Source organism: Streptomyces sp. NPDC059255, assembly GCF_042752355.1.
GTDB lineage: Bacteria > Actinomycetota > Actinomycetes > Streptomycetales > Streptomycetaceae > Streptomyces.
In genome coordinates this window covers 1-115343 of record NZ_JBHYZP010000019.1, presented here as the reverse complement: position 1 = coordinate 115343, position 115343 = coordinate 1, and the positions used below count along the sequence as shown (strand labels likewise).

General features: G+C 71.0%; 91 protein-coding genes, 2 pseudogenes and 1 riboswitch (1 of these 94 running past the window's edge). Of the genes and pseudogenes, 51 read left to right on the top strand and 42 right to left on the bottom strand.

Annotated elements, in window-relative coordinates:
* From iolC to ACFXKG_RS22565, 6 genes are all read left to right on the top strand, one after another.
* Nucleotides 1–973, top strand: partial view of a 5-dehydro-2-deoxygluconokinase gene (iolC, locus tag ACFXKG_RS22590; RefSeq protein ID WP_384841831.1) — the 3' portion only. 56 nt of this gene lie to the left of the window's left edge; only the last 973 of its 1029 coding nucleotides appear in the window; its start codon lies off the left edge, out of view; it ends in the stop codon at nt 971–973.
* Nucleotides 966–1835, top strand: a complete 870-nt coding sequence (locus ACFXKG_RS22585; RefSeq protein ID WP_384841828.1) for an aldolase — start codon at nt 966–968, stop codon at nt 1833–1835. Before iolC ends, ACFXKG_RS22585 begins: the two co-directional genes overlap by 8 nt.
* Before the next feature lie 132 nt (nt 1836–1967).
* Entirely contained in the window at nt 1968–2870 is a 903-nt protein-coding gene (iolB, locus tag ACFXKG_RS22580; RefSeq protein ID WP_384841825.1) for a 5-deoxy-glucuronate isomerase, read from the top strand.
* Complete coding sequence (iolD, locus tag ACFXKG_RS22575) at nt 2870–4753, top strand: 3D-(3,5/4)-trihydroxycyclohexane-1,2-dione acylhydrolase (decyclizing) (protein ID WP_384841822.1); 1884 nt, start codon at nt 2870–2872, stop codon at nt 4751–4753. Before iolB ends, iolD begins: the two co-directional genes overlap by 1 nt.
* Before the next feature lie 76 nt (nt 4754–4829).
* Nucleotides 4830–5852, top strand: coding sequence for a Gfo/Idh/MocA family protein (locus ACFXKG_RS22570; RefSeq protein WP_384841819.1), 1023 nt, complete (start codon nt 4830–4832; stop codon nt 5850–5852).
* A complete protein-coding gene (locus ACFXKG_RS22565; RefSeq protein WP_384841816.1) occupies nt 5849–6715 on the top strand; it encodes a sugar phosphate isomerase/epimerase family protein in 867 nt (288 codons plus the stop codon). Before ACFXKG_RS22570 ends, ACFXKG_RS22565 begins: the two co-directional genes overlap by 4 nt.
* On the opposite strand, the gene ACFXKG_RS22560 is transcribed toward ACFXKG_RS22565, so the two are convergent.
* Complete coding sequence (locus tag ACFXKG_RS22560; protein ID WP_384841813.1) at nt 6693–7994, bottom strand: PP2C family protein-serine/threonine phosphatase; 1302 nt, start codon at nt 7992–7994, stop codon at nt 6693–6695. The genes ACFXKG_RS22565 and ACFXKG_RS22560 overlap by 23 nt on opposite strands.
* Before the next feature lie 142 nt (nt 7995–8136).
* On the opposite strand from ACFXKG_RS22560, the gene ACFXKG_RS22555 reads away from it, so the two are divergent.
* The 4 genes from ACFXKG_RS22555 to ACFXKG_RS22540 all read left to right on the top strand — a co-directional run bounded on the left by ACFXKG_RS22555 (nt 8137) and on the right by ACFXKG_RS22540 (nt 12172).
* Nucleotides 8137–8679 carry a nitroreductase family deazaflavin-dependent oxidoreductase gene (locus ACFXKG_RS22555; protein ID WP_384841971.1) on the top strand — a complete coding sequence of 181 codons (543 nt, stop codon included), beginning with the start codon at nt 8137–8139 and terminating at the stop codon, nt 8677–8679.
* A 144-nt stretch (nt 8680–8823) separates the two neighbouring features.
* A complete protein-coding gene (locus ACFXKG_RS22550) occupies nt 8824–9984 on the top strand; it encodes a trypsin-like serine peptidase (RefSeq protein ID WP_384841810.1) in 1161 nt (386 codons plus the stop codon).
* Between the two features lie 166 nt (nt 9985–10150).
* Nucleotides 10151–10561 carry a hypothetical protein gene (locus ACFXKG_RS22545; protein WP_384841807.1) on the top strand — a complete coding sequence of 137 codons (411 nt, stop codon included), beginning with the start codon at nt 10151–10153 and terminating at the stop codon, nt 10559–10561.
* 210 nt (nt 10562–10771) lie between these two features.
* Nucleotides 10772–12172: an amino acid permease gene (locus tag ACFXKG_RS22540; RefSeq protein WP_384841804.1), complete on the top strand. Its 1401-nt coding sequence runs from the start codon at nt 10772–10774 to the stop codon at nt 12170–12172.
* Nucleotides 12173–12334: 162 nt separating this feature from the next.
* Here the strand turns inward: ACFXKG_RS22540 and ACFXKG_RS22535 are convergent, their stop codons facing one another.
* The 3 genes from ACFXKG_RS22535 to ACFXKG_RS22525 form a co-directional block, all read right to left on the bottom strand.
* On the bottom strand, nt 12335–13102 hold the full coding sequence (locus tag ACFXKG_RS22535; RefSeq protein ID WP_384841801.1) for a transglycosylase SLT domain-containing protein: 768 nt from the start codon (nt 13100–13102) through the stop codon (nt 12335–12337).
* 4 nt (nt 13103–13106) lie between these two features.
* A riboswitch (cyclic di-AMP (ydaO/yuaA leader) is annotated at nt 13107–13270 on the bottom strand.
* Nucleotides 13271–13778: 508 nt separating this feature from the next.
* Entirely contained in the window at nt 13779–15107 is a 1329-nt protein-coding gene (locus tag ACFXKG_RS22530) for an enolase C-terminal domain-like protein (RefSeq protein WP_384841798.1), read from the bottom strand.
* 92 nt (nt 15108–15199) lie between these two features.
* Nucleotides 15200–16537, bottom strand: coding sequence for a gluconate:H+ symporter (locus ACFXKG_RS22525; RefSeq protein ID WP_384841795.1), 1338 nt, complete (start codon nt 16535–16537; stop codon nt 15200–15202).
* Nucleotides 16538–16844: 307 nt separating this feature from the next.
* Here ACFXKG_RS22525 and ACFXKG_RS22520 point away from each other — a divergent pair, with 307 nt between their 5' ends.
* Both ACFXKG_RS22520 and ACFXKG_RS22515 read left to right on the top strand, forming a co-directional pair.
* Nucleotides 16845–19352 carry a SpoIIE family protein phosphatase gene (locus ACFXKG_RS22520; RefSeq protein WP_384841792.1) on the top strand — a complete coding sequence of 836 codons (2508 nt, stop codon included), beginning with the start codon at nt 16845–16847 and terminating at the stop codon, nt 19350–19352.
* Nucleotides 19353–19410: 58 nt separating this feature from the next.
* Nucleotides 19411–19542: a hypothetical protein gene (locus ACFXKG_RS22515; protein WP_384841788.1), complete on the top strand. Its 132-nt coding sequence runs from the start codon at nt 19411–19413 to the stop codon at nt 19540–19542.
* Nucleotides 19543–19600: 58 nt separating this feature from the next.
* Here ACFXKG_RS22515 and ACFXKG_RS22510 read toward each other — a convergent pair whose 3' ends face one another.
* Both ACFXKG_RS22510 and ACFXKG_RS22505 read right to left on the bottom strand, forming a co-directional pair.
* Nucleotides 19601–20491, bottom strand: a complete 891-nt coding sequence (locus ACFXKG_RS22510) for an MBL fold metallo-hydrolase (RefSeq protein ID WP_384841785.1) — start codon at nt 20489–20491, stop codon at nt 19601–19603.
* A gap of 224 nt (nt 20492–20715) precedes the next feature.
* Nucleotides 20716–21348 (bottom strand): FMN-dependent NADH-azoreductase, encoded by a 633-nt coding sequence (locus ACFXKG_RS22505; protein WP_384841782.1) that lies wholly within the window; start codon nt 21346–21348, stop codon nt 20716–20718.
* 142 nt (nt 21349–21490) lie between these two features.
* Here ACFXKG_RS22505 and ACFXKG_RS22500 point away from each other — a divergent pair, with 142 nt between their 5' ends.
* On the top strand, nt 21491–22153 hold the full coding sequence (locus ACFXKG_RS22500) for a TetR/AcrR family transcriptional regulator (RefSeq protein WP_384841779.1): 663 nt from the start codon (nt 21491–21493) through the stop codon (nt 22151–22153).
* Between the two features lie 3 nt (nt 22154–22156).
* Here the strand turns inward: ACFXKG_RS22500 and ACFXKG_RS22495 are convergent.
* A pseudogene (locus ACFXKG_RS22495) lies at nt 22157–23257 on the bottom strand (polysaccharide lyase family 1 protein); the annotation flags it as partial.
* A 642-nt stretch (nt 23258–23899) separates the two neighbouring features.
* Between ACFXKG_RS22495 and ACFXKG_RS22490 the strand changes: the two are divergent.
* The gene (locus ACFXKG_RS22490; RefSeq protein WP_384841776.1) at nt 23900–24313 is read left to right on the top strand and encodes an SHOCT domain-containing protein; all 414 of its coding nucleotides are present in this window, start codon (nt 23900–23902) and stop codon (nt 24311–24313) included.
* A gap of 128 nt (nt 24314–24441) precedes the next feature.
* On the opposite strand, the gene ACFXKG_RS22485 is transcribed toward ACFXKG_RS22490, so the two are convergent.
* On the bottom strand, nt 24442–24900 hold the full coding sequence (locus ACFXKG_RS22485) for an ATP-binding protein (protein WP_384841773.1): 459 nt from the start codon (nt 24898–24900) through the stop codon (nt 24442–24444).
* 159 nt (nt 24901–25059) lie between these two features.
* Between ACFXKG_RS22485 and ACFXKG_RS22480 the strand changes: the two genes are divergently transcribed.
* Together ACFXKG_RS22480 and ACFXKG_RS22475 are read left to right on the top strand one after the other, a co-directional pair.
* Entirely contained in the window at nt 25060–25911 is an 852-nt protein-coding gene (locus tag ACFXKG_RS22480; protein ID WP_384841769.1) for a helix-turn-helix domain-containing protein, read from the top strand.
* Nucleotides 25908–26117, top strand: coding sequence for a DUF397 domain-containing protein (locus ACFXKG_RS22475; RefSeq protein ID WP_384841766.1), 210 nt, complete (start codon nt 25908–25910; stop codon nt 26115–26117). Before ACFXKG_RS22480 ends, ACFXKG_RS22475 begins: the two co-directional genes overlap by 4 nt.
* Before the next feature lie 134 nt (nt 26118–26251).
* Here ACFXKG_RS22475 and ACFXKG_RS22470 read toward each other — a convergent pair whose 3' ends face one another.
* Nucleotides 26252–26605: a DUF6086 family protein gene (locus ACFXKG_RS22470; RefSeq protein WP_384841763.1), complete on the bottom strand. Its 354-nt coding sequence runs from the start codon at nt 26603–26605 to the stop codon at nt 26252–26254.
* A 31-nt stretch (nt 26606–26636) separates the two neighbouring features.
* Between ACFXKG_RS22470 and ACFXKG_RS22465 the strand changes: the two genes are divergently transcribed.
* From ACFXKG_RS22465 to ACFXKG_RS22350, 24 genes are all read left to right on the top strand, one after another.
* Entirely contained in the window at nt 26637–26939 is a 303-nt protein-coding gene (locus ACFXKG_RS22465; RefSeq protein ID WP_384841760.1) for a hypothetical protein, read from the top strand.
* 40 nt (nt 26940–26979) lie between these two features.
* Nucleotides 26980–27111, top strand: a complete 132-nt coding sequence (gene amcA / locus ACFXKG_RS22460; RefSeq protein WP_384841968.1) for a multiple cyclophane-containing RiPP AmcA — start codon at nt 26980–26982, stop codon at nt 27109–27111.
* 131 nt (nt 27112–27242) lie between these two features.
* Complete coding sequence (locus tag ACFXKG_RS22455) at nt 27243–27884, top strand: pentapeptide repeat-containing protein (RefSeq protein WP_384841756.1); 642 nt, start codon at nt 27243–27245, stop codon at nt 27882–27884.
* A 644-nt stretch (nt 27885–28528) separates the two neighbouring features.
* The gene (locus ACFXKG_RS22450; RefSeq protein WP_384841753.1) at nt 28529–30007 is read left to right on the top strand and encodes a sugar transferase; all 1479 of its coding nucleotides are present in this window, start codon (nt 28529–28531) and stop codon (nt 30005–30007) included.
* An 83-nt stretch (nt 30008–30090) separates the two neighbouring features.
* Nucleotides 30091–31416, top strand: a complete 1326-nt coding sequence (locus tag ACFXKG_RS22445) for a nucleotide sugar dehydrogenase (RefSeq protein WP_384841750.1) — start codon at nt 30091–30093, stop codon at nt 31414–31416.
* On the top strand, nt 31406–32671 hold the full coding sequence (locus ACFXKG_RS22440) for a glycosyltransferase family 4 protein (protein ID WP_384841747.1): 1266 nt from the start codon (nt 31406–31408) through the stop codon (nt 32669–32671). Before ACFXKG_RS22445 ends, ACFXKG_RS22440 begins: the two co-directional genes overlap by 11 nt.
* On the top strand, nt 32668–34038 hold the full coding sequence (locus ACFXKG_RS22435; protein ID WP_384841744.1) for a Wzz/FepE/Etk N-terminal domain-containing protein: 1371 nt from the start codon (nt 32668–32670) through the stop codon (nt 34036–34038). The genes ACFXKG_RS22440 and ACFXKG_RS22435 overlap by 4 nt, the downstream gene beginning before the upstream one ends.
* Nucleotides 34038–35555 (top strand): Wzz/FepE/Etk N-terminal domain-containing protein, encoded by a 1518-nt coding sequence (locus tag ACFXKG_RS22430; RefSeq protein WP_384841741.1) that lies wholly within the window; start codon nt 34038–34040, stop codon nt 35553–35555. Before ACFXKG_RS22435 ends, ACFXKG_RS22430 begins: the two co-directional genes overlap by 1 nt.
* 3 nt (nt 35556–35558) lie before the next feature.
* A complete protein-coding gene (asnB, locus tag ACFXKG_RS22425; protein WP_384841738.1) occupies nt 35559–37493 on the top strand; it encodes an asparagine synthase (glutamine-hydrolyzing) in 1935 nt (644 codons plus the stop codon).
* A gap of 109 nt (nt 37494–37602) precedes the next feature.
* Nucleotides 37603–39798 carry a bi-domain-containing oxidoreductase gene (locus tag ACFXKG_RS22420; protein WP_384841735.1) on the top strand — a complete coding sequence of 732 codons (2196 nt, stop codon included), beginning with the start codon at nt 37603–37605 and terminating at the stop codon, nt 39796–39798.
* A gap of 47 nt (nt 39799–39845) precedes the next feature.
* Entirely contained in the window at nt 39846–41771 is a 1926-nt protein-coding gene (locus ACFXKG_RS22415; protein WP_384841966.1) for an alginate lyase family protein, read from the top strand.
* A 69-nt stretch (nt 41772–41840) separates the two neighbouring features.
* Complete coding sequence (locus tag ACFXKG_RS22410; protein WP_384841963.1) at nt 41841–43355, top strand: right-handed parallel beta-helix repeat-containing protein; 1515 nt, start codon at nt 41841–41843, stop codon at nt 43353–43355.
* A 1-nt stretch (nt 43356) separates the two neighbouring features.
* The gene (locus ACFXKG_RS22405) at nt 43357–44637 is read left to right on the top strand and encodes an O-antigen ligase domain-containing protein (RefSeq protein WP_384841732.1); all 1281 of its coding nucleotides are present in this window, start codon (nt 43357–43359) and stop codon (nt 44635–44637) included.
* 2 nt (nt 44638–44639) lie between these two features.
* On the top strand, nt 44640–45914 hold the full coding sequence (locus tag ACFXKG_RS22400) for a glycosyltransferase (protein ID WP_384841729.1): 1275 nt from the start codon (nt 44640–44642) through the stop codon (nt 45912–45914).
* On the top strand, nt 45911–47146 hold the full coding sequence (locus ACFXKG_RS22395; RefSeq protein ID WP_384841726.1) for a class I SAM-dependent methyltransferase: 1236 nt from the start codon (nt 45911–45913) through the stop codon (nt 47144–47146). The genes ACFXKG_RS22400 and ACFXKG_RS22395 overlap by 4 nt, the downstream gene beginning before the upstream one ends.
* Nucleotides 47143–47970 carry a glucose-1-phosphate cytidylyltransferase gene (locus ACFXKG_RS22390; protein ID WP_384841723.1) on the top strand — a complete coding sequence of 276 codons (828 nt, stop codon included), beginning with the start codon at nt 47143–47145 and terminating at the stop codon, nt 47968–47970. Before ACFXKG_RS22395 ends, ACFXKG_RS22390 begins: the two co-directional genes overlap by 4 nt.
* Nucleotides 47967–48614 (top strand): PIG-L deacetylase family protein, encoded by a 648-nt coding sequence (locus ACFXKG_RS22385; RefSeq protein WP_384841720.1) that lies wholly within the window; start codon nt 47967–47969, stop codon nt 48612–48614. Before ACFXKG_RS22390 ends, ACFXKG_RS22385 begins: the two co-directional genes overlap by 4 nt.
* 3 nt (nt 48615–48617) lie before the next feature.
* Entirely contained in the window at nt 48618–49643 is a 1026-nt protein-coding gene (locus ACFXKG_RS22380) for an NAD-dependent epimerase/dehydratase family protein (protein WP_384841717.1), read from the top strand.
* Nucleotides 49631–50914, top strand: a complete 1284-nt coding sequence (locus ACFXKG_RS22375) for a DUF4910 domain-containing protein (protein WP_384841713.1) — start codon at nt 49631–49633, stop codon at nt 50912–50914. Before ACFXKG_RS22380 ends, ACFXKG_RS22375 begins: the two co-directional genes overlap by 13 nt.
* Nucleotides 50911–52248: a hypothetical protein gene (locus ACFXKG_RS22370; protein WP_384841710.1), complete on the top strand. Its 1338-nt coding sequence runs from the start codon at nt 50911–50913 to the stop codon at nt 52246–52248. The genes ACFXKG_RS22375 and ACFXKG_RS22370 overlap by 4 nt, the downstream gene beginning before the upstream one ends.
* The gene (locus ACFXKG_RS22365; protein WP_384841707.1) at nt 52245–53192 is read left to right on the top strand and encodes a glycosyltransferase family 2 protein; all 948 of its coding nucleotides are present in this window, start codon (nt 52245–52247) and stop codon (nt 53190–53192) included. Before ACFXKG_RS22370 ends, ACFXKG_RS22365 begins: the two co-directional genes overlap by 4 nt.
* Entirely contained in the window at nt 53189–54421 is a 1233-nt protein-coding gene (locus tag ACFXKG_RS22360; RefSeq protein WP_384841704.1) for a polysaccharide pyruvyl transferase family protein, read from the top strand. The genes ACFXKG_RS22365 and ACFXKG_RS22360 overlap by 4 nt, the downstream gene beginning before the upstream one ends.
* A 56-nt stretch (nt 54422–54477) precedes the next feature.
* The gene (rfbC, locus tag ACFXKG_RS22355; RefSeq protein WP_384841701.1) at nt 54478–55029 is read left to right on the top strand and encodes a dTDP-4-dehydrorhamnose 3,5-epimerase; all 552 of its coding nucleotides are present in this window, start codon (nt 54478–54480) and stop codon (nt 55027–55029) included.
* Between the two features lie 7 nt (nt 55030–55036).
* Nucleotides 55037–56437 carry a glutamate-1-semialdehyde 2,1-aminomutase gene (locus ACFXKG_RS22350; protein ID WP_384841698.1) on the top strand — a complete coding sequence of 467 codons (1401 nt, stop codon included), beginning with the start codon at nt 55037–55039 and terminating at the stop codon, nt 56435–56437.
* Between the two features lie 7 nt (nt 56438–56444).
* Here ACFXKG_RS22350 and ACFXKG_RS22345 read toward each other — a convergent pair whose 3' ends face one another.
* From ACFXKG_RS22345 to ACFXKG_RS22300, 10 genes are all read right to left on the bottom strand, one after another.
* Nucleotides 56445–57125, bottom strand: a complete 681-nt coding sequence (locus ACFXKG_RS22345; protein ID WP_384841695.1) for a phosphatase PAP2 family protein — start codon at nt 57123–57125, stop codon at nt 56445–56447.
* 106 nt (nt 57126–57231) lie between these two features.
* Nucleotides 57232–60618 carry a carboxylic acid reductase gene (gene car, locus ACFXKG_RS22340; protein WP_384841692.1) on the bottom strand — a complete coding sequence of 1129 codons (3387 nt, stop codon included), beginning with the start codon at nt 60616–60618 and terminating at the stop codon, nt 57232–57234.
* Between the two features lie 205 nt (nt 60619–60823).
* Nucleotides 60824–62485: a carbamoyltransferase N-terminal domain-containing protein gene (locus tag ACFXKG_RS22335; protein ID WP_384841689.1), complete on the bottom strand. Its 1662-nt coding sequence runs from the start codon at nt 62483–62485 to the stop codon at nt 60824–60826.
* Nucleotides 62486–62586: 101 nt separating this feature from the next.
* Nucleotides 62587–63825 (bottom strand): cytochrome P450, encoded by a 1239-nt coding sequence (locus ACFXKG_RS22330; protein ID WP_384841686.1) that lies wholly within the window; start codon nt 63823–63825, stop codon nt 62587–62589.
* 92 nt (nt 63826–63917) lie between these two features.
* Complete coding sequence (locus ACFXKG_RS22325) at nt 63918–64847, bottom strand: diiron oxygenase (RefSeq protein ID WP_384841683.1); 930 nt, start codon at nt 64845–64847, stop codon at nt 63918–63920.
* Between the two features lie 99 nt (nt 64848–64946).
* A complete protein-coding gene (gene pabB / locus ACFXKG_RS22320) occupies nt 64947–67085 on the bottom strand; it encodes an aminodeoxychorismate synthase component I (protein ID WP_384841960.1) in 2139 nt (712 codons plus the stop codon).
* A complete protein-coding gene (locus ACFXKG_RS22315) occupies nt 67085–67915 on the bottom strand; it encodes an arylamine N-acetyltransferase (protein WP_384841680.1) in 831 nt (276 codons plus the stop codon). Before ACFXKG_RS22315 ends, pabB begins: the two co-directional genes overlap by 1 nt.
* A 14-nt stretch (nt 67916–67929) precedes the next feature.
* Nucleotides 67930–68826 carry a UbiA family prenyltransferase gene (locus tag ACFXKG_RS22310; RefSeq protein WP_384841677.1) on the bottom strand — a complete coding sequence of 299 codons (897 nt, stop codon included), beginning with the start codon at nt 68824–68826 and terminating at the stop codon, nt 67930–67932.
* A gap of 10 nt (nt 68827–68836) precedes the next feature.
* A complete protein-coding gene (locus ACFXKG_RS22305) occupies nt 68837–70009 on the bottom strand; it encodes a cytochrome P450 (RefSeq protein ID WP_384841674.1) in 1173 nt (390 codons plus the stop codon).
* A gap of 120 nt (nt 70010–70129) precedes the next feature.
* A complete protein-coding gene (locus ACFXKG_RS22300) occupies nt 70130–71167 on the bottom strand; it encodes a polyprenyl synthetase family protein (protein WP_384841670.1) in 1038 nt (345 codons plus the stop codon).
* Nucleotides 71168–71692: 525 nt separating this feature from the next.
* On the opposite strand from ACFXKG_RS22300, the gene ACFXKG_RS22295 reads away from it, so the two are divergent.
* Nucleotides 71693–72979, top strand: a complete 1287-nt coding sequence (locus ACFXKG_RS22295) for a cytochrome P450 (RefSeq protein ID WP_384841668.1) — start codon at nt 71693–71695, stop codon at nt 72977–72979.
* A 119-nt stretch (nt 72980–73098) separates the two neighbouring features.
* On the opposite strand, the gene ACFXKG_RS22290 is transcribed toward ACFXKG_RS22295, so the two are convergent.
* From ACFXKG_RS22290 to ACFXKG_RS22280, 3 genes are all read right to left on the bottom strand, one after another.
* Nucleotides 73099–73932, bottom strand: a complete 834-nt coding sequence (locus tag ACFXKG_RS22290) for a methyltransferase domain-containing protein (RefSeq protein ID WP_384841665.1) — start codon at nt 73930–73932, stop codon at nt 73099–73101.
* A gap of 239 nt (nt 73933–74171) precedes the next feature.
* Nucleotides 74172–75080, bottom strand: coding sequence for an SAM-dependent methyltransferase (locus ACFXKG_RS22285; protein ID WP_384841662.1), 909 nt, complete (start codon nt 75078–75080; stop codon nt 74172–74174).
* Between the two features lie 687 nt (nt 75081–75767).
* Nucleotides 75768–75989, bottom strand: coding sequence for a LuxR C-terminal-related transcriptional regulator (locus tag ACFXKG_RS22280; protein ID WP_384841957.1), 222 nt, complete (start codon nt 75987–75989; stop codon nt 75768–75770).
* A 377-nt stretch (nt 75990–76366) separates the two neighbouring features.
* On the opposite strand from ACFXKG_RS22280, the gene ACFXKG_RS22275 reads away from it, so the two are divergent.
* On the top strand, nt 76367–76654 hold the full coding sequence (locus tag ACFXKG_RS22275; RefSeq protein ID WP_384841659.1) for a hypothetical protein: 288 nt from the start codon (nt 76367–76369) through the stop codon (nt 76652–76654).
* A 155-nt stretch (nt 76655–76809) separates the two neighbouring features.
* Here the strand turns inward: ACFXKG_RS22275 and ACFXKG_RS22270 are convergent, their stop codons facing one another.
* The gene (locus ACFXKG_RS22270; RefSeq protein ID WP_384841656.1) at nt 76810–77991 is read right to left on the bottom strand and encodes an MFS transporter; all 1182 of its coding nucleotides are present in this window, start codon (nt 77989–77991) and stop codon (nt 76810–76812) included.
* A 397-nt stretch (nt 77992–78388) separates the two neighbouring features.
* Nucleotides 78389–79309, bottom strand: a complete 921-nt coding sequence (locus tag ACFXKG_RS22265; protein WP_384841653.1) for a PucR family transcriptional regulator — start codon at nt 79307–79309, stop codon at nt 78389–78391.
* 1359 nt (nt 79310–80668) lie between these two features.
* On the opposite strand from ACFXKG_RS22265, the gene ACFXKG_RS22260 reads away from it, so the two are divergent.
* Both ACFXKG_RS22260 and ACFXKG_RS22255 read left to right on the top strand, forming a co-directional pair.
* Nucleotides 80669–81064, top strand: a complete 396-nt coding sequence (locus ACFXKG_RS22260) for a hypothetical protein (RefSeq protein WP_384841650.1) — start codon at nt 80669–80671, stop codon at nt 81062–81064.
* A 5-nt stretch (nt 81065–81069) separates the two neighbouring features.
* A complete protein-coding gene (locus tag ACFXKG_RS22255; protein WP_384841647.1) occupies nt 81070–81738 on the top strand; it encodes a nucleotidyl transferase AbiEii/AbiGii toxin family protein in 669 nt (222 codons plus the stop codon).
* A gap of 325 nt (nt 81739–82063) precedes the next feature.
* Here the strand turns inward: ACFXKG_RS22255 and ACFXKG_RS22250 are convergent, their stop codons facing one another.
* The 4 genes from ACFXKG_RS22250 to ACFXKG_RS22235 all read right to left on the bottom strand — a co-directional run bounded on the left by ACFXKG_RS22250 (nt 82064) and on the right by ACFXKG_RS22235 (nt 94519).
* A complete protein-coding gene (locus ACFXKG_RS22250) occupies nt 82064–88120 on the bottom strand; it encodes a hypothetical protein (protein WP_384841644.1) in 6057 nt (2018 codons plus the stop codon).
* Between the two features lie 94 nt (nt 88121–88214).
* Entirely contained in the window at nt 88215–90602 is a 2388-nt protein-coding gene (locus ACFXKG_RS22245; protein ID WP_384841640.1) for a hypothetical protein, read from the bottom strand.
* Between the two features lie 339 nt (nt 90603–90941).
* A complete protein-coding gene (locus ACFXKG_RS22240; RefSeq protein ID WP_384841637.1) occupies nt 90942–92270 on the bottom strand; it encodes a class I SAM-dependent RNA methyltransferase in 1329 nt (442 codons plus the stop codon).
* A gap of 200 nt (nt 92271–92470) precedes the next feature.
* Entirely contained in the window at nt 92471–94519 is a 2049-nt protein-coding gene (locus tag ACFXKG_RS22235; RefSeq protein WP_384841634.1) for an APC family permease, read from the bottom strand.
* Nucleotides 94520–94998: 479 nt separating this feature from the next.
* On the opposite strand from ACFXKG_RS22235, the gene ACFXKG_RS22230 reads away from it, so the two are divergent.
* A complete protein-coding gene (locus tag ACFXKG_RS22230; RefSeq protein ID WP_384841631.1) occupies nt 94999–95667 on the top strand; it encodes a potassium channel family protein in 669 nt (222 codons plus the stop codon).
* Nucleotides 95667–96344 (top strand): potassium channel family protein, encoded by a 678-nt coding sequence (locus ACFXKG_RS22225; RefSeq protein WP_384841628.1) that lies wholly within the window; start codon nt 95667–95669, stop codon nt 96342–96344. Before ACFXKG_RS22230 ends, ACFXKG_RS22225 begins: the two co-directional genes overlap by 1 nt.
* Nucleotides 96345–96479: 135 nt before the next feature.
* Here the strand turns inward: ACFXKG_RS22225 and ACFXKG_RS22220 are convergent, their stop codons facing one another.
* The 7 genes and pseudogenes from ACFXKG_RS22220 to ACFXKG_RS22190 form a co-directional block, all read right to left on the bottom strand.
* Nucleotides 96480–97268, bottom strand: coding sequence for a DUF3159 domain-containing protein (locus ACFXKG_RS22220; protein ID WP_384841625.1), 789 nt, complete (start codon nt 97266–97268; stop codon nt 96480–96482).
* A 3-nt stretch (nt 97269–97271) separates the two neighbouring features.
* Nucleotides 97272–97658 (bottom strand): OB-fold nucleic acid binding domain-containing protein, encoded by a 387-nt coding sequence (locus ACFXKG_RS22215; protein ID WP_365819143.1) that lies wholly within the window; start codon nt 97656–97658, stop codon nt 97272–97274.
* 127 nt (nt 97659–97785) lie between these two features.
* On the bottom strand, nt 97786–98475 hold the full coding sequence (locus ACFXKG_RS22210; protein WP_384841621.1) for a response regulator: 690 nt from the start codon (nt 98473–98475) through the stop codon (nt 97786–97788).
* A gap of 26 nt (nt 98476–98501) precedes the next feature.
* The gene (locus ACFXKG_RS22205; RefSeq protein WP_384841618.1) at nt 98502–101045 is read right to left on the bottom strand and encodes an ATP-binding protein; all 2544 of its coding nucleotides are present in this window, start codon (nt 101043–101045) and stop codon (nt 98502–98504) included.
* Nucleotides 101046–101420: 375 nt separating this feature from the next.
* Nucleotides 101421–102227, bottom strand: coding sequence for a DUF3710 domain-containing protein (locus ACFXKG_RS22200; RefSeq protein WP_384841615.1), 807 nt, complete (start codon nt 102225–102227; stop codon nt 101421–101423).
* 1 nt (nt 102228) lies between these two features.
* Complete coding sequence (dut, locus tag ACFXKG_RS22195) at nt 102229–102753, bottom strand: dUTP diphosphatase (RefSeq protein WP_384841612.1); 525 nt, start codon at nt 102751–102753, stop codon at nt 102229–102231.
* 32 nt (nt 102754–102785) lie between these two features.
* Nucleotides 102786–103301 (bottom strand): annotated as a pseudogene (locus ACFXKG_RS22190) (PaaI family thioesterase); the annotation flags it as partial.
* 58 nt (nt 103302–103359) lie between these two features.
* Between ACFXKG_RS22190 and ACFXKG_RS22185 the strand changes: the two are divergent.
* The gene (locus ACFXKG_RS22185) at nt 103360–103818 is read left to right on the top strand and encodes a DUF3093 domain-containing protein (protein WP_384841609.1); all 459 of its coding nucleotides are present in this window, start codon (nt 103360–103362) and stop codon (nt 103816–103818) included.
* Nucleotides 103819–103846: 28 nt separating this feature from the next.
* Here ACFXKG_RS22185 and ACFXKG_RS22180 read toward each other — a convergent pair whose 3' ends face one another.
* The 4 genes from ACFXKG_RS22180 to ACFXKG_RS22165 form a co-directional block, all read right to left on the bottom strand.
* Complete coding sequence (locus tag ACFXKG_RS22180) at nt 103847–104770, bottom strand: hypothetical protein (RefSeq protein ID WP_384841606.1); 924 nt, start codon at nt 104768–104770, stop codon at nt 103847–103849.
* Nucleotides 104771–104783: 13 nt separating this feature from the next.
* The gene (locus tag ACFXKG_RS22175; protein WP_030350183.1) at nt 104784–105080 is read right to left on the bottom strand and encodes a DUF4193 domain-containing protein; all 297 of its coding nucleotides are present in this window, start codon (nt 105078–105080) and stop codon (nt 104784–104786) included.
* Nucleotides 105081–105485: 405 nt separating this feature from the next.
* On the bottom strand, nt 105486–106718 hold the full coding sequence (locus ACFXKG_RS22170; protein WP_384841603.1) for a sensor histidine kinase: 1233 nt from the start codon (nt 106716–106718) through the stop codon (nt 105486–105488).
* Between the two features lie 5 nt (nt 106719–106723).
* Entirely contained in the window at nt 106724–107377 is a 654-nt protein-coding gene (locus tag ACFXKG_RS22165; RefSeq protein ID WP_365819160.1) for a response regulator transcription factor, read from the bottom strand.
* 336 nt (nt 107378–107713) lie between these two features.
* Between ACFXKG_RS22165 and ACFXKG_RS22160 the strand changes: the two genes are divergently transcribed.
* Nucleotides 107714–107887, top strand: a complete 174-nt coding sequence (locus ACFXKG_RS22160) for a hypothetical protein (RefSeq protein WP_365819162.1) — start codon at nt 107714–107716, stop codon at nt 107885–107887.
* A 163-nt stretch (nt 107888–108050) separates the two neighbouring features.
* On the opposite strand, the gene ACFXKG_RS22155 is transcribed toward ACFXKG_RS22160, so the two are convergent.
* Together ACFXKG_RS22155 and ACFXKG_RS22150 are read right to left on the bottom strand one after the other, a co-directional pair.
* Entirely contained in the window at nt 108051–108851 is an 801-nt protein-coding gene (locus ACFXKG_RS22155) for an inositol monophosphatase family protein (protein WP_384841600.1), read from the bottom strand.
* Nucleotides 108852–108862: 11 nt separating this feature from the next.
* The gene (locus tag ACFXKG_RS22150; RefSeq protein WP_384841597.1) at nt 108863–109990 is read right to left on the bottom strand and encodes a ferrochelatase; all 1128 of its coding nucleotides are present in this window, start codon (nt 109988–109990) and stop codon (nt 108863–108865) included.
* Between the two features lie 131 nt (nt 109991–110121).
* On the opposite strand from ACFXKG_RS22150, the gene ACFXKG_RS22145 reads away from it, so the two are divergent.
* Both ACFXKG_RS22145 and ACFXKG_RS22140 read left to right on the top strand, forming a co-directional pair.
* Complete coding sequence (locus ACFXKG_RS22145; RefSeq protein WP_384841954.1) at nt 110122–111384, top strand: MFS transporter; 1263 nt, start codon at nt 110122–110124, stop codon at nt 111382–111384.
* Nucleotides 111329–112663 (top strand): D-arabinono-1,4-lactone oxidase, encoded by a 1335-nt coding sequence (locus ACFXKG_RS22140; protein WP_384841951.1) that lies wholly within the window; start codon nt 111329–111331, stop codon nt 112661–112663. Before ACFXKG_RS22145 ends, ACFXKG_RS22140 begins: the two co-directional genes overlap by 56 nt.
* Before the next feature lie 39 nt (nt 112664–112702).
* Here ACFXKG_RS22140 and ACFXKG_RS22135 read toward each other — a convergent pair whose 3' ends face one another.
* Entirely contained in the window at nt 112703–113626 is a 924-nt protein-coding gene (locus ACFXKG_RS22135; protein ID WP_384841594.1) for a hypothetical protein, read from the bottom strand.
* Between the two features lie 498 nt (nt 113627–114124).
* Between ACFXKG_RS22135 and sepH the strand changes: the two genes are divergently transcribed.
* Nucleotides 114125–115159, top strand: coding sequence for a septation protein SepH (sepH, locus tag ACFXKG_RS22130; RefSeq protein WP_382893497.1), 1035 nt, complete (start codon nt 114125–114127; stop codon nt 115157–115159).
* Nucleotides 115160–115343 lie beyond the last annotated feature (184 nt).

Here is a 115343-nt window from a genome sequence, read left to right as displayed (position 1 = left end):
GCAGACGGGCGTCGGTCTGGCGGATGTCACCTCGTTCGGCAAGTACCTGGGAGGCAGCCCCACCAACGTCGCGGTCGCCTCGGCGCGTTACGGCAGGAGCGCGGCGGTGATCACCAAAACCGGCGACGATCCCTTCGGCGGGTACGTGCGGCGCGCCCTCGCCGAGTACGGCGTCGACCCCAGCCACGTCGGGGTCTCCGCGGTCGCGCCGACCCCGGTGACGTTCTGCGAGATCTTCCCGCCGGACGACTTCCCGCTCTACTTCTACCGGCTGCCGCTCGCCCCCGACCTGGACATCCGCCCCGGCGATCTGGACCTCGGCGCCGTCGCGTCGGCCCGGATCTTCTGGATGACCGGCACCGGGCTGAGCGCCGAGCCGAGCCGGTCGGCGACGCTCGCGGCGCTCCGGCACCGGAACCGGGCGGGCATCACCGTCTTCGACCTCGACTGGCGGCCGATGTTCTGGGAGGGCGCCTACGCGGGCGGCCGCGAGGTCCGTCCCGGCGAGGCCGTGGCGGAGGCCCGCGCGTACTACCGCGAGGCACTCGCCCACGCCACCGTCGCCGTCGGCAACCGCGAGGAGTGCGAGATCGCCACCGGCGAGACCGAACCGTACGCCGCCGCCCGCGCGCTGCTCGCACTCGGCGTCAGGACCGCCGTCGTGAAGCAGGGCCCCAAGGGCGTGCTGGCGATGGACCGGGACGGCACCGCGGTCGAGGTGCCGCCCGTTCCGGTCGAGGTCGTCAACGGCCTCGGCGCGGGCGACGCGTTCGGCGGCGCGCTCTGCCACGGGCTGCTGGCCGGCTGGGACCTGACACGGACGATGCGCTTCGCCAACGCCGCGGGCGCGATCGTCGCCGGGGAGCTGGCCTGCTCGGACGCCATGCCCGACGCGGCGGCGGTCGAGGCGCGGCTCGGCGGGAACTCGAACGAGGAGGAGAGCACCGGTGTCCAGGGAGTCCAGGGTGTCTGACCGGATCCGGCGGATCGTCGAGACACGGGTCACCAACCCCGGCGCCATCGCCGAGGCCGCCGCCCGGCGGGTCAGGGCCGCCTCGCCGCTCGGCGGGAACGGCCGGGCGATGATCATCGCCGCCGACCACCCCGCGCGCGGCGCCAACGCGGTCGGCTCCGACCCCACCGCGATGGCCGACCGCCGGCAGCTCCTGGACCGGATGTGTACCGCGCTGGAGCGCCCCGGGGTGACCGGGGTGCTCGCCACCGCCGACATCCTGGAGGACCTGCTGCTGCTCGGCGTGCTCGACGGCAAGAGCGTCTTCGGCTCCATGAACCGCGCGGGGCTGGCCGGTTCGGCCTTCGAGATCGACGACCGGTTCACCGGGTACGACGCCGAGACCATCGCCGCCATGCGCTTCGACGGGGGCAAGACGCTCACCCGTATCTGCCTGGACGACCCGGCCACCCCCTCCGTGCTGGAGCAGACCGCGCACGCCGTGGACGAGCTGAACGACCGCGCGCTGATCGCCATGATCGAGCCGTTCCTCTCCCGCTGGGTGGACGGGAAGATCCGCAACGACCTCTCCCCCGACGCGGTGATCACGTCGATCACCATCGCGTCAGGCCTCGGCCGCCGCAGCGCCTACACCTGGCTGAAGCTGCCGGTCGTCGAGGAGATGGAGCGGGTCCTCGCCTCCTCCACGCTGCCCGTGCTGCTGCTCGGCGGCGAGGTCAAGGACGCGGAGGCGGCGTTCACCGCCTGGCAGAAGGCGCTCGCCCTGCCGACCGTGCAGGGCCTGATCGTCGGCCGGTCGCTGCTCTACCCCGCCGACGGCGATGTCGCCGGCGCCGTGGACCGCGCGGTGAGCCTGCTGTGACCGGCCGCCCCGTCACCGACGCGTACATCGTGTACACCGCGGGTGCCGCACCCGCCGCCCGCCAGCTGCACCAGCACCCGCACCCGCACCCACACCCGCACCAGTCGACCGAAGGAGCGCGAGGAGTCCGTGGTGAGTGACCACTCCCTGCATCTGCCCGCCGGTTCCACCGCCGAGGGACCGTACACCACCGTCGTCACCCCCGAGTCGGCGCGCTGGGGCCACTCCGGGCTGCGCGTCGTCGAACTCGCCCCGGGCGAGCAGGTCTCCCTCGGCACCGGCGACAGCGAGTACCTGGTGCTGCCGCTCGGCGGGTCCTGCACGGTCGTCGCCGACGGCAGGACCCTTCTCCTCGCCGGCCGGGACGGCGTCTTCGACGCGGTCAGCGACTTCGCGTACCTCCCCCGCGACACCGACGCCGTGATCCGCAGCGAGCGCGGCGGCCGGTTCGCCCTCCCCTCGGCGCGCTGCGAGCGCCGGCTGACCGTACGGTACGGGCCCGCCGAGGACGTACCGGCCGAGCTGCGCGGTGCCGGGAACTGCTCGCGCCAGGTCAACAACTACTGCCTGCCCGGCACGTTCGAGGCGGACCAGCTCCTCGTCTGCGAGGTGCTCACCCCCGGCGGCAACTGGTCGTCGTACCCGCCCCACAAGCACGACGAGGCCCGCCACGACGAGCACGGCACCCCGGTCGAGAGCGAGCTGGAGGAGATCTACTACTTCGAGGTGGCGCCGGGCCCGGCCGGCCCCGGCCTCGGCTACCAGCGGGTGTACGGGACGGCGGAGCGGCCCCTCGACGTCCTCGCCGAGGTGCGCAGCGGGGACACGGTGCTGATCCCGCACGGCTGGCACGGCCCCTCGATCGCCGCCCCCGGCTACGACCTCTACTACCTGAACGTCATGGCGGGCCCCGGCCCGGACCGCGCCTGGCTGATCTGCGACGATCCGGCCCACGGCTGGGTCCGCGCCACCTGGGAGGACCAGGCCACCGACCCCCGGCTGCCGTTCGGCACCGGCACCCCCGAGGAGCTGTGATGGCGACGGAGACCGTACGGCTCACCACCGCGCAGGCGCTCGTACGGTTCCTGGCGAACCAGTACAGCGAGCGGGACGGCGAGGAGCAGCGGCTGATCCCCGGCGTCTGGGGCATCTTCGGGCACGGCAACGTGGCGGGCCTCGGGCAGGCGCTGCTCCAGGCGGACCGTACCGGCGAGGCGGACCTCCCCTACCACCTGGCCCGCAACGAACAGGGCATGGTGCACGCCGCGGTGGCCTTCGCGAAGATGCGCGACCGGCTCTCCGCGTACGCCTGCACCGCGTCCACCGGACCCGGCTCCACCAACATGATCACGGGCGCGGCCCTGGCCACCACCAACCGGCTGCCGGTGCTGCTGCTGCCCAGTGACATGTTCGCCACCCGCGCCGCCGACCCCGTCCTCCAGCAGCTGGAGGACACCCGGGGCGGCGATGTCTCCGTCAACGACGCCTTCCGCCCGGTGTCCAAGTACTTCGACCGGATCAGCCGGCCCGAACAGCTCGTGCCCGCCGCGCTCGCCGCGATGCGGGTGCTCACCGACCCGGTGGAGACCGGCGCGGTGACGCTCTGTCTGCCGCAGGACGTGCAGGCCGAGGCGTACGACTGGCCGGTGGGGTTCTTCCGGCGCCGCGTCTGGCACATCGGCCGGCCCGTGCCGGAGCCCGCCGCGCTGGGGCGCGCCGCCGCACTGCTGCGCACCGCGCGCAGGCCACTGCTCGTCGCGGGCGGCGGAGTGGTGTACTCCGGCGCCGAGGGCGCGCTGCGCGACTTCGCCGAGGCCACCGGCATCCCCGTCGCGGACACCCACGCGGGCAAGGGCGCGCTGCCCTGGGACCACCCGGGCGCGGTCGGCGGCCTCGGCTCGACCGGGACGACGGCGGCCAACGCGCTGGCGGCCGAGGCGGATGTCGTCATCGGCGTCGGCACGCGCTACAGCGACTTCACCACCGCGAGCCACACCGTGTTCGGCGACCCGGACGTGCGGTTCGTCAACCTGAACGTGGCCCGGCTCGACGCGGTGAAGCACTCCGCCGAGCCGCTGGTCGCGGACGCCCGGCTCGGACTCCAGGCGCTGGAGCGGGAGCTGGACGGCTGGGGGACCGACGACGCCTACCGGCAGCGGGTGGCGGAGCTGGCCGGGGAGTGGCGGCGTACGGCGGAGGAGTGCCTCTCCACCGACCACGGGCCGCTGCCCGCGCAGACCGCGATCCTGGGCGCGCTGCGCCGGTCGCTCGACGACCGGGACGTCGTGATCAACGCGGCGGGCTCGCTGCCCGGCGACCTCCAGATGCTGTGGCGCGCCCGCGACCCGAAGGCGTACCACGTCGAGTACGCGTACTCCTGCATGGGGTACGAGGTGGCCGCCGGGCTCGGCGCGAAGATGGCCGATCCGAGCCGTGAGGTCGTCGTCCTGGTCGGTGACGGCTCGTACCTGATGATGGCCCAGGAGATCGTCACCATGGTCTCCGAGCGGATCAAGGTCATCATCGTGATCGTCCAGAACCACGGATTCGCGTCGATCGGCGCGCTCTCGGAGTCGCTGGGCTCGCAGCGCTTCGGTACGCGCTACCGCTACCGGGACCGTGCGAGCGGGCAGCTCGACGGCGAGGTCCTGCCGGTCGACCTGGCCGCCAACGCCGCCTCGCTCGGCGCGGACGTCCTCTCCGCCACCACCGCCGAGGAGTTCGGCCGGGCGATGGCCAAGGCCCGGGACTCGGACCGGACGACCGTCGTCCATGTCGAGACGGACCTGTACGGGCCGAACCCGCCCGGCAGCGCCTGGTGGGACGTCCCGGTCGGCGAGGTCTCCGAGCTGGAGTCGACCCGGCGCGCGTACGGGACGTACCGCGACGCGAAGCGCTCCCAGCGCCACTACCTCTGACGCCTCCTGCCTCCCCGCCTTCCGGCTTGCGCCTCCCGCCTCCCGCCTCCCGCCTCCTGTGAAAGGGCAACCCCCCATGACTGTGCGCATCGGTGTGATCGGCACCGGCATGATCGGCCAGGACCACATCCGCCGGCTCACCCATGTGATCACCGGCACCCGGGTCACGGCGGTGTTCGACATCGACACGGCGCGGGCCGAGGAGGTCGCCGCCTCCGTCGGCGCCCGCGCGCTGGCCAGCGGGCGTGAAGTCATCGACGCGCCCGATGTGGACGCGGTCGTCGTCACCTCGTGGGGCCCGACCCACGCCGAGCACGTCCTCGGCGCCGTCGCCGCGGGCAAGCCGGTCTTCTGCGAGAAGCCGCTCGCCACGGAGGCCGAGGACTGCCTGAAGATCATCGAGGCGGAGACCGCCCACGGCTCCCGGCTCGTCCAGGTCGGCTTCATGCGCCGCTACGACGCCGGCTACCGGGAGATGAAGAAGGTCATCGAGTCGGGCGCCATCGGTGTCCCGCTGATGGTGCACTGCGCCCACCGCAACGCGACCGTCCCGGCCTCCTACACCTCGGCGATGGCCGCGCAGGACACCGCCGTCCACGAGATCGACGTGCTGCGCTGGTTGCTGGACGACGAGATCCGCTCCGTACAGGTGGTGACGCCGCGCCGGACCGGCAAGCGGCACGCGCACCTCCAGGACCCGCAGATCATGCTCTTCGAGACCGCCGAGGGCGTCCGGATCGATCTGGAGGTCTTCGTCAACTGCCAGTACGGGTACGACATCCAGTGCGAGACCGTCGGCGAGGACGGGCTCGTCCGCCTCCCCGACCCGGCGGCCGTCTCCGTACGCACGGCGGGGCGCGCCTCCACCGGGATCCTCCAGGACTGGCAGGGCCGCTTCGAGAACGCCTTCGACACCGAGTTCCGCGAGTGGGCCGAGTCCGTCGCGAACGGCGCCGAGCCCACCGGCCCCTCGGCGTGGGACGGCTACGCCGCGACCGTCATCACCGGCGCGCTCGTCCAGGCCCTGGAGTCCGGCGGGATCGTGCGGGTCGATGCCCTGGAGAAGCGGCCCGCCTTCTACGGAGGGGACACCCGGTGAAGATCGCCCTCGACCCGTACATGCTCCGCGCCCTGCCCATCAGGGAGATGGTGCGCACCGTCGCCGACCTGGGCTACGCGTACATCGAGCTGTCCCCGCGCGACGACTTCATGCCCTTCTTCCGCCACCCGCGCGCCGACGACGAGCGCGTGGCCGAGCTGAGGAGCGCGCTGGACGAGACGGGCGTGCAGCTCTCCAGCGTGCTGCCGCTCTACAAGTGGTCCAGCCCGGACGAGACCGAGCGGCAGAGCGCCGTCCGCTACTGGAAGCGGATGATCGAGATCACCGCCCAGCTCGGCTGCCCGCTGATGAACTCCGAGTTCAACGGCCGCCCGGAGGCCGCCGCGCAGAGCGAGGCGGCGTTCTGGCGGTCGATGGAGGAGCTGCTGCCGGTCTTCGAACGCGAGGGCATCGCGCTCAACCTGGAGGCCCACCCGGACGACTTCTGCGAGGAGAACGACCCGGCGGTCGATCTCGTCCGGGCGATCAACAAGCCGTACGTGAACTACCTGTACTGCGCCCCGCACACCTTCCACCTCTCCGGCGCGGCCCCGGGCGCGGACATCGCGGGGATGCTGCGGTACGCGGGCGACAGGCTCCAGCACCTGCACCTCGCGGACACCTTCGACCACAAGGGCTCGTCCGGGCTGCGGTACATTCTCAACCCGCCGGGCACGGCCGCCCGGATCCACCAGCATCTGGACATCGGTCAGGGGGAGGTGGACTGGGACACCTTCTTCTCGACCCTGCGGGAGATGAACTTCGACGGGGTGGCGACGGTCTGCGTCTTCGCGTGGGAGGAGCGGGCGAAGGAGTCGTCCGCGCTGATGCTGGACCGCGTCACGAAGGAGCTGGCCCGCTGAACTCCCGCTGCTCCGGAGGCTCCTGCTGCTCCGGTGCGTACCGGAGCAGCAGGGTGGCGGCGTCGTCGTGCAGCGGGCCCGCCACATGGCGTACGAGATCCCTGCGCAGCGCCTCCAGCGCCGCCGCCAGGTCGGGTCCTGCGAGGAGCGCGGCCCGCTCGCCGAGCGGGTAGAAGGTCCCGGCCGTGTCGCGCGCCTCCGTCACCCCGTCGGTGTAGAGGAGGAGTTGGTCGCCGGGGGCGAACTCCGCGTGGAAGGGCCGGGGGCCCTCGGTGCCGTGCGCCTCCAGGCCGAGGGGCAGCGCGTACTGGTCGGGCTCGGGGAACTCCACCGCGCCGTCCGCGCGGAGCACCATGGGCGGCGGATGCCCGTAGTTGAGGAAGACGGCGCCACCGTCCTCGCCGATCTCGGCGATCAGCGCGGTGACGAACTTCTCGCCGTCCAGCTCCCTGCTCATGGCGCGCTCCACCCGGGCGCCGACGCCGGTCAGTCCTGGCTCGTCGTGCGCCGCCTCCCGGAAGGCCCCGAGGACGACCGCGACGGTCTCCACCGCTTCGAGCCCCTTGCCCTGGACGTCTCCGACGATCACGCGGACGCGCCCCGCGCCGACGGCCACCTCGTACAGGTCGCCCCCGATCCGCGCCTCCGCCACCGCCGAGGTGTACGAGACGGCGACCCGCAGCGGCCCCGCCGTGCCCGGTACGGGGCGGAGCAGCGCGCGCTGGGCCACCTCCGCGATCGAGCGGACGCTGGCGAGTTCGGCCTCGCGGCGCTGCCGCATCCCGACGGCGACCAGGCTCGCCGCCGTCACCCCGGCGACCGAGGCGAACGCCGTGTAGCCGCGGCGGCTCTGCAGCAGCCCGTCGTACAGCCCGAGTGTGAGACAGCACACGAGGGCGAGGACACCGATGAAGGCGGTGCGCCGCCAGCCGCCCACGAGTCCGGCGAAGGCGGGGCCGAGCGAGAAGAGCGGCAGGAAGCCGATCTTGGGCCCGGCGATCAGCTCCACCAGCGCGACGACGGCGAGCGCGGCGAACGGGAGAACGCCCAGCACAACGGGGGTGGAGAGGTCCTCGCCAGGGGTGCCGCGGCCGGTCGGCGCGCCGTCCCCCGCCCCGGTGCGGGCGCCCGCGTTCACGCCCGGGAACGCGGCGGTGGCGGCGGTCGGGGCGCCGCCGGGTCTCGCACCGGGTCCCGTGCCCGGCTTCCCGCCGGGCCGCGTGCCGGACCGGCCTTCCGGTCGGTCCTCCCGCAGCATGTCCGCTCCCGCCTCGCCCATGTTTAGACTATGCAAAGGTTCTGTTGTCAAAGCATCGCGAAAGCTCCATGAACGTCCCGTCGTTATCGAATCGACGCCGTCATCCGGCCTCTGCGGTGCCAGGAGGTGCAGGGCTGTGAAGCAGCCGTCCCCGCCGCCGGGCATGACGCCCCCCACCGGATGGCGGCGGAAGGTGGACAGACTGCCGATCCTCCTCTACCGCGCGGGCCTCGGACCGCTGTTCGGCCGGCGGATGCTGCTGCTCATCCACACGGGCCGGTTCACGGGGCAGTCGCGCCAGGTCGTGATCGGGGTCGTGGAGCAGGACACGGCGCCGCGGAGCTGGACCGTCACCTCCGGCTCCGGCGCGTCGGCGCAGTGGTACCGGAATCTGCGGCACACCCCCCAGGTGACCATCCAGACCGGCCGCCGCTACCACGCGGTCACGGCCCGCTTCCCGGCTCCGGAGGAGTGCGGCCTGATCATGGAGCGGTACGCGCGCGCCCGGCCCCGCGCGGCGAGGACGCTCTGCTCGTTCCTGGGCCTCGACCCGGAGGCCGACGCCGGCCCCGACGCGGACGCGGACGCCCGCCTCGCGGCGTACCGGGCGGCCGGCGAACAGATCGCGTTCGTACGGCTGGAGGAGTCCCGTCCCTCGTTCCCGCGTCCGGCGTGCTCCCCGGCGGCGGAACCGCCCGCCTCCTGAAGCGGGCCTGCGGCACGGTGTCTTGAACCGGGGAGGGCGCCCCCACGTACTACCTCCTCAAGACAGGTTGTCGCCGGACTCCGTACTTCCCCGGGCCCCGTGCGCACAGCGTTCGACGCATTTGAAGGACCGGAGGAACGATCCATGCGCTCCAGGCACCGCCCGGTGATGCTCATGGCCTGCATGCTCGCCCTACTGGCGATCAGCGCCACCGCCTGCTCCGCGCCCACCGGGAGCGCGGGCGCCGGGTCCGCCGGGTCCGCCGGGTCTGCCGGGTCAGCGGGGTCCGCGGGAGGTACCGGCCCGGCCGGGTCCGTCGGCTCCGACGCGCCGGAGGGGTGGCGTGAGGGCGGCTGGCGCGACTGGGACGCCTCGGACTGGGCGCGGGAGGCCGCCGCGTTCTTCAATCCGGTCATCGAGGGGCTGTGGCTCCCGGGCCGGATGCTCCAGGGCACCAGCCCGGACCGGCCGGTGGACGGGAACTTCGGGGACGCGGGCGTCTCCGACCCGGAGCCGGAGCCCGTCGCCGCGCGGCCGGTGCCCGTCTCGTACCGCGACAGCGCCCCGGTGGTCGGCAAGCTCTTCTTCGACACCCCCGAGGGTCCCTCGGTCTGCTCCGCGACGGTGGTGACGGACCCGGCCAACCCCGGTGCCTCCAACCTGGTGTGGACGGCGGGGCACTGTGTGCACGCGGGGGCGAAGGGCGGCTGGTTCCGCAACATCGTCTTCGTGCCGTCGTACAACGACAAGGGGCTGTCGAGCGAGGAGCTGGTGGGGGTGGGCAAGAGCCGGCTCTCGCCGTTCGGCATCTGGTGGGCGGACTGGGCGCAGACCTCGCCCCAGTGGATCTCCGAGGGGACCCCGTCGGGCGGCAGCGGTTCGCCGTTCGACTTCGCCGTGCTGCATGTGAAGAAGCCGGCGGGCAGCGACTTCGCCTCGCTGGAGGAGACGGTCGGCGGCGCGTCCCGCGTCATGTTCGACGCGCCGTCGGCGACGAAGATCGCGGGGATGAGCCTCTGGGGGTATCCGGCCGCGCCGCCGTTCGACGGTGAGCGGATGTTCTCCTGCCAGGGCCGCCCCGGCCGGCTCTCGGTCCGGGACGACCAGCCGTCGCTGTACCGGGTCGGCTGCACGATGACCGGGGGCTCCTCCGGCGGCGGCTGGTTCATCGAGGACGCGCAGGGGCGGTCCGCGCTGGTGAGCAACACGTCCATCGGCCCGAGCGCCCAGACCTGGCTGGCGGGTCCCTACCTCGGCCCGGGGGCGAAGGCGATCTACGACGCCGTCAGCGACAAGTTCGCCTGAGCGGTCCGGGTGAAGGGGCCGGACGAGGGGTCCGGTACGCAGCGCGTTGAGGGTCCGGTACGTGGTCGGGGCGGCGGTCCGTTACGCGGTCCGGGCAGACTCGCGGTAGCGCCGGGGCCCCGGCGTCTCCCGTTCCCGTACGGCCACACGAAAGCGAGATCCGAAGGTGCCGCACATCATCGTCGAGTACACCCCGAACCTGGCCGAGGACCTGGACGTCGAGACGCTCCTCGACGTCCTGCACGAGACCGCGCTCGGCCTGGGCGTCTTCCCCCGCTGGGGCACCCGCACGCTCGCCATGCCGGCGACCGCTGCCCGGGTCGGCGACCGTCCGGGGAGCGGGCCCGCCAACGGCCATGTGCAGATCAGGCTGACGATCGCGCCCGGCCGCCCCGAGGAGCTCAGGAGCCGGATAGCGGACGAGCTCTTCGCGGCGGCGGAGAAGCACCTGGAGCCGATCGCCGCCCGCCGCCCGGTCGGCTTCCAGCTCACGATCACCGAGTTCGACGCCTCGGTCACCCGGACCGGCGGCAGCATCGCCGGCTCCCCGACCCACCGGCCACCGCTCGACGCGTAGGCCCGGGCCGGCGCGCCGGCCCGGGCGGCCCTTTCCAGCTCCGTGCGGCCCCGTCCGCCGCCGCACCCGGTGGCGGACGGGAGCCAGGGGCGGGCGCGCCGGTCGTCGCGTCCGGAAACGTTTTGCCTGGACGGGGGGCGTCCGGGGAGACTGCGAGGACCGCACCACCGCGTCCCCTCACCGGCCCCGAAAGCAGTCTGAGCCCTCCCCATGCACGACCGACTCACCTCCCGCCCCACCGCCACACCCGCCGCCGAATCCGCCGAACCGCTGGCCGGCGGGCTCAAGCAGCGCCATCTCACCATGCTCGGGCTCGGGGGCGTCATCGGCGCCGGGCTCTTCGTCGGTTCCGGCGCGGGGATCGCGCTGGCCGGACCCGGGATCGTCGTCTCGTACCTGATCGCGGGCGCGCTCGCGATGTGCGTGATGCGGATGCTGGGCGAGATGTCGACGGCCATGCCCGCGTCGGGCTCGTTCTCCGTGCACGCCGAGCGCGCGCTCGGCCGGTGGGCGGGTTTCAGCGTCGGCTGGCTGTACTGGTTCCTGCTCGTCGTCGTGCTCGCCGTGGAGGCGACGGGGGCGGCGCAGATCGCGAACGGCTGGCTGCCCTCCGTACCGCAGTGGGCGTGGGTCCTGGTCTTCATGGTCGTCTTCACCGGTGCGAACCTCGCCGCCGTGAAGAACTTCGGCGAGTTCGAGTTCTACTTCGCGGCCCTGAAGGTCTTCGCGATCGTCGCGTTCCTGGTCCTCGGGCTCCTCGCGGTCCTCGGTGTCCTGCCCGACACCCGCCCGGCCGGTCTCGCCAACCTCACCGGGCAGGGCGGCTTCCTCCCCAACGGCTGGCAGGGTGTGACCTCCGGGGTGCTCGCCGTGATCTTCGCCTTCGGCGGTCTGGAGGTCGTCACGATCGCGGCGGCCGAGTCCGACGACCCGGTGCGCTCGGTGGCCCGCGCGGTGCGCAGCGCGGTCTACCGGATCCTGTTCTTCTACGTCGGCTCGATGGCGGTCATCGTGGCCGTGCTGCCCTGGACGGCACAGAAGGCGGGGCTCAGCCCGTACGTCACGGTCCTCGACGCGATCGGTATCCCGTCGGCCGGGCAGATCATGAACATCGTGGTGTTCGTGGCGCTGCTCTCGGCGCTCAACGCCAACCTGTACGGCTCCTCCCGGATGGTCTTCTCCCTGGCCGAGCGGGGCGAGGCGCCGAAGGCCCTGCTGAAGGTGAGCGGGTCGGGCGTGCCCCGGCGGGCGGTGCTGGCGTCGGTGGCGTTCGGGTTCGTCTCCGTCCTGCTCAATCTGAAGTGGCCCGACTCGGTCTTCCTGTACATGCTCAACGCGGTCGGCGCGGTGCTGCTCTTCGTCTGGGCGATGATCGCCGTCTCGCAGCTGCGGCTGCGCCCGCGCGTCGAGCGGGAGGCGCCGGAGCGCCTGGTCCTGCGGATGTGGCTGTTCCCCGGCCTGACGTGGGTGACGCTCGCCGCGATGGCGGCGGTGTTCGTGCTGATGCTGCTCGACGACGCGGCCCGCCCGCAGCTCCTCTGGTCCCTGGGCGCGACGGCGCTCGTGCTGGCGGTGGCGGGGGTACGGGAGCTACGCGCGCGGCGTTCGTGACGCGTACGACACGTGTGACACGTAGGACACGTGTGACACGTAGACGCGTGTGACACGTAGACGCGTGTGACGGGTACGCGAACGGGCCCCGTCCCCGTCGTCCTGAGACGGCGGGGCCGGGGCCCGGTGCGTTCGTCACCCGTCGGGCGACGCGGGTCCGGTCTAGTAGGGACCGTTCACGTTGTCGATCGAGCCGTACCGGTCGGCGGCGTAGTTGCACGCGGCCGTGATGTTGGCGACCGGGTCGTAGGCGTCCATCGCCGTACCGGGCACGTGGTACGCCTGGAACGTCGGGGCGATGACCTGGAGCAGCCCCTTGGACGGAACGCCGTTCTGGGCGTTGATGTCCCAGTTGTTGATGGCGTTCGGGTTGCCCGAGGACTCACGCATGATGTTGCGGTGGATGCCCTCGTAGCTGCCGGGGATCCCGTGCTGGGCCATGACGTCCAGCGCCTCGCGGATCCAGCCGTCCAGGTTGTCGGTGTACGTCTTCGCGACGGCCGGCTCGACCGAGCCGCTCCCGGCGGACTCCGTACTCGTCTCCGCGGCGGTGGTCGCCGGGGCGGCGGCCTTCTTCCCGTTGACGGTCAGCTTGAGGCCGGGGTGCACGAGCGACGGGTTGGCGCCGACGGCGCTCCGGTTGTCCTCGTAGAGCTTCTGCCAGCCGCCGCTGACGGAGTGGGCCTGTGCGATCTTCGACAGGGAGTCGCCCTCGACCACGACATAGGTCGTGGCGGTGGTCTTCGGCGTGGCGGCGGGAGCCTCCGCGGCCTTGGCCGCACGGACGTGTTCCACCGTCGCGGGCGCCGCCTGGGCGGTGGCCGCGGTGACCAGCGGAATCGCGAGAGCGGCGCCCCCGGTGCCGACCGCGACGAGGCGACGGGCGATCGAGCCGGTTCTGGGACGGCGGTGCTTGGCGTTTCTGGGCACGACGAATTCCTCTCCGTCGCCTGCGAGGTGAGCTGTCGGGTTCGGGCTGGAGATGCCCGGCCGTACGGCGGTGCGTACGGCTTCACCCCGAGCCGTTCCGGAAATCCGGACCGGCGACTTACCTGGGTCCCCCGCTCCTGCCTTGTGACGGATAGGTGTGTGGGTCTCCGGACAGCGGCAGGATTGGGCGTTCCATCCGGATGGACGAGAACGTAAGCGAGATATCAGGACGGCACAAGTTCCGAATTTTCGGGTCAATCACCCTTTCGGAGGCGTCCCGGGAACTCAACTTTCCTCTCCTGGGAGAGAAAGCGTCCACCTCGCTCCGCCCGCCCGCCGAGGCAGAGGTGACACAGGTCACGAACGTAACGGAATAATCGGACAGGCAAAAGGCGTCAGAGGCTACAAGTGCCCCTAACGCCACCTAACTTCACTTAACGGTAAATACCGACAAAACGCCCTTATCGGTCTCCGGCGGGCGAGAGGATCCATCGCCCTCCCACCCGACTCTCCGACAACTGGGAACACCCGGCGGGAATTGAACCGGAACCCCTTCGAATTCACCGGACGATTCATTCTTCTGACGGCCTGTCGCGCCATGGCACGCCATGGCGTGCCTTCGTACCGCATCCTCGTTCCGCCGTCGCAATAGGCGGGACATGAGTGCGGCAATGTCTCATCTCACCAAGCAGGGACGCTTGCTGTCGAACTCCCAGTCCCGTACCAGAAAACGCATCCCGGCGGCGTCGTCCCGGCCGGAGAGGTTCTTCTCCACGTACAGCTCATGGGCGGCGAGAAGCCGGTCCATGTCGAGTTCGACGCCGAGCCCCGGGGTGTCGTCGACGGCGACCTCGCCGGCGACGATGCGCGGGGGCTCCACGGTCAGCCGCTCCAGGCCCTCCTGCCAGATCCAGTGGGTGTCCAGGGCGTTGTACTCCCCGGGGGCGGCGGCCCCGCAGTGGGCCATCATCGCCAGCGAGATGTCGAAGTGGTTGTTGGAGTGGCAGCCCCACGTCAGCCCCGTCGCATGGCAGAGCTGGGCCACCCGCACCGACCCCTGCATGGTCCAGAAGTGCGGGTCGGCGAGCGGGATGGAGACCGACTGCAGCGCCATCGCGTGGGTGAGCTGGCGCCAGTCCGTCGCGACCATGTTGGTCGCGGTGGGCAGGCCGGTGGCCCGGCGGAACTCCGCCAGGATCTCCCGGCCCGAGAAGCCGTCCTCCGCTCCGCACGGGTCCTCGGCGTACGCGAGCGTGCCGACCAGGGGCCGGCACAGTTCGACCGCTTCCCGCAGCGACCAGGCGCCGTTGGGGTCGAGGGTGATCCGCGCCCCGGGGAAGCGTTCCTTCAGCGCGCGTACGGCCTTGACCTCCTCCGCCCCCGGCAGGACACCGCCCTTGAGCTTGAAGTCCCGGAAGCCGTACCGCTCGTACGTCGCCTCCGCCTGCCGGACGATCGACTCCGGGGTCAGCGCCTCCTCGCGCCGGACGCGGTACCACTCGACGTCCGCGCCGGGTTCCCGGACGTACTCCAGGTCGGTCCTGCCGGGGTCGCCGACGTAGAAGAGGTAGCCGAGGACCCGTACCGCGTCACGCTGTTTGCCGTCCCCGAGCAGCGCGGCCACCGGCACCTCCAGGTGCTGGCCCAGCAGGTCGAGGAGCGCCGATTCGACGGCCGTCACGGCGTGCACCGTGGTGCGCAGGTCGAAGGTCTGCTCCCCGCGCCCACCCGCGTCACGGCCGCCGAACCGCTCCCCCAGGGCCCGCAGCACCCGCTTGTGGTCGCCCAACCGGCTTCCGACGACGAGAGGTTGGGCCTCGCGCAGCGTACGGGTGATGCGCTCGCCACCCGGCACCTCGCCCACGCCGGTCCGGCCCTCGGAGTCCTGGACGACCAGGACGTTGCGGGTGAAGTACGGGGCGTGTGCGCCGGAGAGGTTGAGTGCCATGGAGTCACGGCCTGCCACCGGATACACGGAGAAGCCGGTGACGACGGGCTGGCTCATGAGGCGAGTCCTTCCAGGATCCTGATGGTGCGGGGCGGTTCCGAGAACGCGGGGGGGGCAGGCGGCAGAGGGCAGAAAGCAGATGTCAGATGTCAGATGTTGAGGATCTCCAGGACACGTTCCAGGAGGAGCACACCACCGAGTCCGAGGACGGAGAGCACGGTCGTATAGGTGGTGCGCGCCTTGATCGCCTCGATGACCGACAGGTTGAAGTACTCCTTGAACATCCAGAAACCCGGGTCGTTGACGTGCGAGAAGGCGATCGAGCCGCAGGAGACGGCCAGCACCATGACCTCGGGCGGCACCCCGCTGCCCGCGAGCAGCGGCAGCACCACGCCGGACGCCGTGACGACGGCGACCGTCGCCGAGCCCAGGGCGACCCTGAGGATCACCGCCACGAGCCAGGCGAGGACGACCGGTGAGATGGACCAGCCGTCGGTGACGTCCTTGATGTAGTCCGATATGCCGCCGTCGACGAGGACCTGCTTGAAGGCCCCGCCGGCCCCGATCACCAGCAGGATCATCGCCATCGCCTGCGCCGCCCCCCGGCACGAGGCACTGACCTCCGACAGGCTCCGGCCGATCCGCGGCCCGAACGCCCAGATCGCCACGACCAGCGTCAGCAGCAGGGCGATCGGGGCCGAGCCGATGAAGGCGACGAAGTGCGTGAGCGGGGTCTGTGCCGAGGTGGCCATGTCGGTGACGGCGGCGCCCGCGATCAGCACGACGGGCAGCAGGGCGACCGCCAGCGACCAGGCCGTGCCCGGCATCTCCTCTCCCTCGAAGACGCGTTCGCTCACCAGCCCCTTGGGCACGGAGGGGTTCATGGCCCGGACGAACGCGAGCCGCGGCCACACCAGGGCGATGGCCGCGCCGATGGGCACGGCGATGAACAGACCGTAGAACAGGGTCAGTCCGACGGAGGCGTGGAAGGTCGAGGCCACCGCGGTCGGCCCCGGGTGCGGCGGCAGGAAGCTGTGCATGGTGGACAGGGCGATGGACATCGGCAGCCCGACCCACAGGAGGTTCGCCCGGGTGACGCGTACGAGCGTGAAGACGACGGGCACGATGATGACGAAGGCCACCTCGTAGAACATCGTGACGCCGATGAGCATGGCCGTCGCCACCATCGCCACCTGCACCCCGCGGGTGCCGCAGACGGCGAGGAGTCTGGTGGCGATGCGCTGGGCGGCGCCGGAGTCCCCCATCACCCGGCCGACCATCGCGCCGAGCCCGATGGTGAGCATCGTGTCGCCGATCTGTCCCCCGATGCCCTCGGAGAGGACGTCCGCGATCTCCGTGAGGGGAATGCCCTGGACGACGGCGACCCCGACGGCGACGAGCAGGAGGGCGGCGAAACCGTTCAGCTTGAGCCGTGTCATGAGGAAGAGCAGGACCAGGACGCTGATCCCTACGACGACAAGTGGCATGGGTCAGTTCCCCTTTGAACTGTGCACCGAACCGTGCACCGGGCAAGCGGATGAACCGTGCGGTGGAGCAAGGGGTGTGAACGCGGGCGGACCGCGCCTCACGGCGGAGCGGGGATCAGTGCTTTGTCTCCATATAAAGACGTCGTCCACGTACAAGAACAGAGGTTAGAGAGGCTAGAGAGGTGAGCCCCACGGGGTCAATGGGTCTGCGGGGACGGATTGACCTTCGGCGCCCGCCGCCCTCGGTTGCTCCCGCCCGGGCCGCGGGCCCATGGTGGAAGGACCGAGGCGAGGGCGGTTGTGCACGATGACGCGATCGGAGGCCGCCGGTGACGGCCGGGCGGCGTGGCCGGAGGATCCCGCCGCGGAAACCGCCACGGCGAGGGTCACCGTGGATCCGCGCGGGATCGTCACCGGCTGGAACGAGGGAGCGCGGCGGCTGCTCGGCTACCGGTCCTCCGAGGTCGTCGGACGGACCGCGGCCGGGCTGCTGGCCACGGAACCGCACCCGGGGACGGTGCGAGCCCTGCGGGCACTGTCGAGGTGGAACGGGACGGTGACGCTCCGCCACCGGGACGGCCGCGCCCTCGCGGTGAGCCTGCTGGCCCACCACCGGATGCCGGACCGCGCGGGCGGTGAGGGAGGGGACGGAGGGAGCGAAAGGTACGGAGGGGACGGAGACGCCGGCGGTGGCGGCGGTGGCGGCGGATGGCTCCTGGTCTCCGCGCCGGCCGGCCCGCCGTCGCCGCTGCCCGCCGAGGCGCTGGCGATGTGGGCGTTCGCCCAGTCCCCGGCCACGATGGCGCTCTACGACACCGGTCTGCGGCTGCGGCTGGCGAACCAGGACATGGAACGAGTGATGGGCCTGCCCGAGGAGGCGATGCGGGGTCTGCGCGTCTCGGAGATCGTGGCGGATCCGCAGGGTGACCGGACGGAACAGCTGATGCGCCGGGTGCTGGCGACCGGCGCGCCGCAGCAGGGGCAGGTGGCCCTGCGGCTGGCGGGCCACGAGCGGGAGAGCGTCTGGGCACTCTCCCTCGTCCCGGTGCGGGACACCGCGGGAACGGTGCGGGGCGTGCTCCTCTCGGCGCGGGACATGACCGAGGAACACCTGGCCAGGGAGCGGCTGGTGCTGCTCAACGACGCCAGCCTGCGGATCGGCAGCACCCTGGACCTCGCCCGCACCGCGGAGGAGCTCGCCGACGTGGCCGTCCCGCAGCTCGCCGACTTCGTCACCGTCGACCTGCTCCCCTCCATCGAGGGCGGCGGCGACCCGCGCGCCGGTGCCCCGAGCGGCCCCGTCATGCTGCGCCGGGTCGCCGTCCGCTCCGTACTGGCGGGCTGCCCCGAGGCCGTGGTCCCGCGCGGCGCGGTGGCCACGTACCCGGGCGGCTCGCCCGTGGCGGAGTGCCTGGCCACGGGCCGGCCGCTGATCCGGGAGCTGACCGACCGCGTGCTGGCCGGGTGGGAGCACGAGGACCCGGAGCGGGCCGAGCGGGTGCGGCGGTACGGCATCCACTCGGTGCTGGCCGTGCCGATGCGGGCCCGCGGCATCACCCTCGGTGTGGCCGTCTTCACCCGCCACCGGCGCCCGGAGCCCTTCACCCCGGACGACCTGCTCCTCGGTGGGGAGATCACCGCCAGGGCCGCGGTGTGCGTCGACAACGCCCGCCGGTACGCCCGCGAGCGCCGGACCTCGCTCACCCTCCAGAGCAGCCTCCTGCCGGCCCGGCCGCCCCGGCAGGCCGCCGTCGAGGTCGCGTCCCGGTACCTGCCATCCAGCACACAGGCGGGCGTCGGCGGCGACTGGTTCGACGTGATCCCCCTCTCCGGCGCCCGGGTCGCCCTCGTCGTCGGCGACGTGGTCGGCCACGGCGTCCAGGCCTCGGCCGCCATGGGCCGGCTGCGCACCGCCGTCCGCACCCTGGCCGACGTCGACCTCCCGCCCGATGAACTCCTGACCCATCTGGACGACCTCGTCATCCATCTCTCCGCCGAGGCCGGCGGCGAGGACGGCGCCGGTGCCACCGGCGATACCGGTGACACCGGCGCGACGTGCCTGTACGCCGTCTACGACCCGGTCTCCCGGCGCTGCTCCCTGGCGCGCGCCGGCCATCTCCCACCCGCGCTGGTGACCGCGGGGGGCGCCGTGGAGTTTCTCGACGTCCCGGCGGGCCCGCCGCTGGGCCTCGGCGGCCTGCCCTTCGAGACCACCGAGCTGGAGCTGCCCGAGGGATCCGTCCTGGTGCTGTACACCGACGGTCTCGTCGAGTCCCGTGACCACGACATCGACGAGAGCCTCGGCACGCTGCGCGAGGTACTGGCCCGTCCCGCCCCGTCCCTGGACGTCGCCTGCGACTCCGTGCTCCGCGCGCTCCTCCCGGACCGCCCGGCCGACGACGTGGCCCTGCTGATGGCCCGTACCCGTGCCCTGGACGCGGCCCACGTCGCCACCTGGGAGGTGCCGCACGACCCCGCCGCCGTCGCGGAGACCCGGAAGAACGCCTGCCGTCAACTGGCCGCCTGGGGCCTGGACGAGGCGGCGTTCGTGACCGAGCTGGTGGTCAGCGAGCTCGTCACCAACGCCGTCCGCTACGGCGACGCCCCCGTCAGGCTCCGGCTGATCCGCGACAGCGACCTCGTCATCGAGGTCTCCGACGGCAGCAGCACCACACCCCACCTGCGCCGGGCCCGCACCTCCGACGAGGGCGGCCGCGGACTGCTCCTCGTCGCACAGCTCACCCAGGGCTGGGGCACCCGCCAGACGTACACCGGCAAGACGATCTGGGCGGAGCAGAGCCTCTCCGCGAGCTGACCGGGCCGGTCAGCTGGAGAGGCCCACCGGTGCCGTGGAAACGCCGACGATCAATTCCGTGGCGACGCGCACCCGCCAGGCGCAGGCCGATCAGCAGGTAGCTGCTGTACGCGACCACGGCGGTGACGGCCCGTTCGGCGGCGATGTGTTCGGCGACGGCCAGTCCGGTGAGCACGGCGTCCTGACGTGAGCACGGCGCCGGCCGCTACGGTCCCGGCGCCCGCTCCCGTGGTTCTCCCCGCCGCGCCTCAGTCGAGGAGGCGGAAACCGTGGCCGGTACGGGTGATACGGCCGCCCGGGAAGTGGGTCGGGTGGACGGCGGCGCCGGTGTCGGCGGCCCAGTCGAGCACGCGGGCGCGGGAGGCGCGGGCCTGTGCCGGGTCGAGGCAGAAGAAGCTGTTGGTGGCCGGTTCGAGCAGCTGGGCCGGGTTGTGCAGGAGGTCTCCCAGGAAGACGGCCCGGTCGCGGAGTTTCAGCACGGACGCGCCGGGGGTGTGGCCCGGCGCGGACTCCAGGACGAGGTCACGGTCGATACGGTGCCGCTTCCCGCGCCACAGCACCGCCTTCCCGGCCCTGATCACCGGTGTCACGCTGTCCTCGACGGCCGGGTCGTCGCGGAAGTGCTCGTAATCCGCCTCCGGGAACACGTACGTGGCGCTGGGGAAGGTCGGCACCCACCTCCCCCTGTCCAGCCGGGTGTTCCATCCGACGTGGTCGGTGTGGAGGTGGGTGTTGATCACGAGGTCCACCTTCTCGGGGCGGATGCCCAGGAGGTCGAGGTACCGGGACTTCTGCTGGTGGAAGTCCGGGGATCCGGGGCGCTCCTTGTTGTTGCCGATCCCCGTGTCGACCAGGACGACTCGGTTGTTCCGGCGCAGGACCCACGTCAGCGACCGGGTGACCAGCCTGCCCTCGGCGGGGTCCCAGAACTCGGGGTGCGCGTCCCAGAACTCCTGTGCCAGGTCGGGGAACATCACGGTCGGCTGCCTGGTGTGCCAGGTCTTCTCGACCACGTGACGCACGGTGCAGGCACCCTTTCCCGATCCGTGTGGACGCGGGGAGGCGTTCGCCCGCGTCGCCGCGCCGAGCGCGAGCGCGGTCATGCCGCCGACCATGCTCCGTCGTGATACCTGCCGCATCGGTTGTCCTTCCGGGGGAGTTCGGGTTGGCAGCGCCGTGAGCACCCGGGCGCCGGCACGCCGCGCGGGGCGGCGGCCGGGCGGATGCGCCGGACGAGCCGGACGAGCCGGGGCGTGCCCTGCTCGTGGACGCTGCCCGCAGGCCCGAGTCTGCCGCTGCCGGCCGGGTCCAGCCTGCTCCTGTCAGGAGCAGGCTGGTTCAGGACAACCTGCCGGTCGCGGCACTAATTGCCGGCGAGGGCCCGGCCGGCGTCGCGGGCGGCGGCCCGGGCCTGGGTGTGCTGCTCCTCGGCGAGGTCCCGCAGGCTCTCCATGGCCGGGTTGGTGGCCGCGAGGGTCAACTCACGCTTGACGAGGGTGAGGTCGGCCTGCCAGATGTCGCCGACCACGCGCTCCAGGTACGGGGTGGAGTGGTCCCAGCCCTCGCGCGGGGTGCCGGGGCCGTAGCCGCCGCCGAGGGTGGTGACCAGAAGGGTGGGGGTGCCCTTCAGCAGCGGGGCGGTGGGACCAGCGCCGGCGATGACCAGATCGGCCCAGGTCTTGAAGTGCTGCGAGACGCCGTAGTTGTAGAGCGGCACGGCCAGGATCACGGTGTCCGCGTTCTCCAGTTCCCCGGCCAGCTCGGCGGCGAGGGCGAGCGCCTCGCGCTGTCCCGGGGTGTGGTCCGCCTCAGGGGTGAACCCGGCGGTGGTGGCGTGGGCCCAGGCGTCCGCGGGCAGCGGGTCGGTGCCCAGGTGGCGCCGGGTGATCGTGCCCTCGGGGTGCCCGGTGGTCCACTCGGCCTCGGCGAGGTCGGCGAGCTGGGCGCTGTGGGAGACACCGGGCAGGATGCTGGCGTCCAGGCGGAACAGGTTCATGTACGTGGCTCCTTGAGGCGGACGGTCCGCGGCTGCGGGCATGGCGGAGTACGGCGGCCCGGGTGTCGTCCGGCGCCGTGCGACACACGTCAGCATAAGCGGACTGCACCCCGTTTATATTTCAGGACGGTAGATTGGCCGTGTGAACCGGCCTGTAGTGCCCTTCGGGAAGCCGCGTGGGGAACGTGCCGACGCGGTGCGCAACCGCGAGCGCCTGCTGGAGACGGCGCGCGAGATGATCGCGGAGCACGGCGTGGAGAAGCTGACCATGGACGGCCTGGCCGAACGCGCCGGGCTGGGCAAGGGCACCGTCTTCCGCCGCTTCGGCACCCGCGCCGGAATCTTCCGCGCCCTGCTGGAGGACGACGAGCGGCGCTTCCAGGAGCAGGTGATGTCCGGCCCGCCGCCGCTCGGGCCGGGCGCCGACCCCAAGGACCGTCTGATCGCCTACGGCCGCGCCCGTATCCCCTTCCTCCTGCACCACCACGCCATGGCACGGGCGGCGATGGAGCGGGACGGGCCGGCGCCCGAGAGCGGGGTCAACCTGAGCCGGCTCCACATCCGTATGCTCCTCGGCCGGACCAGCGGGGACATGCCCGAGCTGGACAGCCTCACCCTCCAGCTCGCGGCGGCGCTGGAGGGCCCCCTCCTGCTCTACCTGTCCGCGGCCGCACCCACCGCGCCGCCGGACCCGGACACCGCCCGCCATCTCGTCAACAGCTGGCAGGCACTCATCGAATGCGTCACGGGACGACACCGCGCGAGCCCGACCCCGGATGAGCCCGACGCGGTGTCCGAGCCCTAGCTAGCAACTGCCGTTCGACACCTGCAGCCCCTTGCCCGCTCCGGCCGTCCGGCTCACGATGTTCGGCACGCAGGCCGTCGCGTCCAGGCTGTAGGAGTACGGAATGCTGACCGTCGTGTTGGACTGCGGGTTGGGCCCGGCGGGCTTGTTCTCGCTGCCGGGGGTGGACCAGGTGACGTTGTCGAACGTGTTGCCGGCGACCTGCCAGTAACCGACCGTGTCGGTGTAGAAGGTGCCCAGGACGTCCTTGGAGTCCTCGAAGTAGTTGTTGTCCACCTTGGCCCGGGCCCCGGCACGGGAGTTGATGCCGGAATCGTTGAGCCGCACGTAGTGGTTGTTGTACATGTGGGCCACACCGCCCCGCAGCAGGGGCGCACGGGAGTCGATGTTCTCGTACCGGTTGTGGTGGTACGAGATGAAGCCGTTCGAGAGCTCGGTCTCACTGGATCCGACGAGCCCGCCGCGGCCGGAGTTGCGCAGGATGCTGTAGGACAGGGTCACGTACTGGGTGTTGTCCTTCATGTCGAAGAGGCCGTCGAACCCCTCCGACTCCCCGCCCGACGCCTCCAGGGTGGTGTGGTCGACCCAGATGTTGCGGACGTTGCGCTCCATGCCGATGGCGTCACCCCCGTTGGACGTGGGCGAGCCGGACTTCTTGACGTTCCGCACGGTCACGTTCTGGATGATGATGTTCTTCGAGTCCCTGACGTGAATGCCGAGCTGGTCGAAGACGGCTCCGCCGCCGACCCCCAGGATCGTGACGTTGCTGATCTCCTTGAGTTCGATCACCCCGGCGGCGGTGTTGCAGCTGCTGCCCGACACCTTGCTGGTGTTGCCGTGGTTGATGGTCCCCTCGACCTCGATGGTGATCGGGGTGCTGCTGCTGGCCCGCCCGCACAGGGCCTGGTGGATCGCGGTGCCCGTGGTGGCCCGTACGGTCTGTCCGCCCGCCCCGCCGGTCGTCCCGCCGTTCTGGGTGGCGTATCCGGTGGCGCTGCCGACCGCGACCGCGTCCGTGGGCGTCGAGACCACCACACCGGTGGCGGCCGCGAGGGCCGCGGTGGCCAGCGCCGCGTAGAGGCGCAGTGAGACTGGTTTCTTCATGCTCGGCTCTCCTCGTTCGTCTTGGCGTACCGGGCACGGCGCACGACATGGAGCAGGGCCTGAACACGTGACACGCTCATGCCAAATCCACGTCGGGCGGGGCTGCCGGTCCTCTCCGGTCAAGCCCTGCCCGGCCCAGTTGCGGGATGCTCTTCTGCGGTGCGATCAAGCCGGCCGTTCAGCCACGGCCCGAACCTGCGCGACCCGCCTCCCGTCAGGGGAAGCCGTCGCCGCTGAAACCGTGCCGGACGGCGCGATGCGTCTTCGTCATGGCGTACGCCCTACGCTCCACGACGCGTCGGCGTCCTGGGCGCTGCCCCGTGCCGGATCGGTGGCGGCTCGTGCGTGAAGTCGCGGTGGTCCGCCGCGACTTGACTTTCACCGGAACGAGGATCACGAAGGGAGAAAGCGCTTTCCGGTGGTGAGGATAGGGCGACTTCCGCCGGGCTGGCAAGGTTCTGGACGCCCGCGAAATCAGGCCGCGGCACGGAGCGCGCCTCACCCGCCTGGCGATGCGCGGCGCAGGAGACGACAATGAGATTGGCCGGATGCGGACCACGTCCACTCCCTGCTGTTCCGAGCCCGCATTCGGGCGTCGACCGGTACGGCGGTACAGCAGACGAACTGCCATGGAGGCCGACCATGAGGGATTCGATGCTGAACCTGGCAGTGGACTACCCGCTGCTGAACCTGTTCTGGACCATGATGATGGTCCTTCTCTGCGTGCTCTGGTTCATGCTGCTCTTCCGCGTCATCGCCGACATCTTCCGGGACGACGAGCTGAGCGGCTGGGGCAAGTCGGGATGGACCGCCTTCGTCATCCTGCTGCCCTTCCTCGGCGTGTTCGTCTACATGATCGCCCGCGGGCGAGGGATGGGCGAACGTGAGATGAAGCTGGCCCGCCGGAACGAGGAGCAGTTCCGTTCCTACGTACGCCAGAGCGCCGGGGCCGGCAACCAGGCGGAGGAACTCTCCCGGCTCGCCGATCTCAAGAACCACGGTGAGATCACGGCAGAAGAGTTCGAACGGGCCAAGGCCAAGGTTCTCGCGGCTTGATCCGCCACCTCGCGTGAAGTGCGGCCCTTTCACCGGGGCGGAAGCGTGGTGACAGGAAGCGGCTCGGCTCACCCGTGCCAGGTGATGCCCTCCGGCCCGGCTCAGACCGAAGACGGCATCGCGGCATGTCAGCGCGGCAGGTCCAGCTCGGCCACGACCGTCTTTCCCACGGGAACACGGTCGAGGACATCCCACCGGTCGGCCAGCGCCTCCACGAGGAGCAGCCCTCGCCCGGTCTCCGCGAGCGGCCGGGGCTCGGGGCGGGGCGTGCCGGGGGCCGGCGGTCGGCGTTCACCCCGGGTGTCGGAGACCTCGATACGCAGGGTCCGGCGGAGGAGCTTGAGGGTGACCTCGAAGTCCCGGCCGGGAACGCGCCCGTGTGTGACGGCGTTGGCGCTCAGCTCGGCGACGAGCAGGGCGGCGATGTCGGACGCGTCGCTCCCGTGCGGCACGTCCCAGGCATCGAGCTGGTGCAGCGCGAGCCGACGGGCGAGCCGGGCTCCGCGCGGGGTGGAGCTGAACCGCTGGCTGAACACACGTACGGTGACGGGCTCTTGGGGGGTTGTGGGGGTGAACGGTGGTGTCATATGCCCAAAGTGACACCGGATCAGGGTGATTCACCAGAGCCATTCCGAGTACGCAGCGTCAGCGTACGAGCACATTCGGTGGACAGTACGCGTCACGGCGTGTAACGATCCCCGGGTCGGAAGCGGTTCGGCGGGCGGTGGCACGGGAGGTGTCCGGCGGTGGCCTACGAGAACACGGACGGCGGTACGGGAGCGGGTGGCTCGGAACCAGGCGCCTCGGACAGTCTGCGCACCTTCGGCGCGGTCGTCCAGGCATTACGGGAACACGCGGGCCTGAGCCGCGAGGAGTTCGGCGGCCTGGTCCGCTTCTCGAAGCACACGGTCGCCTCGGTCGAGCAGGGGCGCCGGATGCCGGACCGCGATTTCGTGGAGCGCGCGGAGGAGGCCCTCGGCAACACGGGAGCACTGCGGAAGGCCGCGCCGCATCTCTCCCGCCAGGCGGGACTGGCGAGCTGGTTCCGCCAGTGGGCCCGGCTGGAGGCGCAGGCCATGACCTTGTGGACCTACGAGTGCCGGGTGGTTCCCGGTCTGCTCCAGACCGAGCGGTACACGCGTGCCGTGACCGAGAGCGTGCCGCCCGTGAAGGACGAGGAGCAGGTGACCAAGCAGGTCACGGCTCGGCTGGAGCGCCAGCAACTGTTCGAGCGCAAGCCGCCGATCGCGTTCAGCTTCATCATCGAACAGGCGCTGGTCGAGCGCGGCACGGGCGGTCCTGACGTGACACGGGAGCTGCTCGACAGCCTCCTGGAGCGGTCGTCGCGGTTCAACATCGAGTTGCAGATCATGCCTCGCCACCAGCCCGACCACGCCGGGTTCGACGGACCGTTGATGCTCCTGGAGTCCCCGGACAACAAGTGGTTCGGCTATGCGGAGGGCCAGCGTGGCGGCATGCTGATCTCGGACCTGAAGGAGGTCAGCATCATGCTCCAGCGGTATGCGAAACTGCGCTCACAGGCTCTCACCTCCGAGGACTCCAGGAGCCTGCTGAAGCGACTGCGAGGAGCGCTATGAGCAGCATCGACGAACGGACTTGGTTCAAGAGCAGCTACAGCGGTTCCGACGGTGACGCCTGCGTCGAGGTGGCGAAGGGCACGCAGGCGATCCACGTCCGGGACTCCAAGGACCGGCGAAGCCCCGAACTCGCCCTCTCCCCCACCGCGTGGCACGACTTCATCTCCTGCTCCGCCCAAAACCGAGAAGCGACTTCCAGCACCTGACACACCCGCTGCACGCCCCAGGCGCGGTGGTGGTCCTCGATGAAACGGAAAAGGCTCCATCCGAGGGAGCTGTCGCGATCGCCCCGCCGGGGGATAAGTCCAGCGGGGCAACTTCAACCTGCGATCTGGCCCGATTACATGGCCCGCGCGAGGCGCGTTTTCTCCTCCAGCAGTGCTGCCGAGTCCCTGTCAGTCAGAGCAATCTCCTCCCCCGCCCGTTCCAGCATCACGAGAGAGGTGACCAACAGACCGCACGTGAGTTCGTGCAGCACTGGGTTCTGCGTCGTGGCGTAATGACGGTACAACCCTTCAACGAAGACCCGGAAAATTGCCGGCTGCACGTCACAGCCACCTCGGTCGTTCGGAGTCAAGCCAGACGGAAGTTCCAGGAACTCGGCCGCGCCGCAGGCAAGGGACTCGTACAGCCGGCCGCTGTAGTAACCCGCGTCCCAGATGGTTTCGCCGCCCGTTTCGAAGGGGTAACTCAATCTGCTATCTCCGGTCTGAGGTCGAGCCCGGGTGATCTTTCCTGAGCTTCTCGAACCTCGCTTCCAGCGCAGCCCGGAAACGCGGGTCCATCCCGGACTTCGTGAACCGGAATCCGATGGGGGCGTTCTCGTAGCCGGGAAGCAGCGATCGGCACTTCAGGTATTCCGCGAGCTTCTTGTTGGCTTTGCCATCGAGTCAATCACTGTCAGCGTAGATGGCGGTCTTGCTTTCCTACATCACACCCTTCCCAAAGTGGTCGATGTCGGTGATGCGGTTCCCAGTAACAGGGTCGTAGACATCGTGGTCCTTCAAACCTTCGAGACAGCCGTATGACAGTCCTGGACAGGCTCGCCGCGTCCGATGCCCCCTCGTGATGGAGTTGGTGGCCACGCACGACGTCCCGGCCCCGGTGATCGTTGAAGGAGCGTGGGACAACAAGCCCACGTGGGACAACTGGGCGAAGCGCCCGGCTCCCTTCGGCAACCGCCCGACCTGGGACGACTGAAACAAGAAAAAGGAGCCGTCCCGCCGTCCGTACCTCCTGGGGTGCCGACAGCCCCGGAGATCGAGTCACCGCGCTGAGAGGCTTTGATGGACACCCGCACGATCCGCCGCACAAACATCACTTTCCCCACCTTGGACGAGCCGGGCCTCTACCTCTCCAACGTCGCCTCGCTGGAGGGCGGCCGTGGCCGACTGGCGGATTTCCACTACACCGACGCCGACCTGAGGGACCTCAACCTGGCCGATACCCACCTGCTGAACGGGCGGATCACCGGCCTCAAGGTGCAGCGCACCCGGCTGGAGAAGCTCCGCGTCGACTCCGTGGAGTTCCTCGGCTGTGACCTGGCCTCCTTGCGGTGGACCGACAGCAAGGTCTCCCGGGCCGTCTTCCGCGACTGCAAGCTGATGGGCGCCGCGCTCGAAGACGCCACGCTCGACAACGTCCTGTTCGAGAACTGCAAGCTCGACTACAGCACCTTCACCCGTATCCGGGCCGCCGCGCCCGTGATCTTCTCCAAGTGTTCTCTGCGCGAGACCACCTTCTCCGCCGCCGACCTCGGCGCCGCTCTGATCGACGACTGCAACCTGCGGCTGACCGAGTTCGAGGGTGGGAAGTACCGCGGCCTGGACCTGCGGGGCAACGACCTCTCCCAGCTCCGCGGCCTCTCCTCGCTCAAGCAGATCGTCATCGACCAGGCCCAGACACTCCAGCTGGCCGAAGCCCTCACCTCGGAGCTGGATGTCACCTTCGGCGAAGACCGCGACGACACGTAGTCGGCTCGGCCGACCGCCGAACGCGTCGCGACCGGTCATCCGCAAGGCCCCACGCGTGAACCAACGAGTGCCGAGTGATTCCCGAACATTCCACCGGCGGAACCGCTCGGTGCGCCCGGTCCGGGAGAGTCGCTGGAGCGGCGCGATGGCCGGAAGAGACCCGTGGGTCGTGACTGATTGGTGGATCCTGCCTCAAAGACTGACCACAAATTCCACACACCCTCTCTTCATCCTGGCCCCGATGGTCTAGATTGACCGTGCTTCGGCCCTTCGGGCACGAGGTGACTGTTAATGATCTATAGGTCCGGCCGTACGGAAAGCCAGCAGTCACGCCCCGGCGCCAGGCGCCGGGTGTTCGGTTCCAGGAGCCCGGGAGGGCCTTGGGCGCGGGGAGCGCCCGGGGTATCGAAACGGGTTTCCGCGCACCTTGAGAGACCGGCAGGGCCTCCGGGTCCGTTGCCGTCAGGGCGGGTTGTTCACGTAGCTCAGGGCGGGTTGTTCACGTAGCTCTCGAACAGCCCGATTGTCGTGCGCCGGGGGGCGGGGGTCCCCGGGGGGAGGAACGGTGCGGGAGGTGGGGGCCTCCTGAGCTGAGCACAGTGTGAGGCGAACACGTCGAACCACTGGGGACCTTGGGGGGTTCTGTGCGTCAAGGGGGATTACTCAGCCCTTTTCCGTCAGCGCGCGGGCGTCTGGCGAACGGGGCGATGGGCCGGCCCGCGAGCGACTGGGAGCAGCGGTACCGACGTACCGTGATCGCCGGCGATACGATGGCCACCGCCTTCGTGGTGGCGGCGATCGGCAATTTCTTCGGGGCCCGGGACGCGGCCAACTGGCATGAGAAGTGGGGGATTCTCGCCTTCGGCACCGAGCTGCTGGTGCTGGGGGCGCTCGCGGTGGGCCGGTCGTGGGCTCCGGCCGTGCTCGGCCAGGGTGCCGAGGAATTCCGCCGGCTCGGACGCTCGCTGTTCGCGGCCACCGTCCTACTGGCGCTCGGCGGGATCGCCCTCACCTCGCGCAACATCAAGCTCTGGATCTTCGTGGCGATCCCCGCGATCGCGCTCGTCACCATGACCGTGCGGTATCTGCTGCGCCTCTGGCTGCACAGACAGCGGAAGGAAGGGCGGTGTCTGAGACCGGTGCTCGCCGCCGGGAGCCCGGACACCGTACGCGATCTGATCACCCGGACCCGCAAGTTCCCGCACCTCGGCTGGCGGGTGGACGCGGTGTGCACGACGGACGGCTTCGGGCCCGACGCCGGACAGCTGGACGGTGTGCCGATCGTCGGCCGGCCGGCGGATGTCGCGGGCCATGTCCGCCGCGACGGCTACCGGGTCGTCGCGATCACACCGGACCCGCACTGGTCACCGGACCGGCTGCAGCGGCTGGCCTGGAACCTCGAAGGCAGCGACGCCGAGATGGTCGTGGCCCCCGTGCTGATGGAGGTGGCCGGCCCGCGGCTGCACATCGACGCGGTGCTCGGGATCCCGCTGCTGCGGGTCAGCATGCCGGCCTTCACCGGGGGCCGCCGGGCGGTCAAGGAGGTCGTCGACCGGCTGGGCGCGGCGGTCCTGCTGGTGGTGTTCGCGCCGCTGATGGCCTCCGTCGGGCTGCTCGTGCTGGCGGACAGCCGGGGCGGGGCGTTCTACCGCCAGCGCAGGGTCGGCAAGGACGGCCGCGAATTCACCATGCTCAAGTTCCGCACCATGGTCGCCGGGGCCGACCGGGCACGTGCCGGGCTGGCCGACCACAACGAGGGCGCCGGCCTGCTGTTCAAGCTCCGCCGGGATCCGCGGGTGACCCGGGTGGGAGCGGTGCTGCGCCGGTACTCGGTCGACGAGCTCCCGCAGCTCTTCAACGTGCTCACCGGCTCGATGTCGCTCGTCGGGCCGCGGCCTCCGCTGCCGGAGGAGTCCGCCGCGTACGGCCCGGACATCCGGCGGCGGCTGCTGGTCAAGCCCGGACTCACCGGCCTGTGGCAGATCAGCGGACGCAGCGACCTGTCGTGGGAGGAGACGGTCCGGCTGGACCTGCGGTACGTGGAGGACTGGTCGCTCGCCCTGGACACAGTGATCTTGTGGAAGACCCTGCGTGCCGTGGTCTACGGGCAGGGGGCCTACTGATGCGCGGGGGGCCGCGACCCGATGGTCCCGCCGGCGCGCGGACCGCGGGCCGGGGATGCCCGCCCGGGGGGGAGGAACGCGTCATGAGAGTCAGTGTTTTCGGGCTCGGTTACGTGGGCTGTGTGTCGGCCGCGTGCCTGGCCGGCATGGGGCACGAGGTCGTCGGGGTGGACGTGAACCAGGTGAAGGTCGACCTGGTCAACGACGGCAAGGCCCCGGTGGTCGAGGAGCGGATCGGCGAGCTGATCGCCGAGGGCGTGCGGACCGGGGCCTTACGCGCCACCGGCGACGTCCGCGAGGCGATCGCGGACAGCGAGGTGTCGCTGGTCTGCGTGGGCACACCGTCGGAGCCCAACGGCAGCCTGTGCACCACGTACTTGGAGCGGGTCACCGAGGAGATCGGCGCCGCGCTGGCCGAGGGGGCCAAGCAAGGGGGCCGGCACACCGTGGTGTTCCGCAGCACCATGCTCCCGGGCACCTGTCTGAACCTGCTGCTGCCGATCCTGGAGAAGTACGTCGGCGGCACGGCCGAGGTGGACATCGGGGTCGCGGTCAACCCGGAGTTCCTGCGCGAGGGCACGAGCGTGCGGGACTTCTTCGACCCGCCCAAGACCGTCATCGGCGAACTCGACCCGGCGAGCGGCGACGTGGTGGCCGCGCTGTACGAGGGCCTGCCCGGCGAGGTGTTCCGGGTGCCGGTCCCGACGGCCGAGGCGATCAAGTACGCGGACAACGCGTTCCACGGCCTCAAGATCGGCTTCGCCAATGAGCTGGGCGCGGTGTGCCAGGCGCTCGGGGTGGACTCGCACCAGGTGATGGACGTCTTCCTGGCCGACCGCAAGCTGAACATCAGCCCCGCCTATCTGCGGCCCGGCTTCGCCTTCGGTGGCTCCTGCCTGCCCAAGGACCTGCGCAGCCTGGTCCACGCGGCGCGGCGCGCCGATGTCTCGGTGCCCATCCTCGCCCATGTGCTGCCCTCCAACTCCGACCATCTGCAGCGCGCGGTGGAGCTGGTCGAGCGCACCGGCAAGCGCCGGGCGGGACTGTTCGGGCTGTCCTTCAAACCCGGCACCGACGACCTCCGCGAGAGTCCGCTCGTCGAACTGGCGGAGCGGCTCTTCGGCAAGGGGTACGACCTGCGGATCTACGACGCCAACGTGAGCCTGTCCCGGCTGCTCGGCGCGAACCGCGAGTACATCGAGACCCGGCTGCCGCACCTCGCGCAGCTGCTCGCGGACTCCGTCGAGGAGGTGCTGGAGCATGCCGAGGTGTGCCTGGTCGGGACCAAGGATCCGGCCGTGCTGTCGGCGCTTCCCCATGGCGAGGGACCCGTGATCGTCGACCTCGTCCGCCTTCCCGACGCCGAGGCGCGCCGGGCCGAGCCGGGGTACGTGGGCCTTGCCTGGTGACGCGAGCGGCGGCGGCCGGCCGGGCCGGCGCGCGCTGATCCTGGTGGAGAACCTGTCCGTGCCGTTCGACCGGCGGGTGTGGCAGGAGTGCACGACGCTGCGCGACGCGGGCTGGACGGTGCACGTCATCTGTCCGCGGGGCAGCAAGCGGGACACGGAGGCGGAGGCGGAGATCGACGGGGTGCGGATCCACCGCTACCCGTTGCGCGCGGCCACCGGGGGGCCGGCCGGCTACCTGCGGGAGTACGGAGCGGCGCTGTGGCACACCGTACGGCTGGCCCGGAAGGTCGGCCCGGTCGACGTGGTCCACGCCTGCAACCCGCCCGACCTGCTGTTCCTGCCGGCCCTGTGGCTGAAGCGGCGCGGCGCGCGGTTCGTCTTCGACCAGCACGACCTGGTGCCCGAGCTGTACCTCTCCCGGTTCGGCCGCGGCGAGGACCTGCTCCACCGCGCCGTGTCCGCGCTGGAACGGCTGACGTACCGGGCCGCGGACATCGTGCTCGCCACGAACGAGAGCTACCGGGACGTCGCGATGGGCCGGGGCGGGCGGCGGCCGGAGGATGTCTTCGTGGTGCGCAGCGCGCCCGACACCGACCGGTTCCGCCCCGTACCGCCCGAGCCGGAGCTGAAGCGGGGCAAGCCTCATCTGCTGTGCTACCTCGGTGTCATGGGCCCGCAGGACGGCGTCGACTACGCGTTGCGGGCCCTCGCGAAGCTCCGTGACGAGCTGGGGCGGACGGACTGGCACGCGGTGTTCGTCGGGGGCGGCGACACGTTCGACGCGATGGTGGAGCTGTCCCGGCGGCTCGGGCTCGCGGAGCAGGTGCAGTTCACCGGGCGCGTTCCGGACGCCGAGCTGGTGCGCTACCTGTCCACGGCGGACGTGTGCCTCTCCCCCGACCCGTGCAACCCGCTCAACGACGTGTCGACGATGAACAAGGTTCTGGAGTACATGGTGATGGGCCGGCCGATCGTCTCGTTCGACCTCCGGGAGGCGCGCGTCTCCGCCGGTGACGCCGCCGTCTACGCGTCCGCCGACGACGAGGCCGAGTTCGCCGCGCTCATCGCGCTGCTGCTGGACGATCCGGAGCGGCGGGCCCGGATGGGCAAGATCGGCCAGGAGCGGATCGGCGGGGCGCTCTCCTGGCGGAACTCCCAGCGGGCACTGCTCGCCGCCTACGCCGCCGCCTGCCGTGACCACGCTCCGGCGTCGGCGGGCGGGCCGGACCGGGCGGGGAAGAGGCCGCGCCGTTGAGCGACGACACGATACGGCTGGCCACGATCGGGCGGATCGTCCGCCGGCGCCGGCGGCTTCTCGCCCTCCTCGCCGTGGCGGGCGCGCTCGTCGGGTTCGCCGCCTCCGTGCTGTTTCCGCCGCGGTACACGACCTCGGCGTCGGTCCTGCTGCCGGGGGCGTGGGAGGAGCGCGAGCTGCTGACCCAGGCGGAGATCGCGACCAGTTCGGTGGTGATCGACCGGGCGGCCGCCGCGCTCGGCCGGCCCGGGGCCGAGGGCGGCGGCGAGCTGCGGGACCGGGTGAGCGCCGAGGCCGCCGACGGGAACATCATCAGGATCTCGGGCACGGCCGACACCCCGGAGCGCGCCCAGCGGCTCGCCGACGAGGTGGCCCGGCAGTTCGTCGCGTTCGCCGCGCGGATCGCGGGCGACAGCACCGACCCCGAGGCGGCGGCGCGCCCCGAGGCACTGCGGGAGATGGTGACGCGGACCAGCCGCCGCATCACCGAGCTGGCCGACGCGGCCGACCCGGGGCGGACCGTGGAGAGCGTGCAAACCCGCACCGAGCTGGCGAAGCTGCGCACCGCGCTGCAGGAGGCCGTCAACAAGCTGGACCAGGCCGACCCGGCCGCCGGTCAGGCCGGCATGGTCGTCATGGGCCCGGCGGCCCGGCCGGCCGGCGCGGCACCGCCGACGAGGGCGCAGCTCATCGGCGGCGGGGCGCTGCTGTTCTTCCTGCTCGCGGTCGTCGGCCATCTCACCGCGGCGCGGATGAGCCGCCGGCCGCGCACCGGACCGGAGATCGCGGCGGCGCTGGGCTCGGCGCTGCTGGGCACCGTCGACGTACCGGGTGAACGGCGCACGCACCGGCCGGAGGGCCGTGGCCCGCGGACCACGGTCCGCCGGCTGCTGGGCGCCGACGTCCGGTGGGACGTACCGGCCCCGCCGGCGTCCGGCGACGAGGCCGGCCGGCGGACCCGCTACCGGCGGGTGTGCGCCCGCCTCCGGGACCGGCTGCCGGGCCCCCGGCGGCTGCTGGTCGTCGTCCCGGACGGCGACGAGACCGCCCGCCGGGCCGCCGGGCGGCTCGCCGCCGAGGCCGGGAGCGATCTGCTGCCGCGGGTGGTGGGGGTCCCGGTGGCCCGGCCGATGGTGCCGGACCGCGACGACGAGTCCGGCGCCCTGGTCGTGCTCAGCGCGGGCAACTGGACCACAGGGGAGCTGACCGGCCTCGCCGAGGCGTGTGCGGACGCCGGGCACGAGGTCGTCGGCGTCGTCGTCGCCGGGACGGTACGGGACCGTCCGACGCGCGCCGCCGCCCGTCCCCGGGGCGCCGCCACGCCGGCGCTCGCGGTGGGCGCCGACGCGACGGGAGGTCCGGGGTGATGGCGCGTACGACTCCGGAGCCGCCGGCCGCCGCTCCGCTGCTGGACCTTCAGTCGCTGGTGGTGTCGGTACGCAGGCGGCGCCGCCTCTGGTGCTCCCTGGCGCTGCTGGGGCTGCTCGCCGGGGCGGCGGTGGCGGTCCTGATGCCGCAGCCGCCGACCGCGGTGACCACGGTGCTCGTCCTTCACCAGGAGGACCAGCCGAACGACCCCGGAACGCTGATCCGCACCGACGCCGCACTGCTGCAGACCACGCTGATCGCCGGTCAGGCCCTGCGGTCCCTCGGGTCCCCGGAGAGACCGGAGGACTTCATGGCGGAGTACGGGGGTGTCGGCCTGACCAACAACCTGCTCCGGATCACGGTGACGGGTGACAGCGACGCGGCGGCGGTGGCCCGCGCCGGGGCGCTGGCCGAGGCGTTCGTCGCGGACCATGTGCGGCGGATACGGCAGGCCGCGAACGCCGAGGCCAAGGGGCTGCTCGACCAGCGTGACCGGATGCGGGAGGAACTCGCCCAGGTCAACAGGGCGATCGGGGACGGACCGCAGCAGAGCGGGCCGCAGGCCTCGGCGGCCATGGAGTCGCTCTTCGCCCGGCGGGCCGAACTCACCTCGCGGATCACCGATTTCGGCCGACGGGCCTCGGAGGCGGGCATCGGCACGCCCCGGATCGTCGCCGGCACACAGATCGTCGACGCCCCGCGCGCGGTGCGGCACTCCCTGCCGCGGACCGCCGCCACCGACGCCGGGATCGGGTTCGTCCTCGGGCTCGTCCTCGGGCTGTCGGTGGCCGCGGTCTCCACGGTGGTGGCGGACCGCCCCGTACTGCGCCGGGAGATCGCGGCGCACCTCGGCGCCTCGGTCATCGCGGAACTGCCCGGCCGGCCGGCCGGGCGGTGGCGGCGCCGGCGGACCCGGGCGGCCCACGAACGGCTCGTCACGTCCCTGGCGCGCACCGTGCGCGGCTCCGACCGGCCGGTGTCGCTCCTGGAACTGGGGTGTGCGCGCGGCGCGAGCGCGATCGCCCTGGATCTCGCCCGGGCACTGGCGGCGGAGGGGCCGGTGGTCGTCGTCGACGGTCTGCCCGGATCCCGGCTCGCCGGCCGCCGCCCGAAGCCGGGGGACCCGGCCGTGGTCAGCGGCGAGGAGGCCGCGACCGGGTCGCGTCAGGAGCGCCGGCTCGGCGTCGGCTCGGTGGCGCCCGGCACGGCGTGGAACGACCTCCGGCACCTCGGCACCCGGACCGTGCTCGTCGTACGGGCCGGGCACGGCAGCGCCGCGTGGCTGCACACCGTGGCGCGGCACCTCGCGGACCAGCGCGTCCCGGTGATCGGTGTGGTGCTGATCGACCCCGATCCGCGTGACCGGACCGACGGCACGCTGTGGAACGGGCCGGGCACCGCGGCGCCCGGCCGGGGCGAGCGTCCGGCCGGGCGGAACGGGACGGAACGAGGGCGGACGGAGCGGCTGCCGAGCTGGGCGGCACGGGTCCCGGACAGCGACCAGGAGGCACGGTAGGACATGTGTGGCATCGCAGGCACGTACCGATGGCCGGACGGGAAGGCCGTGACCGACCGGCTCACCGATGTCCTCGCCCATCGCGGTCCGGACGGGGCGGGCCGCTACAGCCACCCCGCCGGTGACGGCGAGGTGCACCTCGGACACCGCCGGCTGGCCGTCATCGACCTGTCCGGGACCGGCGCCCAGCCGATGGTCTCGGGCGGCCTCGTCCTGACGTACAACGGCGAGCTGTACAACGCGCCCGAGCTGCGCGCCGAGCTGGCGGCCGCCGGGGTGCGCTTCCGCGGCACCTCCGACACCGAGGTGCTGCTGGAGGCCTGGCGGCGCTGGGGCACGGACTGCCTGCCCCGGCTGCGCGGCATGTTCGCGTTCGGGATCTTCGACGAGCGGACCGGCGAGCTGGTGCTCGCCCGCGACCAGCTCGGCATCAAGCCGCTGTTCCTGCTCCGGCGCGGTGAGGGGCTGGTGTTCGCCTCCGAGCTCAAGGCGCTGGCCGCCGTGAGCGGCGGGTCGCTCCAGGTGGACCACGCGGCGCTGGTGGCCTCGCTGCTGTACTACTGGGTGCCGGACTCGCGGTGCGCGTTCCGCGAGGCGGAGAAGCTGCCGCCGGGGAGCTGGCTGCGGTGCCGGCCCGACGGCCGGGTGGAGCGCGGCCGGTTCTGGCACCTCCGGGAGGTCGCCGCCGAGGCCCGGGAGCGGGCCCGGGACGGCGAGCTGCCGGATCTCGCCGCCGTCGTCGAGGAGTCGACCCGGCGTCACCTGCTCTCCGACGTCCCCGTGGCGACCTTCCTCTCCGGCGGGCTGGACTCCAGCTATCTGACCGCGCTGGCGGCCCGGGACCACCCCGGGATCTCCGCCTACACCATCGGGTTCCGCGCCGAGGACGCCCGGTTCGAGGCGATGCCGGACGACCTGCGGTACGCCCGTCAGGTGGCCGAGCGGTTCGGCGTCGATCTGCACGAGATCGAGATCGCCCCGAACGTGCTCGACCTGCTGCCGCGGATGACGTACCACCTGGACGAGCCGATCGGCGACCCCGCCGCGATCAACACGTTCCTGATCTGTTCGGCCGCCCGGGAGGCCGGGGTCAAGGTGATGCTCTCCGGGATGGGCGCCGACGAGCTGTTCGCCGGGTACCGCAAGCACTTGGCCAACCTGCTCGCGCTGCGCTACCAGCGCGTCCCGGGGCCCCTGCGGCGCGGCCTGTCCGCGGCCGTGGACCGGCTCCCGGTCGCCACGGCCCGCCGGGGATACCGGTCGGTGCGCTTCGCGAAGCGGTTCCTCTCCTTCGCCGATCTGCCGGAGGAGACCGCGTTCCGGCGCAGCTACACCCTGTACGACCGGGACGAGCTGCTCGCCCTGGTCGATCCGGACCTGGCCGGCACGGTCGACGACGTACTGGCCGAACACGCGGACGTCTACCAGGACAACGACCTCGACGACTTCGTCAACCGCATGTGCCTGGGCGACACCCGGATGTTCCTGCCGGGCCTCAACCTCGCGTACACGGACCGTTCGAGCATGGCCGCCTCGACGGAGGTGCGGGTGCCGTACGTGGATGTCGAGGTGGTGAAGGCGGCGTTCGCGGTGCCCGGTGACCGCAAGATCGTCGGGCGGCAGGGCAAGGCGGTCCTCAAGGAGGCGGCCGGCTCCGTCCTGCCCCGGGAGATCGTGTACCGGCCCAAGGGCCTGTTCAGCGCCCCGCTGCGGGCCTGGATGAGCCGGGATCTGGCACCGCTGGTGCGCGAGGTCGTGCACGACGGGGAGCTGGTCCGTTCCGGGCTCCTGCGCCGTGACGCGCTGGCGCGGATGGTCGCCGAGGACGCCGCCGGGCACCGGGACTTCTCGAAGCACCTGTGGCACGTACTGACCCTTGAGTACTGGTATCGCGGCGCGACCTCCGGGGCCGGCCAGGACCCTCCCCCGACGGCGTAGCGATCCCTTGACGACCGGCGATCTCCCTTGACGACCGGCGATTTCCCTTACATGGCGATCTCCCTTGCGTAGCGATCTCCCTTGACGGCGTAGAGACAAGAGGACTTCGGTGAAACAGGTTGTGCAGAACTACAAGAGCGGCGAGCTGGCGCTGCTGGACGTGCCGGTGCCGGGGTGCAAGCCGGGCGGTGTCCTGGTGCGGAGCGCCTACTCGCTGATCTCCACCGGGACCGAGCTGATGAAGGTGTCCGAGGCCGGCATGTCGATGCTGGGCAAGGCCCGCTCCCGGCCGGACCAGGTGGCCAAGGTCGTGCAGAGCGTGGCCACCAACGGGGTGCCCGCCACCTACCGCAAGGTGATGGGCAAGCTGGACTCCTACACGCCGCTGGGCTATTCGCTGTGCGGGGTGGTCGAGCAGGTCGGCGCGGGGATCGACGACGTGAAGGCCGGCGACCTGGTGGCCTGCGCCGGCAACGAGCACGCGCTGCACGCCGAGCTGAACTGGGTGCCGAAGAACCTCTACGCCCGGGTGCCGGACGGTCTCGCGCCGCGGCACGCGGCCTTCGGCACCGTCGGGTCGATCGCGCTGCAGGGCGTCCGCCGCGGTGAACCGCAGCTCGGCGAGGTGGCGCTGGTCATCGGGTTGGGCCTGATCGGGCAGTTGGTGGTGCAGCTGCTGGCCGCCTCGGGGGTCCGGGTCGTCGGGGCCGACCCGGACCCGGTGCGCTGCGAGCTGGCCGAGCGGCTGGGCGCGGCTGCCTGCGGCGATCCCGCCTCCGCGGTCGTGGCGAACGCCGTCGCCGAACTCAGTGGCGGTCACGGCGTGGACCAGGTGTATCTGGCCGCGGGCGGCGGCAGCAACCAGCCCGTCGAGCTGGCCGCGCGGCTGAGCCGGGACCGCGGCCGGGTCGTCGACATCGGCAAGTGCCGTCTGGACCTGCCGTGGAACGCGTACTACGAGAAGGAGCTGGACGTCCGGTTCTCCCGCAGTTACGGTCCCGGGCGCTACGACCCGGAGTACGAGCTGGAGGGGCGGGACTACCCGATCGGCTACGTGCGCTGGACCGAGCGCCGCAACCTGGCGTGCTTCCTCGATCTCGTCGCCCGTGGCCGGGTCGACGTGGAGCCGCTGATCTCCCGCACGGCCGACTTCGACGACGCGGTCGAGACGTACCGGGGGCTGCGGGACGGCGAACTGAAGGCCGTGGCGGTGCTGTTCCGCTACCCCGAGCAGAAAGAGGAGGCCGCGGAGGCGGCGGCCCCGGCGGTGACGGTGCCCGCGGTGCGGCGCGGTGGCGGGGTGTCCGCCCCGGCCCGGTCCGCGAAGGCGCCGGTGCGGCTGGCGTTCGTCGGCGCGGGAAACTACGCGACGTCGATGCTGCTGCCGCACCTGGCCCGGCGCGACGGCGTCGAGCTGGCCACGGTCGTCACCACGACGGCGCTCTCCGGGGCCAACGCCCAGCGGAAGTTCGGCTTCGCCGGGGCCACCACCGATCTCGACGCCGTGCTCGGCGACCCGTCCGTCGACGCGGTGTTCGTGGTCACCCGCCACAGCTCGCACGCCGAACTGACCCGGAGGGCGCTGCTGGCCGGGAAGGCGGTGTTCGTGGAGAAGCCGCTGGCGCTCACCGAGGACGAGCTGGCGGGCGTGGTCGCGGCGGTGGAGGAGTCCGGCAACGACCGGCTGCAGGTGGGCTTCAACCGCCGGTTCGCGCCGCTGCTGCGGGAGGCCAGGCAGCGGTTCGGCGCCCGGACCGGTCCGGCGAGCCTCCGCTACCTGGTCAACGCGGGCCGGCTGGAGCACGGCAGCTGGTACCTGCGGGGCGCCACCGAGGGCTCGCGGTTCGCCGGCGAGGGTGGGCACTTCATCGACACGGCGAGCTGGCTGCTGGCGGCCGACCCGGTCTCGGTGTACGCGCTCACCACACCCGGCGACGAGGACCTCCAGGTCGTGCTGGGCTACCCGGGCGGGTCCACCGCCACCATCAGTTACGTCACCACCGGCCCGGCCGGCTTCCCCAAGGAGACGCTGGACCTGGTCGCGGACGGCCGGGCGCTGCGGCTCGACGACTTCGTCCGGGCCACCGTCCACGACGGCCGCGGCAGGCCGTGGGTCAGCTCCCGGCTGCCGAAGGCCCGGGACAAGGGCCAGTCCGCCGAACTGGCCGCGTTCGTCAAGGCCGTACGGACCGGCGGGCCGATGCCGGTGCCGCTGGAGTCGCTGGTCGCCACCACGGCGGCCACCCTCGCCGTACGGGCCGCGCTGGCCGGCGGCGCGCCGGTGACCCTGGCGAGGGCGCTGTGACGGTGCGCGCGGGGAGTCCGGGCTGGTACCTGCGGCGGCTGTCCCGGATGGGGCCGCGGGAGGTCGCCGGCCGGGCGGGCGACGCGGCGCGCAGGCGGCGGTGGCGGTCGGCGCCGCCGGAGTGCCCGGAGGTGACCGGCGCCCGGTTCACCGCGGTCCTGCCCGCGGGGGCGATCGCCGCCGTGCCGCCGGACGCCGCGAAGCGGCTCGTCGCCGACGCGGACCGGCTGATGGCCGGGCACGGCGGGTACTTCGGGGTGGACCGTGACGACCTGGCCGACCCGGACTGGTCGTACGACCCGAGGACCGGGCGCCGGGCCCCGTGGGACCACGCCTTCGACGTGCCGTACCGGGACGAGGATGTCGTCGGGGACATCAAGCAGATCTGGGAGCTGTCCCGGCATCAGTACCTCACCGTGCTCGCCGCCGCCTACGCGCTCACCGGCGACGAGCGGTACGCCGAGCGGGTGGCCGCGCATCTGCGGTCGTGGTGGGCGGCCAACGCGCCGCTGCGCGGCGTCCATTGGACCAGTGGCATCGAGCTGGGGATCCGGCTGCTGTCCTGGGTGTGGATCCGCCGGCTGCTCGACGGCTGGCCGGGCGCGGCCGGGCTGTTCGAGGGCAACCCGGTGGCGCTCCGGCAGATCTGGCACCACCAGCGCTGGCTGGCCGCCTTCCCCAGCCGGGGTTCCTCGGCCAACAACCACGTCATCGCCGAGGCCGCCGGGCAGACCGCCGCGGCCTGCGCGTTCGGCTGGTTTCCCGCCTCGGCACGCTGGCGGGCCGACGCGCTGCGGTCGCTGGAGCGGCAGTTGCGGAGCAACACCTTCGGCTCCGGTCTGAACCGGGAGCTGGCCACCGAGTACCACGGACTGGTGCTGGAGCTGGGCCTGGCCGCGGTGGCCGAGGCGGACGGGGCCGGTGTGCCGGTCCCCGCGTCGGTCCGGGAGGTGCTGCTGCGGATGACCGACGCGCTCGCGGCCGTCGTGGACGGCCACCTGCGGCCGCCGCGCCAGGGGGACGCGGACGACGGGCACGGTCTGGTCGTGGACGGCGCGGACACCGACCGCTGGGCCTCGCTGCTGGCCACCGGGGACGCCGCGTTCGGCCGGCTCGCCTGGTGGCCGGCGGTGACCGGCACCGATGTGCGGACCCCGCTGCTGGCCGCGCTCATCCGGCCGTACGCGGGGAACGGGACCGCGCCGGCCGTCGCCCGCCCGGACCGTCGGCCGGCCCATTTCGCCGACGCGGGCATGACCATCCTGCGGGGTCCCGCGGAGATCTGGTGCCGCTGCGACGGTGGTCCGCACGGATTCCTGTCCATCGCCGCGCACGCCCACGCGGACGCGCTGTCCGTGGAGGTCCGGCACGACGGGGTCGACGTGCTCGCCGACCCGGGGACCTTCTGCTACCACGGGCAGCCGGAGTGGCGGCGGTACTTCCGGTCGACCCTCGGCCACAACACCCTGCGGCTGGACGGCGCCGACCAGTCCGTCTCCGGTGGCCCGTTCCTGTGGACCCGGGGGGCCCGCAGCCGCGTCCTGGTCGCGGACCCGTCCGGCAAATCCGGCGGGGGGACGGCCCGCTGGTGCGCCGAGCACGACGGCTACCGGCGCTCCGTGCACCGCCGCCGGGTGGAGCTGACGGCCGCGAGCCGGGAGCTGCGGGTGGTCGACGAGGTGCGCGGGCCGCGCCGGGCCGCGCAGTTGGCGTTCCACCTGGGCCCGGCGATCGCCGCGGAGCTGGCGGGGAACCGGGCCACGCTCACCTGGACCCGGGACGGCGAGGACCGCTCCGCGGTGCTCGACCTGCCCGGGGAGCTGTCCTGGCGGGCGCACCGCGGCGAGAGCGACCCGCCGCTGGGGTGGTACTCCGCCGGCTTCGGGCGCAAGGAGCCCGCCACCACGCTGGTCGGCACCGGCTTCACCGGCGGCGCGCAGGGGTTCACCACCGTACTCAGGTTCCGCGGTTAGGGCCTGCCGTGGGGATCAGGCCGGATCGACGACAGGCTCCGAGGAGTCCGAGGAGGACGACGCGTGCGTATGCAGTGGCGGCACTGGGCGTTACCGGCGGCACCGCTGGCGCTGGCCCTGCTGGCGGCGACCGGCTGTGAGAGCGCGCCGGACGCGCGGCCGGAGCCGACCGCCACGCCGTCCGCCTCCGTGGCCCGGGTGTGTGCCGGGCCCGCGGCCGGGCCGGCGAAGGCGCCGGCGGGCGCAGTGACGGTCGATCCCGCGGTCACCGGTGACCTGGCCGCGAAGACCAGGAACAGCCCCGCGCACACCACGTTCTGGCTCCGGCCGGGCACGCACCGGCTCGCACCGGACCGCTACGCCCAGGTCGTCCCCAAGGAGGGGAACAGCTACGTCGGCGCGCCGGGCGCGGTGCTCGACGGCCGGAAGACCAACCAGTACGCGTTCGGCGGCGCCGCCCGCGACGTCACGATCCGCCACCTGACCGTGCAGCGGTTCGTCGCCCCGCACAACGAGGGCGTGGTCAACCACGACTCGGCCGACGGGTGGGTGATCGAGCACGCGACGATCCGGAACAACTCCGGCGCCGGGCTGATGGCCGGTGCCCGCCAGCGGGTCCGCGCCAGCTGTCTGCGCGACAACGGCCAGTACGGCATGAACGCGTACCAGGCCTCCGGCCGCATCACCGGCCTGGTGGTCGAGGGCAACGAGATCACCGGCAACAACAAGGACGACTGGGAGCGGCGGCGGCCGGGCTGCGGCTGCACCGGGGGCGTCAAGTTCTGGGCCGTCGACGGCGCCGACGTACGCGGCAACTGGGTGCACGACAACCGAGGGGCCGGGCTGTGGGCGGACACCAACAACAACGACTTCCGCATCGAGGACAACGTGCTGGAGGCCAACGACGGTGCCGCGCTGATCTACGAGACCAGCTACAACGCGGTCATCCGGAAGAACACGATCCGTCGGAACAACTGGGTCGAGGGCCGCCGGTACGCCGACCGCGGCGACACCTTCCCGTTCGCGACCGTCTACCTGTCCGAATCCGGCGGCGAACCACGGATCCGGGCCCGTACGGACAGGATCGAGATCTACCGGAACGTGCTGGAAGACAACTGGTCCGGAATCACCCTGTGGGAGAACGCCGACCGGTTCTGCAACAGCCCGGCCAACACCTCGTCCGGTGCCTGCACCCTGCTGGTGAAGGACACCCGCCGCTGCGCGCGGCCGGCGATCGCCACCGCGCCGCTCTACGCCGACTGCCGGTGGAAGACCCAGCGGGTGGAGATCCACGGCAACCGCTTCCTGCTGGACAGGTCCGTCGTCGACTGCACGGTGAAGTGCGGCCGCATGGCGCTGCTGGCCAACTACGGCACCTATCCGGACTGGTCGCCGTACCAGGGCGAGCGGGTGGCCGAGGCGATCACCCGCGAGCAGCACAACCGCTGGCACGACAACGTCTACGTCGGACCGTGGGAGTTCGTCGCCCACGACCCGAGCCGGGTCCTCGACTCCGGGCAGTGGCGGTCCACGCCGTACGAGCAGGACGCGGGCAGCACCTTCCGCGCACGGGACGGTGGCTGAGATGGGCGCGGACCACACGGACCACACGCCGAAGATCGTCGGGGCGGTCTGGGGGCTGCTGATCCTCAACACACTCGGCTCCGCCGGGGCGAGGACCATCGTCCCGCTGCCCCGCTCCCTCATCCAGATGGTCACCATGGGCGCGCTGGTCGCCGCGTTCGCGCTGGCGCTCGCGGTCAATCCCCGGCTGCGCGTCCGGGCCAGTGCCTTCGTCTTCCTGCTCACCCTGCTGCTGGTGCCGAGCGTGATCTCCAGCGTGAACCTGGAGTCCGGGTTCGGCGCGCTGTTCCGCTGCGCCCGGCTGGCTCTCTTCGTCGGCACGCTGTGGCTGCTCAGCCGCTGGTGGGACGGCGGCCCGGCCTTCGTCCGGCACCACATCCGGATGTACTTCGCGGTCCTCTGCTCGGTGGCCGCCGGCGCGGTCGTCTCACCGGGCGCCGCCCTGCCCGAGCTCTACGGCGGGCGGCTGGTCGGCGCGTTGTGGCCGCTCACCCCGCCGCAGATCGGACAGTACGCCGCGGTGATCATCGGGCTCACCGTGCTGCTCCTGCTGGGCCGCGGGACCGACCGGGTCAGCGCGGCGGTGGTCGTCGTGCCGGCTCTCGTCCTGCTCGCGCTGACCCATACCCGTACGGCCACGCTCGGCCTGCTCGCCGGGCTGGTGCCGGCGATCGGTTCCCTGGTCCTGACCAGCGCCGCGGCCCGCCGGTTCTTCGTCTGGGCGGTGGGGTGCGCCGCCGTGGCCGCGGTGGGGTTCGGCTCCGTGGTGCAGGCGTGGTTCCTGCGCGGGCAGAGCCAGGAGAACTTCACCAGCCTCACCGGCCGGGCCAAGGTCTGGGACGCCCTGCTGGCGGCACCGCGGACGACCTCGGAGTTCCTTTTCGGCGCGGGGCTGGGCGACAAGTCGTTCGGCGGGCTGCCGATCGACAACAGCTGGCTGGCCGTCTACCACGAGCAGGGTGTGACCGGTGTCGCCCTGGTGTCGGCGGTCTTCGTCGTGCTGGGCGGTGTCGCGCTGCTCCGGCCACCGTCGCTGTCGAGGGCCTGCGCCCTCTTCCTGATCTGCTACTGCGCGATCGCTTCGTACACCGAGGCCGGGCTGGGCGACGCCTCGCCGTATCTGCTGCATCTGGCCGTGGCCGCCTCGCTGCTGGCGGCGCCCGCGGCGGCCCCCGCCCTCGCGACGCCGGCACCGGCGCCCGAACCGACGCCCGAGCCCACGCCCGAAGCCCCTCGGCGGGGCGTCGTCCCGCGCGAGGCCCTGAGACCGGAGGTGACCTGACCATGCGCGTCCTCGTGGTGCACAACCGCTACGCCTCGGCGCAGCCGAGCGGGGAGAACACGGTCGTCGACCAGGAGGTGGCACTGCTGCGCGAAGCCGGCCACCGGGTCGGGGTGTTCGAGCGGCGCAGCGACGACATCGCCGCCCGGTCCCTGCCGTCCAAGGCCGCGCTGCCGCTGCTGGTGCCGTGGAACCCGGCGGTCCGCGCGGAGCTCGCCGCGCGGCTCCGCGCCGAGCGGCCGGACGTGGTGCACGTCCACAACGTCTTCCCGCTGCTGTCGCCGGCGGTGCTGGCCGCCTGCGCCGACGCCGGTGTGCCCGCCGTCGCCACGCTGCACAACTACACGCAGGTCTGTCCGCCCGGCACGCTGCGGCGGGACGGCCGGCCGTGCGCCGAGTGCGTCGGGTCGTCGCCGCTGCCCGCCGTCCGGCACGGCTGCTACCGGAACTCGCGGCTGGCGACGGTGCCGCTCGCGGTCAGCCTGTCGGTCAACCGGCGGCGGTGGTGGACCGGTGTGGAGCGGTTCTTCTGCATCTCCGCGGCGCAGCGCGAGGTCCTGGTGCGGGCCGGTATGCCCGCCGAACGGCTGGCGGTGAAGCACAACTTCGTGCCCGACCCGGGCGCCCGCCGGGCGGGCTCCGGCGAGCATCTGCTCTATCTCGGCCGGCTCGCGGAGGCCAAGGGCGTGCGGCTGCTGATGGCCGCGTGGGACGACATCGCCGCCGGGGGCGGGGTGGGCGTACCGCTCGTGATCGCCGGCGCGGGGCCGCTGGAGCGGGAGGTGACCGCTTGGGCGGCGGGCCGGGACGACGTGCGGTACGTCGGCCTGTACGACCCGGCGGAGTGCCGGCGGGCCCTCGCACGGGCGGTCGCCGTGGTGGCTCCGTCCACCTGGCTGGAGGCGTTCGGCCTGGTGGTCGTGGAGGCGATGGCGGCGGGGGTCCCGGCCGTAGCCGCCGGGCACGGCGCCTTCACCGAACTCGTCGAGGACGGGGTGACCGGGCTGCTCCACCGGCCCGGCGAGCCCGCCTCGCTCGCGTCCTGCCTGCGCCGGATCACGGCCGGGCCGGAGCGCAACCGGGAGATGGGCCGGGCGGCCCGGCGCCGTTACGAGCGGGACTTCAGCCCGGCCGTCGGGCTGGAGCGCCTGGTGGAGGGGTACCGCACCGCGATCGCGGTGCGCTCCGGCGGCGGGGACGGCCCGCCGCCGGCAGGGAACGGAAGCACTGGCTCGCGGCGGGGAGACCCGCGCGGGCGGGATGGGGGCAGGAGATGACACGATGCCGACTCTGCGGCTCGACGGCGCTGTCCAGCGTCGTCGACCTGGGGGCGACCCCGCCGTGCGAGAGCTTTCTCGCGGCGGACGAACTGGACCGGCCGGAGCCGGCGTACCCGCTGCACCTGCGGGTCTGCACCGACTGCTGGCTCGCGCAGATCCCTCCGCTGATCACACCGGAGGAGACGTTCACGCAGTACGCGTACTTCTCCTCCTACTCGACCTCCTGGGTGGAGCACGCGCGGACGTTCGTCGCCGGCGCCGAACAGCGGCTGGGCCTCGGCACGGACTCCTTCGTGGTCGAGGTCGCGAGCAACGACGGGTACCTGCTGCGGCATGTCACAGACCGCGGGATCCGCTGCCTCGGCATCGAGCCCTCGGTGAACGTCGGCGCCGCGGCGCGGGAGGCGGGGGTGCCCACGCTCACGGCGTTCCTGGACCCGGGGACCGGCGCCGGTGTCCGCGCCGAGCACGGCCCGGCGGATCTGGTCGTGGCCAACAACGTGTACGCGCACATCCCCGACGTGGTCGGGTTCACCCGGGGGCTGCGCGCCCTGGTCGCCGATGACGGCTGGGTCTCCATCGAGGTGCAGCACCTGCTGACCCTGATCGAGGAGAACCAGTACGACACGATCTACCACGAGCACTTCCAGTACTACACGGTGGCGTCCGCGATCCAGGCGCTGGCGAGCGGCGGACTCACGCTCGTCGATGTCGAGTTGCTGCCCACGCACGGCGGCTCCGTCCGGCTGTGGGCCCGTCCCGCCGAGGCGGCCGGCGAGCCGACCCGGCAGGTGGCCGACGTACTGGACCGGGAGAAGGCGGCCGGGCTGCGGGAGCTGTCCGGGTACACCGAGTTCTCCGCCCGGGTGGCCAAGGTGCGCCGGGACCTGCTGCGGTTCCTCATCGAGGCGGCCGAGCGCGGCGAGACGGTCGTCGGCTACGGGGCCCCGGGCAAGGGCAACACCCTGCTCAACCACTGCGGCATCCGGCCCGACCTGCTCCCGTACACGGTCGACCGCAACCCGTACAAGCACGGCAGGTTCACCCCGGGCACCCGCGTCCCGGTCCTGCCGCCCGAGCGGATCAGCATCGACCGACCGGACTACGTGCTCGTCCTGCCCTGGAATCTGCGGGCCGAGCTGGTCGAGCAGCTGTCCTTCGTGCACGCCTGGGGCGGCCGGCTGGTCTTTCCCATACCGGAACTGAGCATTGTCGAGGTCAAGCCATGAAGGTCGTACTGTTCTGCGGCGGCTACGGGCTGCGTATGCGCAACGGAGCCTCCGACGACGTGCCCAAACCGATGGCGATGGTCGGCCCGCGGCCGCTGATCTGGCATGTCATGCGCTACTACGCGTACTTCGGGCACACGGAGTTCATCCTGTGCCTCGGGTACGGGGCCCACCACATCAAGAACTTCTTCCTCACCTACGAGGAGACGACGTCCAACGACTTCGTGCTGCGGGGCGGACGGACCGAGCTGCTCTCCACCGACATCGCGTCCTGGACGATCACGTTCGCGCAGACCGGCATCGAGTCACCGATCGGGGAGCGGCTGCGCCGGGTGCGGCACCACCTGGACGGTGACGAGATGTTCCTCGCCAACTACGCCGACGTGCTGACCGATGCCCCGCTGCCGCAGATGATCGACCGGTTCGCCCGGCGCGACGCGGGCGCGTCGATGATGGTGGTGCCGCCGCAGTCCTCGTTCCACTGCGTGGACCTGGGCGACGACGGCCTGGTGGGGGGCATCACCGCGGTGAGCGAGCTGCCGCTGTGGGAGAACGGCGGCTATTTCGTGCTCCGCCAGGAGATCTTCGACCACATCCCGGAGGGCGGGGATCTGGTCGCCGACGGATGTGCCCAACTGGCCAAGCGGGGAAGGCTGGTGGCTCACCAGCACCGCGGTTTCTGGAAGCCGACGGACACCGTGAAGGAGCGGGCCGCGCTCGACGACGCCTACGCCCGGGGCGACCGCCCGTGGGCCGTGTGGGAACGGGACGGCGCGGGGGCGGGCGCGAGCGGCGGCGGATACGGCTCCGGGGCGAGAGCGTGATCCGGCTCGGGGCGGGGCCCCTGACCCGGGTCGTCGCGGTGGGCGCGCACTGCGACGACATCGCCATCGGCGCGGGCGGCACCCTGCTGACGCTGTGTCGCGCGCGGCCGGGGATCCGCGTCGACGCGCTGGTGCTCTCCGGCGGTGGCGGCGAGCGGGAGCGGGAGGAGCAGGCCGCGCTCACCGCCTTCTGCCCGGGTGCCGACCTGCGGCTGACCGTGCTCAAGCTGCCGGACGGCCGGCTGCCTGCGCACTGGGGCGAGGCCAAGGCCGCGGTCGAGGAGCTGCGTGCGCGGACCGAGCCGGATCTCGTGCTGGCCCCGCGCACCGACGACGCGCACCAGGACCACCGCATCCTGGCGAAGCTGATGTCCACCGCCTTCCGCGACCACCTCGTGCTCGGCTACGAGATCGTCAAGTGGGACGGCGACCTCGGCCGGCCGGCGGCGTACCAGCCGCTGTCGCCGGAGACCGCCGAACGGAAGGTGCGGCTCCTTCAGGAGCACTACCCCTCGCAACGGCACCGGCCCTGGTACGACCGGGAGGCCTTCCTCGGGCTGGCCCGGATCCGCGGCATCGAAAGCCACGCGCGCTACGCCGAGGCGTTCGCCGTCACCAAACTCACTCTCGACCTGGGGGAATGAACTGTGCGCGTACTGCTGACCGGACACCAGGGCTATCTGGGCACCGTGATGGCCCCCGTCCTCACGGCCGCCGGGCACGAGGTCGTCGGGCTGGACGCCGGCCTGTTCGCCGACTGCGTCCTGGGCCCGCCGCCCGAGGACCCGCCGGGGCCGCGGGTGGACCTGCGCGACATCACGGCCGCGCACGTGGCCGGGGTGGACGCCGTGATCCACCTGGCCGCCCTGTCCAACGACCCGCTGGGCGCGCTGGCGCCGGAACTCACCCACGACATCAACCACCACGCGTCCGTACGGCTGGCCCGGCTGGCCCGCGACGCCGGAGTACGGCGCTTCCTGTACGCGTCGACGTGCTCGGTCTACGGCGCCGCCGGCGAGAGCGGCCTGGTGACCGAGGACGCCCCGCTGCGCCCGGTGACGCCGTACGCGGAGTCCAAGGTGCGGGTGGAGGACGACCTGCACGCGCTCGCCGACGGCGACTTCAGCCCGGTGTTCCTGCGCAACGCCACCGCCTTCGGCTACTCGCCCCGGCTGCGCGCCGACATCGTGCTGAACAACCTGGTGGGCCACGCGCTGCTCTCCGGCGAGGTGCTGGTGCTCTCCGACGGCACCCCCTGGCGCCCACTGGTGCACGCCGCGGACATCGCGCAGGCCTTCACCGCCGCGCTGACCGCGCCGCGGGAATCGGTGCACGACCGGGCGTTCAACATCGGCAGCGAGATCAACAACGTCACCGTCGCCGAGATCGCCGGAAAGGTCGCCGAGGCGATACCGGGCTCGCGGGTGGTGATCACCGGGGAGACCGGTGCCGATCCGCGGTCGTACCGGGTGGACTTCTCCCGGTTCCGCGCCGCGGTGCCCGGCTTCGCCTGTGCGTGGACGGTGGAGCAGGGCGCGCTCGAACTCGCCGACGCCTACCGGAAACACGGGCTGACCCGGGAGGACTTCGAGCAGCGCTTCACCCGGCTCGCCGTGCTGCGCGCGGCGTCCGACGCCGGCGCCGTCGACGACACCCTGCGGTGGCGCCGGTGACCGCGGCGGGCGAGGAGATGTACGCCCTGGTGGAGCGGTTGTACCCGCTGTGCCGGAGCATCACCGGCGACGGTGTCCGCGCCACCCTGGACATCGTCGGCGAGTACGTCCCGCTGGAGGTGCGCGAGGTGCCGACCGGCACCCGGGTGCTCGACTGGACGGTGCCGCAGGAGTGGAACATCCGGGACGCGTACATCGCCGACAGCGCGGGCAACCGGGTCGTCGACTTCGCCGCGTCCAGTCTGCATGTGCTCGGCTACAGCGTGCCCGTGTCGGCGACCATGCCGCTGGCCGAGCTGCGCGGACACCTGCACACCCTGCCGGACCACCCGTCCTGGGTGCCCTACCGCACCAGCTACTACCGGCCCGAATGGGGGTTCTGCCTGGCCCAGGAGACCCTGGACGCGCTGCCGGACGGCGAGTACGAGGTGTGCGTCGACTCCACCCTCGCCGACGGCCACCTCACCTACGCCGAGCACGTGGTCCCCGGGCAGGTCGCCGACGAGGTGATCGTCTCCAGCCATGTCTGCCACCCGTCGCTCGCCAACGACAACCTGGCCGGCATCGCGGTGGCGACGTTCCTGGCCCGGGCGCTGGCGGAGGCGACGCCGTACTACACCTACCGGTTCGTCTTCGCGCCCGGCACCATCGGGGCGATCACCTGGCTGGCACGCAACGCGGAGCGGGTGGACCAGATCAAGCACGGTCTGGTGCTGGCCTGCGCCGGCGACCCGGGGCAACTGAACTACAAGCGGAGCAGGCGCGGTGACGCGGAGATCGACCGGGTGATGCGGCATGTGCTGCGCGCCTCCGAACGCCCGCACCACATCGCCGAGTTCACCCCGTACGGCTACGACGAGCGGCAGTTCTGCTCGCCCGGCTTCGATCTCGGCGTGGGCTCGCTCAGCCGGACCCCGTACGCCGGCTACCCCGAGTACCACACCTCGGCGGACAACCTGGACCTCGTCTCCCCGGCGGCGATGGCGGACACCCTCGCCCTGTGCCGCGAGGCGTTCGCCGTCCTGGACCGCAACCGGCGGTACGTCAACCTCAGTCCCTACGGCGAGCCGCAGCTGGGCCGGCGTGGGCTGTACGACTCGCTCGGCGGCCGCAGCGACGCGAAGCAGGCGCAGATGGCCATGCTCTGGGTGCTCAGCCTCTCCGACGGCGAGCACACGCTGCTGGACGTCGCCGAGCGGGCCGGGCTGCCGTTCGAGGCCGTCGCCGCCGCGGCCGACGCCCTGGGCGCGGCCGGACTGGTCAAGGCATGACGCCGATGACCACCGAGGGGAAGAAGACGACCACATCGGGGGCACCGCCGGCACCGGCGGCTCCGGACGGGCCCGCCCGGCGGAGCGCCACCCGGGCCGTCGCGGCCCGGCTGTCCTGGGGGCTGGCCGACCAGGCGGCCTCCAGCCTGACCAACTTCGTCGTGGGGATCTACGTGGCGCGCTCGCTCGGGCTCGCCGCGTTCGGCGTGTTCAGCCTGGCGTGGGTGACCTACGGCGTGGTGCTCAGCGTCTCCCGCGGGCTGGCCACCGACCCGCTCGTGGTGCGCTTCAGCGGGGTGCCGGAGGCCTCCTGGCGCGGGGCGGTGGCCCGGTCGTCGGGTACCGCGCTCGGCGTCGGTGCCGCGATCGGCGGGGTGTGTCTGGTGATCGGGCCGGTGGTCGGCGGCGCCGTGGGGTCCGCGTTCGCCTGCCTCGGCGTCATGCTGCCGGGGCTGCTGCTGCAGGACGCCTGGCGGTACGCGTTCTTCGCCGCCGGCACCGGGCGGAAGGCGTTCGTCAACGACCTGGTGTGGGGTGTCGCGCTCGTCCCGGCCATGGTGGTGGCGGCGCGGGTGGGCAGCGTGGCCGCCTTCGTGCTCGCCTGGGGCGGGTCCGCCGCGGTGGCCGCGGCGTACGGCTGCCTCCAGTCCGGGATCCGGCCCCGCCCGGCCGGGGCGCGCGCGTGGGTGCGCGACCACCGCGACCTCGGCTACCGGTACCTGGTCGAGAACACCTGCGTCAGCGGCGCGAGCCAGTTGCGCGCGTACGGGCTCGGCGCGATCGTCGGGGTCGGCGCGGTCGGGGTGGTCCGGGGCGCCGAGCTGCTGCTCGGCCCGTTCCTCGCCCTGCTGATGGGGCTGTCGCTGGTCACCGTCGCGGAGGCGGCCCGGGTGGTACGGCGGGCCCCGCACCGGCTGGGCACGTTCTGCCTCCTGCTGGGCGGCACGCAGGCCGCCGCCGCGCTGCTCTGGGGCGCGGCGCTGCTGCTGGTGCCTGACCGGGCCGGTGAGTTCGTGCTCGGCGGCGTCTGGCCCGCCGCCTCGGAGCTCATCGTGCCGGCCACGCTCGGCGTCGCGGGCGCCGGCCTCGGCACCGGCGCGGCGGCCGGGCTGCGCGCGCTCGGCGCGGCCCGGCGCAGCCTGCGCTGCCAGCTGTTCGCCTCCGCCTGCTACGTCGGCGGCGGCCTCGGCGGGGCGGCCGTCGCGGGCACACTCGGCTCGGCCTGGGGCGTCGCCGCGGCGACCCTCTGCGGCTCGGTCGTGTGGTGGCTGCAGCTGCGGTCCGCCCTGCGCGAGCGCCACCCCCACCCCATCCGCGAAGTGAGGACGCCATGACCGCCCTTCCCCGGCTGAGCATCGGCCTGCCCGTGTACAACGGCGAGGAGTACCTCGCCGAGTCGCTCGACGCCCTGCTCGGCCAGACCTACGAGGACTTCGAGCTGGTCATCTCCGACAACGCCTCGACCGACGGGACCCAGGACATCTGCCGCCGGTACGCCGCGCGGGACTCGCGTATCCGGTACCTCCGGCTGCCCCGGAACATCGGCGCCGCGCCGAACCACAACCACGTGTTCACCCAGTGCCGCGGCGAGCTGTTCAAGTGGGCCTCGCACGACGACCTGTACGCCCGCGACCTGCTGCGGCGCTGTGTCGAGGCGCTGGACGAGCGGCCGGAGGTGATCCTCGCGCACAGCGGCCAGGCGGTCATCGACGGCGAGGGCCGGGTGAAGGTCCCGTACGAGTACGGGCTCGCCACCGACTCGCCGCACGCCCCGGAGCGCTTCCGCAGCCTGCTGTTCGAGCCCGGTGGCGACGACTTCTACGGGGTGATGCGGGCCGACATGCTGCGCCGGGTGAAGCCGCACGACAGCTACCACCACGCGGACCGCACGTTCGTCGCCGAGATCACCCTGCGCGGCCCCTTCCACCAGGTGCCGGAGCTGCTGTACTTCCGCCGCGACCACCCCACCCGCGCCGAGCGGGCGAACCCGGGCAAGCGCTCCCGGTGCGTCAACCTGGACCCGCGCCGGGCGGGCCCGCTGCACCCGACGCCCCGGCTGCTCGCCGAGTACGTGTGGGGCTTCGTCGCGGCGGTCCGGCGGGCACCGCTCTCCCCGGCCGACCGGCGCGCCTGCTACCGCCATCTGGCCGCGTGGCTGGCCGGCCGGGTCCGGCCGGGCGCCGGCGAGCGGGTCGAGGACCGCGCCCCGGTCGACCCGGCCCGGCTCACCGTCTCCGTCGACGCCCTGGTCGCCGGCCGTGAGGGGAGGCGGACATGACGGCGGCGCCCGGAACCCCGGTGCGCGTCGGGGTGTTCGGCCTGCTCGGCTCCGGCAACCTCGGCAACGACGGGTCGCTGGAGGCCGTGCTCGGGTACCTCCGCGCCGCGCACCCGGAGGCGGTGGTGGACGCGCTGTGCGGCGGACCCGAGGCCGTCACGGCCCGGTACGGGATCCCCGCGACGCGGCTGCACTGGTACCGGGGGGAGTACCGGACCGCGTCGCGCGCGGGCGCGGTCGCGGCGAAGGGGCTGGGCAAACTCGTCGACGCCGTCCGCACCGCCGCGTGGGTGCGCCGGCACGACGTGGTGATCGTGCCGGGGATGGGCGTCCTGGAGGCGACGCTGCCGCTGCGGCCGTGGGGCTTCCCGTACGCGCTGTTCCTGCTCTGCGCGACCGGCCGGCTGTTCGCCACCCGGGTGGCGCTGGTCGGCGTCGGCGCCGCCGCGATCGGCAGCCGGCCGACCCGGGCCCTGGTGCGCTGGTCGGCGCGGCTGGCCGCCTACCGCTCGTACCGGGACACGCTCTCCCGCGACGCGATGCGGGCGATGGGCGTGGACACCGCGCGCGACGAGGTCCACCCGGACCTCGCGTTCGCCCTGCCGACCCCGCCGACGGGCGCGCCCCCGGGCCCGCCGGGCCGGGTCTGCGTCGGCGTCATGGCCTTCCACGGCGGCGACGACGAGCGCGCCCTCGCCGGGGAGATCCACCGGCGCTACCTCGACGGCACGACCCGCTTCGTCCGCGCGCTGGCCGAGGACGGCAGGCCGGTCCGGCTGCTCACCGGCGACGAGGCCGACGCGCCGGTGGCCGACGCGATCGTCGACGCGGTGGACTCGCCGCTGGTCACCGCCGCCGAGACGGCCTCGCTGGCCGACCTGATGCGGGAGATGGCCGCCGCCGACACCGTGGTGGCGACCCGCTACCACAACCTGGTCTGCGCGCTGAAGGTCGGCACGCCGACGCTCGCACTCAGCTATGCGGCGAAGAGCGACGCGCTCATGGCGCGGATGGGGCTGGACGCGTACTGCCATCCGGCCCGCGAGGTCGACGCCGGCCGGCTGCTCGAACAGTTCCGGGCGCTGGAGCGGGCATCGGCGGAGGTACGGCGGACCCTCACCGAGCGGAACCTGGTCGCCACCCGGCGCCTGGAGCACCAGTTCACCGCCCTGACAGCGGCCCTGTTCCCGGCGGCCGACCACGCCCACACCGTACGGGAGGCCTCATGAACGCGCCCGGAACGAAGACGACCGGAGCGAGGACGACCGAAAGGACCGCGCCCGGAATGAAAGCGACCGACGTCCCGGCGATCGCCGGCGCGTACCTGTTCGAGCCGACGCCGTACGCCGACGAGCGCGGCTCCTTCTGCCGCACCTTCGACGCCGACGTGGTCCGCTCGGTGGGCCTCGACCCGGACGCCTTCGTCCAGGACAGCCTGTCCCGCTCGGTCCGGGGCGTGCTGCGCGGCCTGCACCTGCGCTCCGGCGCCGGGGAGGCCAAGCTGGTGCGGTGCTCGTACGGGCGGATCTTCGACGTCGTCGTGGACCTGCGGACGGACTCGCCGACCTACCGGAACCGGGCCTTCTTCGAGCTGTCCGACGAGACGCAGACGACCCTGTACATCCCGGCGGGGTGCGCGCACGGCTTCCAGGCGCTGACCGGGCCCGCCGACGTCTCGTACCGGATCGACCGCCCGCACGATCCGGCCGAGGACGTGACGATCGCCTTCGACGACCCGGAGCTGGCCATCGACTGGCCGCTGCCGGTCACCTCGATGTCCCGGCGGGACCGGGAGGCGCCGAGCCTCGCCGAGTTCCTGCGCCGGAAGGAGAGTTGAGGCCGTCATGGACAAGGCGCACACCGAACACACCGCCGACGCGGCGGATACCGAGGAACTCCCCCTGCCCCGGTCGCGGAGGGCGAACGAGCGGCTGCACGCCCTGATCCCCGGTGGCGCGCACACCTATGCCAAGGGCGACGACCAGTACCCCGAGAACCTGGCCCCGGTCATCAGCCACGGCCGCGGCGCCCATGTGTGGGACATCGACGGCAACCGCTACATCGAGTACGGCTCCGGCCTGCGGTCGGTCAGCCTCGGCCACGCCCACCCCCGCGTGACCGAGGCGGTGCGAAGGGAACTCGACCGCGGCAGCAACTTCGTCCGGCCGTCCATCGTGGAGGTCGAGGCCGCGGAACGCTTCCTGGCCACGGTGCCGACCGCCGAGATGGTGAAGTTCGCGAAGAACGGCTCCGACGCCACCACCGCCGCGGTCCGCCTCGCCCGCGCCGCCACCGGGCGCGCGCGGGTGGCCGTCTGCGCCGACCATCCGTTCTTCTCCGTCGACGACTGGTTCATCGGCACCACGCCGATGTCCGCCGGCGTTCCGGCCGCGACCAACGAGCTGACCGTGTCCTTCCCTTACGGGGACCTGGCCGCCACGGAGGAACTGCTCACCCGGTACCGGGACGAGATCGCCTGCCTGATCCTCGAACCCGCCGGCCACACCGGGCCCTCCCCCGGCTCTCCCCTCCGTCCGGGCGGGGGCGACCCCACTCCCGGCTACCTCGCCGGCCTGCGCGAACTGGCCGACCGGCACGGCTGCGTCCTGGTCTTCGACGAGATGATCACCGGCTTCCGCTGGTCCGAGGCGGGCGCCCAGGGTCTGTACGGCGTCGTCCCCGACCTCTCCACGTTCGGCAAGGCGCTGGGCAACGGGTTCGCCGTCTCGGCGCTGGCCGGGCGCCGCGATCTGATGGAGCGGGGCGGGCTGCGCCACTCCGGCGACCGGGTGTTCCTGCTGTCCACCACGCACGGTGCGGAAACCCACTCCCTGGCGGCCGCGATGGCCGTACAGACGACGTACGCCGAAGAGGGCGTCACCGCGCGGCTGCACGCGCTCGGCGAGCGGCTGGCCGCCGGTGTCCGCGAGGCCGCGGCGGGCCTGGGCGTCGGCGACCACCTCGTCGTCCGGGGCCGGGCCAGCAACCTGGTCTTCGCCACCCTCGACGAGAACCGGCGGCCGTCGCAGGAGTACCGGACCCTGTTCCTGCGGCGGCTCCTCGCGGGCGGGGTGCTGGCTCCGTCGTTCGTGGTGAGCAGCGCGCTCACCGACGCCGACATCGATCACACCGTCGAGGTGGTGGCCCAGGCGTGCGCCGTGTACCGGAAGGCGCTGGACGCCGCCGACCCCACCCCCTGGCTGGCCGGGCGGCCGGTGAAGCCCGTGTTCCGCCGCCGGGCGTGACGTGCGGTCAGCGACGCTCCCGGCGACCGGCACCGGCACCGGCGCCAGCCGCCCGGCCGGCCGCCCGGTCCACCAGCCAGGCGGTCGCCGGTACCACCGCGAGCGCGGTGCACCAGCCGCCGAGGACATCGGTCGGATAGTGCGCGCCCAGGGCGACCTGTGCCCAGCCCATGGCGGCGCCCGCGATCAGCACCGCGGCGAGCACGAGTGACGCGCCGGCCGTCCCGCCGAGGCCGGGCCGGCCGGCCGCGAGCAGCGCCGCCACGAGGGCCAGCGCGGTGAGAAAGGCGGTGTGCCCGCTCGGGTAGGACAGGCTCCCGTCGTGGATGGTGCGTCCCACCAGGGACTTGAGCAGCGTCGTCGTCCCCACGGTCAGTCCGGCCCCGGCGACGACGAGCACCGCCGCGCGCGGACGCCGGCCCAGCAGGCACCCCGTCACGGCGGCCACGACCAGCGCCGCCGCCCCCACGGGCTCCCCCAGGAAGTCCACGGCCAGAGCGGCCTGCCGCCACGGCGCCCCGACCCCCTCCACCACCGCGGAGACCCGCGCGTCCACCCCGCCGGGCCCGCCGTCTCCGGCGTACAGGACCCCGAGCACCACGACCACCAGCGCCGCGAGGGCCGCGAGCGACCCGAGCCAGGCACGCGCCGACGGGGGCAGCACCGCGCGCGACGGCCGGCCGGTCACCCGCATCTCCCCTCCCGACGGAGCCGAGGACGCCTCGCCTCGTACGCAAGGTTCACACAGGTACTCGACGCCGCGCAGGCCGTTGCGCGGGGAACCTCGACAGGCTCTAGGTCATCAGGCGCCGCAGGTCCGTCGCGTACTGGCGGATGAGGGCCGGGGAGAGGCGCGGCACGTCCCGGTCCGGTCCGATGCCGGCCTCCTGGACGGCCGCCCGGAAACGGGCACACGGGACGTCCGAACCGGGCACAGCCTCTTCCGGTTCCCGGAAGCCCCGCAGCAGGGGAAGGACGGAGTACCGGCGCTGTGCCTCGGGCAGGTTGCGCAGGGCGGCTTCGACGCGGACGAGCCAGTCACCGTAGCCCGCGATCCGCTCGATTCCGTGGCCGTCCTCGATGAGCCACTCCACGAACGTGTCGAGCGAGATGCCGTCGTCGTGCGGGTTCACCAGATGGAAGGTCCGGTACCCGGAGGTGCTCCGGCCCAGCGCGACGACCGATGCCGTGGTGAAGTCGACGGGCAGGCCGTCGTAGTGGGCCCGCGGCCCCTCGCCGCCGCCGGTCCGGTAGAAGGAGCTCGGGGCCACGCCCGTCGCGAGGAGACTGAACAGCAGCCGGCTGAACATGTCGTGCACGTTGAGCTGCCCGGCGTACCGGCTGTGCGCGAGGATCATGTTGGAGCGGAACACCGTCACCGGCAGGTCGCACAGGTCGTGCGCCTCCCGCAGCAGCACCTCCCCCGCCCACTTGCTCGTCATGTACCCGCCGGCGTACCCGTCGTCGACCGGCTGGACCGGCAGCGCGGCGCGCACGTCGGTGTCCTCGTCGAGCGGCTGTCCCCTCCGGGATCGGGACACGGCCACGCTGGAGATGTACGTGACGGGCTTGAGCCGTTCGGTCAGGGACAGCCGGATGAGCTCCGCGGTTCCGAGGACGTTGGCGTCGAACAGGTGGCGGTACGGCAGTACGTGGTTCACCAGGGCGCCCGCGTGGACGATCAGGTCCACCTCGCCGGCCAGCCGTTCCCACGTCGCCTCGTCCAGGCCCAGCCTCGGCTCGGCGATGTCCCCTGCCAGCACCTCCAGGTGCCCGGCGGCCAACTCCTGGAAGATGCGGGTCAGTTCGGAGTCGTCGCTGCCGAAGGCATCGGCCAGCCGCTGCCGGGCGGCGTCCGGGTCCTTGCCGCGGACCACGACGATCAGCCTGCCGTCGGCCGGGGCAAGCCGTTGGAGCCACTCAAGGGTGAGGAAGCGCCCCAGGTATCCGCTCGCGCCGGTCAGCAGAACGCGGCGTGGTTCCCCGCCGGGGCGCGGGAGGTGGCGGGCGCCGTCGAGCGTCGCCGCGTCGATGAACCGGCCCAGGTTGAGGTCCTTGGCGTGCGTCTCGGTGGCGTCCTCGCCGTGCACCGACGCGAAGGTGGGGCGCGTCGCGGTGGCCGTGCGCTTGGCCTCGACGTAGGCGGCCAGCCGCCGCAGGTCGTGCGCGGGGCTGATGATGACGTCGACCGGCACCCGGACACCGAAGGTGTCGTGCAACAGGTTCGACAGTGACACCGCGGACAGCGAGTCGCCGCCGAGGTCCCGGAAGTGCGCGGCGGGACTCACCTCGGTCGTCGAGCCCACCAGCAGCGCCCGCGCGGCCCGCTGGACCGTTTCCACCACCGGCCGGTCGCCGCCCGTGCGGCGCAGGTCGAGCAGTTCCTGGGCCTCGTGGGCCGAGATCTCGGCGTACAACTGCTCCAGTCGCTCGCCGTAACGCTCCACGAGCTTGGGCCACAACAACTTTCGCTGGTCCGACAGCAGGCCGTTGGTCTGGCTGAACGGCTCGGCCTCGATCAACAGCCCCCTGGGGATCTCGTACGAGTGCAGGCCGGTGTCCTTCGCGATCCGCTGGAGCGATTCGCTCAGCAGTTGTCCGAGACGTTCCCGGTCGTCCCCGTACCGCTCCAGCGCGTCCGGGGTGGGCACGACGACGGCGAGCAGGTAGGAGCGCTCGCTGTTGCCGTAGAGGAAGATCTGCCGCACCGACGGGCTGGTGACGAAGACCGATTCCAGCCTGGCGACCGCCACGAACTCGCCCTGGGACAGCTTCAGGACGCTCTTGCGGCGGTCCACGACGGCGATACGGCGCGGACCGAGTTCCGCGACGATGTCGCCGGTCCTGTAGTAGCCGTCCTCGTCGAAGAGTTCCGCCGTCAGTTCGGGCTGCTTGTAGTAGCCGGGAATGCCGTCGGCTTTCACCAAAAGCTCGCCGCGCGGGTGCGGGGTGTCGGTGCGGAAGTAGCCGAGCTCGGGCACGTCGGCCAGCTTGTAGTCGGTCACCGGCGGGCTCAGCAACTCGCCGTCGGCGGCGATGCCCACGACCTCCGTGGAGCCGTACACGTTGTGCAGGGGCACGCCGAGCAGGTCCTCGGTGAACTCGGTCAGTGTGGCGGACAGCGGCGCGGAGCCGCAGCTGGCCCAGCCGACGCGCCCTCCGAGGACCTCCTCGCGGAGCCGCTCGCGCACCTCGGTCGCGGCCCGCTCCGGGTCGGCGCCCGCGGAGATCCGCCGGTCCAGCTCGCTCCGGTAGAGCTGGTGGAACATCTCGCACACGCGCGGCACCAGGGACAGCTCGGTGGGGCGTACGAGAGCGATGTCCTCGAAGAATGTCGACAGGTCGCTACTGGCGGTGAAGCAGTTGGTGCCGCCGCGCGCCAGTGTGTTCGTCAGCGAGAAGTGGCCCGCGACATGGCTCATCGGTGTGTAGTTGAGGGTGACCGTATCCGTGGCGCTCGGCTTCGCCAGGTACTGCCACATCACCCTGGCCATCCGCTCGGTGTATATCGCCCCCTTCGGTGTTCCCGTACTCCCCGAGGTGTAGATGAGGATCGAGAGGGGGTCCTCGTCGTCGCCGGGGACGTACGGCGGTGCCTCGGGCAGGGCCGCGCCGCGGTCGAGGACCTCCGACAGGGTGACGACCTCCACGTCCCGTCCGGCCCGGATCAGGCCCTCGCGGGCGGCGTCGAATCGCTCCGCCTGGTCCTCGGCGCGCGGGTGGTGGTCGAACACGACCAGCCGCTGGACCGAAGGTGTGCGCAGGGTCAGGTCGGTCGCCGTGTCCAGTCGTTCGATGCTCGTGGCGACGAGCAACGGCTCGGTCTCCGCCATGACGGACGTCAGCTGCCCGGTCGCCGCACTGGTCTGCAACGGGACCATGACGGCGCCGAGTTGGGCGCACGCCAGGTTCAGCGTCGCGTAGTCCCGGCTGCTGAAGCCGAGGAGGGCCACCCGGTCGCCCGCGACGAGAGGGCGCCGCGGGTGGTGGTGCCATTCGCTCGCCACCGCCTGGATGCGGCTCCACAGCTGCCGGTAGGTGGTCGTTTCGTAGTGCGGCAGCAGACGGGCCGAAACGCGCCCGGTCCGGGGGTCCCGCACGAACTCCCTCGCCCGCTCACCGACGGCGGGCCGGTCCTGGTAGCGCTCAAAGGCATGTGCCATGACTTGCGCGAGTCGCACTGTGATCTCCGCGTCGCATAGGTGGCGGACTTGTCCGGATACCGCCGGCCTGTCGGCCTGCGACGTCCCTTTGCCGGGCGTCGGCGGGCGGTCTCTCCAGGGCGCGACATTCTACAAGGGCCGTGTAGTCAGCGGGAGTTACGGAAACCGGTGTTCCAGGTGACGATTTTCAGCCGGGGCCTGTGCACGGATCGGCACGGGGACATCACCCCACGCGGGGGTTGGTGTAAAGCGTCCCCTCGGACCAGATGTAGCGCGTTCCGCCCCACTTCGCCGCCGACTCGACGTCGGGAAAGAATCCCCGTCCCCCAAGGTTCGCGCTCGTGTTGCACAACACCGGTACGCCGCTGATGTCCGCGTAGGCGGTGAGGATACGAGCGGTGTCGGTGTCCTGGGTCGACGCGATGGTCTGGAGCCGAGCGGTACCGTCCAGGTGCACGACGGCCGGGACGCGTTCGGCCCACCCGGGCCGCATGCGGTGCTCGAAGATCATGTACGGGTCGGGCGTGCCGGGGGCGAAGACCTCCGGCGCGCGCTCCTCCAGGCAGATGGGGGCGACGGGCCGGTACGGGGCCCGGTTCTTGATGTCGTTGAGCCGGTCCTTCATCCGGCTGTCGGTCGCGGGCGCCAGGATGCTCCGGTTGCCCAGAGCGCGCGGGCCCAGCTCCGCCCGGCCGGAAAGGACGACCACCGGTTCGCCCTCGGTGTGCAGGAGGGCGGCCAGCTGCCGTTCGTCGCAGGGCTGGGCCCGCCACCCGTCGGGAAGTGTGCCCGTGGTGATCCGCGGTCCGCTGTAGACATCCCACTCCAGCGCCGTCCGGCCGCGCCGGAACATCTCGCAGGCCGCTGTTCCGATCGCCGCCCCCGCGTCGTTGGGGAAGGGCGGGACGAAGACCTCCTGGAAGACCCCGCTGGCCCGAATCGCGGTGTTCCACTTGATGTTGAGCGCGCAGCCGCCGCCGAGCACCAGGTTGTGGCCGCCGTCCGGGAAGCGGCTCCGTACCGCCGAGGTGAGCCGCTCCAGCAGGTGGTGGCCGATGTAGGCCTGGTAGGTGGCGATGAGGTCCGCGTTGGACAGGCCCGGCATCAGCTCGTCCCTGTTCGCGGCTACCTTGTCGCCCAGCACGCCCACCTTGTCGACGGGAAGGTCGCGGAACTCGGCCATGAGGTCGTCGAAGACGGCGAAGGCACCGGTCTCGACCCGGCCCTTGGCCGCGTACGCCATGGCCTTCCCCGCGACGGAGAGGTGTTGGCGGATGTACGTGTCCGACGTGACGTCGTCGGTGTTGAGCACATACGGCTCGAACCGCGAGCAGAAGGCCGCGAAACTGCCTCCGAAGACGGGCAGCAGGGACTCGACGAAGGTCACCTCACGGGTCGCGGCCCGCACCCGGTAGAGGCGCGGCGTGACGAGGCCGTCCCAGACCACGACGAACGCGTCTTCGCCCCTGGCGGCGAACGGGCTTGAGCAGTACGTGCCGATGAGATGGTTGGCGACATGGGTGTAGCCGGCGTAGGTGTCGAAACCATGGCCGCTGAAGGTGTGGCGTTGCAGCGGCCCGTCGTCGCCGGGGCTCTCCAGGTACGGCGCGGTCCGGAGCTGTACCGGCAGGCCGCCGGCGTTCACCGTGACGGCGGGCTGGCCCGCGGCGTCCTTCGTGTACCAGCCGTCGACCACGAACTGGTCGATGTCGGCGGGTGACAGGCCCTCCGCGGCGAGGATCTCCGTCACGCGTTCCAGGTCTCCGAGGGAGCTGTAGCGTTCGCCGTTGTTCAGCTTCTCGATCTCGTAGCTGAAGAGAAGGCGGCCGTCTGCGATGACGGCGACCCCGCCGTCGTGCGATGCCTTGATCCCGCATATGAGCATGTGGTCAGCCACACCTTTCTGGCCGCACAGCGGCCTGGAATTCGGCAGTCACATCAGAAGTCACATCAAAAGGATGGTGACGCACTGTTCATCACCCGCCACTAGCGGCGGTTCAGCCGTACCGGCAGTGAGTGGAGCCCGCGAATGATCGTGCTGGTACGCCAGCGCAGTTCCGCAGGGTCGGCCGCGAGCCTCATGGCGGGGAACGCGTCGAGCAGGGCGCCGAACGCCACCCGCAGCTCCACCCTGGCCAGCGGCGCCCCGAGGCAGTGGTGGATGCCGTGTCCGAAGGCCAGATGGCCGCCGTCGGTGGGCCTGCGGACGTCCAGCGCATGCGGATCGTCGAAGCGCCGCGGATCACGGTTGGCGGAGGCGATCGCCAGCAGCACGAAGTCGCCGGCCCGGATCTCGACGTCACCCATGGTCAGGTCCTCCGTCGCGCACCGGAAGGAGGCGTGCTTCAGCGGGCTCTCCAGCCTCAGGAACTCCTCGACCGCGCCGGGGAGGAGGGAACGGTCCTCGCGCAGTGCCTCCCACTGGTCCGGGTTCCGCATCAGGTGGAGCGTGCCGTTGCCCAGGGCGTTGAGGGTGGTCTCGAAACCGGCGACGAACAGCAGGTAGGCCATCGAGACCAGTTCGATCTCGGTCAGCTGGTGGTCGACGTCGTGGGCCGAGACCACGGCGGCGAGCACGTCGTCGGTGGGCACGCGGCGTTTGCGCTCGATGAGTTCGCCGAGGTACGCGACCACCTCGGTCGTGGCGGCGGCGGCCGCTTCCGGGGAGTCGCCGGAGACGAGCGCCTTGGACCAGGCCTTGAAGTTCTCCTGCTCCTCGACCGGCACACCCAGCAGCAGACAGATCACCCGGATCGGCAGCGGAAACGCGAAGGCGTCCAGCAGGTCCACCGTGTCGTCGTCCGAGAGGGCATCGATCAGTCCGCCGGTGATCTGCTCGATCTCCGGCCGGAGCGCTTCGACGGCGCGGCTGGTGAAGGCCTTGCTCACGAGCTTGCGCATCCGGGTGTGGTCCGGCGGGTCGGAGTTCAGCATGTGGCTGGCGATGACCGGTGAGAAACCGGCACGTCGGTTGCTGTCCGGCTCGTTCTGCGCGAACAGCCGGTCCATCCTGTTCAGATCGGTGCTCAGCCGGGGATCCGCCAGTGCGGAGCGCACCGCCTCGTATCCGGTGATGAGCCAGACCGGCAGTCCGCCGCACACGGGGACTCCGGGGGGCATCCGCACCCGGTGCGCCGAGCCTTCGGCGCTGAGCTTCGCGTACACCGAGTAGGGGTCCTGCACGAAGGCGTCGTCGAGTTCCAGAAGGGCGGAATCCTGATCCATGGGCGCATCCTCGAAAATATTGTTGGTTTCACGCGCCGAACGAGGCGTTGAGGCGCGGGCGCACGCCGACTCGTACCTGCGGTGCGGGGCGGTCAGCGCCGGACCATCTCGACGAGGTCGTGGCTGATGCCCAGGTCGTCGAGGAGCAGTTGCAACGGTCCGGTGTCCCGCGCGGGCGCCGGACGGGACGCGGCCCACGCGCTCAGCTGACCGGTGTCGATCTCGAAGCCGCCCTGGGCCGCCACGGTCACCCACGGTTCCAGGTCCGCGGAGCGGAACGCGGTGAGCCCGGTGACGAGCGCCTCGCGGAACATCCGCTGCTCTGCGCCGTCCAGGTTCCGGTAGAGCGAGCCGCACAACTCGCGGAACACCACGGCGTGTCCGCTCTCGTCCCGCCGGTGCAGATCGGTGGTGATCCGGTTCATCGGCTGGATCTCCTGGGCGGTGGCGAGTGCGGAGAGGAACCCGCTGATCGTCGTCTCGGCGGCCAGGGAGAACGCGATGTCGACGATGTCGCGGTCGAAACCGGACAGCCCGACGCGGACCGCGTCCCGTCCCTGGACGACGGACCAGACGCCCGGCGCGAACCGCACGTCCTCCAGGCCGCGCCGCCTGCGGGTGACACCGACGGCGTTGTGGCACATCAGGATGTGGTAATGCTCGTCGATGATCGTCTGGTGCAGCGCGTCGACGGCGACGTCGTCGCGGCGGACGGGGATCCGTTCCTGCAGCATCAGCCGGCAGGCCGGCAGGATGATCTCGTCCTCGATGGCCGCGGTCTTGGCGTTGTAGGAGATCCACGCCGCGGACAGGATGCGCTCGCGGGCGTCCCGGTCGAGCCGGTCGGCACCCGGCAGGCCCAGCACCGGGACGAGGTGTTCGGGAAAGTCCGGCAGCGCCGCGTCGAAGTGACCGTCGAGGTCGAGCTCGTCCTTCTTGACGGCCACTCGCTTCCCCCAGCGGAGCGTCAACTGCGCCAGCAGGTCGCGCTCGTACTCGGGCACTTCGCGTGCCGCGGTCATCGGGAAACCTCCTTCATGGGTTCACCACGGGAAGCAGGCGGGCGCCGACCCGATGCGGAGAACCGGTCGGGGGCCGAACCGCTGTGCTCATCGCTGTGTTCATCGTGGGGAGCCGCCCACGTCCGACACCGCCGGCGCACGCCAGGCCCGGAGCGACGCCGCCGCCTTGAGCAGCATCTCCTCGTACTCCTCCTGCGGGTCGGAGTCGAGCACGATCGCCCCGCCGGCGCCGATGGTCAACCGGTCACCGACGCGGACCGCGGTGCGGATCACGATGTTCAGGTCCGTGCCTCCGGAGAGGCCGAAGTAGCCGAGGGCCCCGGAGTAGACACCCCGGGCCTCCGTCTCCAACCGGTCGATGATCTCCATGGTGCGCAGCTTCGGCGCCCCCGTCATCGATCCGCCCGGGTAGCACTGCCGGACGCAGTCCAGCGCGCTGACCCCGTCATTGAGCCGTCCACGAACGGTGGAGACCAGTTGGTGCACGGTCTCGTAGCTCTCGACGGCCAGGTACGGGTCGACCTCGATGCTGCCCACCTCGCACACCCGGCCCAGGTCGTTGCGCAGCAGGTCGACGATCATCAGGTTCTCGGCCTGGGTCTTGGCGCTGGAGGCGAGGGTGGCGGCCAGTTCGGCGTCGCGGACCGGGTCGGCGTCGCGAGGGGCTGTGCCCTTGATCGGCTTGCTGGTGACCGTGCGGTCTCTCTCGATGCGCAGGAACCGCTCCGGCGAGGAGCTGAAGACCGTGACGTCACCGAGGCGCAGAAGCGCGGCGTACGGTGCCGGGTTCGCCCGGCGCAGCCTCAGGTAGAAGGAGGTGTCGTCGTCATGGAACGGCATGTGCAGCATGTTGGTCAGGCAGATCTCGTAGCTCTCGCCCCGGTTCAACTGCCGTCGGCACTCCGTGATGTCCGCCAGGTACTGGCTCCGGCCGCGGCCGAGGTACTCCTCGGCATGCGGGGGCGGACCGGCGGCGGGCTCGCGCGGTGGCTCGGCTTCGGCCGGGTTCAGGCCGGTCAGGAGCGCGGAGGTCCGTTCCACCCACTCCTGCGCGTCGCGCCGGGACTTCTCGTCGTGGACGGCCACCAGGTAGGTCAGTCCCTCCTGGTGGTCGACCGCGATGACGCGATCGGCGAACATCCAGACGGCGTCCGGTGTTTCGGCGGTGTGGCCGGCCGTGGCGCCGCATTCGGCCTTGAGTTCGTAGCCGAAGTAGCCGACGTAGCCTCCGGTCAGGTCGAACGGCAGGTCCGTGTCGGGGATGCGCCGTTCGCGCAGCCGCTGATCGAGGACGTCGAACACGCTGCCGGTGACGCGGCGGACGCCGTTCGCGTCGCGCACTTCCACGGTCCCGCTGCCGGTGCGGTACGTCAGGACCTCGCTGAGCGGACCTGACGTGTCGCCGAGGAACGAGAACCGGGACAGGCCTTCCTCCACCCGGCTGCTGTCCAGCCAGAAGCAGTACGGGATGTGGTCGAAGAGCTTGAGGAATATGGCCTCGGAATCGGCGGCGGTCGACACGACCGTGCTGATGATTCCCAGTCCCCCGACCGCGCCGGGCGTGTCGTCGGACCGTGCGGTGACGGCGTCGGCGTCGGCGACGGTGTCCGTGTCGGTGGCGGTGGCGGCGTCGGTGGCGGACGGCCGTTGTCCGTGCCGCGTCCGGCGGGTCAGTTCGGCGAAGTTCCGCAGGATCTCACGACCGTACTGGGAAGCGATCGACTCGGGGTGGAACTGCACGCCCCACTGCGGCAGATCACGGTGACGCAGCGCCATGACCACACCGTCGTCCGCCCACGCGGTGGCGACGAGTTCCTCGGGCAGGGGCTCCCGCACGCACAGCGAGTGGTAGCGAACCGCCACGAATTCGCGCGGAATTCCGGCGAACAGCGGATCCCCCTCGTGGGAGACCTTGGCGAGGTGCCCGTGTCTCGGTTCGGGCGCGGCGGCCACCGACGCTCCGGCCAGGTGCGCGATCAGCTGATGGCCGAAGCAGACGCCCAGCACGGGCAGCGTGGTGCGGCGCAGCAGGTCGCCGAGGAGGCCGACGTCGCGGGGGTGCTGCGGCCGTCCGGGGCCGGGTGAGACCACGATGTTGTCGAAGTCCTCCAGCCGCAGGCTGGACAACAGGGGATCGTCGTTGACCATGACGACCGGCTCCTGGCCGTTGATGTCGGCGATCAACTGGTAAAGGTTGAAGGTGTACGAGTCGTAGTTGTCCAGCAGCAGGGTACGCATCATGGACCGTCCAAGATTTTCCAGAGCGCCTGGACGTCGCCCGGTTCCAGGGTGATCCCGAAGATCTCCTCGGGAGCGGAAAGCATCTCTTCCAGATCGAGTTCCCGGATCGTCGCCGGCTCCGCGGGACGTATCTCCGTGAGTGTGCTGCCGGCGAGGACGTGCCTCACGTCGGGCTGCGTGCGCTGGAGGACCATCCGGTGGTTGAACGGTGAGCGCGGATGGGTGAGGCAGAAGTGGTTGAGGAGCTCGAAGTCCGACGGATAGCGCACGTCCGTGGTGAAGCCGTAGAGCTCCGCCGGTCCCTCCGGCCGCAGAAACCGCAGTACGTGTTCACCGGTCGGCTCTCGCACGAGGTCGAACGGCCAGTCGCCGTCCAGCCGCGCGTTCTCCGCGAGCCGGATCGGCTCGTGCGGCCCGTAGCCACCGAAACTCACGTCGTGGAGCCAGCGTTCGCCGTCGAGTTCCACGCACAGGGCCACGTGCAGGGCCGGCCCGAACTTGTTCCCGGTGCGGATCCGCGTCCGGCCGGCGAACGCCGTGAACGTGAACCCGATGCGGTCCAGCACGGCCGCCATCAGCACGACCTGTTCCAGGCACCAGCCGCCGCGGCCCCGCCGTACGATCTTCTCCTGGACGCTGTCCAGGTCCAGCGGCACCGCCGTGCGCCCGAGCACCGCGTCGAGGTTGTCGAAGGCGATCGCGTCGACGTGGGCGGTGTGCAGGCCCCGCAGCGTGGCGAGGTCCGGAGCCACGTCGCCCCGGTAGCCCACGCGGGTCAGGTAGGCGTCCAGGTCGACGCCGCTCCCCTGCCACATCGAATCTGTCACCCGTAGCTCACCCTTCATGTGAACTGCCCGGCGACCACGGCCGCGAGGATGATCCAGCCGAAGTAGGTGTTGGCGACAAAGGCGTCCCAGCACGCTTTCGGATCATCCAGGTCCACCCGTACGAGCAGATAGGAGAGAAAGAGACCCGCGACCACGACGATCAGGTGGAACGCCCACCCCATCGACGTCTGGGAACCGGCCCACAGCACGCCGCCGACGCTGACCACGATGAAGATCGCCAGCCACGCCTTGGTGGCCTTGCCGAAGAGCAGGGCGGACGACTTGACGCCGATCTTCCGGTCGTACTCCTTGTCCTGGTGGGAGTAGATCGCGTCATGGATCAGGGTCCAGAAGGCCCCGCCGGCGTACAGGCCGTACACCGCGGGCGGATAGTCGACGCTCGCGGTCACCGCCGTCCAGCCGATCAGCACGTAGACGCTCATCACCAGGGCCAGGAAGGCCGAGGGCCAGAAGAAGATGCGCTTCATGTAGGGGTACGCGACGATCAGCGGGTACGAGGCAGCGGCGACCAGGGCTGTCTCCACGTTCGCCACCGCCAGGACCAGCAGGGCGACCACGCCCTGTGCGGCGGCGAACAGGAGTGCGTTCCCGACGCTGATCGTCCCCGACGCGACGGGACGCGACACGGTGCGGGCGACCCGGGCGTCGACGTCCTTGTCGACCACGTCGTTGACCGCGCAGGCCGCGCCGCGCACCAGCACCGCGGCGACAGCGACCGCCACCACCGTCAGCGGGTCCGGTCGTTGCCCGGGGGCGAGGGCGACGGCCCACAGCCCCGGCAGCAGGTAGAGCACGTACCCCGTAGGCCTGTCCAGCCGCATCAGCAGGAGATACGCGCGGATCGAATCCGGGCTCTTCGTGACGACGCCCGTAGATATCTTGTACAGCATCAGGATCCAATCACCAGGTCACCGGAAGTTGGATCAACCCGCCGATCAGCGTGTTGTGGCGCAGCCTCAGCTCCTCCGCACCGACCGCCAGACGCAGGGTCGGGAATCGCGCGACGAGCTGGGTGAGCACCACCTGCAGCTGCATCCGGGCCAGCATCGCGCCGACGCAGTGGTGCGCACCGTGCCCGAACATGAGGCTGCCCGTGGTGTCGCGCGTGACATCGACCCGGCCGGGGTCGGCGAAGGCCGTCTCGTCGTGGTTGGCCGCGATGATGTTCAGCAGCACGAAGTCGCCGGTCCGGATGGTGACCCCGTCGACCTCGAAGTCCGTCAGCGCATAGCGGGGCATGCCGCCGTTGTGCGGATTCGGCATCGACATCCGCAGGGTTTCCTCGACCGCGCCGGGGATGAGACCCGGGTCGTGCAGCAGCGCCTGCCACTGCTCGGGGTTGGCCAGCAACAGCGATACACAGGTGCCGATCCGGGCCACCGTGGTCTCGTAGCCACCGAACAGCAACAACGCCGTCAGCCCGAGGACCTCGTTGTCGTTGATCCCCTCGGTCGCGCAGATCCTGGAGATCACGTCATCGCCCGGATTCAGCCGTTTGCCGGCGACGAGTTGCCTGCAATAGCCGAACAGCTCGCCCATTCCCTGCTTGGACCTGACCGGGTCCCCGACGTTGGCGGCGTCCTGCGTCCAGCCGCCGAACCGGTCCTTGTCCTCCTTGGGCACCCCCAACCACTCGCACATCACCTGAATCGGCAGCGACAGCGCCAACGCCTGGCGCAGGTCCACCGGTGGCTTCTGCCCGGCCAGTCCGTCCAGGAGCTGCCCGGTCAGTTTCTCGACGTACGGCCGCAGCGCCAGCATCCGCTCGGGTGAGAAGTGCGGCTCCAGCAGCGCACGCAACCGGGCGTGGTCGGTGGCGAAGTCGCCCAGCAGGCCGGCGAGAAGCGCCGACCCGCTGTCCTTGGCCGCGGCCTCCGGATCGGGATGGGAGCGGCCGAGCCGGTCGTCGTCGAGCAGCTGCCTCACCCAGGCGTGACCGGTGACCAGCCACGCCTCGTCGCCCTCGGCGGTACGAACCCGATGGACCGCGCCCTGGGACTGGAGCGTGCGCAGCCCTGGCGCGAGTTGCAGCACATTCGTCTGCTCGAAAGGCAATTGAGCTGGGGTACTCACTGGCGGCCTCCGCCGGAATCGAGATTCGGACCGCCTTTGACGGGCGGGGCCGGGTTGTCGTGGGTGCTGGCCAAGATCATGTACTCCGATCCGGATGCCGCCTCTGCGGGGAGTACGGGGTCATGCCGTGCGATGGACGATGCGGTCGAACAACGCGGTCAGTTCGGTGGACGCGGCCGGGGTCAGCTCGGCTCGTCCGAGGTACTCCAGAGCCGAGTCCAGATGGCTCCGGGACCGCTGCTCGGCCGTGCGCCGGCCGCCGGTTTCCTCGACGAGGTCGGCCATCTCCTGCAGGTACGCGGCCGTGGTGCCGTCGGCGTGCCACAGCCGGCGCAGTCGTTCGCCGGCCGGGCTGTCGGCGGACATGGCCGCCAGCACCGGAAAGCTCGGGTTGCGCCGCAGGATGTCGCTCCGGACGGGTTTGCCGGTCACGGCGGGGTCGCCCCAGATGTCCTCGACGTCGTTGAAGATCTGAAAGGCGAGGCCCAGATGCCGGCCCGCGCCACGCAGGGCGGCCAGGACATGTTCCGGTTTGCCCGCCCGCAGTGCGGGCGTCACCAGTGCGCACTCCAGCAGCGCGGACGTCTTCTCCTCCACTATTCGGTCGTACTCCGCGATGCCGGCTCCCGGAGCCAGCCGGACGGTGAACTCACGGGCCTGGCCCGCGAGAACCAGACCGAGTGCTCCGGCGAACAGGCTGGAGATTTCCGCACGGCCGGGACCGGGGTCGTCGACGACCATCCGCAGTCCAAGGGCCTGCAACGCGTCCCCGGCCAGGATGGCCCGACTGGCGCCGAACACCTTCCACGCGGCCGGCCGGCCGCGGCGCAGCTCGTCCGCGTCGATGATGTCGTCGTGGATCAGGGTCGAGTTGTGCAGCAACTCCAGCGCTGCCGCCTGGCACCGCACGTCCTCCGGCCGCAGGCCGACTCCCTCGGCCGCCGCCGTCATGAGGGAGGCGCGGGTCAGTTTGCCGCCCTCCGCGCTGCTGGGGTCACCGTGTTCGTCGATGAAGCCGAGGTGGTAGGAGCAGATCCGGGCCAGGGTCGGCTCCAGTGCGGAAGCCTGCTGCCGCATAACGGGCCATACCGTGGACTGCACCGTCCTCGGCGACAGGAAGGATTGGAGCCCGGTCGACGAGGTGTCGAGTGCGCTCATCGGGATTCTCCTCCGGTCGCATGCCTTCCCAATTCCTGGTCAGAACCTACGCGCATGGGGTTCACGAATTGCACCACTGAAAATCACTGTGCCGGATATGTTGCGCAAATATCTTCTCAGCCCTAGTTAATACGTAGGCAGCTGCCGCGTCTACGCGCAATCCGAACCTGGAGTGATGCACCGGAATTTGCGTGACTGTTCCGACCGCCATCCTGAACGACTTCTCCATGCCGTGTCAACGACGCGGCGTGAGCATCCTCGACTTTAGGAAAAACCCCAAAGAAGACGGTGTAAGGCCTGGATTGAACTACCCTGCAGATTGGTAGCCACTGGGCGGCACCAAGGCCGTATTCGAGTCCGGGACGTTGCTGCTGGTCGGGCACGCGGATCGACCGGACCGGCCGTACCAGGATCGCTGAACAGTTCCTAGGCCGAGCAGTATCACACAACGTCACTGATCATTACCGGGAATGGTTCACTGAAGGCTTGAGAGGCAGAGCAGCTATGTCAGTTGATTCTGGGCAATTGCATGGAGACGGATCGTTCGACCCGTACGGCGCACATCGCGACGACCCGTATTCATTTCTGGCCGACATCGGAGAGACGGAGCCGGTGTTCTACGCCCCTTTGCTCGACGCCTGGTGCGTCACCCGGCGCGAGGACATGGTTGCCGTGCTTCGGGACGACCGAAACTTCTCGGCGCGCGACCACAACCCCCGTTCCACGGTCGAGGTGCCCGAGGACGTGCGCCGGATGCTCCGCACGTGGCGCGGTGCCGGTGCGCTGGCCGTCGGCTCACTCGACCCTCCCGAGCACGCGAAGATCAGGGAAGTACTCAACGTCGGGTTCACGCCGGCCAGGGTCAGAGCGTTCGAACCCACGGTCCGTGCGATCGCCACCGACTTCGCCGAGCGGGCCGCGGCCGCGGCGGAGTTCGACTTCATCACGGCGTTCGCCGTTCCGTACTCGCTGGAGGTGATCTGCCGGCGCCTCGGGATCCCGGACGAATACCTCGACCGCTGCCGCCTGTGGTCCGAGCAACGCATCGAACTCATGATGCTGCAGCGCTCCGCCGATCCCGACCAGCTGCGTGCATACGCCCGCGGGCTGATGGACTTCGGAGAGTTCGCCCGATCACTCGTGCAGGAGCGGCTCGCCTCACCGCAGGACGACCTGATCAGTGAACTGCTCCACGACGGCAAGGCGGGCCACACGCTCACCCCCGACGATGCCGCTGTCCAGATCCCCACACTGATCTTCGCGGGACACATGACCTGTGCCGAGGCGCTCGGCACGATCCTCTTCCAGCAGCTTCAATCACCCGGCGGCTGGGCCGAGGTGGTCGACGGGACGATCGCCACACGGGACCTTGTCGAGGAGGGGTTGCGGTTCGACAGTCCGCTGGCGGGCATGTACCGGACCGCGGTCCATGACGTAGTGGTCGGCGACGTCCACCTGGCCGCGGGGAGCCGACTGCTTCTGCTGTACGGAGCGGCCGGCCGGGACAGTCGGTCCCAAGCGTGTCCGGCCGGGTTCAGTCCGGGCAGTGGGTCCGCCACACATCTCGCGTTCGGGCACGGCATCCATTTCTGCCTCGGAGCCGGATTCGCCCGCATGGAACTGGAGATCGCGATACAGGCCCTCGCCGCCAGGATGCCGGATCTGACGCTGGCCCCCGGGCTGCCGCCACGTCACCGGCCGGTGTTCCCGCTTCGGGCGTTGACCGAGTTGCGGGTGCGGCAGCGGGGAGGGGCATCCGGGCCGTCGTCGGGAGATCTGGACGACACGTGGGCTCCCGCGGAACTCACGTGACCCACCGGCATGTCGGAACGGCCCGCCAGTTCGACTGGCGGGCCGTTCCGGCATGCGGGGAGAAACCGCTCAGCGCGCCCCGCCCGCGCCGGGCCGCAGACCGGGGACGGCGCCCGCGGTCATGCGCCGCGGACCGCGGTCAGGAAGACGTAGCCGCTCTCCGGGGTGGCCGCGGACAGACGCATGAAGTCGATGAGCGAGGTGGCCTGTTCCTCGCCGACCAGCGCGACCAGCTTGTCGCGGACCGTCTCCACGGCGTCGGCCATGAGCGCGAGCGTACGGTCGACGTTGTCGCTGATGTCACGGATCTCGACGTCGACGAAACCGTTGGCGGCCAACGCCTTCCGGTATTCGTCCATCGTGCCCAGGGAGCGCACGGCGTAGTTCTCGCAGATGTGGTCCAGGACCGCGCGTCCCTCGGGGCTGACCGGGCCGCGCTCGATGACGTCGGCGATGGCGAGCCGGCCGCCGGGGCGCAGGACACGGGCGGTCTCGGCGAGCACCTGGCCGCGGTCGGGCATGTGCCACATCGACTCGAACGCCCAGGCCGCGTCGAACGAGCCGTCGGGGAAGGGCATGTCCATCGCGTCCGTGAACTGGAACGTGGCCCGGTCGGCGAGCCCGGCCTCGGCCGCGAGTTCCGTGGCCCGCGCCACCTGGACGTGGCTGACGGAGATGCCCAGCACGTTCACGTCGCGGGCGCGGACGAGCCGCAGCGCGGGGTGGCCGATGCCGCAGCCGATGTCCAGGACCCGCTGGCCGGCCTGCGCGGCGATGCCCGAGATCATCATGTCGGTCAGGCGGTCGGTGGCCACCTCGACGGAGCTGTCGTCGGCGTCGTTCTCCCAGTAGCCGTAGTGCTTGTTGGGGCCCCACGCGGAACCGTAGATCTGACCGATCCCGTCGTACATGCCGGCGACGTCGCTGGGAGCGGGAAACTGCTCAAGCGTCATGAGGAACTCCGTATTGTTGTCAAGGTAACGGGAAGTCGGCGGCGGTTCGGCCGCGAGCCCTGTGCCGGGGAACGCGTCGAGGAAATGGCCGGCGGCGTGGGTACGGCTGAAACCCGCTGCGCTCGGCTGGGCAACCCCAGCCGAGCGCCTGCGTGATCCACTGACGACCACGTGAGCCATCAGGCGTTGAATACGTCAGTGCCGCCAGGTCGGAACACCGGCCGCCTGCCATTCTTCGCTCACTTCAGCTCGAAGCGCAGGAAACCCAGCCGCAAGCCCCCCGCTTTCCATTCGGCGCCCTGCGCCTGGTTCGCCATCAGGGATATCCTCAGCTGCCTGCGATCAACCGCTGAGAGGCTGTTGTCACTGTCCAGTACCGCCTTCGTCCAGGCGGCACTCTCCTCCCAGAACGGCGCGGTCTCCGACGTGGCGTCGACTTCGTCGACCAGTTCGAAACCCGCGGACTTCGCGGCTTCCACGTAGTCGAGCACCGTAGCCGGTTTCGTGTAGAAGTACTCGGCCCACACATCGGCCCCGTGGGGGCGCGTGGTGAACACTTCCTCGATGCACACACTCGCGCCGGGACGAAGCACGCGCGACAGACGCTCGAACCACTGAGGACGGTTGAAATATCCGCTGCTCTCGATGGCCACTGCCGCGTCGTAGGGGCCGTCCAAGGGGAGATGCATCGCATCACAGACCAGCGTTCGGACCCTCTCGCCCACACCGCATTCCTGGGCGAACCCCTCAACTATCGGCGCGTGTTCCGGAGCGTTGGTGACCGCCGTGACGTCGGCGCCGTATTCCTGCGCCCAGAAGAGCGAGCCCCCGCCGAGACCGCAGCCGACATCCAGGATCCTCCCCGAGAGCCGGTGTTCAGCGCCCCAGATCTTGGCCGCATACCGCAGCAGACCCTCTTGATGGAGCCGTATGCTGCGGCGGATGTCGTCCGGCGTCACATCCTCAGGATGCAGCGGCGCTCCGGAGGAAGGGTAATAACCTACATGGTAGTGAATCCTGGGTCCGGGCCCGTATTTGCGAACAAGCCTGGCCGTTTTGTCGTCGTAGTACTGGCCAACTATTCTTACCTCGTCCTGAGGATCCAGCGCTGTTTGAGATGAACTCGAAACTTCATCCAGATTTGACACGGTCACTCCTCCAGAGCGCGGATGCCGACGACGTTGGCGAATGGCCTGCTTTGGTCGTTACGCTGTGCTCGTCATAATTATGGCGAGGATACGGGTTTGGCGAGGATCACCGGACCGGATTCCATATGCATCAACGGTGCCGGCACCTCGTTCGAATTGCAGAGCCGCCCTCATGATCCGGAATCTTGAGTCGCCCTGAAATTGAGTGGCAGCTATTGGATTCCATCCTGGAGGACAACTGTGGTCGTGTCAACGACGCAGCGTGAGCATCCTCGACTTTAGGAAAAACCCCAAAGAAGACGGCGTAGGGCCTGGATTGGACCACCCCTGCGGAATAGTAGCTGCCGGGGCGGCACCAGGTCCGTATTCGAGCCCGGCTATTGAGCCGGCAACCGACGGCGGAGCAAGACTTCCTAAGAAAGCCTCGGTTTCTGCCGACCGGCGCGGACGCCCTGTCCGGCAACGCGAGCCAGGCGTTCCGACGCGGCCGGGCGACGAACCGCCGGACAGTCGGCCGAACTGACCGAGCGGGTCTCCGCGGCCGGGGGACACCTCGGGCGGCCTCGGCGCCGCACCGGCGTCGGCAGGCATCGAAGGAGCGAGATTAAAGTAAACGCCCGGGAAACATGACGCGAAATACAGTTCACGCATGAACGTATGGATTATGATCTCGCGAACCACCGGGCGTTAATCCACCGTTTCACACGCAATGCGCGGGGGCCACGAATCGGTTCGCAGAATCTGGAGGACGAACGCTCTTGAAACCAACGAGACACGATTCGGCGTCTGCAGCTTGTCGGACATGACGCGGACGTGATAGTCGATGGTCTTCGAACTGAGGTGCAACTCTCTCGAAAGTCGCCCGCTGGAGGAGCCGGCCGCAACACCCTCCAGGATCCTGGCCTGCATCGAGCTGAGAACCCAGCCATCGACCGGCTGGGACACGTCGCAGCCGTTCTGATCATTAACCATGGCACCCATCCATTCCGTACAGCCGACTAGGCCAGGACCGCAAACGGAGAAATGCAGAGCGAGAAGTACTGGAACAAGATCCTAGGTGGGCCACCCACTCTTGTCACTGACGCACCTTCGCAACCCGTCAGTTTCCGTCCGCCTCGGAACTCCCTCCAAATTTTGCGGAGTTCCGGCCTTGTTTGTATTGACGTGTGTCGGGGAACGGCACTGGGCGGCGAGCTACGACATGGAGATCATCAGTTCCCGCGCATCCAACCCCGGGAAGGAGACCCAGCCTTGTGTCCACGGCGGAGCAGTTTCGAGGAACGGCCGTGACGGACTTCGCGCGCGATACCAGGACCGTGGCGCCGGCAGAACCGGACGCCCTGATGCGGACCCTGTACGAGGACCTGAGCAGGCTGCCGGCCAGCGCACAGCTGGACGCGATGCTGTGCCTGCTGGAGGCGGCCAGGCTGATTCTGCCCACGCTCACCCCGGCGCGTGGCGAGCTCGCCGGCGAAGACCTCGACGACATCCGGGCAGCCATGCGCGCCGCGTCGCTCTCGGTGCGCAGCTACCTGTGGCGGACCGGTGACAACGATCCGGTGGACCGGAAGTGACATGCCGGAGCCGCCACAAGAAGTGGCGGCTCAGCTGGTGGAAACGATTGACCGACGAGGCGCCGGTGCCGGTGGTACGTGCGCGGGACCGGCGTTCGGCAGATCGACGAACGCCGGTCCCGCCACCGGCTTCCGGCTGGGCTCACGGCCGGCTGTCAGCTGCGGGCCGCCGAGGCTGAGGCTGAGGCTCGCAGTTGGGTCGCGCCCCGCAGGTCAGGCAGGAAGGTCATGGCGATCGCCGCGCACGCCATGAAGCCCGCGCACACCAGCAGACCGGCACCGAACCCCGCGTGGGCAGCCAACACACCCAGCGTGAGCGGAGCGAAGGCGGACACCCCGCGCCCGATGTTGTAGCAGAATCCGGCACCGGTCATCCGCACCCTGGTCGGGAACAACTCGCCCATGTACACCCCGAAGACGCCCGCATAAGCGGCGAAGAAGGCGAACAGCGGCCCCAGCCACAGCAACGTCGTGCGGTCGGCGGCGACCACGTACAGCGGCAAGGTCAGCGCCACACCGGCCAGTGACAGCATCAGTGCGTACTTGTGGCCGATCCGGTCGCTGATCAGCCCGAAGACGTTGTAGCCGACGAACATCCCGAGATTGAGCACCGTCATGAACACCGCGACGGTCGCGGCCGGGATGCCCTTGTCGCTCTGCAGGTAAGTCGGCAGCCACGTGGACGCGCCCCACGCCCCGAACATCGCGAGCGATGCCACGGTCGCACCGAGCACCGTGTTCCTGCGCAGTTCCGGAGCGAAGATCTCCGTCACCTTCACCGGTGTGGTCTTCTGCTCGACCCACTCGGCCGACTCGCGGAAGAACAGTCCGACGACGACCAGCGGGATCACCACGCCCGCCCCGCCGATGAAGAACGCCAGCCGCCAGTCCGGCAGCAACGCACCCGACAGCGCCGCGGCAACCACCCCGCCGATCGAGAACGAGCTGAGCACGAACGCAACCGCACGTCCCCGTTGTGCGGCCGGCCATGTCTCGACCACGTAGGTCGACACCGCTCCCCAGACCCCTCCGAGTCCCAGACCTGCCACGAAACGCAGCACCAGGAACATCGTGAAACTGTCCACCACCAAGATCGCCGCGGTGAACACGCCGAACACGGCGAGCGACACCATCAACGCCCGTTTGCGGCCGTAGTTGTCGGCGAGCCAGCCGACCGTCAGGCTGCTCACCCCGATCCCGAGCAACGTCGCCGTGGCGAGCAGACCGCCCTGTGTCGTCGTGAGTCCCAGATCGGCGCGGATCACAGGCAACGTGAACGACAGCAGCAAGATTTCCAGCGCGTCAAACGTGTAGGCCACGAACGAGCCGATGAGCACAACCCATCTGTAAGATCCACTCAATCGAACCAGTCCATTCAGTTCTCAAGTTTCTCCGCTCGGGAGAACGAATGCTAGGCGCCCGCGCAGGGTTCATCGCGCCTCAGCTCCGATTTTCCGCAATTCGCGGAGAACCACCCGAGAACTCATTGATTTCGGCCACCAGCCGCACCGGCTCCGCGGACGTCTCTTCTCCGGCGACCGAGTAGGACATCCTGCGCGAAGTGGCCCAGCATTTCGCCGGGAGAACCAACACCGAGATCGCCGCAACGCTCAAGGTCGGCGGGCGAGCGGGCAGGCGCGGCGGAATCCCTGACCGAGCGGTAGTGCTGTCGGGGCGGACCTGTCCACGGTGTGTGAGTGTGCGGTCGGGTACGGGAACGCCGCTGGGGCCCTGTTACCCCTGCAGGGCCTCGGCGATCATCGCCGCCGTCAGCATCTGCGCGCCCCTGCCACTGGTCGGGTCGCAGCCGGTGACCTCTTCGATCCGCCTCAGGCGGTAGTCCAGCGTGCTGCGGTGGATGAACAGGCTGCGGGCCGCCTTGTTCCTGCTGTAGTCGGAGTCGACGAAGGCGGTCAACGTCTCCCACAGGACCTTGTGCGCCCGAAGCGGCCTGATCACCGCGGCCAGGTCGGTCCGCACCTTCTCGTGCAGCGTGACCGCATACTCGACCAGCACGTCCGAGATCGTGTAGGCACCGCTCGGGCGCAGTCCCGCCACCACCAGCCTCAGCACGTAGGACGCCTCGTCGAACCCGTCGACGAGGCATGCCCTGTCCCGTTCCGCAGTCGCGAGCCAGCCCCTGCCGCCAAGACACTGGGTCAGCCTCGTCACCGAGCGTTCGCCGCTGCCCGCACCGGCTGCCGGGACGAAGAGAACGACGTTGCCGTCCCGGTGCGTCAGCAGCGTGCCCTCTCCCGCCACCGCGCGTAACGCATCCACCTCGCGGCCGGGCTCCGCAAGCCTCACCACGGCGATCAGGTATCGAGGAGTAAGCCCTTCGAGCACGTCCGCCGGCAGCGGATGACCGTCGGCGATGTCGCCTGCCAGATCACGCGAAACATCCGCAGTGGTTTTTTGCTGGTATCCGTCGAGAAAGTCCTGCAGCAGGCCACCCCCGGCGCGCACGATGGCGGCCAGCCTCGGATCACCTGCCGCCGCCTTGGTCAGCAGCTCGACCAGTTCGTCCGGCTCGTTACCGGTCCACTCCTGCCCTGCTGCCCGCACCTTCGCCCTGAAGTCGGCGACCCTGTCGTCCTCCGGCGTCGAGGGGAGCGCCTCGACCGGAGATATCGACGTGCCTATCATTTCGATCATTTCTCACCTCATCTTCCCGAATGGTGCGGTTACCCCATAAGCCCGCACCCGATGCTTTCTGCAGATGCCGCCCAGACAGTTCCTGACGGTCTTTTCGGGCAGGCATATATCGAGGGCCACTTCACGGGCCACCAAGTGGAGGCGAGCAGCGCATAATCCGCTTGTTCCCGGGCCCGCACGACGAATCAGACGGCTCGGACGACTCGGCGACGATCACGGGGGCGGGACAACTGCCCCCACGGGCCGTGTAGAGCAACATCTCGTCGAGGGACAGGGCGATGCCAGGTCCACCTCGTGGGGTTCGCGTATCAGCCGGGCTTCCGGCCAGGAAAGGCAAATCGATCCGACACCGCGAGGGCCGATCAAAGCCATTGACAATAACGCCGGAGAAAATTCTCCCGCCGGAGCAGTGTGGGTTTTCGGCACGGCACTCTCCGTCCATGTCCACGAGGGCACATCGGAGCTTGTGGCGAGCCACTCCGACCCTGAAGATCCTAACACGCCCACTTGAATTTTGTAATATATTACCCGCCAGTTGCGTCCCTTTATGTCTTATATCAACTTCTTTTCCTTGGAATTTCCCTACCCCTTGAACATTGTCAGGCATATTCCAATTGCTTGAGCAAGTACGCCGTCGGCCGACGATGTCGTCGTGGTGGTCGAGCGGGATCAACTCGTGGCATCCGAGCAGCCCTCCGCACCCGGTTTGATCACACGTCGGCGGGACCCCACCGGCCTCGTCGATGAGCAGCCGGGTCAGGGCGGGGATCGGGGAGAAGCCCACGTGCCCCGCGCCTGGGGTCCGGTCCATCAGCTTCATCTCGCCGAGGCTGGGGGCGGCGGCCGGGATGGTCAGGACTTCGCCACGTGCGTCATTCGTGCGTCACGCCGCCGAGTGCACGGGACCTGTCACCGCCGGGCGACCCGGCACCCAGCAGTCGACACCCGGCACCCGGCACCCGGCACCCGGACGAAAGCGCGGACGAGGCGAGTTCGGCCCCTTCACCTGTTCGTGTGCCACGAAACAGGTCGAGCAACACAATGCAAGCGGAAAACCGCAGGTCAAGAGCCCTTCGCGGCCGGTTCGAGGATCGCGACACACTCCACGTGGTGCGTCATCGGAAGGATGTCGGCCTGAACGATTCCCGGAAAAGACCAGGTCAGGACCTGTTTCTCGGCTCGCGGCCCCGCGTGCGGGCACCCAGAGCGTCAAACGAGCGTCACCAACATCCATCCCTCCTCTTCGGGCAGAACAGGCCGCCCACGACCAGTTCCCCTCCGCGAGCCCTCTCCGACTCACTCCAGACGCAGGCTCGCCCATCATTACCGCGCCACTTCGCCGGCCGTCATAATGGACTCATGCCCTCCAGCTCACAGCACCACCCCGCATCCACACCGAGGGACATCTCAGGCGCGGACGCCGAGGACCTCGCGCTGTACCGGGAGAAGTTCCGCCGCCGTCTGCCGGAGTCGCTGGACGAGCTGCACGGGCCGACCCTCGGTGTCGTGGAACTGCCCCTGCACATGGCCTGGTCCGGGATGGCCTCGTACGATCTGGGCAAGCCGCGCCAGCGCATGGGCCTGTATCGCACCGTCCTGCACGAGGGCCTGCGCGACGACCTGCCCCGCTACCTCAACAAAGACTTGCTCCTTCAGCTGTGGCCGGTGCTGCGCAAACTCGTAGGCCGTACAGTGCGCACTGTATGGGAAGACGCCTTCCCCCAGCTCGCCTCCCACACCAGGGCTGCCGCGTGACGGACATGCCCGAGCTGCACATGCGGCTCCTGGCCGATGTGATCGCGCTCGGCTCCCCATATCCCCTGGTCCTTACTGGCGGATACGCCGTGCGGGCGCATCGCCTCGTGAGCCGCCCCAGCCAGGACCTTGATGTCGCCACCGAGAACCCGGCGCCCATGGCAGACATCGCGGCCACGCTCCGCGTCGGCCTGGAAGCCCGCGGCTGGAAGGTGCACGCGCTGGAGACTGCCCCGCTGTCCGCCCGCTTCACCGTGACTGACCCGGTCACCGGGCATGAATGCGAGGTCGACATCCTCAAGGAAATCTTCTGGCGGCCGGTCGCCCAGAGCCCGTACGGGCCCGTCCTCGCAGAGGAGGACGTGATCGGGACCAAGGTCCGCGCCCTTGCCGACCGCGGAGCGCCCCGCGACCTGATCGATGTGTTCGCGGCCTCCCGCCGCTGGACCAATGCCGAGCTCGAGGAGTTCGGCCGCCGCCACGCCCGCGGCCGCTTCGAGCGCGAGGACCTGCAGGCGAACCTGACGGGCGCCGAGTGGACCGACGACGAAGCATTCGCCGCCTACGGGCTCGATTACGCCACCATCACCACGCTCCGTGCTTGGGCTGTGGAGTGGGCCGACGATCTAGCGGCCCGTCTCCTCGACGAGTCCGACGATCCGCACATCGACTGATCACGTCCTGACGAGACCACAGACTCAAATGATTCGAGCACTGAGGTCCTTCCTCATACGTCCCCGCGAATCCAGCTTCCAGGGCCGCGGCCCGAGGGAAGTCGGCGTGAACGAGGCTGCGCGCGCCGGATACGTACGCCTGGACGGCGGTCAGCCGGGCGCAGCACGTCATAGGCGGGCCCCAGCACAGAGCCGTATCTGGCTGCCCTCGATACGTCTGACCCAGAATGTAACTCGCCGTAGTTGATCAGCTATCGGCAAGGCGACCACTGCAAGGCGACCGGCCGCCCAGACATACGGGCGGCCGGACTGGTACCACTCACTGTCACAGGCTGAGCATCACGCACTTGTGCAGCAGCGGTTCCAGGCGCAACTGGGCGTTGTCGTGGTCAAGAACCTGCAGAGCATCAAGGCAGTTGACGATCCACCGCGCCTCGTCCTCGTCCTCGTCCTCGATCTTCAGCGCCACAGCGGTCACCGCGCCCTCCAGATCGAACGGGCTGTCCTTGAACTCGTCGTCGAGGGCCCGGTACCCAGCGGCAAGCAGCGGATCCGCGTACACGCCTGTCCCCTCGGCGAAGGATCGAGCCTCGGCCCGGTCCGAGCAGAGGCCAGCCAGGCGGCGCAGCACCTCGTCGGGGTTGCCAAGTTCGCCGTGCAGGCGGTGGGCCCGGTCGACCAGGAGCGGCCAACCGCCGGTCAGTTCGTGGAGACGATCCAAGCGGTCCTCCGTGTGGAACATGTTGACGCGCTGGGCCCAGCCGCGCAGGCTGCGGCGGTCGTGGCGGCGCAGCACCACCGGGGCGGCCGAGGTGGGTTCGGTACCCGTCAGCAGAGTGCGCCACAGGGCCAACTGTGTGGGGTCGGTGACGAGGACGACCGCGCGGGTGACACCCGGGACAGCGGGCAGCAGTGTCTCGGCCAAGTCGACGGCCTCCCGGCAGGTCTCGGGCCGTACCGGTTCCCGGTAGTTGACGAAGTCACTGATGACGACGCGTCGTTCGCGGGGGCGTCCGCCGGTGAGTTGCTGCTTGTAGACGCTGGGCCTGCCGACGGGCGGCAGCGTCCAGCCCTCGATCGGTCCGGCGATCGTGCGCAAGGTGCGGGCGATGTCCTTGACTCCGGTGGCGGGTGCGCCGAGGACCACCCTGGTCCGGTTGGACCGCTCGCCCAGAAGGTCGTCGAGCTGGGTGTTGGTAAGCGGTGCCGGCCGGCCGTCGGGGAGCTCGGGACGGCCCTCTTGCACGATGCTGTCCTGGAGTTCACAGTCCTGTTCGGCCCTAAGCAGGCGGGCCTCCACCTCGTGGGAGGTGCCGATCATCCGCAGAGCGTTAGGGCCGCGCAGGTGCCAGCCCAGGCCGTCGTGGTTGGGCGCGAGGATGCCGAGGCCGACCATCTCCGAGAGGTAGGCACGGAAACCCTCTGTGTCGAGCTGTTCGAACCCCTTGCGCCAGTACGTCTCGCACTCCTCGCGCAGCTCGGTGTCGCTCAACCGCACCTCCAAACCGCGGTGACGAGCGTGGTACGCCAGCACGTTGGCGATCACGTCGTACCGGTGGTCGAGGCTGAGCGTGTCCTTGAAGGCCGCCGAGATGCCGTCCCTGAGGGCAGCGTCCGCCTCCACGACCTCGATGTCGGTCACCTCCACCTTGTAAGGGGGTCCCTCGGCTCCGCGCCGCGCCCGCTTGCGCTGCATCAGCTCCACCAGCCGGTGCCCGAACATCTGGAGCAGGAAGGGCTGGTAGGAGCAGTAGCCGAGCACCCGGTTGACAAGATCCAGGTCCTTGAACTCAAACCCGAGCGCCCGCATCGGCTCGACCAACAGCTCGGCCGCGGACTGGGGAGCCAGCGGGCCGATCACCTTCGGGGTCTGCGCAAGGTGGCCGAAGGGGCCGTTACTCGCGAGCTTGGAAAAGCGCTGCACGGAGTGCAGCCCGGCGAAGACGACCTTGGCGCGGTCCTTGGTGTCGGACCCGAGGCCCTTGAGCTTCTTGGTCTGGTCGAAGCGCGGGGCGTCCGCCTCGAAGAACTGGTCGCATTCGTCAAGCAGGATCAGTAGACGGCGAGGCATGTCCCCGTCCAGCCAGGTCCGGATGCCGACACGCACCCGCTCGGAGATTTCCTGCCGTTTCCTGCCCCCCTGCGGTCGGCCGTCGAGTACCTGTGCCTCGGTCAGCTCCCGCTCCAGGACGCTCCAGAGCGTCTCCGGCCCGAACGAGCTGCCCTTGCCGATGTTCTCCTGGTCGAGGTTGACATACACCGTCTGGTCGTAGCCCGGGCGTTGCTCCATGAACCATTCCCCGGCGTCGGCAAGCAGCGCCGACTTACCCAGGCCCCGGCCGCCGTAGATAACTTGGGTGCCGCGCGGGTCAAGGATGCTCTTGCGTTCGGCGTCACGGCCGTAGAACATCTCACCGCCGATCCGGCCGCGCTTCTCCCTGATGTACGGATTGACGCCTGAGAAGGGCAGCAGGGTCTGTGTGGCAGTGCTCACCTGGCGGTTGCCGTGGGCCGCGAGATAGGCGAGGGCCGCGTCGTCCACGACCAGCAGCGGCTGCAACCGGCCGGAGCCGACGGCGAGTTCGACGCGGGCCTCGCGGCTCAGTGTGCCGAAGTAGACAACGAGGAGGCTCGCACCGCTGGTGTCGCGCTCCGCCCAGCTCATGACGACCTTGGCGGGCGGCCTGCCCCAGACCATCATTACCCGCAGGTTGCCGCCCTGCTCCCTGATCTGCGAGCCGAACGCGGGTGCCTTCGCCCTGCCGTTGATCTCCACCCCGGTCGCTTCGAAGAGACGGTATTCCCGCCGGTGCTGAGACCGGTCGTCGAGCGGCCGGGCGCTCTTGGCGTCGTAGCCAAGGAGCTTGAGAAGCGGCGGCACCTGTCGTGTCGGAGCCACCTGGAGCCGCTCCTTCGGCTCGGCGGCGGCCAGCACGCGCCACTCTTCAAGGGCGTCGGCCGCGAGTGCTGCCTCGTCGGTGGAGAGGCTGCCGTAGTCCAAGACAGGAAGCGTCGGATGCTTGCCGCCGGACCGGACCAGGTCGACGAGGTCCGGGTCGATGCCTCCCGGCAGGCCGTCGGGCACGACCGGGAAGAAGTCGGTCAGATGGGACTCGCCTCCCTCGATCTCCGGGACGGGCTCACCGATCTCCAGGAAGTAGACGAGGTCAGCGGCGGTGGCCAGGTCGTTCGTCTCCAGGCGTCGCAGCACCTGGGCCCGCTCTTCCGCGGTGGGGTCCAAGGCGTCGAGCCGGGCCCGGATCCGGTCACCCGCCTGCTGTCGGAAGTCGGGCAGGTCGCTCCGTACGCTGTCGAGCGCCCGCCGCACGCCCAGCAGATCGTGCCGCTCAGCGTTTTCGAGGCGGTCATGGGCGTCCGCCAGCAGCTCCTGAAGGCGCAGGTCCTGGTCCTCGGTCACAGCACCGTCTGCCTGCGCACGGCGCAGCTCGGCAACGAGTTCGCCGTGGGCCGTCCGCAGCTCCGTGCGCCGGAGGGCTTCCCGGTCGTCGATCTCCGTGCCCGTGGGCAGGGTGAACTTCTGGATCTGCAGGGCGGGCAGCAGTCCTCGTCCGGCCAGCTCGACGATGCTACGGGCCGCGGTGAAGGCATCGTGGGAGAGTCGCTCGTCGAGGGCGTCCTGCCAGTTCCGGTCAACCGCGGTCAGCAGCTCGTCGAGCGACGGCCGCTCGTCACGGGAGTCGCATACCTTCAGCAGTTCCACGTCCAGCACGAGTTCAGAGCCGCTCGGCCCTCCGGAGCGCCTGGTCACGGTGTCATCGGCCAGCATCGCGAACAGCTCCTCCATCGAGGCGCGCGCCGCACAAGCCGTCGCGGCGGCGAAGGCGTCCGAGCGTCGCCCTGGCTGCTCCAACTCGCCCAGCGCTGCGTCCCTGCCGTCCAGCAGGGACTGGCGCAGGGAGGAGATCTCCTTGGCCGCGCGGTTGCCGTCGGACCGGTCGCCGCGGCGGGTGCAGTCGACCGCCAGGCACCATTCCTTGACCAGGCCGACGGCTCGCTCCACGAGATGCACGAGATCCTGCCGTCCGGAGCCCTGCAGTGGCTTGCCGCTCGACGAGCGGTACTTGCGGTCCATGCGGTCGATCTCGTTGTTGACCTCGGCCAGTTTCGACAGCCGCTCAGCCTGCTCCCTCACCTGCTGTATCGCGTCGCGGTTGTCGTCTGCGACGGTCATGAGCAGCGATCCGAGCATCCCGTCGTCGGGGTCCAGCCAGCGCTTGGCGATCTCTGTCGCCCTTGCGAACCGCAGTCTCTGTGGCGCGAGGAGGCCACAGCTGCCATCGCGCAGGTCCCTCAACCGGACCCCCGTCTCGGAGACGTCGGCGACCAGCGGGGAAGCGATCATCAGGGCTCCGCTGAGGGCACGGTCGGCGACAGCGGCCGCCGCCTCCGCGAGCCGGTCGGGGAGCCGGGGGACCAGCGCTTTGAGCTGGGCGCCGGCCGAGTGGTCTCCGGTGATCAGTGCAGTACGCAGCAGGGCGGGTAGCAGGAGGAGCTCGCTGCCCTCAGTGTCCTGGCCCGCGTATCCGCCGTACTCCTGGAGCAGGTCCTCCGTCAACCGGGCGGCCTGGCTGTCGCCGGACGTGAGTAGCGCGGCGGCACCGGCCAGGCGGAGCGCCGCCGCCTGGGGCTCGGGGTGGCCAGCGGCCCTCGCCAGATGGTGGGCGAGTCCGAAGCGCCGCTCCACGACCAGCCGCGCCAAGGCCCGCTCGGCCGCAGCCTCGTCAGAATCACCATCTGCGGCTTGGGCCAGTTCGCTGACGGGCGCGTCCTCGGTGGGACAGACCGGCGGTGCGGCGGACGCCGGGCCAGGCGCGTCCGGTTGCGTGAGGAGTGCCGAGCCGCTGCCAGCGGGAGACACGGCCTGTGCGTCGGGGAAGTGAACCGGCTCGGACACCCTCGTGGCTTCCGGCTCGGAGGCGTGCTGGGGCGCGGTCTCCTCGGTGGCGTGGCAGACCGTCTCCTCGGCCTGCTCGGCCGCCGGCACGGCCCTGTCCGCCACAATCGTCTCGGCCCCGGCGGGTTCGCGGCAAGCGTCCTCCGGCTGGGCCAACGTCAGTTCGGGGGCGATGAGCACCGCCATGGCACACGCAGGCAGCACTCGTACGATCTGCCCCTGTAGCGCCAGGATCTCCGCCGCGGCATCCTCCTGTCGCCCCAGTCTGATGATCCGGGCCAAGGAGGCGAGCGCGATGCCTTCCTCCCGTTGCGATTCTTCCCACACCGGTGTCTCCAGCAGGCTGCGGGCCGCGCCGCGCACTGCCTCGGCTGCCGCGGCGGCAGTGGGAGAGCTGTCCGGGCGGCAGGCCACATCGAGCAGTTCCCGCAGCGACTCCCGTGCCTGGAGGTCATGTTCGTGCGCCACCCGGTACGCGCGTGCAGCACGCGTCATGTCCTCCAGACGGCGAGGCGCCCCCTCGATCCCGGCGGCGCGGAGCACGGCGTCCGCGTTGTCGAAGACGGCACCGAGCGCGGCCAGCGGTGCCAAGTCCTCGTCCTGCGGAGGGCGGCCGTCCACGACCGCACCGGTCATCCTTTCCGCTGCTTGCCGAGCCCCCGCGAGAGCTGACTCCAACTGCCGACAAGCCGCCTCCGGATCCGTCCCCTGCTCGATCCGGGCACTTTCGGACGCCGTAACGGTCGCCTTGGGGGAGGTACCAGGGCCCGGTACAGCGGTCTTCGTGGCGGGATCGTTCATGCCTGGCCGGTCGGCGGCGGCAGCGCGCCCCCTCTTTCCGTTACCCGCAAGCGGTGACTCCTCGTCTTCCGTTGTTCCGGGGACGAAGTCCGGGTTGGCCTGTACCACGGAGCGCGCCGCGGCACCGACAGCGGCGAGCTGAGCCGACTCCTTGTCGTCGGCCTTCATCCCGAACCAGTCATGGTCCGCCGCCCAGGCAAGAACGTGGGCGTCGGTGACGGAGGCGTTGCACCACGCGAACACAGTGGCCCGGACCAGCGTCGCACCCCACCGGGCAACGGGGTCGGGAACCGTCTCACCGTCCTGCGCGAAGACGAAATTGCCCACCTGATTCATCACGTTGACCGTGAGTTCCTTGATCCGGCAGGTGCAGCTGTGCTGCCGCGACTCGCGTTGCAGCCTGGCGAGAACGTCCCGGCACAGAGCACTGCTCACCCGGCGGGGGGCCGCCATGCGGATGCCCAGGCTGCCGAGCAGCTCCTGCCGGTCCCTCGGCCGCAGGGAGTTGAAGGCAAGTTCCACCATGTCGGCCGTGAAGTCGTTCAGGGCGGCGACAGCTGGGGGCTCCAAGGTGTTGAGCGTGGCGGCCAAGCCTTCAAGGTCCTTGACCGAGACGCTCGACGGGGACCACGGCAGCCCTGTGACGACGTGGTAGCGATCCTGCATGTACACGTACTCCGTTTCTGTGGGCCTGGTTTTCCGTGGACGACGAGAAGAAGGGAGCCTGGCCGAGACTTGGATTTGCGAAAGCCGCGAAGGGTCAGCGGCCGCGCGTGTGCGCGGTCACGAACGTGTAGCCGTACGGCAGTTCCCAGCCGTCCGCCTTGCCGAGTCGGCGGCAATGCTGCCGAAAGGCAGCTCGCTGAACTTCGCTCGGCGAGCACCCCGGCCGCAGGCGTCGCAAATGGCCGGGGACGGACTGGGTGCTGCGCAGTCCGTCACCAACCGGTTCGCCACCGCCCCACGGACGTATCATCCGGGGCCAGGCGGGGCGATAGCCGATGAGGGAGATGGTCCGCTGCCCGTCGCGCGGCGGGAAGTGCGGTTGGCCCCAGGCGTCTCGGCTGCCGAGGGCCGACTCCAGGAGCCGCTCCATGAGTAGTTCCCCGACCGCTGATTCCAGGGCGGCAACCTGTGACCGGGCGGGCCGACGCCCGTAGACCGCGTTCGGCAGGACGGAACGGTCCATCAAGGCATGGCCGTCCAGGGTGAGCAGACCGCAGCGGCGCACGGTGCGCATCACGAGCTGACGGGGGCTGAGCCCGACAGCGCTGTCGCCATGGCGGTTACTGCCCGGGACATCCTCCCTGGTGAGCACGCGAGGGTCGTAATAGTGCCCGGTCTCACGGTCGCCGACCTGCACCGGTTCCTCGAGCCGCGTGGTGGACAGGTGGATCATCGTGCTGCCGCTGGGCCGGCGCAGCTCAAGCATCAGGCCAGGGAAAAAGTCGCGGGGCCAGGTGATACCGGTCAACCGACCCGAGTCGTCGCCGAGTTCGGCGGAGACATCCTGCACCGCCTCCTTCTCGTCCAACACCTCGCCTGCGTGGTCGAGTTCGAGGCGAACCGTGCAGTGCGCGCCGCAGGACAGGCGGAGTTCCTCTCCTATGTTCGGAGGCAAGGGAAACCAGCCGTCGATGAGATGGGCCAGTCGCAGAGGAGCTCGCCAGACCGTCTCTTTCGTGTCGTTCCGCAGGAGTTCGCCGGTGCCGAGGGACGCCTCGTCGGCGAGGGGCAGATCGACCGGAACCAGCTCCTCTTCCGGCTCCGACTGGGTGGGCAAAGCGGATGTCCATCCGCGTCCGGCCGGAACCAGGGGATCCCCGGGTTCCGCAGCCCCGGGATGATGGGAGCGCCACACGCCGCCGCCCTCGAAGGCATCGTCGAGCGTGATCCGGGAGCCGTTCTCGAACAGACCCTGGTCGCTGTCGCCTTGGACGACATCGGCGAGCGCCACGTTCGCCCTGCACACCGCCGCGGCGTACCCCACTCCCTTGAGCAGTTCCGTGGCCCCCGGGAACCCACGGAGCTGGGGTCCGACCGCTGTGTACACGGTGACCGGAGCGGTGAGGCCGTAGCGCCGCCTCGCCGGGGTCGCCGCGCGTTCCACCGCTGCCGCGAGGGACTTGAGGTCATCGCCGCCCAGTGGCCCGGTGTCCCGCCAGCAGTCCGCGAGGGAGGCCCGGGTCATGGCGTAGTGACCCCATCTACGCAAGGCGACACTGGAGTTGAGCACGCCCCGCACCGTGCCGAGGAGGCCGAGCAGCCCCGCCCGCAGGTCGTCGTCATGCGTGCCACCCACCAGTGCGGCGAGGGACACGGGGACGAAGGGGCTGAGCAGCTGTTCTCGTGCCGTCGTCAGAAGATGGTCCGCATATGCCGTCAGGTCATCGCGCCGGGCCGCATCTGGGGACGAATAGCAGACGTCGACGACGACATGTCCATCCTCGTTGATCCAGCGCCGACGCGTGCGTAAGCGGTGGAGCTGAGCCGATGACAGGCTCAGAGCTGGGCCGAAGGCATGCAGATCCGGAACCAGGAGCTCCCTTCGCCGCGGCGCGGGGCTGTCTCCCGGCCTCCCGGGGCCCTCGGCGCCTGCAGGCGCCCCCGACACCCAGGCCGGCACTTCACCGAGGGAGCCCAGCTCTTGGTGCGCCCCCTCCCGATAGACGATCTCGGCATACAACGGTTCCGACCCGGTGGCAACACACACCATTGCACCGACTGGGAGCGCGAGGGCACACTCACCGAAGGTGATCACGGGGAAGTCGTCGAGGCAGAGCGGGCTCCCGCCGTAGCCGTCACCGCCGAGGTCGTACCCGAAGTACACGGCGTTGAAGGCCACGGCGGTGTGCACGGGTGCCGGCCGGGCCGCGACAACCGCTTCGAGATAGCGCATCAGCCGATCCCGTTCTTCGTCGGGTACGGCGTCATAGCCTTTCGTCATGGCAGAGGTCAGCAGGGCCCCGTCACCGTAAGGATCAGGCACCTGCGCCCTGTCGCCAGGCGTCGATGCCGCGTCCGGCCCCCCAAGTTCGTCAACCGTTGCTGATACATACGGGTCCCCACCCATGACACCTCCGCCGCGCTTCAGGCCGGTGCGGTCTGACGTGCGGTAATTCCCGCAGCGTATGCCGACCTGGAACATTCCGGAAGCACTTTGGTCACATTGCGACGCCAGCCAGTGGCTCACAGCGACACGACGCGTGTCGAGGTCGGACCGAATGCGCTACGCATGAGTGAGCGAACCAGCACCCGTGTAAGCATTGGCCCACCTGACGTTCCATCAGGAGTAGCGTCGAACGAGCGTCACGAATCACCAGGTACTCACGCAGCCGCAACACACCAGACAGGCGCTCCGCGTTGATCCTCAACAAACCCGCAGGTCAGCAACATCGCCCAGCAGGCAAGGGAGCCCAAGCGCGCTACACCTGATGACCATCCGGAAACAGGTCGAACAACGTGTCGCCATCGGAGTAAATGCAGGTCAGCGAGCCTTTTCGGCAGGCTCCAGAATCGCCACGCACTCCACGTGGTGCGTCATCGGAAACAGGTCGAACGCCCGCAGCGTGCGCGGCCGGTACCCGCCCTCCCGGAAGTACGCCAGGTCGCGCGCGAGGGCCGCCGGGTCGCAGGCGACGTAGGCGATGCGGCGGGCGCCCAGCCCCGCCAGGTGTTTGACGGTCTGCTTGCCCGCGCCCGCGCGGGGCGGGTCCAGGACGATCAGGTCGGTTTCCGTGATGCGGGTGCGCGGGAGGACCTGGTCGACCTTGCCCTGTTCGATGCGGACCCGCGGCAGGTCCTTCAGGTTGTGGCGGGCGTCCTCGACCGCGCGCTTGCCGGACTCGATGCCGAGCACCGCGCCGCTCTCGCCCACGCGCTCCGCGATCGCCCCGGCGAACAGGCCGACCCCGCAGTAGAGATCGAGCGCGGTCTCGCCCTTCCTCGGCATCAGGCCCTGCATCACGGCCTCGACCAGGAGTTGGGGGGCCTGCGGGTGCACCTGCCAGAAGCCGCCCATGCCGACCCGGTACGTACGGCCGTCGGCGCGCTCGCGGACGAAGGCGCGGCCGTGGACGCGGTGCACCCCGCCGTCGTGCTCCTCCACCCGCAGGACGGAGACGGGCTTGTCCAGCTCCACCAGCGGGAGCCGGCCGCCCTCACGCGGGGTGAGGATGACCTGGCGGTCGCCGGAGCCGGAGGCCGCGATGGCTTCCACCGAGGCGATCTGGGGCCATTCCCGCCGCTCGACACCGAGTTCGCTGACGCCCTCCGTGGCGATCATGCAGTGGTCGACGGGCTCCACGTCGTGCGAGCGATGCTTGCGCAGCCCGGCGCGGCCCTTCTCGTCGACCGCGTACTGCACGCGCGAGCGCCACGCCGGCACCTCGCCCGCCGGGAGTTTGTCGCCGGGCGCGGGCATGACCGTACCGTCCCAGCCGGCCTCCTCCGGGGTGAGTCCGGCGAGCCGCTGGAGCTGCTCCGCGATGACCTCCCCCTTGAAGCGGCGCTGCGCGCCCGGCTTGGCATGCTGCCAGTCGCAGCCGCCGCACCGGCCCGGGCCCGCGTACGGGCAGGGCGCCTCGACCCGGTCCTTGGACGCGCCGAGGATCTCCACGGCGTCGGCGCGCAGGTAGCGCGAGTCCGCCTCGCCCTCCGTCACCCGGGCGCGGATCCGCTCGCCCGGCAGGGCGTGCCGTACGAAGAGCACCCGGCCCTCGTCGGTACGGGCGATGCAGTGACCGCCGTGGGCGACGGGGCCCACCTCGACCTCGTACTCCTCCCCGATCAGCGAAGCCTGCGGTTCTGTGCTCATGACGGGGTGGCTCCAAAAGATCCGAGGGGATGAGCCGGCGCGTGGACGGCCGGGCGGCAGCCCACCAGTCTACGTGCCGGGCCCGGCGCCGCCGGACGGCCGGGACCACGCCCGCCGGACGGCCGGGACCACGCATCGGACGGCCGGGACCGCCCGCCGGAGGACTGGGACGCCCCGGCCCTCCGGCCGCACGCGCCCCGTCACTCCCCCGCGCCGTGGTCCTTCACCCGCGTGTCGACCGGGCCGCGGCGGACGGCGCCCGGCGCGTTGTACATTCCGCGCCGCTTCGCCCGCTGCTTCGCCAGCTCCGAGGATTCGAGCTGGTAGGGCACCGAGGTGACCATCACGCCCGGCGTGAAGAGCAGCCTCCCCTTGAGCCGCAGGGCGCTCTGGTTGTGCAGGAGGTGCTCGTACCAGCGCCCGACGACGTACTCCGGGATGTAGATGCTGATCGCGTCGCGCGGATTCTCGGTGCGCAGTCCGCGGACGTACTCGATGACCGGCCGGGTGATCTCCCGGTACGGGGAGTCGAGGATCTTCAGCGGCACGTTGATGCCGCGCCGCTCCCACTCCTCCCTCAGCGCCTTCGTCTCCGCCGTGTCGACGTTGATGGAGAGCGCCTCCAGGGTGTCCGAGCGCATCAGCTTGGCGTAGCCGAGGGCGCGCAGCGTGGGCTTGTGGAGCTTGGAGACCAGCACGATGGAGTGCACGCGCGAGGGCCGTACGGTGTCGGCGGCCGAGTCCTCGTCGGCGGCGATCTCCGCGGAGACCCGGTCGTAGTGCCGGCGGATCGCGGTCATCGTGCCGTAGAAGATCACCATCCCGAGCAGGGCGACCCACGCCCCGTGGGTGAACTTGGTGGCGAGGACGACGATCAGCACCAGCCCGGTGAAGAAGGCGCCGAAGGTGTTGATGGCCCGGGAGCGCACCATGTGGCGGCGCTTGGCGGCGTTCCGCTCGGTCCGCAGATGGCGGTTCCAGTGCCGGACCATGCCGGTCTGGCTGAGCGTGAACGACACGAACACCCCGACGATGTACAGCTGGATCAGCCGCGTCGAGTCGGCCCCGTACACGACGACGAGCAGCGCGGCGGCCCCGGCCAGCAGCACGATGCCGTTGGAGAAGGCGAGCCGGTCGCCGCGGGTGTGGAGCTGGCGGGGGAGATAGCGGTCCTGCGCGAGGATCGAGCCGAGCAGCGGGAAGCCGTTGTACGCGGTGTTCGCGGCCAGGAAGAGGACGAGCGCGGTGGCCGCGGCCAGGAGGACGAAGAAGAACGTCCCGCTGCCGAAGACGGCGGCGGCGACCTGGGAGATCACCGGGTTCTGGACATAGCCGGAACCGACCGGAACTCCGCCGTTCAGCAGGTCGGTGGCCGGGTTCTCGGCCATCTTCACGTCGGTGGCCATGGCCAGCCCGATGATGCCGCAGAACATGGTGACGGCGAGGCCGCCCATCAGGGCGAGCGTGGTCGCCGCGTTCCTGCTCTTGGGCTTGCGGAAGGCGGGGACGCCGTTGCTGATGGCCTCGACGCCGGTCAGCGCCGCGCAGCCGGAGGAGAAGGCCCGCAGCAGCAGGAAGACCAGGGCGAATCCGGCGAGCCCCTGATGCTCGGGCTTGATCTGGAAGTCGGCGGTGGGCGCCCGCATGGACTCGCCGAGGACGAGCCCGCGGAAGGCCCCCCAGGCGATCATGATGAAGACGCCGCCGACGAAGACGTAGGTGGGGATCGCGAAGAGCTTGCCCGACTCGCGTACGCCGCGCAGGTTCATCAGGGTGAGCAGCACGATGACGGCGACGGCGCAGAGCACCTTGTGCTCGACGACGAAGGGGATCGCGGAGCCGAGGTTCTCGATGCCGGAGGCGATCGACACGGCGACGGTCAGCACGTAGTCGACGAGCAGCGCGCTCGCGACGGTGAGGCCGGCCTTGGGGCCGAGGTTGGTGGTGGCGACCTCGTAGTCGCCGCCACCGCTCGGGTACGCGTGCACGTTCTGCCGGTACGAGGCCACGACGGTGAACATCAGGACGACGACGGCCAGGGCGATCCACGGGCTGAAGTGGTACGCCGAGACCCCCGCGATGGAGAGGACCAGGAGCACCTCTCCGGGCGCGTACGCCACCGAGGACAGCGGGTCGGAGGCGAAGACGGGCAGGGCGATGCGCTTGGGGAGGAGGGTCTCCCCGAGCTTGTCGCTGCGCAGCGCCCGCCCGATCAGGATCCGTTTGGGCACGTCGGTCAGTTTGGACACGGAAGGGATCGTATGCGTTCGAACAGTGACGTGTGCGGGCACCACCCTCATCTTGACGCGGTGTGCTCCACCACGCCCCGGGGCGCCGCCCCGCGGTGTCGGCGGAGGTGGACGGGGAGCGCGGCAAGGCCGTTCATGACCATGGACGGTGCCCTGGTCAGGCTCTGCTCGGGCACCGCCGGGCGGAGCCCCGGGGAACCGGTCGAGCAGCGCCCGGAACACTGTGCGGGCCGCCGCGGGCCCGGATTGACCGGGCACCGGCCCGCCGTAGGTCCCTCGGTCATTACCGATACGTTGGTCCCGGGCAAGGGCGGGCGCCGCCACCCGGTCCCCGGGAAGGGACCGGGCCGGGATCCCCGGCATGATGGTGCCCGGCGGCTCACCAACCGGCCGCCGCCGTTGCCCGGCAAGCCGAAAGAGAGACATGAGCAAGACATTTACGCAGGTCAGAGCACCTGCGGGGAGTGTGGTGTAGGGCCGTGCATATCGTCATCATGGGCTGCGGCCGGGTGGGCGCCGCACTCGCGCAGAACCTGGAGCAGCAAGGGCACACGGTCGCCGTCATCGACCAGGACCCCACCGCGTTCCGCCGGCTCGGCTCCGGCTTCGGCGGCCGTCGCGTCAGCGGTGTCGGCTTCGACCAGGACACCCTGCGCGAGGCGGGCATCGAGGACGCCGGCGCGTTCGCCGCGGTGAGCAGCGGCGACAACTCCAACATCATCGCCGCCCGGGTGGCCCGCGAGATGTTCGGCATCGAGAACGTCGCGGCCCGTATCTACGACCCGCGCCGGGCCGAGGTCTATCAGCGGCTCGGGATCCCGACGGTGGCGACGGTCCGCTGGACCGCCGACCAGATGATGCGCCGTCTGCTGCCGTCCGGCGCGGAGCCGCTGTGGCGCGATCCGAGCGGTGGCGTACAGCTCGCCGAGGTCCACACGTCGGAGAGCTGGATCGGTCACAAGATCAGCAGGCTCCAGGAGGAGACGGGCGTCCGCGTGGCCTTCCTCACCCGGCTGGGTGAGGCGATGCTGCCGACGTCGCAGACGGTGCTCCAGGAGGGCGACCTCGTCCACGTGATGATGCGTACGGACGACATCGGGAAGGTCGAGGCGGCATTCGCCGAGGGCCCGGACGGAGGCGGGATCTGATGCGTGTCGCGATTGCCGGGGCAGGAGCGGTGGGCCGCTCCATCGCGGGCGAGCTGCTGGAGAACGGGCACGAGGTGCTGCTGATCGACAAGGCGCCGACCGCCATCTCGGTGGAGCGGGTGCCGCTCGCCGAGTGGCTGCTGGCGGACGCCTGCGAGATCACCTCGCTGGACGAGGCGGCGCTCCAGCGCTGCAACGTGGTGATCGCCGCGACCGGGGACGACAAGGTCAACCTGGTCGTGTCGCTGCTCGCCAAGACGGAGTACGGCGTGCCGCGGGTGGTCGCCCGCGTCAACAACCCCAAGAACGAGTGGCTGTTCAACGAGGCGTGGGGCGTCGATGTCGCGGTCTCGACGCCGCGGCTGATGTCCGCGCTGGTGGAGGAGGCGGTGAGCGTCGGCGATCTCGTACGGCTGCTCCGCTTCAGCCACGGCGACGCCAACCTGGTCGAGCTGACGCTGCCGCCGGAGTCGGCGGTGACCGGGACTCAGGTCGGCTCGGTGAGCTGGCCGGAGGACACCTCGCTGGTGACGATCATCCGGGGTACGCGGGTGCTGACGCCCCATCCGGAGGAGACGCTGGAGGCCGGCGACGAGCTGCTGTTCGTGGCGGCGCAGGCGCGCGAGGAGCAGTTGGAGGACCTGCTGTCCGTACGCCGCGAGGACACCGCGGACTGACGGCCCCTCCCGTACGCACGAAGGCGCCCGCGCGCAAACGTACCCACGAAGGCACATGCCTTCGTGGGTACGTCAGGTATCGGGAGCAGCGAGCAGGTACGAGACCGCGGCACCGTACGTCCGTACGGAGGGTCCCTACCGCCGGTGCCGGGCCGGGCCCCGCTCGCCGGTCACCGCCGCCGCCGCCGCAGCGCGCTCCTTCTCGGCCTGTTCCTCCGCCTCCATCTCGGCGAAGACATCGATCGGCGGGGGCGCCTTCGCCAGGAAGACCCAGGTCAGATAGACCGCCAGCAGGAACGGGGGGATCTTGAGCGAGATCAGCACCCAGCCGAGCTGCGCCGTGTCCGCCCACCAGTAGAGCGGGAAGAGGATCGCGCACTTGGTGAGCAGGATCAGCCCCCACGCCCAACTGGCCTTGGCGTACGCCTTCTTGCGGCCGGGGTTACGGGTGCGCCAGGAGAGGTTCTCCTTGAAGACCGGGCCCAGGATCAGCCCGATCAGCGGCACGCCCGCCAGCGTGGTGATGATGTAGGCGAGCGCGAGCCCCAGTGTGTAGAGCATGCCGGGGAGGTAGAAGTCCTTGGCGTTGCCCGTCATCATCGCGAAGACGACACCGAAGGCGACGCCGAAGACCCCGCTGAAGGCGTGCTTGACGGTGTCCCGGCGGACCAGCCGGACCACCACCAGCAGCAGCGAGACGGCGAGCGCCGCGATCGCCGAGGTGTGCAGGTCCTTGTTGACGGTGTAGATCGTGACGAAGAGCAGGCCGGGAAGGACCGTCTCCACCATGCCGCGTACGCCGCCGAACGCCTCGAAGAGCGCCGCCTCCGTGACGGCTTTCACATCACCGTCCTGGTCGGGCGAGGGGGGTGCGGACGATGCGGGGGAAACGGTCGGGGCGGTGGGCTTGTCGGGTGACGTCACCGGCTACTCCTGTCCGAGCGGTCGGAGTTCGTATTTGGGGTTGAACAGCACGCGGCGGCCGTGGCTCAGGGAGATCCGGCCGGAGGCGATCAGCTTGCGGCCCGGCTCTATGCCCATGATGGAACGCCGGCCCAGCCACACCACGTCCAGCGGCGCGGTGCCGTCGAACAGCTCCGCCTCCAGCGCGGGCACACCGGCCCGGGGTCGCAAGGTGACCGTCCGCAACGTACCAGTCACCCGGACGATCTGGCGGTCGTCGCACTCGGCGATCCGGGTGCACCCGGACGCCTGTGCGTCCTCCCTCAGCTCCTCGGACTCCAGGTCCTCCTGGGAGCTGGAGAGCCGGTCGAGCATCCGGCGGAAGCGGCCGGTCGGCTTCTCAGCACTCATGTCTGAAGGGTACCGGGGGACGGGTGCGACAGAAGGACGTACGGAGGCCACGGATCACCCGGCCCGCTCTCCGGTACCGGGGGGGATCCGGCCCCCCGTACCGGATCAGTTCCGTATCGGTACCGGATCAGCGTTCGAAGCGGTAGCCCATGCCCGGCTCCGTGACGAAGTGCCGGGGGTGCGAGGGGTCCGTCTCCAGCTTCCGCCTGAGCTGGGCCATGTAGACCCGCAGGTAGTTGGTCTCGGTGCCGTACGAGGGACCCCAGACCTCCTGGAGGAGCTGTTTCTGGCTGACCAGCCGGCCCGAGTTCCGTACCAGGACCTCCAGCAGGTGCCATTCGGTCGGGGTGAGCCGTACGTCACGGCCCTCGCGGTGCACCTTCTTGGCCGCGAGATCGACGGTGAACCCCGCCGTCTCGACCACCGCGACGGTCTCGTCGCCGTCCCCGCCGAGCGGTTCGGCCCGGCGGACCGCGGCGCGCAGCCGGGCCAGCAGTTCGTCCATGCCGAACGGCTTGGTGACGTAGTCGTCGGCGCCCGCGTCGAGCGCCTCGACCTTCTCGTCGGACGTGTGGCGCGCGGAGAGCACCAGGATCGGGACGCGCGTCCAGCCGCGCAGGCCCTTGATCACCTCGACGCCGTCCATGTCCGGCAGCCCGAGGTCGAGGACGACCACGTCGGGGTGGCGGGCCGCCGCGAGTTCCAGCGCGGTCGTGCCGTCCGAGGCCGCGTCCACCTCGTACTTGCGCGCCCTCAGATTGATCACGAGGGCCCGTACGATCTGTGGCTCGTCGTCGACCACGAGCACCCGGGTCATAGAGGTCCGCCTTTCTGCTGTCCCGGTCATGAGCCGACCCGGGCGGGAGATTCGGGGCGGGCCGGCACGGGGCCGGCCGCCGCGGAGAGGGTGAGCACCATGGTCAGGCCGCCGCCGGGGGTGTCCTCGGCGGCGAGGGTGCCGCCCATCGCGTCCACGAAGCCGCGGGCGACGGCGAGCCCGAGGCCGACGCCGGCCCCGCGCGGGGCGTCGCCGTGGCGCTGGAAGGGTTCGAAGATGCGTTCCTTGGCGTCCTCGGGGACGCCGGGGCCCCGGTCCACCACCCGTACCTCGACCCGGGCGCCGAGGGCGCTGGCGGCGACGGTGACGCGCCGCCCCTCGGGGCTGTACTTGACGGCGTTCTCGACGATGTTGGCGACCGCGCGCTCCAGCAGCCCGGGGTCGACGGCCACCATGGGCAGCGATTCGGGGATGTCCAGTTCCACGCTGTTCTCCGGTACGCCGCCGAGCGCCATCGGGACGACCTCGTCCAGGTCGATCTCGCGCATCAGCGGGGTGACGGTGCCGGTCTGGAGCCGGGACATGTCGAGGAGGTTGCCCACGAGGTGGTCGAGCCGGTCGGCGCCGTGCTCGATGCCCTCCAGCAGTTCCGCCTGGTCCTCCTCGGACCATTCGACGTCGTCGGAGCGGAGCGAGGAGACCGCGGCCTTGATGCCGGCCAGCGGGGTGCGCAGATCGTGGCTGACGGCCGCGAGCAGCGCGGTACGGATGCGGTTGCCCTCGGCGAGCGCGCGGGCCTGTTCGGCCTCGCCGACCAGCCGCTGGCGGTCGAGCACGACGGCGGCCTGCGTGGCGAACGCGGCGAGCACCCGGCGGTCCTCGGCCGGCAGCACCCGCCCGGAGAGCGCCAGCGCCATGTGGTCGCCGACCGGCATGTCGACATCGGCGTCCTCGGGCCGGCCGACGGGCTGGGGGCCCACGCTGCCCGCGCAGGTCCACGGGTCGACATCGCTCTTGCGTTCGAGCAGCGCCACGGACTCCATGGCGAAGGTCTCGCGGACCCGCGCCAGCAGCGCGTCCAGCGCCGTCTCCCCGCGCAGCACGCTGCCCGCGAGGAAGGAGAGGATCTCGGACTCGGCCCGCAGCCGGGAGGCCGTATGGGTACGGCGGGCCGCCAGGTCCACCACGGAGGCCACCGCCACGGCCACCGCGAAGAAGATCACGATGGCGACGAGGTTCTTGGGGTCGGCGACGGTCAGGTTGTGGGTGGGCGGCGTGAAGTAGAAGTTGAGCAGCATCGACCCCACGGCCGCCGATGCGAGCGCCGGCCGCAGCCCGCCCAGCAGGGCGGCCAGCACGGTCAGGAAGAGGAAGAGCAGGACGTCGTTGGCGAGCCCCAGGGTGTTGTTCATCGCTGTCAGCAGCACCGAGAGCAGGACGGGCGCCACGACCCCGGCCAGCCAGCCCCAGATGATCCGGGAGCGGCCGAGGCGGGCGCCGCGCGCGACGGGCAGTCCGCGACCCTTGGCGGCCTCCTCGTGCGTGACGATGTGCACGTCCAGGTCGGGCCCCGACTCCCGCGCCACGGTCGCGCCCACGCCGGGGCCGAAGATGTACTGCCAGGTCTTGCGGCGGCTGGAGCCCAGCACGATCTGGGTGGCGTTGACGCCGCGCGCGAACTCCAGCAGCGCGGAGGGGATGTCGTCGCCGATCACATGGTGGAAGGTGCCGCCGAGGTCCTCGACCAGGGTGCGCTGGACCGCAAGTTCCTTGGGCGAACCGGCCGTGAGTCCGTCGCTGCGGGCGATGTAGACGGCGAGGATCTCGCTGCCCGACCCCTTGGCCGCCATCCGGGCCGCGCGGCGGATCAGCGTACGGCCCTCGGGGCCGCCGGTCAGGCCGACGACGATGCGCTCGCGGGCCTGCCAGGTGGTACGGATGTTGTGCTCGCCGCGGTACTGCTGGAGGTATTCGTCCACCCGGTCGGCGACCCACAGCAGCGCCAGCTCACGCAGCGCGGTGAGGTTGCCGGGCCGGAAGTAGTGGGAGAGCGCGGCGTCGACCTTGTCGGGCTTGTAGACGTTGCCGTGGGCCATCCGGCGGCGCAGCGCCTGGGGCGACATGTCGACCAGTTCGATCTGGTCGGCCCGCCGGACCATCTCGTCGGGGACGGTCTCGCGCTGCCGTACCCCGGTTATCGACTCGACGACGTCACCGAGCGATTCCAGGTGCTGGATGTTGACGGTGGAGACGACCTCTATGCCGGCCTTGAGCAGTTCCTCGACGTCCTGCCAGCGCTTGGCGTTGCGGGAACCGGGCACATTGGTGTGCGCCAGCTCGTCGACCAGTGCGACGGTGGGGCGGCGCTCCAGGACGGCGTCGACGTCCATCTCGGTGAAGACGGTCCCGCGGTACTCCAGCGCGCGCCGCTCGACCGCCTCCAGGCCGTGCAGCATCACTTCCGTACGCGGCCGGTCGTGGTGCTCGACGAACGCGACGACACAGTCCGTGCCCCGCTCCACCCGGCGGTGGGCCTCGGAGAGCATCGCGTACGTCTTGCCGACGCCCGGTGCCGCGCCCAGGTAGATCCGAAGCTTGCCGCGTCCCATGGCCCCATTGTCTTCCAGAAGAGCCGGCGCGCCCGGCGTCCGGCTGTCCGGTAGAAACTACCGCCGGTGACGACGTGCGCGGGCTCCGCGAGGGGGCCCGAGGCCGGTTTTGACACGATTCTGACGGCGCCCGGCGAGGCCCCGGCGGGGCGGGCCCGGGGCCGCGTCCGCTCCGGCCGCGTTCCCAGCACTCCCGGCACCACCGGCGCCCGCCGCCCGCCATCACCGCCCGCCGCCCGGCCGGGCACGCGAGGAGGGCCGCCCCCTGTGCGGGAGACGGCCCTCCTCGGGTCCGTGCGGGTGCCGGGGCGCCCGGGCCGGCGGCGCACCTCGGCGGGTTCAGCGCGCCTCGGTGGTTCAGCGCACCTCGGTGGTTCAGCGCACCTCGGTGATCTCGGGACCGCGCTGGAGCTGTCCCATGCCGCCGGAGAAGCGTGAGCTCTCCTGGTCCTCCTGCTGGACGCCCTCGGCGACCATCTGCGCGTCGTCCGGGAGCTTGAGGACGATCGGGTCGCGGGGGGCCATCGGGCCCTCCCCGCGCACGACGACGGTGTCCCGGAAGATCTGCTCCAGCAGCCCGGCGGCCTCGGGCTGCACCGCGCCCTGGCCGGAGATCACCCCGCGCAGGAACCAGCGCGGTCCGTCGACCCCGATGAAGCGCACGAGCTGCACGCCTCCGGTGCCGTCGGGGAGCTGTACGGGAACCTGGGCGCGCAGCTCCCAGCCCAGCGGACCCTCGACCTCGTCGATGATGCCGCCCTGCTGGGTGATGCCCGTGGCGATCTCCTCGCGGACCTCGCCCCAGATGCCCTCCTTCTTGGGCGCGGCGAAGGCCTGGAGCTGTACGGCGCTGTCCCGTACGACGACCGTGGCGGCGACGATCGCGTCACCGGCGACCTCTACGCGCAGTTCCATGCCCTCGACGGCAGGGACGAAGATGCCCCCGAGGCCGACCCGGCCCTCGTCGGGCCTGGAGACCTCGGAGATGTCCCAGGGGCCGTCGGGCCGGGGCGCCGGCGGAAGGTTCGTACGACGGGGCGCGGGCTCCGCGCTGTCGTCGGCGTCGGCCGCGTCCGCGGCGGCCGCGGCGTCTGCGCCGTCGACACCTTCGAACTGCTCGGTCTCGCCCGCTGCCTCCGCCTCGTCCTTGGCGGAACCACTTTTCTTGCGACGTCCGAACACGTCACTGTCCTTCCCGGTCGGATACGACCGAAGCGTATCGATTCCCACCCTGTACCCCGCCCACGGCGGCATGGCCGCCGGTGGACCCGAAGCCCCCCTCGGCCCGCGCGGAACCGGGAAGCTCCGCCACCTCGTGGAAGCGCACCTTCTCGACCTGCTGAACGATGAGTTGGGCAATCCGGTCGAACCGCTCGAACCGCACGCTCTCGCGGGGGTCCAGATTGACCACGATCACTTTGATCTCCCCACGGTACCCGGCATCCACCGTCCCGGGGGCATTCACCATCGCGACCCCGCAGCGGGCGGCGAGCCCGGAGCGCGGGTGCACGAAGGCGGCGTAGCCGTCGGGCAGGGCGAGGGAGATGCCCGTCGGCAGGACGGCGCGCTCACCGGGGGCCAGCTCGGCGGCCTCGGTGGTGACCAGATCGGCCCCCGCGTCCCCGGGGTGCGCGTACGCGGGCAGCGGTACGTCGGGGTCGACGCGGCGAATCAGTACGTCAACGGGGCCACCGGGCACAGGGCTCATGGGTTCACCTCTACTACGGCGCGGGCGCGCCCGACCTCTGCGAACAACGCGTCCGCCCGGACGGCGACGGGCCCGTCGGGGCCGCCGAGCCGGCCCGCGGCGGTGGAGTAGATCTTCCGCCGGTGCACCGCGATGACCTCGGCCTCCAGGTGCAGCAGCGCCCCGACGGGCACGGGCCGTACGTACTCGGTCTGGAGCCGGCCGGTGACGGAGTCGGTCCCCAGCAGCCAGTTCAGCGCGCCCAGCGTCTCGTCCAGCGCCGTGGCGAGCACGCCGCCGTGGGCGAGGCCCGGAGCGCCCTGGTGGGCGGGTCCGACGGAGAACTCGGCGGTGACCCGCACGCCCTCACCGGCGCGCACGACGAGCCGGAGTCCGTGCCGCTGTCCCTCGCCGCAGCCGAAACACTGGTCGTTGTGCGCCCCGAGCCGCTCACCGGGGGCGGGCGCGTCGGGGTGCCGTACCGGCGGTACGGCGTCGGCGGGGGGCGCAAGGGACCCCGGCGCCGCTCGGAGTCCGGGGGGCGTCCCCTGGGATGGCACGTTACTCACAGGCGCAGACCTTACCCGCGCGGTCGCCGCGAGGAGGCACCGTGCCAAGCTTGGCTCCATGGAGCCTTCCCCCGCGCGTTACGACGAACGCCTCACCGCACCCCCTGCCTGGTGGGGCATCGCCGCCCTGCTCGCCGTCGCGGGCGGCCTGATGACACTGCCACTGGGCGCGCTGCCGATGCTCGGCGGGGTGATCGTCGCGGGCGCACTGGCGGCGGCCGGGGTGAGCGCCTACGGATCCGCCCGGATCCGCGTGGTGGCGGACTCGCTGGTCGCGGGGGACGCGCGGATCCCCGTGTCGGCGCTCGGCACGGCCGAGGTGCTGGATCCCGAGGAGGCGCGGGCCTGGCGGCTGGAGAAGGCCGACCCGCGCGCCTTCATGCTGCTGCGCAGCTATGTGCCGACGGCGCTGCGGGTGGAGGTCACGGATCCGGACGACCCGACGCCGTACGTCTACCTGTCGACCAGGACCCCGCAGGCGCTGGCCGCGGCGCTGGACGCGGTGCGTACGGGCTGAGACCCGGCGGACGGCGCCCTGCCCGGCCCTACTGGCCCAGTTCCCTGGGCAGGCCCGGGGGCAGCTCGTCCGGCCGTTCCAGGGGCGGCTGGGCGGGCAGCGCGTCCCAGGGCACCTGGCGGGCCCGCAGGTCCTTGCGGACGTGTTCGGCGACCTTCTTGGTGTCCCGCCGGTTCATCAGGGCGCCGACGGCGGCCCCGATCATGAAGGGGACCAGGTTCGGCAGGCTGCGGACCATGCGCTTGGTGATCTGGTGGCGCAGCTCGCGCTTCATGGGGCCGCTGAGCGCGCCGTTGAACGTCGACGGTTTGGTGATGTCGACGCCGCGCTCCTGGGTCCAGGACGTCAGATAGGCGGCGCTGCGCTGCCTGAGCGTGCCGGGCGGGCGCTGTCCGTAGACCTCGTGCAGCTCCGCGATGAGCTTGAACTCGATCGCGGCGACGGCGGTGATCTCGGCGGCCAGCTCGGCCGGCATCGCGGGCGGTACGGGCATCATCGCGGCGGCGCCGACGCCCGCCCCGACGGTCGAGCTGCTGTTCGCGGCGCCCGCGATCAGCTTGTCCGCCAGTTCCTCGGGGCCGAGGCCCGGGAACTGGCCGCGCAGGGTCGCGAGGTCGCGGACCGGGATCCGGGGTGCGTTCTCGATGATCCGGTCGGCGACGAACGCGAGGGCCGCCTTGGCTCCGTCACTCCCCTTGCGCACGCCCCGTTTCACGCCGTCCAGGCGCCGGCCCCCGGTCGTGGGGCCGCCGTGGTCGTCCCGGACGGCTTCGAGCGAGGCCGGCCGGCCTCGCTCGTCCTCGTGCGCGCCGTGCTGGGGCAGCAGGGCGGAGTGCTCGGCAGCGGGCTGAACGCCTTCCGCCGGGCCTGAGCCGCCCTGATACGTATCCGTTGCCTCCGGAGCGTTCTTGCGCCGGAAGCGCCGTTTCCGGAACGGTGTGTCGCCTGCCACGGCCTGTCAGACCTCAGTCGCAGTCGCGGCAGATGGGCTGACCGTTCTTCTCCCTGGCGAGCTGGGAGCGGTGGTGCACGAGGAAGCAGCTCATGCACGTGAACTCGTCGGCCTGCCGGGGCAGGACCCGGACGGACAGCTCCTCGTTGGAGAGGTCCGCGCCGGGCAGTTCCAGGCCCTCGGCCTGCTCGAACTCGTCGACGTCGACCGCCGAGGTCGACTTGTCGTTCCGACGGGCCTTCAGTTCCTCAAGGCTGTCCTGGTCGACGTCGTCATCGGTCTTGCGTGGGGTGTCGTAATCCGTTGCCATGTCGTCGCTCTCCCCCTCTGGGTTCTGTAGTGTCTCAGCGCACGTAACGCGTGAGAGGCCGGACTTGTGCCCGACCTGAGGCGGAGATTTTGCCTCACATCAAGGTCTGTTACTCAATCGACACCCAACCGGACTCCTGAGGAGTGATCGGCGTCGGGTGGCGAAGGGGACCGTACACGGTCCCTCGTTCCCCTCGCACGGGCGCCACCCCGTGTACTTCCCGTGATCCCGGCCCCCGGAAACCCGGACTTTACCGGCCATCCGACGAAGGCTTGATCACACAGAGTCGACGGGCGGGAATTCGCCCCTGTGATCGATCACACAGGGACCCGCCGGAAATCGACGCCGAATATTCCGCGCAAAGCGAACAAAGTTCTCCGGCGCGTGAATACCGAGCGCAGTCTCTCAGACCGGGAGAGTGACACGCATCACCAGTCCACCTCCCTCACGCGGCTCCGCGGCGATCCGCCCGCCGTGGGCACGGGCGACCGAACGGGCGATCGACAGACCGAGTCCCACGCCCTTGTCGCTGCCGGTCCGCTCCGTACGCAGACGCCGGAACGGCTCGAAGAGGTTGTCGATCTCGTACGCGGGCACCACGGGCCCCGTGTTCGACACCACCAGGACCGCCTGGCCCTGCTGCAGCTCGGTGCTGACCTCCACCCAGCCGTCCTCCTGGATGTTGTACCGCACGGCGTTCTGCACCAGGTTCAGGGCGATCCGCTCCAGCAGGACGCCGTTGCCCTGGACGACCGCGGGGACGCACTCCGAGCGGATCTCCACGCCCTTCGCCTCCGCCTCGGCGAGCGCCTGGTCGACGGCGCGGGTGGCGACCTCCGCGAGGTCGACCGGTTTGCGCTCCACGAGCTGGTTGTCGCTGCGGGCGAGCAGCAGCAGCCCCTCCACCAGCTGTTCGCTGCGCTCGTTGGTCGCCAGAAGGGTCTTTCCGAGCTGCTGGAGCTCCACAGGGGCCCCCGGATCGGAGAGGTGGACCTCCAGGAGGGTCCGGTTGATCGCGAGCGGCGTACGGAGCTCGTGCGACGCGTTGGCGACGAAGCGCTGCTGCGCGGTGAAGGCGCGCTCCAGCCGCTCCAGCATCTCGTCGAAGGTGTCGGCGAGCTCCTTCAGCTCGTCGTCCGGGCCGTCCAGCTCGATCCGGCGGGCCAGGTCGGTGCCGACCACGCGGCGCGCGGTGCGGGTGATCCGGCCCAGCGGCGACAGCACCCGCCCGGCCATCGCGTAGCCGAAGGCGAACGCGATGACACTCAGCCCGACCAGCGCGAAGAGCGAGCGGCTCAGCAGGTCGTCGAGCGCCTGCTGGCGCTGGTGGTTGACGCAGGCGTTCATGGCCGTGTTGAACTGGTCGGGCGGCGCCTGGTCCGGGAAGTTGCAGGTGTCGCTCCGTACCTTGCCGCTCACGATCTGGAAGGGCAGTTCACTGCCCACGTGCAGGGCCTGGGCGGCCAGCAGGTAGATGATCGAGAGCAGCAGGATGCCCGCGATCAGGAACATCCCGCCGTAGAGCAGCGTCAGCCGTATACGGATGGTGGGCCGGACCCAGGGGAGCGACTGGTCGGGCTTTCTCGGGTCCCAGGTCGGCTTCGGAGGCGCCGCGGGCGGCGCCGGAGTAGTGGCCACCGGCATCAGATCCGGTAGCCGGAGCCGGGCACCGTGACGATCACGGGCGGCTCACCGAGCTTGCGCCGCAGGGTCATGACCGTCACGCGGACGACATTGGTGAACGGGTCGGTGTTCTCGTCCCACGCCTTCTCCAGCAGCTGCTCGGCCGAGACGACCGCGCCCTCGCTGCGCATCAGGACCTCCAGGACCGCGAACTCCTTGGGCGCGAGCTGGATCTCCCTGCCGTCGCGGAAGACCTCGCGGCGGTTGGGGTCGAGCTTGATCCCCGAGCGCTCCAGGACGGGCGGCAGCGGCACCGTCGTGCGCCGTCCCAGGGCCCTGACCCGGGCGGTCAGCTCGGTGAACGCGAAGGGCTTGGGCAGATAGTCGTCCGCGCCCAGCTCCAGGCCCTCGACCCGGTCGCTGACGTCGCCCGAGGCGGTCAGCATCAGGACCCGGGTGGGCATCCCCAGCTCGACGATCTTGCGGCAGACGTCGTCGCCGTGCACGACGGGAAGATCGCGGTCGAGCACCACCACGTCGTAGTCGTTGACCCCGATCCGCTCCAGGGCCGCCGCACCGTCGTACACGACGTCGACGGCCATGGCCTCCCGGCGCAGTCCGGTGGCCACCGCATCGGCGAGCAGTTGCTCGTCCTCGACGACGAGTACGCGCACGTCGATCTTCCTTCCTCTTGGCCCGTCTCCCGTGATCAGGGCAGGTTCCAGCACTCGTTGTGCGGGCCCATCCTGCCCGTATCGGCCATAAACCGGCGGTAAGACGATGCCGGGTGACCAGGCACGTCCGGGCCGGTGCCGGATTGATGGAGTCAGGGAGGTTTCTCGGGGACGGACCCTGGGGAAGACGACTTCACACCCGAGATCACGCCCTGTTTGTGGCATGCCACACCCTTATCTGCCCACCGGATAACTGTCACTCCAGAAGACAGTGGGCGCCTGATCTTCCCGCCGTCGGCACACCCCCGTGCCACTGACCCACGACGAGGGGGCGCAATGGACGCGTTCACCGCCGGGCTTCTCCAGCGTATAAAGGCCACGGAAACAGACCTCACCCGTGCACGTGAGACGGGTGACGACTTCCTCGCGGATGTCGAACAGGAAGAGCTGGACGACCTGCGCCGGCTCGCCGCCGAGCACGGTGTGGAGGTCGGCGCCGCCAGCGTCTGACCCGATGCACCGCGTCGTACCGGACACCCCGGACACCGCCGCTCCGACACTACTCGCACAGATTTACGAAATATCAGAGCCGTAAACGATCTGCAGAGAAGGGCCCCGGCACCGAGGGGACGGTGCCAGGGCCCTTCCGTGTTCCGGGGCCCGCGGGCCCCGGTCAGTCGTGCCAGGCCCCGTACTCCTCCAGCAGCTCCTGGAGGGGCTCGAAGACGCCCGGCGTGGCCGCCACGGTGAGCTCGAATCCCGGCCGGGTACCGGGGCGGCCACCCGTACGGGCGCCCGCTTCCCGGGCGATGAGATCACCGGCCGCGAGGTCCCAGGGGTGCAGCCCCCGCTCGTAGTAGCCGTCCAGCCGGCCGGCTGCCACGTCGCAGAGGTCGATGGCCGCCGAGCCGCTGCGCCGGATGTCCCGCAATTGCGGGATCAGCCGCTGGGCGATCTCCGCCTGGTGGGCGCGGACGGTGGTGACGTAGTTGAAGCCGGTGGAGACCAGCGCCCGCTCCAGCGGCGGGGCTGCGCTGCAGCGCAGCGGACGGTCGCCCAGGAAGGCGCCGCCGCCGCGCACGGCGCGGAAGGTCTCACGGCGCATCGGGGCCTCCACGACGCCCACCAGCGGCTCCCCGTCGCGCTCGGCGGCGATGGAGACGGCCCAGGTGGGCAGCCCGTAGAGGTAGTTGACGGTGCCGTCCAGCGGGTCGATGACCCAGCGGACACCGCTGCTGCCCGCCGTGCTGGCGCCCTCCTCGCCGAGGAAGCCGTCGTCGGGGCGGTGCTCCGCGAGATAGCCGGTGATCAGCTTCTCGGCGGCGATGTCCATCTCGGTGACGACATCGATGGGGCTGGACTTCGTGGCGGCGACGGTCAGATCGTCGGGGCGGCCGTCGCGCAGCAGCGCGCCGGCCCGGCGGGCCGCCTCCAGGGCGAGCGCGAGCAGTTCACCGGTGAGGGCGTCGGTCACAGCGGGCTCCTTCAGGCGTACGGGCTGTCGGCGCCCGCGGCGGCGGGCTTGGGGGCGCGGGCCGGGCAGCAGCCCGCCGGGCAGAGGTCGTGGCTCGGGCCCAGCGCGCCGAGGGCGCACCGCTCCACGGCGCGGCCGCGCTCGGTCGCGGCCCGCTCCAGGAGGAGATCGCGTACGGCGGCGGCGAACCGCGGATCCGCGCCGACGGTGGCCGAGCGGCGTACGGGCAGCCCCAGCTCGGCGGCCTTGGCGGTGGCCTCCGTGTCGAGGTCGTACAGGACTTCCATGTGGTCGGAGACGAAGCCGATGGGAGCCATCACGACGGCGGGGACGCCCTCGGCGCTCAGCGTCTCCAGGTGGTCGCAGATGTCCGGCTCCAGCCAGGGGATGTGCGGGGCGCCGCTGCGCGACTGGTAGACGAGCCGCCAGGGGTACGCGATCCCGGTCTCCGCCTGGACGGCGGCCACCACCAGCCGGGCGACGTCGAGGTGCTGGGCGACATAGGCACCGCCCTCGCCGTGCCCCTCGGCCGGGCCCGAGGTGTCGGCCGACGCGGTCGGGATGGAGTGGGTGGTGAAGGCGAGATGCGCCCCCGCCCGTACGTCCTCGGGCAGATCGGCGAGCGAGGCGAGCACGCCGTCGATCATGGGTTCCAGGAAGCCCGGGTGGTTGAAGTAGTGGCGCAGCTTGTCCACGCGCGGCGGCTCGATCCCCTCGCCGGCCAGGGTGGCGAGGGCGGCGGCCAGGTCCTCGCGGTACTGCCGGCAGCCCGAGTACGAGGCGTACGCGCTGGTGGCGAGGACCGCGACGCGGCGCCGTCCGTCGGCGGCCATCTCCCGGAGGGTGTCGGTGAGATACGGCGCCCAGTTGCGGTTGCCCCAGTAGACCGGCAGGTCGAGGCCGTGCCCGGCGAAGTCCTTGCGCAGCGCGTCCAGCAGCACCCGGTTCTGTTCGTTGATCGGGCTGACCCCGCCGAACAGGAAGTAGTGCCGGCCGACCTCCTTGAGCCGTTCCTTCGGGATGCCCCGGCCACGGGTGACGTTCTCCAGGAACGGAACCACGTCGTCCGGGCCTTCCGGGCCGCCGAAGGACAGCAGGAGCAGGGCGTCGTAGGGCGAAGTCGCCGACTGTTCGGACATGCTCCGATCCTGCCATCCGCCCCGGTACGCCGGGCACGGAGCCCGCCGGAAAACCGGGGGCGCGCGGCGGGCGGACTGCCGTAAGCTGCCGCGGCCAGATTCATCGCTTACCGGAGCGTCCGTTGCCTGCGTTGCCCCGTTCCTACCACGCGCTGTTCGACGTTCCCGGTACACGGGGATTCAGTGCGGCCGGACTGATCGGCCGGATGCCGCTCGCCATGCTGAGCATCGGCGCCGTCACGATGATCTCCCAGCTCACCGGCAGGTACGGCCTCGCGGGCGCCGTCTCCGCGACGATGGCCATGTCGGCCGCGGTGTTCGGCCCGCAGATCTCCCGGCTGGTGGACCGGCACGGCCAGCGGCGGGTGCTGCGCCCGGCGACGCTGGTCTCGGTGACGGCGATCGCGGGGCTGCTGCTCTGTGCCCAGCGGGGCGCGCCCGACTGGACCCTGTTCGTCTTCGCGGCCGGGACGGGGTGCATGCCGAGCGTCGGGGCGATGGTGCGGGCGCGGTGGGCGGCGGTCCACCGGGACTCCCCGCGCGCGCTGCACACCGCGTACTCCTGGGAGTCGGTGGTCGACGAGATCTGCTTCATCTTCGGCCCGATCATCTCGATCGGGCTGTCGACGGCCTGGTTCCCCGAGGCGGGCCCGCTCGTCGCCGGGGTCTTCCTGGTGGTCGGCGTCCTGTGGCTGACGGCGCAGCGCGCCACCGAGCCCGTACCGCGGCCGCGTGCGGAGCACACCGGGGGTTCGGCGCTCGGCTCGGCCGGGCTGCGGGTGCTGGTGGCGACCTTCGTGGCGACCGGGGCGATCTTCGGCGCGGTGGACGTGGTCACGGTCGCCTTCGCCGAGGAGCGGGGGCACAAGGCCGCGGCGAGCCTGGTCCTGTCGGTCTACGCGCTGGGGTCCTGCTGCGCGGGCATGGTGTTCGGGCTGCTGCATCTCGCCGGTCCCCCGGCCCGGAGGTGGCTGGTGGGTGTCTGCGCGATGGCCGTGAGTATGATCCCCCTCCAACTGGCCGGGAGTCTCCCGCTCTTGGCCGTGGCGCTCTTTGTCGCGGGCCTGTCCATCGCACCGACGATGGTGACCACGATGGCCCTCGTCGAAGCGCATGTACCGCGCACCAAGCTGACCGAGGGCATGACCTGGACCAGTACCGGGCTCGCGGTCGGTGTGGCGCTCGGCTCGTCGGCCGCCGGCTGGGTGGTCGACGCCGCCGGGGCACGAGCGGGGTACAGGGTGCCCGTCGTGGCGGGCGCCGTCGCGGCCGCGGTGGCGTTCCTGGGGTATCGCCGGCTGCGTGAGCCGGTACGGAGGCGGGGAGGGCATGGGGCGGATGACCGGGGACCGGGCAGTCCTGAGGAGCACGACGACCATGAGCGCGTGGCGTAACTGGGCGGGAACCGTGACCGCCCGGCCCGCCCGCACGGTGTCCCCCTCCTCGGTCGAGGAGCTGGTCGGGGTGGTCCGCGCGGCGGCGGCCGACGGGCTGCGGGTCAAGGCGGTCGGCTCGGGGCACTCCTTCACCTCCGTCGCCGCCACGGACGGGGTGTTCGTACGGCCCGACCTGCTCACCGGCATCCGGGAGATCGACCGGACCGCGGGCACGGTGACGGTCGCGGCCGGCACCCCGCTCAAGCGCCTGAACACGGCGCTCGCCCGGGAGGGCCTGTCGCTGACGAACATGGGCGACATCATGGAGCAGACCGTCGCGGGCGCGACCTCCACCGGCACCCATGGCACCGGCCGCGACTCGGCTTCGATCGCCGCCCAGATCCGCGCGCTCGAACTGGTCACGGCGGACGGGACGGTGCTGCGCTGCTCGGCCGAGGAGAACCCGGAGATCTTCGCCGTCGCGCGGATCGGGCTCGGCGCGCTGGGCGTGATCACCGCGGTCACCTTCGCGGTGGAGCCGGTCTTCCTGCTGACGGCCCGTGAGGAGCCGATGACCTTCGACCGGGTCACGGCGGAATTCGATCAACACGTGGCCGAGAACGAGCACTTCGAGTTCTACTGGTTCCCGCACACCGGCAACTGCAACACCAAGCGCAACAACCGCAGCGCCGGTCCCGCAGCGCCGCCCGGCCGGGTCGCCGGGTGGGTCGAGGACGAACTCCTCTCCAACGGCGCCTTCCGGGTGGCGTGCGCGCTCGGCCGCGCGGTGCCCGCGACGATCCCCGCCCTCGCCCGCGTCTCCAGCCGCGCGCTCTCGGCCCGCACGTACACGGACATCCCCTACAAGGTCTTCACCTCCCCGCGCCGGGTGCGCTTCGTGGAGATGGAGTACGCGCTGCCGAGGGAGGCCGCGGTCGGCGCGCTGCGCGAGGTCAGGGCGATGCTCGAACGCTCACCGCTGAAGGTGAGTTTCCCGGTGGAGATACGGACGGCGCCCGCCGACGACATCGCGCTCTCCACGGCCTCGGGGCGGGAGACCGCGTACATCGCCGTGCACCTGTACCGGGGCACGCCGCACCGCTCGTACTTCACGGCGGTGGAGCGGATCATGACCGCGCACGGCGGCCGGCCGCACTGGGGCAAGATCCACACGCGGGACGCGGGGTATCTCGCCGCGGCGTACCCGCGCTTCGCGGAGTTCACGGTGGTACGGGACCGGCTCGACCCGGACCGGCTGTTCGGGAACGACTATCTGCGCCGGGTTCTCGGGGACTGACAAGACCTGATGCGCGCCGTACGCCTCCTCCCGCACCCGCTACCCGCCGGTGGGACCGCTGTCGCCGCCGGCGCCGGTGTCCGCCGTACCGGAGGGTGCCGGGGCCGGGGTGGACGAGGCGCCGGAGCCGCCGCCGGAATCCCGGGCGGGCCCCGAGGAGTCCGTCGGGGCCGGCGAGGACGGGGTGCCCGTCGGGTCGGTGCCGTTGCCCGTGCCTGTGCCGGTCCCGGTCCCGCTGTCCTTGGTCGTCCCGTCCTGCGCGGCGCCGCCGGACGGGGCGGGCGAGGTCCCGCTCCCCGGGGTGCCGCCCTGGTCGCCGCCGGCGCCCGTGCCGCTCCCGGTGTCGCCGGAGGGAGTGGACGCGGGCTCGGTCTCCGGGGCGGGGGCGGACCGGTGGCCACCGCCGCTCACCACGGATCCGACGGTCGTTCCCGTGCCGCCGCTCAGGCCCTGACCGGCGATCAGCTCGTATCCGGTGACGCCGGCCATCGCGACGCCGAAGACCACCCCGGCCGCCAGGACCGGCCGCTTCCAGCCGCGGAGGCGGGTGCCGTGGGTCGTGGCCCGGCTGAACTCCTCGTTCACGGGCGGCGCGGAGCCGAGGCCATCGCCCTCTCGACCCGGATCGCCCCGGTCCGGCGGTACCGGCACCTGCCGGCCGCCGGGCCTCGCCTGGACCGCCGCGACGCGGATCTGTTCCCCCGTACGGTGGAAGAAGTGCTGGAAGACCGAACCACCGCAGGTGGCCACGACGCTGACGACGCCCGCGCCGATGATCGTGCCGTACACGCCGAGCTGGGAGGCGAGCACCGCGGCGGCGACCGCGGCGAGCGCGCTGCCCGCGACCTGCGGCAGGCTGAGTTCGATCCGCTGCCTCTTACGGCGCCGTTCCTCCCGTTCACCCGCCGTGCCGCTTCCCGCCCTCTCGTCCGTTCGCGTACCGGTCGTCAGCCTCTGCTCCATCTGCGGCCCCTGCCTGCACATCTGTCCCACCTTGCACCAGGGAGTGACCTCTGAGCGAAGTGAATAGTTCCGCTTAGGTGGGTTCTGTGAAGCAAGACACCCGCGTCCGGCCGCTCGTGGACGGTACGGAGGGATCAACGCCCCGGTCCTGCGAGAACTCGGGCGGCGCGCCGGTCCACCCGGATGGCCCGAATGGAGTACTGTGGCGAGCCCTGGGGCCGGACTCCCTCATGGGGGTCCGGGACTAACGGGAAGGGGGCCGAACGTGGCACTCGATCCGGCGGAGCCGCGGCACCGCACGGGCGCCTGCTGCACGGAGTGACCAGGTTCGTCACTCCGCGTCGCAAAGGGTAACCGTGCCATCGGCGATCCAGGGCCCATGCCCGACACGCCGGGCAGCACGGAAAGGTTGTGGCAGGCTGCACCCGGGCAGGCCACACTCGACTAGCGGAAGCAGCGACGCACGTGACGTCGGCAGGCACCACCCGGGAGGTTCCCATGCCCGAACTGCGTGTCGTGGCCGTCTCCAACGACGGCACACGACTGGTGCTCAAGGCTGCCGACAGCACGGAGTACACGCTCCCCATCGATGAGCGGCTGCGCGCCGCCGTCCGCAACGACCGTGCGCGTCTGGGCCAGATCGAGATCGAGGTGGAGAGCCACCTCAGACCGCGTGACATCCAGGCGCGGATACGAGCCGGTGCCTCCGCCGAGGAGGTCGCGCAGCACGCCGGGATCCCGGTGGACCGGGTGCGCCGCTTCGAGGGCCCCGTGCTCGCGGAGCGCGCCTTCATGGCCGAGCGCGCCAGGAAGACCCCCGTGCGCCGCCCCGGCGAGAACACCGGACCCCAGCTCGGTGAAGCCGTACAGGAGCGGCTGACGCTGCGCGGCGCCGACAAGGAGACCGTGCAGTGGGACTCGTGGCGCCGTGACGACGGCACCTGGGAAGTCCTGCTGGTCTATCTGGTCGCGGGCGAGCCGCACTCGGCGAGCTGGACGTACGACCCGCCGCGGCGTCTCGTCCAGGCCGTCGACGACGAGGCGCGCGCGCTGATCGGCGACACGGACGACACCGTCGCCAAGGAGCCGAGCTTCCCGTTCGTACCGCGGATCGCGCGGCTGCCGCGCGACCGGCCGCTGGACCGTTCCCTCGACCGGCAGTTGGAGCGCCCCGTCGCCCCGGAGCCGGACGACGCCGACGAACGCGACTCGCTCACCAGCCTGCTGGAGGCCGTGCCGAGCTTCCGGGGCGACATGGTCGTACCCGAACGCCCCGCGCCGCCGGAGCCCGGGGGCGTGGACCCGGAGGACGAGCCGGACGCGGAGGAGCCGGTGGCGCCCGCCGCCTCCGCCGGGGCCGGATCGGCCTACGCGGACGTGCTGATGCCGCGCTCCGTGGCCGGTCACCGCGACCGGCTCACCGGTACGACGGACCGCCAGGCGGAGGCGGACGGCGTCCGCCCGGGACGGCGGGCCGCGGTGCCGAGCTGGGACGAGATCGTCTTCGGCACCCGTCGTAAGAAGCAGGACTGACAGGGTTCGCACACCCTCCTATACGCAGTCCGAGGGCTGGGGGGGGGGGGGCGCCGGGCGGGGAGGCCGGGGGGGGGGCGCGAACGCGGGCGCACGGGCCCCCCTGACCTCAACGGGTGCGGGGGGGGGGCCCGCGCCGGCCCCGCCCCCTCTCGGGGTCACCTGCTCCAGTCGTTGGCCTGGT

Coding starts and splice junctions, on each gene's coding strand:
- iolD (WP_384841822.1), top strand. CDS start 2,870: ATGGCGACGGAGACCGTACGGCTCACCACCGCGCAGGCGCTCGTACGG.
- ACFXKG_RS22570 (WP_384841819.1), top strand. CDS start 4,830: ATGACTGTGCGCATCGGTGTGATCGGCACCGGCATGATCGGCCAGGAC.
- ACFXKG_RS22560 (WP_384841813.1), bottom strand. CDS start 7,994: ATGGGCGAGGCGGGAGCGGACATGCTGCGGGAGGACCGACCGGAAGGC.
- ACFXKG_RS22555 (WP_384841971.1), top strand. CDS start 8,137: ATGACGCCCCCCACCGGATGGCGGCGGAAGGTGGACAGACTGCCGATC.
- ACFXKG_RS22550 (WP_384841810.1), top strand. CDS start 8,824: ATGCGCTCCAGGCACCGCCCGGTGATGCTCATGGCCTGCATGCTCGCC.
- ACFXKG_RS22540 (WP_384841804.1), top strand. CDS start 10,772: ATGCACGACCGACTCACCTCCCGCCCCACCGCCACACCCGCCGCCGAA.
- ACFXKG_RS22530 (WP_384841798.1), bottom strand. CDS start 15,107: ATGAGCCAGCCCGTCGTCACCGGCTTCTCCGTGTATCCGGTGGCAGGC.
- ACFXKG_RS22525 (WP_384841795.1), bottom strand. CDS start 16,537: ATGCCACTTGTCGTCGTAGGGATCAGCGTCCTGGTCCTGCTCTTCCTC.
- ACFXKG_RS22520 (WP_384841792.1), top strand. CDS start 16,845: ATGACGCGATCGGAGGCCGCCGGTGACGGCCGGGCGGCGTGGCCGGAG.
- ACFXKG_RS22510 (WP_384841785.1), bottom strand. CDS start 20,491: ATGCGGCAGGTATCACGACGGAGCATGGTCGGCGGCATGACCGCGCTC.
- ACFXKG_RS22505 (WP_384841782.1), bottom strand. CDS start 21,348: ATGAACCTGTTCCGCCTGGACGCCAGCATCCTGCCCGGTGTCTCCCAC.
- ACFXKG_RS22490 (WP_384841776.1), top strand. CDS start 23,900: ATGAGGGATTCGATGCTGAACCTGGCAGTGGACTACCCGCTGCTGAAC.
- ACFXKG_RS22485 (WP_384841773.1), bottom strand. CDS start 24,900: ATGACACCACCGTTCACCCCCACAACCCCCCAAGAGCCCGTCACCGTA.
- ACFXKG_RS22475 (WP_384841766.1), top strand. CDS start 25,908: ATGAGCAGCATCGACGAACGGACTTGGTTCAAGAGCAGCTACAGCGGT.
- amcA (WP_384841968.1), top strand. CDS start 26,980: ATGGAGTTGGTGGCCACGCACGACGTCCCGGCCCCGGTGATCGTTGAA.
- ACFXKG_RS22445 (WP_384841750.1), top strand. CDS start 30,091: ATGAGAGTCAGTGTTTTCGGGCTCGGTTACGTGGGCTGTGTGTCGGCC.
- ACFXKG_RS22430 (WP_384841741.1), top strand. CDS start 34,038: ATGGCGCGTACGACTCCGGAGCCGCCGGCCGCCGCTCCGCTGCTGGAC.
- asnB (WP_384841738.1), top strand. CDS start 35,559: ATGTGTGGCATCGCAGGCACGTACCGATGGCCGGACGGGAAGGCCGTG.
- ACFXKG_RS22415 (WP_384841966.1), top strand. CDS start 39,846: ATGGGGCCGCGGGAGGTCGCCGGCCGGGCGGGCGACGCGGCGCGCAGG.
- ACFXKG_RS22410 (WP_384841963.1), top strand. CDS start 41,841: ATGCAGTGGCGGCACTGGGCGTTACCGGCGGCACCGCTGGCGCTGGCC.
- ACFXKG_RS22405 (WP_384841732.1), top strand. CDS start 43,357: ATGGGCGCGGACCACACGGACCACACGCCGAAGATCGTCGGGGCGGTC.
- ACFXKG_RS22400 (WP_384841729.1), top strand. CDS start 44,640: ATGCGCGTCCTCGTGGTGCACAACCGCTACGCCTCGGCGCAGCCGAGC.
- ACFXKG_RS22395 (WP_384841726.1), top strand. CDS start 45,911: ATGACACGATGCCGACTCTGCGGCTCGACGGCGCTGTCCAGCGTCGTC.
- ACFXKG_RS22390 (WP_384841723.1), top strand. CDS start 47,143: ATGAAGGTCGTACTGTTCTGCGGCGGCTACGGGCTGCGTATGCGCAAC.
- ACFXKG_RS22370 (WP_384841710.1), top strand. CDS start 50,911: ATGACGCCGATGACCACCGAGGGGAAGAAGACGACCACATCGGGGGCA.
- ACFXKG_RS22365 (WP_384841707.1), top strand. CDS start 52,245: ATGACCGCCCTTCCCCGGCTGAGCATCGGCCTGCCCGTGTACAACGGC.
- ACFXKG_RS22360 (WP_384841704.1), top strand. CDS start 53,189: ATGACGGCGGCGCCCGGAACCCCGGTGCGCGTCGGGGTGTTCGGCCTG.
- rfbC (WP_384841701.1), top strand. CDS start 54,478: ATGAAAGCGACCGACGTCCCGGCGATCGCCGGCGCGTACCTGTTCGAG.
- ACFXKG_RS22350 (WP_384841698.1), top strand. CDS start 55,037: ATGGACAAGGCGCACACCGAACACACCGCCGACGCGGCGGATACCGAG.
- ACFXKG_RS22335 (WP_384841689.1), bottom strand. CDS start 62,485: ATGCTCATATGCGGGATCAAGGCATCGCACGACGGCGGGGTCGCCGTC.
- ACFXKG_RS22330 (WP_384841686.1), bottom strand. CDS start 63,825: ATGGATCAGGATTCCGCCCTTCTGGAACTCGACGACGCCTTCGTGCAG.
- ACFXKG_RS22325 (WP_384841683.1), bottom strand. CDS start 64,847: ATGACCGCGGCACGCGAAGTGCCCGAGTACGAGCGCGACCTGCTGGCG.
- pabB (WP_384841960.1), bottom strand. CDS start 67,085: ATGCGTACCCTGCTGCTGGACAACTACGACTCGTACACCTTCAACCTT.
- ACFXKG_RS22310 (WP_384841677.1), bottom strand. CDS start 68,826: ATGCTGTACAAGATATCTACGGGCGTCGTCACGAAGAGCCCGGATTCG.
- ACFXKG_RS22300 (WP_384841670.1), bottom strand. CDS start 71,167: ATGAGCGCACTCGACACCTCGTCGACCGGGCTCCAATCCTTCCTGTCG.
- ACFXKG_RS22290 (WP_384841665.1), bottom strand. CDS start 73,932: ATGACGCTTGAGCAGTTTCCCGCTCCCAGCGACGTCGCCGGCATGTAC.
- ACFXKG_RS22280 (WP_384841957.1), bottom strand. CDS start 75,989: ATGCAGGCCAGGATCCTGGAGGGTGTTGCGGCCGGCTCCTCCAGCGGG.
- ACFXKG_RS22265 (WP_384841653.1), bottom strand. CDS start 79,309: ATGATCGAAATGATAGGCACGTCGATATCTCCGGTCGAGGCGCTCCCC.
- ACFXKG_RS22260 (WP_384841650.1), top strand. CDS start 80,669: ATGCCCTCCAGCTCACAGCACCACCCCGCATCCACACCGAGGGACATC.
- ACFXKG_RS22255 (WP_384841647.1), top strand. CDS start 81,070: ATGCCCGAGCTGCACATGCGGCTCCTGGCCGATGTGATCGCGCTCGGC.
- ACFXKG_RS22250 (WP_384841644.1), bottom strand. CDS start 88,120: ATGCAGGATCGCTACCACGTCGTCACAGGGCTGCCGTGGTCCCCGTCG.
- ACFXKG_RS22245 (WP_384841640.1), bottom strand. CDS start 90,602: ATGTTCCAGGTCGGCATACGCTGCGGGAATTACCGCACGTCAGACCGC.
- ACFXKG_RS22240 (WP_384841637.1), bottom strand. CDS start 92,270: ATGAGCACAGAACCGCAGGCTTCGCTGATCGGGGAGGAGTACGAGGTC.
- ACFXKG_RS22225 (WP_384841628.1), top strand. CDS start 95,667: ATGCGTGTCGCGATTGCCGGGGCAGGAGCGGTGGGCCGCTCCATCGCG.
- ACFXKG_RS22215 (WP_365819143.1), bottom strand. CDS start 97,658: ATGAGTGCTGAGAAGCCGACCGGCCGCTTCCGCCGGATGCTCGACCGG.
- ACFXKG_RS22210 (WP_384841621.1), bottom strand. CDS start 98,475: ATGACCCGGGTGCTCGTGGTCGACGACGAGCCACAGATCGTACGGGCC.
- ACFXKG_RS22205 (WP_384841618.1), bottom strand. CDS start 101,045: ATGGGACGCGGCAAGCTTCGGATCTACCTGGGCGCGGCACCGGGCGTC.
- dut (WP_384841612.1), bottom strand. CDS start 102,753: ATGAGCCCTGTGCCCGGTGGCCCCGTTGACGTACTGATTCGCCGCGTC.
- ACFXKG_RS22185 (WP_384841609.1), top strand. CDS start 103,360: ATGGAGCCTTCCCCCGCGCGTTACGACGAACGCCTCACCGCACCCCCT.
- ACFXKG_RS22175 (WP_030350183.1), bottom strand. CDS start 105,080: ATGGCAACGGATTACGACACCCCACGCAAGACCGATGACGACGTCGAC.
- ACFXKG_RS22160 (WP_365819162.1), top strand. CDS start 107,714: ATGGACGCGTTCACCGCCGGGCTTCTCCAGCGTATAAAGGCCACGGAA.
- ACFXKG_RS22150 (WP_384841597.1), bottom strand. CDS start 109,990: ATGTCCGAACAGTCGGCGACTTCGCCCTACGACGCCCTGCTCCTGCTG.
- ACFXKG_RS22140 (WP_384841951.1), top strand. CDS start 111,329: ATGACCGGGGACCGGGCAGTCCTGAGGAGCACGACGACCATGAGCGCG.
- ACFXKG_RS22135 (WP_384841594.1), bottom strand. CDS start 113,626: ATGGAGCAGAGGCTGACGACCGGTACGCGAACGGACGAGAGGGCGGGA.
- sepH (WP_382893497.1), top strand. CDS start 114,125: ATGCCCGAACTGCGTGTCGTGGCCGTCTCCAACGACGGCACACGACTG.